Here is a 113,463-nt window from a genome sequence, read left to right on the forward strand (position 1 = left end):
GCCGTGGAGTGGGCCCTGGCCGGGCACGGCATCATCGTGCGCTCGGAATGGGATGTGGCCACGCATCTGCAGGCGCGCGCGCTGGTGCCGCTGCTGCCCGGCTGGACCTTGCCGTCGGCCGACGTGGTGGCCCTGGTGAAATCGCGCCAGGAACTGCCCGCGCGCACGGCCGGCTTTCTGGCGCATCTGCGCGCCGCCTTTGCAACGGCGCCCTGGCGCGCCTAGTCGAGCATGGCCTCGGCCTCGATCTCGATCAGCCATTCCGGCAGCGACAGGCCGCTGACGATGATCCACGATGAGGGCGGAGGATCTTTCTTGAAGCGGTCGCGCAGCGCCTGCGCAATGACTTCCTGATCCTCCCTGGCCGTTTCGCAGATGTAGATGCGCAGCATGATCACCTGCGCCAAAGTGCCGCCGGCCGCAGCCAGCACGCGCTCGACATTGTCCAGCGCGGCTTCGGTCTGCTCCTGCAGGCCCGGCCCCGCCGTACGCTCGTTGATGTCGACGCCAACCTGGCCGGACAGCAGCATGCGGCGCTGCCCCGTGACGATGACGGCCTGGCTGAATCCATACTGGACGGTGTTGAACACGGTGTCGGGATTGACGACTGTTCTGGACATGCGGTTCTCCTTGCGGCGCGCCTGGTGAGGGCGCCGGACTCCCCATTCTATCGGCCGGCCTGGTCAGGCGCCGGCGCGACCGGCCACGGGACTGCGTCCCACCGGCATGGCGGCCAGCAGCACGATGGCGCCCGCCCCTACCGCCGTCCAGAATCCCGCGCCCACGCCGTAGTGGTCGACCACCCAGCCCGCCAGCGCCGCGCCCGCCGCGACGCCCGCACCCAGGCCAGTCACCAGCCACGTCAGGCCTTCCGTCAGGCGATGGCCAGGCACGCTGCTTTCCACCAGCGCCATCGCGATGATCATGGTCGGCGCGAACGACAGGCCGGCCAGCAGCACGCCCAGCACCAGGGTCAGCAGATCGTTCACCAGCAGCAGCGGAACCGTGGTGAACGCCGTGACCGCCGCCGCGACCACAAGCAGGCGGGCCAGCGGCATCTGGAACTTCAGTACGCCGAACACCAGGCCGGCCACGCAGGAACCCAGGGCATAGGCCGACAGCACCAGGCTGGCGCCGGCCGGCATGCCCTGCTGCCGGGCAAAGGCGACGCTCAGGACGTCGATGGTGCCGACGATGACGCCCATGGCGGCCATCATCGCCAGCAGGGACCGCATCGGCGGCATGCGCAACACCGACGCCTGACGCCCTTCCTGCGTAAACCGCACGGCAGGCGCCGTGGCCCGCTGCAGCACGAAGGCCGTGACGCCCACCGCGAGCAGTAGCGCCGCGAACAAGGGGCCAGCCTGCGGAAAGAACAGCGCGCTCAGCCCGACGGCCAGCGGCGGGCCGACGATGAAGCTCAGCTCGTCGGCCACGGACTCCAGCGCGTAGGCAGTGCGCAACTGCGGCTGGTCCCTGAATATCTCGGTCCAGCGCGCGCGTATCATCGCCGGCATGCTGGGCAAGGCGCCAGCCAGCGCGGCGAAGACAAACAGGGTCCACTCGGGCGCATTCCATTGCACGCAGGCCGCCAGGCCAACCAGCCCCGCGACGCACAGGCCCGCGGCTACCGGCAGCACCCTGCCCTGGCCATGGCGGTCCACCAGGCGGGAAATCCGCGGCGCCAGCAAGGCCGTGGCCAGCGCAAACGTGGCGGCGACGGCGCCCGCCAACGCGTAGGACCCGCGCACCTCGGACAGCATGGTGATGATGCCGATGCCGATCATGGGCAAAGGCAGGCGGGCGATGGCGCCGGCCAGGACAAAACCCAGTGCGCCGGGCGCCTGGAACAACTCGCGATACGGATTCGACACCGGAAACCTTTGATTGCCATGGACAGCGGCATCGTATTCACATACGATGCGTATGTCAATTTACATACGTATCGTATGTGCATGGAGAGAGCATGACGCGTTCCCGCGCCGAGATGATCGAAGCCACCCGCGCGAAACTGTTGGCCACGGCCCGGCAAGCCTTCCGCGATGTCGGCTATGCGGCCACGTCCATGGACGACTTCACGGCGGCGGCGGGGTTGACCCGGGGCGCCCTGTACCACCACTTCGGCGACAAGAAAGGCCTGCTCGCCGCCGTGGTCGAACAGATCGACGGCGAAATGGACCAGCGCCTGGCGGCCATCGCAGCGCAGGCGCCCGATGCCTGGTCCGCCTTGCAGGGACGCTGCCGCGCGTATCTGCAGATGGCGGCCGAAACCGAGATCCGGCGCATCGTGCTGCAAGATGCACGGGCGGTGCTGGGCGGGGCGGCGGACGGCTCGCAGCAACACTGCATTGCTTCCCTCGCCGCGCTGTTGCAGACGATGATGGATCAGGACCTGATCGAAGCCGCCGCGCCGCAGGCGCTGGCGCGGCTGATCAACGGCAGCCTGGTCGAAAGTGCCTTCTGGATCGCGCAGGACGCCGAGGACGGCCCGCGTCTGGCGCAGGCCTTGCAGGCGCTGGACCTGCTGTTGCGCGGCTTGCTCAAGCGCTGACCGCCGCCGCGGCGAGGACTGCGGCGCTCGTACACAGCGTTTGCTGTTGCACGCCGGCATGCGTATTATCCAATAAATATCTTGTTTAAATAATTTTTCTCGAAGGCGGAAGACCGCGTGAGCACCGGCACAACCCATGTTTCAAGCGCGTCCTGGGCAGATCTGCTGCACGGGACCAATGCCCTGCGCTCGATCGCGCTGGCGGGCGGGGTGGCGCTGCACGCCATCAACGTCTACATCGTCACCACCATCCTGCCCAGCGTCATCAAGGACATCGGCGGCTTGGAGTATTACGCCTGGAACACCACACTGTTCGTCGTGACCTCCATCGTCGGGTCGGCGCTGTCGGCCAGACTGATCGAAACGCTGGGGCCGCGCGCGGCCTACCTGCTCGCCGTCGCGGTGTTCACCGCAGGTTCCGTGGTGTGCGCGCTGGCGCCGAGCATGCCGGCGCTGCTGGCCGGACGCAGCATCCAGGGCTTGGGTGGCGGCATCCTGTTTGCGCTCAGCTATGCCCTGATCCGCCTGGTCTTCGAGGCGCCGCTCTGGTCGCGCGCAATGGCCCTGGTGTCCGGCATGTGGGGCGTCGCCACCCTGTGCGGCCCCGCCATCGGCGGCGTCTTCGCCCAGACCGGGCACTGGCGGCTGGCGTTCTGGGCCTTGTTGCCCGTGGCCGCCGCCCTGGCGGCGATCGTGGCCCTCAAGGTAGGCGGCAAGGAATCGGTTCCGGCCTCGCGGCCAAGCCCGCTGCCCGTGACCACGCTGGGCCTGCTGGTGGCCAGTGTGCTGGCGATCACGCTGGCCAGCCTGTCGACGGACCTGCGCTGGAATCTGGCGGGCATCGCCGCCGGACTGGCCATCGCCGCGCTGATCGCGGCGGTGGACCAGCGCGCCGCAAAGCGGCTGCTGCCGACCGGCGCCTACTCGATAGCCACGCCGCTGGGCGCGCTGTACGCGGTGATGTGCCTGGTGGTAGCGGCTATCACCACCGAAATCTTCGTGCCGTATTTCCTGCAGGTCATACATGGCATGACACCGCTGGCGGCCGGCTACATGACGGCGGCCATGGCGGCGGGCTGGACCTTGGCCGCCATGCCCAGCGCCACCCGCAGCGGCCCGGCGGCGAATTTCCTGGTGCGCCTGAGTCCCATGGTGATCCTGGCCGCGCTGGCCGCCCTGGCCTATATGACGCCGCGCACGGCGCAACTGCAGTCCTACCCGGGGCTGGCGCTCTATGTGCTGGCGCTGGCCGGCGTGGGCTTCGGCATCGGCCTGAGCTGGCCGCACCTGCTGACGCGCATATTCACCGCGGCGCCTGCCGGCGAAGAAACCTTGACATCTTCGTCCATCACGACGGTGCAGCTTTACGCGACGGCATTGACGGCGGCGCTGGCCGGCGTCATCACCAATAGCGCAGGCCTGGCGGATCCCGGGGGCGTCGCGGGCGCACGGCATGCGGCGCAATGGCTGTTTGCTGCATTCGCGCTGGCGCCGGCCGGCGCCCTGCTGCTGCTCGGGCGCATCACGCGCAGCCATGCGCAGGACGCCATCCAGCAATAGCAGCCAGCCGGGCCCGCCAATTTCCGCCAAAGGCGGTATGGATGGCCCGGGCCGCTTTTGCTACGCTGGACGCTATCTGCAAGGGGTCCTGGCCATGACCAACAGAATCCGCGTGCTGACCGTCCAGCCGTCGTCGTTCTCGGCGCGTTTCGCGTTCCTGGGTATCGCCCTGCGCTGGACTCTGGGCGCAACGCCCCGCCCCAGCCGGCTGCTGATCGGGCCGCACGACCTCGAACCGGTAGGCTCCGAGGCAGCCTTCTGGCAATTCGCCTTGCGGCATGCCGCGACCGGCCGGTCCTTCCTGGTGACGCGCGGCGACCGCTGGGACCTGGCGGCGTCCGTGGACGGCGACGAAGTGCGGGCTTTCGGCCGCAAGTTCGCTTTGCGACAATGCCTGTTCTGATTCGGCCGGCGCGGACGCCTCGCGCGCCCGCCTGCACTGAAAGGAACAGCCATCTCAACGCCCGACACCACCGTCATCCATCTCAATGGCCCGATCAACAGCGGTAAATCCACGGTCGGCGCAGCGCTGGCCGGCCTGCTGCCCGCTGCACGCTTCATCGACGGCGACGATCACGACGCCCCCAGCCATCTGCCATACACCGAGCAATGGGCGCTGGCGCTGGCCCGCCTCACCAGGCTGATCGCCGAGGCGCAGGAGCGTTATCTGGTCATCGCCTACCCCTTGGAGCAGGATAGCTACGAGCAAATCCTGGCTGCGTGCCGGCAACGCGGCGCGTGCTTGCGCGTAGTGACCCTGGCCCCCTCGCTTGCGGCCGCGCAATCGGACAGAGGCGGACGGGTATTGACCGATTGGGAGCGGGAGCGCGTCGCGCAGATGTACCGCGAAGGCTATGCCACGCGTCCGTTCAGCGACCTGGTGCTGGACACTTCAGGCACGGATGCGCAAACCAGCGCCCGCCAGATCGCGCAGTGGCTCGCGGCCTAGCCTAGCGCGCCGGCTGGCGCTGATACTGGGCATCGGGAGCGCGGCCGCGCAGCAACGACTCCGGATGCGCTTGCAGATAGTCCGACAGTTCCCGCAGCGACCGGGCCGCCCGCGACAGTTCCTGCAAGACTGCATTGGCATTGACCGGCAGGCCGGCGTCCGGATTCAACACCCCGCCCACGGCAGCCAAGGACTTGCTGGCCTGGCGCAGCATGGCTTGCGCCTCGGGCGCCAGGCGGGTATCGAGCCGCTTCATCAGGCTGGAAGTGGCGCGCAGCAATTGGCCCAGATCGGCGCCCAGGCCTTCGAACGGCACCCTGTCCAGCTTGGTGAGGATACTGTTGATCTGCTGCTGCAACTGATCCAGGTTGTTCGGCACGGTAGGAATGAAGGGATCCTCTTCCATCTTGAACGTCACCGGCTTGGCGTCGGGGAACACCGCCAAGGCGACATATAGCTGCCCGGTCAGCAGATTGCCGATACGCAGTTGCGCGCGCAGGCCCTGCTGGATCAAAGCGGCCAGCAGCTTGCCGCTGGGATGCTGCAGCGTCGAACCCGAGTATTCCCTGATTTCCTCGACCGTCTGCGCGCCCAGGCGTTCGGGGTAGACGGTGGCTCCGACCAGCGCATAGAACTGCTTGATCGCCGGATCGAACTCCAGGCGGATCGAGTCCACCTGGCCGATGGACGCGCCATACGCGTCGATGGGCGCGCCGACCACCAGCCCCCGGACCGACTGGTCAAAGCGCATGCGGATGTGCAGCGGCGTGCCATCGGGTTGCGCGCGGGCCGCGCCTTCAGACGAGAAGATGGTGAACTCGGCATCGGCCTTGGCCGCCACATGCGCATGCTGCTCGACGGTGTCGAACGCAACGCCCCCCACGATCACGGACAGCAGCGACTGCGAGCGCACCTGCAGGCCGCGCGCATCAACGCTGAAATCCACGCCGCTGGCATTCCAGAAGCGCGTGGCGCTGTTGACGAAGTCGTCATTGGGCGCGTCGATGAAAACCTGCACGTTGACGCCTTCCCCGCTGCTGTCCAGATGGTAGGCGACCACCTCGCCCACCGCGATGCGGCGGAAGTAGACGGGTGAACCTATGTCCAGCGAACCCAGGTCGTGGGCTTTGAGGGTGAAGCGCTTGCCGGCGCGGTCCTGCTGCACCTCGGGCGGCGTCTCCAGGCCGACGAAGCTGTACTTGGTGGCGCGGGTTTCGGTTTCCTGGCGGAACTGGTCGGACGGGTCCACGCCTATGTAGGCGCCGGAGAACAGGGTGCTCAGGCCCGATACGCCGCTCAGGGTCAGCCTGGGCCGGACCACCCAGAACATCGTCCCTTCCTGCAGCAGGCTGCCGGCGTCCTTGTTGATGCGCACGGTCGCGACGATACCGGAACGGTCCGAGTTCAAGGCCACGCGTTCGACCACGCCGACAACGACTTCCTTGTAGCGGACCTGGGTCTTGCCGGCCTCCAGCCCTTCGGCGGTCTGGAAGCTGATGGTGGCGGTGGGGCCGGCTTCCATCCAGACGCGTACGACCAGCGCCAGTCCGCCCACGGCTGCGATGAGAGGCACCAGCCAGATCCAGGACAGGCGACGCCTTTTACGGCTTGCGGCAGGCGTGCTGGCAACGGCGGACCCAGATTCAGGCATGGGAGATGTCCCCTGTTGTACGCATTGGACTCGAGGGCAGAACGCTTTCAAGAATCGCGCCCGCAGGGTCAGCGCGCAAGTAAGGGTATTCCCGGAATGGACGCGCTGGCCAAAAATGCGCGCCGCCCGATTCACGGGTAGGATAAGGCCCCCAAAAGCAGCAGCAGGAAGTACCCGTGACTATCGAAATTCGCCCCGCCGTCGCCTCGGACGCGGCGCAGATCCATGCCTTCATCACCGAGCTGGCCGTGTACGAACGCGCCGCCCATGAAGTGATCGCCAGCCCCGCGGACGTCGAGCGCACCCTGTTCGCCGAGAACGCGCCGGCCAAGGCCCTGATGTGCCTGCTGGACGGCAAACCCATCGGCTACGCCGTCTACTTCTACAGCTACTCGACCTGGCTGGGCAAGAACGGCATCTATCTGGAAGACCTGTACGTCACGCCGGAGCAGCGCGGCATCGGCGCGGGCCGCGATCTGTTGCGCCATCTGGCGCAGGAGGCGGTGGCCAATGGCTGCGGCCGCCTGGAATGGAGCGTGCTGGACTGGAACACGCCCGCCATCGATTTCTACAAGTCGATCGGCGCGCTGCCGCAGGATGAATGGGTGCGCTACCGGATGGCCGGAGACGCCCTGCTCAATTTCGCGCAGGGCCGGCGCTAGGCGCCTGCCGGGCTGCCCGCATCAGAATTCGGGCAGGTCGAAGAGCGTGTACAAGGTCGAGCTGGGAACCGGCGCGGACGCGAGGTGTTCGCGTCCGTCGTCATCCACCAGCACGCGCACCGGCCGCAACGCCACGCTCATACCGTCCTGGCTGATGGCGGTTTCGACTTCCACGCCGTCCTTGATGGCCTCGATGACCTCGGATGCCGCCGCCGTCACCGGCTCGGTGACCCAGCCGGGGACGCCGCGTTCTGCCTGGCCCCAGCGCACATAGGCCACGTGCCCGCTGACGGGCTCTTTTCGAACGGCGACGATCACATACAAAGACATCCAGGCCTCCCCAATGTTTGGCCCGGATCGTATAACAACTTTGCGCAGCCGTTATGACCGCGGGATTCAGGGTTCGATGTCGATAGGGGCAAAGGACTTCACCAGGTCGTCCAGCATCTTCAACTGGGTCAGGAAGGGCTCCAGCTTGTCCAGCGGCAAGGCGCTGGGACCGTCGCACTTCGCGTTCTTGGGATCGGGGTGAGCTTCCAGGAACAGGCCGGCCAACCCCACGGCCATGCCCGCGCGCGCCAGTTCGGCCACCTGCTCGCGGCGGCCGCCCGATGCCGCATCCAGCGCCGAGCGCTGCTGCAAGGCATGCGTGACGTCGAAAATGAGCGGCCGGTTGCCGGACACTTTCTTCATCACGCCAAACCCTAGCATGTCTACAACCAGATTGTCATAGCCGAAGCAGGTACCGCGGTCGCACAGGATGAGCTTGTCGTTGCCGGCCTCGGTGAACTTCTCGACGATGTTCAGCATCTGGGTCGGGCTGAGGAACTGCGGCTTCTTGATGTTGATGATGCGCTGCGTCTTGGCCAACGCCACCACCAGGTCCGTTTGCCGCGCCAGGAAGGCCGGCAGCTGCAGGATGTCGACGACCTCGGCCACGGTCGCGGCCTGCCAGGGTTCATGCACGTCGGTGATGACGGGCACGCCGAATTCCTTCTTGACCGCCTCGAAGATCTTCATGCCCTCTTCCAGGCCCGGGCCGCGATAGGAATGGATGGACGAGCGGTTGGCCTTGTCGAAGGAAGCCTTGAACACATACGGGATGCCCAGCTTGCGGGTGACGCGCTGGTATTCCTCGCAGGCGCGCAGCGCCAGTTCCTTGGATTCCAGCACGTTGATGCCGCCGAACAGCACGAAGGGGCGATCGTTCGCGCAGCTGATCGAGGAGGAGATAAACACTTCAGGGGCGGTCATGATGGGTACATCCTGTGGAAGTAAGGCAGTGATAGTGCGTAATGTACAACCTGCCCGGCCCGGCTTTCACGTCCCGCCCTTGCCGCGCGCTCCTCAGCGGCTGGAGAGCATGCGGCGCAGCACGCCGTCACGCAGGACATAGTGGTGGAACAAGCCGGCCAGGGCATGGAGCAGCGCCAGCACGATGATGCACCAGGCCACGGTGTTGTGCAGTCCGCCGATGAAGCGGCGCTGCTCGTGGTCGATGGCGATCAGCGTGGGCACGTCAAACAGGCCGAAGAAGGCGAACGGCTCACCCTGCGCCCAGCGGAACAGAAAGCCCAGCACGATCTGCGCCGCCATCAACAGGTACAGCAATCCGTGTACGCCCGTACTAGCCGTGCGCAGCCAGCCCGTGGCGGCCGGCGGCAGGCGCCTGCCCGCGCTCACGCGCCAGATGGCGCGCAACACGAACACGGCGGCAAACAGCAGGCCGAACGAAATATGCAGGTGCTGCAGCAGGCGCCGCGTGGGCGTGCCGCGCGGCAGGAATTCCCAGATTTCGGCCAGCGCGAACAGGCCCACCACCAGCGCCGCCGTCAGCCAGTGAAACGCGATGCTGACGCGGTCATAGTGCACCACGCCGGCGGGCCCGGCAGGGGGAATCGTTGTCGTCACGGAATACGCTCATCTTCTTGGAATCGGAGTGCAAGCGTATTGAGATCGGACTTACGGCGTCCTGATTCGGGCCGGCTTCAGGCGTTGCCGGTGTCGGAGGTCCACCTGGCCGAGTAGGTCTGCGGCAGCAGGCTGAGGCTGCCCACCAGTTGCTCCACCCGCTCGTCTTCCTGGCGCATGGAATAGACCACTGCGGTCACTTCGGAGCGGCCGCCGTCGCGCTGCTGGCTTTCCACGCCGCGCAGGCGCAGGCTGTGCTTGCCCAAGGCGTTCAGCAATTCCGCCCGCACCATGGCTTCGTCCGTGGAGGCGCAGGTCAAGGCGATGTTGTAGTAACGCTCTTCGGTTTCCGCATCGGGCACATAGCGGTCCATCAGCCTGGCGCCGCGCCGCAGCAGCACATTGGTGACCAGGATCAGCGCCGTGACCGCGCTGGCTTCGGCCAGGAAGCCATAGCCGGCAAGTACCCCTACGGCGCCGGTAGCCCAGATGGTGGCCGCGGCGCTCAGGCCGCGTATGGTCAGGCCGTCGCGCATGATCAGGCCCGCACCCAGAAAGCCTATGCCGGTCACGACCTGGCTGCCCAGGCGCATGTCGTTGCCGGCGTCCAGCAGCGCCGGCAAGGCGGTATAGGCGGCCGCGCCCAGCGAGACCAGCGCATGCGTGACCACGCCGGCATAGTTTTGCCGCCATTGGCGCTCGGCGCCGATGGCGGCGCCGAGCAGCATGGCCAGCACAAGATTGATGGCGATTGAAAATTCGTTCATGGGACCAGGATCAGAGACTTGGCCCCATTATCGCCCGGTGCAGCGCCTGGCTCAGCTACGCTCCTGCGCGGGATCGCTGACCAGCCGGTAGGCGATGGCGCCGACGATCGCCCCGACGATGGGCGCGACCCAGAACAGCCACAGCTGCTCCAACGCCCAACCGCCCACGAACAGCGCGGGGCCGGTGGAACGGGCCGGATTGACCGAGGTGTTCGTCACCGGAATGCTGATCAGGTGGATGAGCGTCAGCGCCAGTCCGATGGGAATCGCCGCGAAGCCGGCCGGCGCGCGCTTGCTGGTCGCCCCCAGGATCACGAAGATGAAGCCCGCGGTCAGCACGACTTCCGTCACCAGGGCGGAGACCATCGAGTACTTGCCCGGCGAATAGGCCCCGTAGCCGTTGGCCGCGAAATGGCTGCCCTTCAGATCGAAACCCAGCTTGCCGCTGGCAATGCAGGCCAGCACCGCAGCGGCCACGATCGCGCCCAGGACCTGGGCAATGACGTAAGGCAGGATTTCCTTGGCGGGAAAACGGCCGCCCGCCACCAGGCCCACCGTGACGGCCGGGTTGAAATGCCCGCCGGAAATATGGCCGACCGCGAACGCCATGGTCAGCACGGTCAGGCCGAAGGCCAGCGCCACGCCTGCGAAACCGATGCCCAGTTCCGGAAAACCGGCGGCCAGCACGGCGGCGCCGCAGCCCCCCAATACCAGCCAGAACGTGCCAAAGAACTCCGCGCCGCAACGCTTGGAAAGCGGATACATGTCGACTCCCGAAAAACGAAAATGCCACGGTATCGCGGGGCGGCGACGGCAACTTCAAAGCAATGTAAATTCTTGACAATTCTTGAGCGCAGCCGGACGCGGACACCCCTGCCGCAACCAAGGTAACGGCGTAGGGCGGACTCGGGGATCGTCCGGACCGGCTAGACGGAAAGGCGCACGCCGCACGGACACCGATGATGCGGGCCGCAGCGGCAGCGTCTCGGAGCGCTTGGCCCCGGCCGCGGCGACGAGCGGCGTGCCTAGCCCTGCATGGGAGTGCAAAGCTCCACCAGCGTGCCGTCCGGACAACGCACATAGGACACGACCTGCCCCCACGGCTTGGAGACAGGCGCGCTCATTTCCGTGGCGCCCGCCGCAAGCGCGCGGGCGTGCGCCGCGGCCAGGTCGTCCGTCACGAAAGCCACTTCCATGCCCAACGGCTCGGCCGACGCCGAAGCCGCAACATGGCCGCCGCCGAAATTGGCGTCGGCCAGTTCATGCGCCGCGAACGACAAGGTGGTTTCGCCGGTGTCCAGTTCGCCGTAAGTCTGGGACTCGTGCAGAAAACGCCTGGCGAAACCGAATGCCTGTTCAAAAAAGGACAGCGATGCGGCGACGTCCGGTACGTAGATGATGGTGTATCCGAATTTCATGGTTCGTCCTGATCGTGGGAAATGGCGCTTTTGCAGGTGCATGCGCCGGAGGCATGATGGGATTGAACCAAATTACTGTTTATTTATCCAGTAAATTATGAAGTACCAAACCTCTCCTACGCCGCCTCTTGGTGCAGCCCGCCGCTGGACCACCGGTCCACGTCGCGGATCAGATACAGCAGGAACTTGGTGTACGCCACGTCCAGCGCCTGCACCCAGGCGGAGTTGTCGTGGCGGGCGCAGGACGCGCGGATGGCGCAATCCAGCGTTTCCGCCAGATGGCTGACCGTGGTCCCGGACATCCGGAAGCAGATCGGCGCCTGGCAGGAATGCCGGTGGGCATGGCGCAGCGCGCTGTCGCGCGCCTGCGCCGTGGCGTGCGCATCGGCCACGTCCCGCAGCAAGCGGTTCAGGATTTCGCACCAGTCGGCCAACAGCTCATGCACGGCTCACCTCTCAGGGAACACGTCTGCGTCAGGAATCGGAGTACTAGGCCGGGGCGTGCAGCACCGTCACCAGCACGGTCGCGTCGCGCACGGCCTGCAGCGCGTGCGGTTCGTGCGCGGCCAACGCGACGAGCTGGTTTTCGCGCAACTGGCGCACGCCATCGCGCAATGCCAAGCTCACCTCTCCGGCGATGCAATGAATGGTGATTTCGCCCGCCACGGCATGTTGCGGCAGGCCCTTGCCGGCGGGCAGCGCCAATTGCAGCAGTTGCATGTGCGCCGTCTTCATCAGGCTGACGCTGACGGCCTCCCCGTGTTCGCGATGCGGGGTGCGTATATCGATGACATCCAGAAATGCAGCGTGCTTGAGCGCCATGGGAGGCTCTCCTTATCGTGCTGTGTACGGGGCTGTTTGAGAGGCTGTTGCGATGCCGGCCAGCGGCAAGCCTCCACCGAAGAGCGCGAAGATATATCAAAAATGCGCTTTCGGCACGGGAGGTTATCCCTAAGCGCAAGGGCGCGCCGGCAAAGGAAAAGCCCCAAGGCATTCAATGCCTTGGGGCTTGCGGGACACTGGTGGCATGAAGCCGGATCAGTGCCTGAATAAGGTTGGTGCGAAGGAGGGGACTCGAACCCCTACACCTGTTACGGCGTCAGGACCTAAACCTGGTGCGTCTACCAATTTCGCCACCTTCGCTATAGGCCAAGCCCGCTATTGTAGCTTGCTTGTTAAAATCTTGCGTCATGAATCCGCGCCTCGATGCCCTACACCCCTATCCGTTCGAAAAACTGCGCGCTTTGCTGGCTTCGGCCAGCCAGCAGCCGGACGGTCTGACGCCCATCAATCTGTCGATCGGCGAGCCCAAACACGCCGCACCCGCGTGCGTCGAACAGGCCATCCGCGACAGTCTCGCAGGCCTGTCCGTGTACCCGTCCACCAAGGGCGACCCGGCGCTGCGCCGGGCGATCTCGGAGTGGCTGGCGCGGCGCTACAGCATCCCTGCCCCGGATCCGGAAACGCAGGTGCTGCCGGCGCTGGGCTCGCGCGAGGCGCTGTTCGCGTTCACGCAGACCGTCATCGACCCGGCCGCCGGCTCGGTGGTGATCTGCCCCAATCCCTTCTACCAGATCTACGAAGGCGCGGCGCTTCTGGCCGGCGCCACGCCCTACTTCGTCAACGCCGATCCGGTGCGCAATTTCGCCAGCGACTGGAACCAGGTGCCGGACGAAATCTGGAAGAAGACGCGCATGGTGTTCGTCTGCTCGCCGGGCAACCCGGCCGGCAACGTCATGTCGCTGGACGAATGGAAAACGCTGTTCGAACTGTCCGACCGCCACGGCTTCGTGATCGTCTCGGACGAGTGCTATTCGGAAATCTACCTGGACGAAGGCAACCCGCCGCTGGGCGGATTGCAGGCCGCGCGCCGCCTGGGCCGCGACACCTACCGCAACCTGGTGGCGTTCTCCAGCCTGTCCAAGCGTTCCAACGTGCCCGGCCTGCGCTCGGGCTTCGTGGCGGGCGACGCCGCGCTGATCGGCCGCTTCCTGCTGTATCGCACGTATCATGGCAGCGCCATGAGCCCCATCGTGTCGGCGGCCAGCATCGCCGCCTGGACGGACGAGGCGCACGTGAAGGACAACCGGCGCCTGTACCGCGAAAAATTCGACGCCGTCGTGCCCATCCTCCAGAAGGTGCTGGACGTGTCCCGGCCGCAGGCTTCGTTCTACCTGTGGGCTGCCACGCCCGGTTCGGATACGGCGTTCGCGCGCGACCTTTTTGGCCGTACTGGTGTTACCGTGCTGCCGGGCAGTTTCCTGGCACGCGAGGCGCATGGCGTGAATCCCGGCCAGGGCCGCATCCGCATTGCTCTGGTGGCGCCCTTGGCTGACTGCGTACAGGCAGCCGAGCGCATCGCCCATTTTGTGCATACTTCCGTTTGATCAACCTTTAAAAGCTGAGCCGCTATGACTCTCGACCTGCAGACCACCATCGAAAAAGCCTGGGACGACCGGGCCAACCTGTCGCCCACCGACGCCAGCGCCGAAGTGCGCGAAGCGGTCGAGCGCACCATCGACGGCCTGGACCTGGGCCGCCTGCGCGTGGCCGAGAAAATCAACGACGACTGGGTCGTGCATCAGTGGATCAAGAAGGCCGTGCTGCTGTCGTTCCGCCTGAACGACAACGCCATCATGGGCCAGGCTCCGCTGCAGTTCTACGACAAGGTGCCGCTCAAGTTCTCGGAATACGGCGACAACGCCTTCAAGCAGGGCGGCTACCGCGTGGTGCCGCCGGCCGTTGCCCGCCGCGGCGCCTACCTGGCCCGCAACGTGGTGCTGATGCCCTCTTACGTGAACATCGGCGCCTACGTCGACGAAGGCACCATGGTCGACACCTGGGCCACCGTCGGCTCCTGCGCCCAGATCGGCAAGAACGTTCACCTGTCCGGCGGCGTGGGCATCGGCGGCGTGCTGGAACCGCTGCAAGCCAACCCGACCATCATCGAAGACAACTGCTTCATCGGCGCCCGCTCGGAAGTCGTGGAAGGCGTGATCGTCGAAGAGAACTCGGTGCTGGCCATGGGCGTGTTCCTGTCGCAAAGCACCAAGATCTATGACCGCGCCACCGGCAAGATCACGTACGGCCGCGTGCCCTCGGGTTCGGTCGTGGTCCCGGGTTCGCTGCCTTCGGCCGACGGTTCGCACAGCCTGGCCTGCGCGGTCATCGTCAAGCGCGTCGACGCGCAGACCCGCGCCAAGACCAGCATCAACGATCTGCTGAGGGCTTAAATGAGCAGCACGTCCGCACGGCCGCCCGAAGGGCGTGCACCCTCCCTTGGGGAGGCAGCCGCGCAGCGGCAGGTGGGTCCATCGTCGGCTGTACTGGATCTGGTCAAGGACCTGATCGCCCGCCCTTCGGTCACGCCGGCCGATGAAGACTGCCAGGCGACGCTGGCCGCGCGCCTGGAGCGCATCGGCTTCGCCTGCGAGACCATCGCACAGGGCGGTGTCACCAATCTGTGGGCGCGCCGCGGCAACGCGGCGCCGCTGACCGTGTTCGCCGGTCACACGGACGTGGTGCCTCCGGGTCCGCGCGAGAAGTGGGAAAGCGATCCCTTCGTTCCCACCGAGCGCGATGGCTACCTGTACGGCCGCGGGGCAGCCGACATGAAAAGCTCGATCGCCGCCTTCGTGGTGGCGGCCGAGGAATTCGTGGCGGCCCACCCGCAGCATGGCGGCTCGATCGCCCTGCTGATCACCTCTGACGAAGAAGGCCCGTCCATCGACGGCACCGCCATCGTCTGCGACGCGCTGAAGGCGCGCGGCGAACAGATGGACTACTGCATCGTCGGCGAGCCCACTTCGGGCGACGTGCTGGGCGACACCTGCAAGAACGGCCGCCGCGGCTCGCTGTCGGGCAAGCTCACGGTCAAGGGCATCCAGGGCCATGTGGCCTACCCGCACCTGGCGCGCAACCCCGTGCACCAGCTGGCGCCGGCCCTGGCCGACATCGTCAGCATCGAATGGGACCAGGGCAACGAGTACTTTCCGCCCACCACGTTCCAGGTGTCGAACCTGAACTCGGGCACCGGCGCCACCAACGTGGTGCCGGGCGAGGCGGTGGCGCTGTTCAACTTCCGTTTCTCCACCGCCAGCACGCCGGAAAGCCTGCAGGCGCGAGTACATGAAGTGCTGGACCGCCATGGCCTGGAGTACACGCTGGACTGGGAGCTGGGCGGCGAGCCCTTCCTGACGCCGCGCGGCTCGCTGACGGACGCGCTGGTCTCGGCCATCCGCGACGAAACCGGCGTGACGGCAGAACTCTCCACCACTGGCGGCACGTCCGATGGCCGTTTCATCGCCAAGATCTGCCCGCAAGTCATCGAATTTGGTCCCTGCAACGCCACGATCCACAAGGTCAACGAACGCATCGAATTGGCCTCGCTGGATCCGTTGAAGAACATTTATCGGCGCACGCTGGAAAACCTCCTGCTGCCGCCCAAGTAAAAGCCTCACATGTATCAATCCGCCCGCCAAGAACTGCTGACCCTGCGCGACCTGATCCGCTACGGCGTATCGCGCCTGAACGCCGCCCAGGTGGCGCTGGGACACGGCAGCGACAACGCCTGGGACGAGGCGGTCTACCTGACGCTGCACGCCTTGCATCTGCCGCTGGACACGCTGGAGCCCTTTCTGGACGCCCGCGTGCTCAGCGAAGAGCGCAACCGCGTGCTCGAATTGATCGACCGCCGCGTGACCGAGCGCCTGCCCGCCGCCTACCTCACCAACGAGGCCTGGCTGCGCGGCCACCGCTTCTACGTGGACCAGCGCGTCATCGTGCCGCGCTCGCCCATCGCTGAATTGCTGGACCAGGGCCTTGCGCCCTGGGTGCAGGATGCGCTGGCGGTTGAGAACGTGCTGGACATGTGCACGGGGTCCGGCTGCCTGGCTATCCTGTCGGCGCTGGCCTTCCCCTATGCCCATGTGGACGCGGTCGACGTGTCGCCGGACGCGCTGGAAGTGGCGCGCCGCAACGTCGACGACTACGGCCTGGCGGACCGGCTGGACCTGCACGAAAGCAATTTGTTCGACAGCCTGCCGCCGCGCCTGTACGACGTCATCATCTGCAATCCGCCCTACGTGAACAGCGGCTCCATGGACGTCCTGCCCCAGGAGTACCGCCATGAACCGCAGTTGGCCCTGGCTGGCGGCGACGACGGCATGGATCTGGTGCGCCGCATCCTGGAAGCCGCGCCGCGCTTTCTCACGCCGGAAGGCGTGCTGGTGCTGGAGATCGGCCACGAACGCGACTTCTTCGAGGCCGCCTTCCCGCAGCTCTCGCCCGTGTGGCTGGACACCGAAGAAGCCTCCGACCAGCTTCTGCTGCTTACCCGCGAGCAACTCAGCCTGTGATACGCGCTACTGGATTGACCCTGCGCCGCGGCACCAAGGTGCTGCTGGACGGCGCTGAATTCGTCGTGCATCCGGGCGAGCGCGTGGGCATCGTCGGCAAGAACGGCGCGGGCAAGTCCTCGCTGTTCGCGCTCTTGACCGGCACGCTGGACCTGGACGCGGGCAACCTCGCCATGCCCGCCGGCTGGCGCATCGCCAGCGTCAAGCAGGAAATCGAAGCTGACGAGCGTCCGGCGCGAGAGTTCGTCATCGACGGCGACACGCATCTGCGCGAACTGCAGGCGCGCCGCGCCGAACTGACGGACGAGCAAGGCACGCAGATCGCCGAAGTGGAAGCGGCGCTGGTGGAAGCCGGCGCCTGGAGCGCGGCCTCGCGCGCCGAGCAACTGCTGGCCGGCCTGGGCTTCAAGCCCGCCGAATGGATGCAGCCGGTGGCGAGCTTTTCCGGCGGCTGGCGCATGCGCCTGGCCCTGGCCCGCGCGCTGATGGCGCCGTCCGAATTGCTGCTGCTGGACGAGCCCACCAACCACCTGGATCTCGACGCCATGCTGTGGCTGGAGAAATGGCTGGCCGCCTACCCCGGCACCGTCATGCTGATTTCCCACGACACCGAGTTCCTGGATGCGGTCGCCAAATCCATCCTGCATTTCGACCACGCCAAGCTGGTGCGCTACCGCGGCGGCTATGGCGACTTCCTGACGCAGCGCGCCGAGCGCCTGCGCCAGACCAATATCGCCTACGAACGCCAGACCCGCGAAGCGGCCCGGCTGCAAGGCTTCATCGACCGCTTCAAGGCCAAGGCCTCCAAGGCCAAGCAGGCGCAGAGCCGCGTCAAGGCGCTGGCGCGCATGCAGGTGCTGGCGCCCTTGCACGCCGAGGCCGGCATCGACATCCGCATCCCCTCGCCCGACCAGGTGCCGGATCCCCTGCTGACCCTGGAGCACCTGTCGGCCGGCTACACGGACGCCGACGGCAACGCCGTGCCCATCCTGCGCGACGTGACGCTGATGGTGCGCGCGGGCAGCCGCGTCGGCGTGCTGGGCGCCAACGGCGCCGGCAAGAGCACGCTGATCAAGACCCTGGCCGAAGAACTGCCGGTGCAGGCGGGTACTCGCCGCGCCTCGCGCGGCTTGGCCATCGGCTATTTCCACCAGCACCAGCTGGACATGCTGGACGTGGACAGCACGCCCATCGCCCATCTGGCGCGCCTGGCCCCCGAGACCCGCGAACAGGAACTGCGCAACTATCTGGGCGGCTTCGGCTTTTCCGGCGACACGGTGACCAGCAAGGTCGGCCCCATGTCCGGCGGCGAAAAGGCGCGCCTGGCGCTTTCCCTGATCGTCTGGCAAAAGCCCAACCTGCTGCTGCTGGACGAACCCAGCAACCACCTGGACGTGGAAACGCGCGAGGCCCTGGCCGCCGCGCTGGCCGACTTCGGCGGCAGCATGCTGCTGGTATCCCACGACCGCCACCTGCTGCGCACCACGGTGGACAGCTTCTGGATCGTGGCCGACGGCGCGGTACGCGAGTTCGACGGCGACCTGGAGGACTACCGCGACTGGCTCGCCGCCCGCAACGCCGGCGAACGCGCGGAAGCCGCGCGCGAGAACGCCGAAGGCAACGAACCGGTGGTGGACCGCAAGGCCCAGCGCCGCGCCGAAGCCGAACAGCGCCAGCGCCTGTCCGCGCTGCGCAAGCCGCTCGAATCCAGGCTCGCCAAGGTCGAGGCCGAGATGGAGAAGCTGCGCGCCAAGCTGCATGCGCTGGACGCCGTCATCGCCGATCCGGACCTGTACTCGGATGCGCGCCGCGCCGAACGCCAAAAGGTCATGGCCGAGCATGGCGAACACGGCAAGCGCATGGACGAGCTGGAAGAACAGTGGCTCGAAATCCAGGGCTCTCTGGAAGAGATCGAACAGTCCGAGGCCTGACGGCCTGCGGCGGGCGCCCTGCCCGCCGCCGCTTCCTGCGCTCTCGCCTTATCTAGAAATAGAAATCGTTATCATTTATACTCTGGCGCGAATTTGACTCTATCTGGCGCCCGGCGCCGGCGACATGTCTACGCTCACGGATGTATTTCTCCGCCATTACCGAGAGGTGCTGGGTTTTCTCTCTTTGCGCACCGGCTCGCGCGACGTCGCGCAAGACTGCGCCCAGGACACCTGGATCAAGCTGGCGGAATTCAAGGACAGGACGCGTCCCGACAACGACCGTGCCTACGTCTTCCGCGTGGCCGCCAACATCGCTACCGACTGGCACCGGCGCCGCAGCCGCGAACAGGCCGCCACCGCCGACTACGCCGCTTCGCGCCCTACCCTGCATGAACCCGACACCCTGGACGTGGCTGCCGCGCGGCAAATGCTGCGCAGGCTGGAAACCGCGCTGCTGGCCCAGCCGCGCCGCAGCCTGGACGTGTTCGTGCTGCACCGGCACGAGGGCCTGAGCTACCGCGCCATCGCCGAGCGTTTCGCGATTTCGGTCAGCGCGGTGGAGAAACACATGATGCGCATCCTGCTGGCCTGCGACCAGGCGCTGGCATCCTGAGCATGGCCGCCCCCAAGACCGGCAGCGCCCAGGAAGAAGCGTCGCGCTGGGTCGTGCGCCACAGCGGTCAGGGCATGGATGCGCAAGCCCAGGCGGAGTTCGAAGCCTGGTACCGCGCTGACGCCAGCCACGCCGCCGCCTATGAACGGCTGGCGCGCCTGTGGCGGCGAATGGGCGAGATCGAACGCGGCAAGCTGCTGGCGCCACGGCGCGCGCATAAGCGCGGCGCGGCGGCCGCGCTTGTATTGCTGGCCGCCTGGCCAGCCTGGCAATTGCTGCGTACGGTCCATCCTGACGCCGACTACACGACCGGCGCCGAAGTGCGCCGCGTGGCCCTGCCCGACGGCTCCAGCGCCACCCTGGATGCGGACTCCGCCATCGCCATCGATTTCGCGCCGGGCAAGCGCGAAGTACGGCTCCTGGCCGGGCGAGCGTTGTTCACGGCCGCACCACGCGCGCCTGGTGGTCCGGATTTCACGGTGGTGACGCCGGACGCGTCCGCAGCCGCACTAGGCACCCGCTATGTCGTGGCGCGCGAGGCCGGCGGCACGCGCGTGGCGGTGTACGAACATCGCGTGGCAGTCCATTGCCTGGTCTGCCAGGATGACGCCGCCTTGGCGCTGGACGCGGGCCAGGAGGCTGCCGTGTCGGCGACGGGCATCACGCGCTTCGCCGCGCCGCAGGAACCGGCGCCGGACTGGAGCCAGGGCCTGCTGGCCTTCAACGATGTCGCATTGCCCGAGGCCGCTGCGCGGCTATCCCGCTATGGCGGCAAGCACATCCTGGTGCTGGGTGATACCGCGAGGCGTTTGCGCATCTCGGGCACCGCCAGCATCGGCGATCCCAAGCGAGCGCTGGAATTGCTGCTGGCGCAGGCCAAGGTCGGCATTACCGAGCTGCCAGGCCTGCTGATCTTGCGTTGAAGCCGATTGCCAATCAGTAAATGAGAATCGATATAAATTATTCATCGGCAATCCGCTGAGGTAATCCGTGCCTGCACACGTCCTACGGCTGACATCAACACCCGCTTGGACGCATTCATGCTGTTTCCCCACTTCAACCGGCGCGCCCGCCGGTCTGGCGCTTCGGCGGCGCTGCTCATCGCCGCGTTGATAACGGCTTCGCCGGCCCCCGCTCAGTCGACCGCGCCCGTCGCCTATGACCTGCCGGCCCAACCCCTGGGCGACGCACTGCTCGCGCTGGGCCGACAGGCGGGCCTGGAGATCTCGTTTCCGCCGGCGGCGGTGGCGGGCAAGACTTCGCCCCCGCTGCAAGGAGAGTATTCGCCGCTGCTCGCGCTGAACCACCTGCTGGCGGGGTCCGGACTGGCGCTGCGCGCGGACGGACCTGGCCGCTACATCGTCTACGTGGACAAGACCAACCAGTTTTCCGCCCTGCGCCTGGATGCCGTGCGGGTCTACGGCGAGCAGGTGGGCGAGCGCATCTATACCCGCGAGGACATCGCCGAAACGCCCAGCTCCAACCGCGACCTCAGCACGCTGGTGGCGACGCATCCGGCGGTGCGCACCAATCCGGGCGCCGCCGGCTCGCAGAACCGCGGCTCGCTCAATGTGGAGGACATTTCCTTCCACGGCTCCAGCCCCTACCAGAACTTGTTCCAGCTCGACGGCATGGACGCGACCAACCGCGTGGACCCGGCCAGCAAGAACCTGAACCTGCAGGTCGGCAACGTGCCCAGCAACCCGCAGTCGTACTTCGTGGACACGAGCCTGCTGGAGGAAGTGCGCGTGCACGACAGCTTCGTGCCGGTGGAGTACGGCCGCTTCACGGGCGGCGTCGTCGACGCCAGGCTGCGCCGCTTTTCCGGCGAAAACCGCTTGAATCTGGACTACCGCTGGAACACTTCCAAAATGACGCGGCAGGAGGTCGCCGAGGGCGAACAAAACAGTTGGGCGCAGGGCAAGCCGGGCTATTCGCCGGAATGGAAAAAGCGCTTCTACTCCGCCGTGGGCGACCTCGCCTTCAATGAAAAATCAGGCGCCGTGCTGGCCATGTCGCGCCGCGAATCGGACATCACGCGCTGGAACATGGGCGTGGACGACAAGGGACAGCCGGCGCCGGGCCAGGCCGCCTATAGCGACCGGATCGACAACTTCCTGGGCAAGTTCAGCGTGCGCGCCAGCGCCGATACCACGGCCGACCTGACGCTGAAATACAGCGACCGCAGCGAAACCCTGGCCAGCGACCTGTTCCGGCACACGCGCTGGGACAACAACCATGAGGCGCGCGGCATAGGCGTCAACGTAGACCACTACTTCCAGGGCGGCCGGCTTGCGCTGCAGGCGGGCTGGGACCGGTCGCTCAGCAACCGCGAATCCGTCGGCGACGAGCTGGTGACATTCAGCCCCTACCTGCTGCCGCGGTACACGGCGGGCGGCTTCGGCAAGGAGCAGACGCGGCAGGACACCTGGACGCTGAAGGGCCGGGTCGACCTGGATCCGGTGCGCACGGGCGTGTTCACGCACATCCCCTATGCAGGCGCGGAACTGAACCAGGTGCAGGCGAACTTCGAGCGTTTCCAGGAAAGCCACTCCTACCAGCGCGCTTACAACCGCGACGGCAGCTATCGGGATTTCAGCAAGGTCCGCTACCTGCCCGGCACCGTGGACGTGAACTACAACATGGCCAGCCTTTATCTGTCGGACCGCATCGAATGGCAACGGCTGGCGCTGGACGCCGGCCTGCGCTACGACCGCGAGACGTTCCTCGGCAACAACAACCTGTCGCCGCGTACGCGGTTGGATTGGGACATGTTCGGTTCGGGCGATACCCTGCTCAGCGCCGGCTGGTCGCGGTACTACGGGGCCGGCGTGCTGGAGACGGCGCTCAAGGAAGAACGCAGCCGCCTGCGGCGCCAGGTGCTGGACAAGAACGGCAAGCCCGTGACGGACGGCAGCAAGGAGTACTACGTGGAGTACAAGGGCCTGCGCATGCCCTATGACGATGAATGGGCGGTCTCGCTGCGCCAGCGCATGGCGGGCATGGAAGGCGTGCTGAGCTACGTGCGCCGCAACGGCCGCGACCAGTGGGCCACGACCGGCAACGACAAGGACGGCTACCGCTACACCAACGACGGCCTGTCCACCACCGACGGGGTCAGCCTTTCGCTGCGCACGCTGGAGCCCTGGCGCCTGGGCGAGACGCGCTGGAACATGCAGGCAAGCTGGAGCTGGCAGAAGCGCAAGACCAACGCGGACCTGGTCGAAGGCTACAACGGCGACGCGCGCGACCCCGGCGAATACGTGATCTACAACGGCTCGCGCCTGCGCGCCATCGACCTGCCTCCAAGCTCCTTCTACCAGCCACAGATCGCCACCCTCAGCCTGACCGGCGCGTGGCCGCGCGCCGGCCTGACCTGGAGCAACATGGTGAACTGGCGCAGCAAGCGCGACGCCACCGTCTACGTCGGGCGCGGTCCGCGGCCCGACTACCTGGATCGATTCGAATCCGGCGAGATCCCGTCCTACTGGACCTGGGACACCAAGCTTTCCTGGAATCCCACGTTTGCGCGCAGTCTGGAATTCACGGTCGAAGTCCTGAACGTGCTGGACCGCAGGCCCGCCGTGACGGCCAGCAATCCCAACGTCAAGACCAACCGCAGTACCTATCAGACGGGACGGGAGCTATGGCTGCAAGTCGGTTACCGCTTCTGATCCTGGGCGCGGCGCTGACGCTGGCGGCGTCCCAATCCCACGCCGACGCAGACGCCCAGGACGATCAGGCCGCCTGCCGCACGCCCACGGGCTGGGATGCCGCTTGCCTGCGGCCGCTGTACGCCGGGCCGCCCTGGACCTGGCCAGCGCCCACGATCGATCCCGGCGTGGCCTGGCGCGAATGGGGCCCGGTGCCGCCCGCTTCCAGTCCGCCCCTCGCCTGGACCGCCGCCAATGCCGGCCAAAAGGAACTGGCTGCGGACGTCGCGCGCCCGGCGGTGGTGACGCTGGGGCAGATGCTGTTCTTCGATACCCGGCTGTCGCGCAAGGGGCAGGTGTCCTGCGCCTCCTGTCATCTGCCGCAGCGCGCCTTCACCGACGGCCTCGCGCTGGCCGTGGGCGAAGACAAGCTGATGGGCAGGCGGCGCTCCACGCCGCTGTATGCGGCGCCGTTCGCGCCCCGGTTGTTCTGGGACGGACGCGCCGCCAGCCTGAAGGACCAGGTGCTGGGCCCCATCCACGATCCCCGCGAAATGAACCATGACGCCGACGGCGCCGTGGCGCGCCTGTTGGCGGCCGATCCCTACCCTGCGCAGTTCCTGCAAGCATTCGGCGTCGCCCCGGCAGCGCAGCCGCCTGTGGACGCCGACCGCCTGGCGCGCGCGCTGGCCGCCTATGTCGCTACGCTTCGGCCCGAAACCACGCGCTTCGACAAGTTCCTGGATGGACAATCGAATGCGCTGGACGACAGCGAGTTAATCGGCATGCACCTGTTCCGCACCCAGGCGCGCTGCATGAACTGCCACAGCGGCGCGATGCTGACGGATCACCAGTTCCACAACATCGGCCTGTCCTTCTATGGCCGCCGCAACCAGGATCTGGGGCGCTACGAAGCGACGCGCAATCCCGCCGATCTTGGCAAGTTCCGCACGCCCAGCCTGCGCAATGTGTCGCGCGCCGGACCGTGGATGCACAACGGACTGTTTCCCGACCTGAAGGGCCTGCTGCGGATGTACAACGCCGGCATGGGCCGCGATCCTGTGCCCAGCGATCCGCCCGACCCGTATGCGCCGCGCAAGTCCGAACACATCCGGCCGCTCGCGTTGAGCGCGGACGAGATCGACGCCTTGCTGGCGTTCATGCAGGTCTTGTAGGAAGGGAGAGGCGGCGCCCGGCAGCTTGCAGATGCAGGCTCCCATGCGCCGCCGGCCTGGCATTACGAGTACGGGCGCTCGCGCAGGCGGGTGTGGTGGTCGACCACGGTGTCGATCACTTCGCGCAGGATGGTTTCGGCAAGCGCGGGCGGCACGCCCGCCTCTTGCGCCAGGCGGCGGATGCGCGCGACCTGCTGCTCCTCGCGCTTGGGATCCACCAGGTCCATGCCCAGATCGCGCTTGAGCTCGCCGATCATGTCCGTGCAGCGGAACCGCACGCCCAGCAGCAGCATGATCTGCTGGTCGATTTCATCGACCTCGGCGCGCAGCGACGCCAGCTCGGCTTTGGAAGTATCGTTATCGGCCATGAGTATCAACCCTGAACAATGTCAAGTTTGGCGATGCCCAGCGCCAAGGTCTTGGCGCCCACGTCGCGGAACTGGATTTCAGCCTGGGCGTCCTGCCCTGCTCCGCTCAAGCCGATGATCGTGCCTTCGCCGAACCGCGCGTGGTGCACGCCCTGACCTACACGATACTGCTTGTCGCCCACCGTGACGCCGGTGGTAACGCTGCGTGCTTGACGCGGCGCAATGGTATTGGTGGGCTTGCGGCCAAAAGCGTCGCCGCGGTTGCCGCCGCCCCAGCCGGCGCCCGTGCCGCCAACCTGGGCCAGGCCGGCCTTGGGCGACAGCCACTTCAGGTGCTGTTCGGGAATTTCTTCCAGGAAGCGCGACCGCATCGCGTAGCGCGTCTGGCCGTGCAGCATCCGGCTTTGCGCCAGGCTGATGTACAGACGCTGGCGCGCACGCGTGATGGCCACGTACATGAGGCGGCGTTCTTCTTCCAGTCCGGAAGCTTCCAGGACGCTGTTCTCGTGCGGGAACAGCCCCTCTTCCAGGCCGGTGATGAACACCGCGTCGAACTCCAGGCCCTTGGCGGCGTGCACGGTCATGAGCTGGACGGCGTCCTGGCCCTGCTGGGCCTGGTTGTCGCCCGCTTCCAGCGCCGCATGCGACAGGAACGCCGCCAGCGGAGTCAAACCGTCGGATGCCACGACCGGCGCGTCGACCACGCCCGCGTTCAGCGTGGAGGCCGTGTCCTGTTCGGGCACCACGCCGGCAGGCATGCCGTCGTAGTTTTCCTCGGACGCGAACACCGCCGCGGCGGTGACCAGTTCGCTCAGGTTTTCCAGGCGCTCCGCGCCTTCGCGTTCCGCCTTGTAGTGCGCGTTCAGGCCGCTGGCCTCGAGCATGTGCTCGACCATTTCCGGCAGCGGCAGGTCGCGGGTCTCTTCGATCAGGCGATGGATCAGCTGCGCGAATTGCGCCAGGTTGGAGCCGCCCTTGCCGGGCACCAGGGCCACGGCCGCGTACAGGCTGGTGTCGTGCGCGCGCGCGGCGTCGCCCAATTGCTCCAGCGTGCGCGCGCCGATGCCGCGCGTGGGGAAATTGACGACCCGCATCCACGAGGTGTCGTCGTGCGGATTGGCCATCAGGCGCAGGTAGGCCAGCGCGTGCTTGATTTCCTGGCGCTCGAAAAAACGCAGGCCGCCGTACACCTTGTAGGGAATGCCGGCGGAAAAGATGGCGTGTTCCAGCACGCGCGACTGCGCGTTGCTGCGGTAGAGCACGGCGATCTCGCGGCGCAGGCTGCCTTCGCGGATCAGGGAGCGGATCTCGTCCACGATCCACTGCGCTTCCATGCCGTCGGACGGCTGCTCGATGACGCGCACCGGCTCGCCGTCGCCCTGCTCGGTCCAGAGGTTCTTGCCCAGGCGGCCGGTGTTATGGCCGATCAGCGCGTTGGCGGAATCCAGGATGTGGCCAAAGGAGCGGTAGTTCTGCTCCAGCCGGATCACGGTGCCGCGCGCGTAGTCGCGTTCAAAGTCAGCCATGTTGCCGACGTTGGCGCCGCGGAAGGCATAGATCGACTGGTCGTCGTCGCCCACCGCGAAGATTGCGGCGCCGCCGCCGGCCAACAGGCGCAGCCACTTGTACTGCAGCGTGTTGGTATCCTGGAACTCGTCGACCAGGATGTGGCGGAAACGGCGCTGGTAGTGCTCGCGCACCGGCGCATTGCGCGACAGCAGTTCGTAGGCGCGCAGCAGCAGTTCGGCAAAGTCCACCACGCCTTCGCGCAGGCACTGGGCCTCGTAGAGCTGGTAGATCTCGATCAGGCGACGGCGATGGGCGTCGTAGGCTTCCACGTCGGCGGGACGCAGGCCTTCTTCCTTGGCGCCGTTGATGAAGCGCTGCACATCGCGCGGAGGATACTTTTCGTCGTCGACGCCATTGGCCTTCATCAGGCGCTTGATCGCCGCGAGCTGGTCGGTGACGTCCAGGATCTGGAAGCTTTGCGGCAGGCCGGCATCGCGGTGATGCGCGCGCAGCATGCGGTTGCACAGGCCATGGAAGGTGCCGATCCACAGGCCGCGCGTATCGATCGGCAGGATGGCCGACATGCGCGCGAGCATTTCGCGCGCCGCCTTGTTGGTGAACGTGACCGCCAGCAGCCCAAAAGGCGAGGCCTGGCCGGTTTGAATCAGCCAGGCCATGCGGGTGGTGAGCACCCGGGTCTTGCCGCTGCCCGCCCCGGCCAGGACCAGGGCGTGCTGCGGTTCTAACGTTACTGCGGCGCGTTGTTCAGGATTGAGCTTCTCTAGCATCATGCCGCGTAGCGGCGCAGACGTTGAGCGAATTGCTCGAGCCCGGCGATGCCGCTTTGCTGGGCGCGCTGGCACCAGGCCTGCAGGTCATGAAGAAGCTGTTCGCTGCTGGCGCTGGAGCTTTCCCAGATGCGGCCGAGTTCACGGCGCATCTGTACCAGCGTGGCGAGCGACTTGTTGCGGGCGATGGCTTGATCCACGGCGGCAACCTGTTCGGGCTGGAGGATGTCCTCGTTGCGGTGGATGGCGCGGCGCACGCTGTGCAGCTTGGTCCAGTCGCACTCGGCGCTGTCCTTGTTGCGCGAATCCTTCAGCTTGGCCAGCTCTTCACGGGCGGCGCTCTTGATCACGTCCGCATAGCGGGCCATGACTTCGTAGCGGTGCGTGATCACGCCCTGCAGGGTGCGCAGGTCGATGCCGGTCTTGCTGTCGTCCAGCTTGAGCTTGGGCGCAACCTTCTTGATCTTGGCCAGGCCGAAGAACTTCAGGATGTTGATGTAGCACCAGCCGATGTCGAATTCGTACCACTTGGCCGAGAACTTGGCCGACGTGCCATGGGCGTGGTGGTTGTTGTGCAGCTCTTCGCCGCCGATCACGATGCCCCAGGGGAACACGTTGGTGCTGGTGTCCGGGCTGTTGTAGTTGCGGTAGCCCCAGTAGTGGCCGATGCCGTTGACGACGCCGGCGGCCCAGAAGGGGATCCAGGCCATCTGCACGGCCCATACCGTGACGCCGATGGCGCCGAACAGGGCGATGTCGATGGCGAGCATGGTCAGCACGCCCCACAGGCTGTGCTTGCTGTAGACGTTGCGCTCGAGCCAGTCGTCAGGCGTGCCGTGGCCGAACTTGGCCATGGTTTCCTTGTTGTTCGATTCTTCGCGGTACAGTTCCGCGCCGCGGAACAGCACCTTCCAGATGCCGAACAGGATGGGCGAATGGGGATCGCCTTCCTTTTCGCACTTGGCGTGGTGCTTGCGGTGAATGGCCACCCATTCCTTGGTGACCATGCCGGTCGTCATCCAGAGCCAGAAACGGAAGAAGTGCATGACGGCCGGATGCAGATCCAGACCACGGTGCGCTTGGCTGCGATGGAGAAAGACCGTGACCGACACAATCGTGATGTGCGTCACAACCAGAGTGAACACGACAACCTGCCACCAAGTGGCTTGGGTCAGACCGCCGGCAATGAAGGAAAGGATGTAATCCATAAAGCTGTTAGGAGCCTCGCTAGAGAAGTGCCTGGAGTTTAGCTTACCTTGGCTGACTTATGACAAGGTAGTTTCAAAATAGTTTTTGAGCGAAATCAAGGACTAAGCCCCGGTTTTTCAGGGCAAAAACCCACTCTCGCCACCAAAAATGCGGGTTGCGAGGCCGAGCCTTGCGGCACGCGGCGCTAGGGCCGTCCTCCCCAGGGTAGGTGGGGGGCATACGCGAAGGCGCAAGGTTTGGGCTCGATTTCGCCGTTAAAGTTCCTGTCAGCTTGGCGTCCGGTCTTGAAGCGGACTTGCGGCTGGCGCACACTGCGGGTGCTTTACCGACCAAACTGTCTCTTTTGTCCCACTGATGTTGCTGAAAAAAATCCGTCCCCAATTTTTTTATGCCCTGGCCGCGCTGGGCACCGCCCTGCCCGCCACCGTTTCCGCGCAAACGCTGAAATCGGGCGACGTCGCCGTGCTGGCCTCGTACTACGAGATCCGCGGATCGGACTGCCTGGCGCTGCGCGCGCCGCGCGTATCGCTCACCATGACGCCGCGCCTGGGCAAGGCCAACATCATGCAGACGCGGGGCCAGTCCAGCGATTCCGGGCGTTGCGCCTACCAGACCGTGCCGGTGTCCCAGGTGGTCTACCAGGCGGACCAGCCAGGCAATGACAGCCTGGCCTGGGAAGTGAAGTACCAGAACAAGACCCTGGGCACGCGCCGCTACAGCGCCACGGTGGTGGTGACGCCGGGTCCCTGACCCGGCGCTCCCGATCAGGCCGGCTGGTCCTGCGGACCGGCCGCGTCCCCGTCGGACGTTTCTTCAGTCGAAGCCTCGTCCGCTTCCGAAGCTTCTTCGGCCACGGTCGCCGCGCCCTTCTTCTTGCGCTCGAATACCGCGGCGAAAAAGCCGTCGGTGCCGTGCACGTCGGGGCGCAGCTGCACGTAGGGGCCGTCCAGCTTCAGGTTTTCACAGCGCGCGGCCAGGATCTCGGCGGCGTCCAGGCGCTCGAAATCCGGATGGCTGGCGAGGAAACGCTCGGCCTGGACCTCGTTTTCCTCGGCCAGCAGGCTGCAGGTGGCGTACACCAGGCGGCCGCCCGGGGCGACGCAGCGCGCCGCGCTGTTGAGGATGCGTTCCTGCAGCTGGCCCAGTTCGGCCAGCGCCTCGGGGTGCTGGCGCCATTTCAGGTCCGGATTGCGGCGCAGGGTGCCAATGCCGCTGCACGGGGCATCGACCAGCACGCGCTGGGCCTTGCCGGCCAGGCGCTTGACGCGGGCGTCGTTTTCGCTGTCGATGACCACCGGCACCACGTTGGACAGGCCGCTGCGCGCAAAGCGCGGCTTGGCGCGCTGCAGGCGGGCCGCGGACACGTCGAACGCGTACAGGCGGCCGGTGGAGCGCATCAGCGCGCCCAGCAGCAGTGTCTTGCCGCCCGCGCCGGCGCAGAAATCGATGATCATTTCGCCGCGGCGCGGCGCCACCAGCAGCGCCAGCAACTGGCTGCCCTCGTCCTGGACTTCGATGCTGCCGTTCTCGAACTGCGGCCAGCGGTTGATGGCCGGACGGCCTTCCATGCGGATGCCCCAGGGCGAATAAGGCATGGCGACAGGTTCGTAGCGGCCGGCGCCCTGCTGCAATTCGGCCAGCATGGCGTCGCGCTCGACCTTCAGCGGGTTGACGCGCAGGTCCAGGCTGGCCTGGCGGTTCAGCGCCTCGATCAGCGTTTCCGGGCTGTCCATGGCGCCCAGGCGTTCGTCCAGCCAGTCCGGGATGCTGCCGCGCACGGCGCGCGGCAGGGTCGCCAGGTCGATCTGCGACACGCGCTGCAGCCATTCGGCTTCGCCGGCGTCCATGCCTTCGGCCAGCGCCTCGGCGCCCAGCGTCGCGGCCAGGCCCAGGATCGCCAGGCGGCGCGAAGCAGGACCGATGCCGCTTTCGCCGAACTGGCGGTAGCGGCGCAGATGGCGCAGCACGTCGTAGACGGCTTCAGCGACCTCGGAGCGATCGCGCGCGCCCAGATTCGGATGATTGCGCAGCCAGTGCGACAGGGCCGCGTCGGCCGGATAGGTCCATTGCAGGATTTCGCCCAGGACGCGCTGGACCTGGTCGATGCGGATCGCCGCGTGCGATTGGCGCGGGCGATTGAATTGGGGTTTGGGCGGGCGGTCCTGGCCGCCGTCGCCGCCGCGCGGGCCGCCATACTGGCCGCGCTCGCCGCCGCGATCATCGCCTCGCGGCGAGCCATAGGACGGACGCGAGTCCGCGCGGCCTTCGCGACGATCCGGGCCATAGGAGGCGCGCTCGCCGCCACGGCCTTCGCCACGCGGGGCGTCATAGGACGGACGCGAGTCCGGACGCCCTTCGCGGCGCTCCGAACCATAGGAAGCGCGCTCGCCGCCACGACCTTCGCCGCGCGGAGCGTCGTAGGACGGACGCTGGCCCGGACGGCCTTCGCGGCGTTCCGAACCATAGGAAGCGCGCTCGCCGCCACGACCTTCGCCGCGCGGGACGTCGTAGGACGGACGTTGGCCCGGGCGGCCTTCGCGGCGTTCCGAACCATAGGAAGCGCGTTCGCCGCCACGGCCTTCGCCGCGCGGGGCGTCGTAGGACGGACGTTGGCCCGGACGGCCGTCGCGGCGCTCCGAACCATAGGAAGCGCGCTCGCCGCCACGGCCTTCGCCGCGCGGGGCGTCGTAGGGCGGACGCTGGCCCGGGCGACCTTCACGGCGCTCGGAACCATAAGAACCGCGCTCGCCACGGGCCTCGCCGCGCGCCGGATCGAAGGACGGACGCGGGCTCGGTCGACCCTCGCGACGGTCCGAACCGTAGGAACCGCGTTCACCGCCGCGGCCTTCGCCGCGCGGCGCGTCGTAGGACGGGCGCGGCGTCGGGCGGCCGGCCGAGCGTTCGTCGCGGCTGCCACCGGAGCGCTCGTCGCGGGCGTTGTCGCGTGCGATCGGGGCGCGCGCCTCGCCCTTGGGGCGCGAGAAGAAGGACCGACCGTCGCGGCCTTCGGACGCGGCCCTGGCGGCGCCAGCCGGACGGGAACGCGGAGATTGGGGTTTGGTCATGGTGTATTCCAGTGGGGCGGAGGGCTTCCGCCCGAAAAATTCGATTCGGGGCCGCTCAGGCGGCCGGCGACCAGGCGAAAAGGCGATCGGGATCGCCTTGCACGTTGACGCGGTGGTCGCTGGTCAGGGTAACCCGGCCTTCGGCCAGCCAGCGCACCGCCGCCGGGAAAGCCCGGTGTTCGACCGCCAGCACGCGCTCGGCCAGGGATTCGGGCGTATCGCCCGCCAGGACCGGCACGCAGCCCTGGGCGATGATGGGACCGTGGTCCAGCACCGGCGTGACGAAGTGCACGGTGCAGCCGTGCACGCGCACCCCGGTGGCCAGGGCCTGGGCGTGCGTGTGCAGCCCGGGAAACGCCGGCAGCAGCGACGGGTGGATGTTCACCAGCCGGCCGGCATAGTGATTGACGAAGCCCGGCGTCAACACGCGCATGAAGCCCGCCAGAATGACGTAATCGGGTTCGTAGCGGTCGATCTCGGCGGCCAGCGCGGCGTCGAAGGCTTCACGGCTGGCGTAGTCCTTGTGATACAGCGCGCCGGTGGGGATGCCCTGCTGGGCCACCCATTCCAGGCCGGCGGCATCGGGCTTGCTGGCGATGACGGCGGCGACTTCGGCCGGCCAGCCTTCATTGCGGCAGGCCTCGGCCAAGGCCTGCATATTGCTGCCGCGTCCCGAAATCAGGATGACGATGCGGCGCTTGGTGGTAGATATTTCCGGCAAGATAAGGAATTCCAAGGGAAATCGGGCCCGTCCGCCCTACGCAATCCCGCGCGCGGCGACAGCCTGGACGCGCGGCAGGTAAGGACAGGAACAAACCCGGAATCCAAAATTGTAAACTCTCGCTCGTGAAACCATCGCTGCGCATCTACCGATCCCTGCCCCCGCCCGACCGGCGCGCCCCTTGCGCGCTGACGATCGGCAATTTCGACGGCGTCCATCGCGGACACCAGGCCATGCTGGCGCGCGTCTGCCAAGTCGCTCGCGACCGCAACCTGACGCCCGCCGTGATGACCTTCGAGCCGCATCCGCGGGAGTATTTCGCCACCCTGAATCAACGCCCGGAGCTGGCGCCCACCCGTATTTCGGGTTTGCGCGACAAGCTGGCGGCGCTGGCGCGTTACGGCATCAGCCAGGTCGTGGTGGAGCGCTTCAACGCCCGCCTGGCCGAAATGTCGGCCAACGCCTTCATCGAACAATTGCTGGTCCAGGGCCTGCATGCCAAATGGCTGCTGGTGGGCGAGGACTTCCGCTTCGGCCACAAGCGCAGCGGCGACATCGACCTGCTGCGCGAGGCCGGCCTGCGCCATGGCTTCGAGGTGCAGACCCTGGCGGACGTGACCGACCAGCAAGGGCACCGGATCTCCAGTTCCGAGGTGCGCACCGCGCTGGCGGTGGGCGACCTGGAGCGCGCCCGCCACCTGCTGGGCCACCCGTACCACATCAGCGGCCACGTGATCCACGGCCAGAAGCTGGGCCGCACGCTGGGCTTTCCCACCATGAATCTGCGGGTGGCCGAGCGCTGCGCCGCGCGCTCGGGCATTTATGTGGTGCAGGTCTACGGCCTGGCCGACCGCCCGCTGCCAGCGGTGGCCAGCCTGGGCGTGCGCCCCACGGTCGAAGACCGCGGCCGCGTGCTGCTGGAGTCGCACCTGCTCGACGAGACCGTCGACGCTTACGGTAAACTCGTACGCGTCGAATTCCTGCAAAAGCTGCGGGACGAAGAAAAATTTCCTGACCTCCCTTCCCTGACTGCCGCCATCGCCGAAGACGCGCGAAACGCGCGCGCCTATTTTGCCGTTCATGGACTATAAAAAGACCCTCAACCTGCCCGATACCCCCTTCCCCATGCGGGGCGACCTCGCCAAGCGCGAGCCCGCCTGGATTTCGCAGTGGGAAGAAAACCACGTCTACCAGGCGATCCGCGCCGCCAGCCGCGGCCGGCCGCGCTTCGTGCTGCACGACGGCCCGCCCTACGCCAACGGCGACATCCACATCGGCCACGCGGTCAACAAGATCCTGAAGGACATCATCGTCAAGAGCCGCAACATGGCCGGCTATGACGCGCATTACGTGCCGGGCTGGGACTGTCACGGCATGCCGATCGAAATCCAGATCGAAAAGAAATACGGCAAGCACCTGCCCGTGGCGGAAGTGCAGTCCAAGGCCCGCGCCTACGCCCTCGAACAGATCGACCGCCAGCGCAAGGACTTCAAGCGCCTGGGCGTGCTGGGCGAGTGGGATCGTCCCTACATGACGATGAACTTCAGCAATGAAGCCGACGAAATCCGCGCGCTGGGCCGCATCCTGGACAAGGGCTACGTGTTCCGCGGCCTGAAGCCCGTGAACTGGTGTTTCGACTGCGGCTCGGCCCTGGCCGAAGCCGAGGTCGAGTACGCCGACCGCGTCGATCCGGCGGTGGACGTGGCCTTCCCGTTCGCCGAGCACGCCAAGCTGGCCAGCGCCTTCGGCCTGGACTCGGTGGAAGACGGCGCCATCGTCATCTGGACCACCACGCCCTGGACCATCCCGTCCAACCAGGCGCTGAACCTGCATCCCGAAATCGAATACGCGCTGGTGCGCGTGACGCCGGTTCCCAAGTTCGGTCCGCTCCTGCTGATCGCCAAGGAACGCGTCGAAGCCTGCCTGAAAGCCTGGAACCTGGAAGGCGAAGTGATTGCCACGGCCCCGGGCGCGGCGCTGTCGGGCATCGAATTCCGCCACCCGCTGGCGCAGTTCAACGCCGCCTACGACCGCAAGTCGCCCGCCTACCTGGGCGACTACGTGACGGCCGACTCCGGCACCGGCGTGGTGCACTCGGCGCCGGCGTACGGCATCGAGGACTTCATCTCGTGCAAGGAGCACGGCATGAAGGACACCGACTTCATCAGCCCGGTCATGGGCGACGGCAAGTACGTGGACAGCCTGGCGCTGTTCGGCGGCCTGTCCATCTGGGACGCCAACCCCAAGATCGTCGAGGCGCTGACGGAAGCCGGCGCGCTGATGCACGTGGAAAAGCACAAGCACAGCTACATGCACTGCTGGCGCCACAAGACCCCCATCATCTACCGCGCCACCAGCCAGTGGTTCGCCGGCATGGACGTGGCCCCCAAGGGCGGCGGCCCGACCCTGCGCGAATCGGCGCTGGCCGGCATCGACGCCACCGCCTTCTATCCGGCCTGGGGCCGCGCCCGCCTGCACGCCATGATCGCCAACCGCCCCGACTGGACGCTGTCGCGCCAGCGGCAATGGGGCACGCCGATGGCCTTCTTCGTGCACAAGGAAACCGGCGAACTGCACCCGCGCACCTCTGAATTGCTGGAACAGGTGGCGCAGCGCGTCGAACAAGGCGGCATCGAAGCCTGGCAGACCCTGGATCCGCGCGAATTGCTGGGCGACGAAGCCGACCAGTACGAAAAGAACCGCGACACGCTGGACGTGTGGTTCGACTCGGGCAGCACGCACGCCACGGTGCTGGGCGGCAAGGACGGCGACTTCGCCGGCTCGCATGGCGCTGAACTCGCCTGGCCCGCCGACCTGTACCTGGAAGGCTCGGACCAGCACCGCGGCTGGTTCCATTCGTCGCTGCTGACTGGCTGCATGCTCTACGGCCAACCGCCCTACAAGGCCCTGCTCACGCACGGCTTCGTGGTGGACGGCCAGGGCCGCAAGATGAGCAAGTCGGTGGGCAACGTGATCGCCCCGCAAAAGGTGTCCGACTCGCTGGGCGCGGAAATCCTGCGCCTGTGGGTGGCGTCCACCGATTACTCGGGTGAACTGTCCATCTCGGACGAGATCCTGAAGCGCGTGGTCGAAGGCTACCGCCGCATCCGCAACACGCTGCGCTTCCTGCTGGCCAACCTGGCCGACTTCGACGCGGTGACGCAGTCCGTTCCTTATGGCGAACTGTTCGAGATCGACCGCTATGCGCTGGCCATGACGGCGCAGATGCAGGCCGAGGTCCAGGCCAACTACGAACGCTACGACTTCCACCCCGCCGTCTCGCGCCTGCAGACGTTCTGCTCGGAAGACCTGGGCGCGTTCTACCTGGACATCCTGAAGGACCGCCTGTACACCTCGGCCGAGGACAGCCGCGCGCGCCGCTCGGCCCAGACGGCCCTGCTGGACATCACGCAGACGCTGCTCAAGCTGATGGCGCCGATCCTGTCCTTCACCGCTGAAGAAGCCTGGAAGGAACTGGTCAACTCGGCCTTGAAGAACCAGGCCGACGCCGCCCGCACCACGATCTTCACCGAGGTCTACCACGCGCTGCCCCCGTTCGCCGATGCCGACGCCTTGTCGGCCAAGTGGGCGCGTCTGCGCGCCATCCGCGCCGAAGTCCAGCGCAAGCTGGAAGAAGTGCGCACGGCCGGCGACATCGGCTCCTCGCTGCAGGCCGAAGTGGACCTGTACGCCAACGGCGCCGACCAGGAACTGCTGGCCAGCCTGGGCGACGACCTGCGCTTCGTGCTGATCGTCTCGCGCGCCACGGTGCACGCGGGCGAAGGCGAGACCCGCATCGAGGTCACGCCGTCCACGCACAAGAAGTGCGAGCGCTGCTGGCACTGGCGCCTGGACGTGGGCCAGGACGCGGATCATCCCGAGATCTGCGGCCGCTGCGTGTCCAACCTGTTCGGCACGGGCGAAGCCCGCGACAAGGCTTGAGCATGGCCCGCCCCTCCGACCCCGGAGTGACGGGCGCCGCCCCCGTCCGCGCCGCGCCGGCGCGCGTGGGCGGCTGGCTGGCCCTGGCATTGCTCATCATCGTGCTGGACCAGTTGACCAAGGTCTACTTCAACACCTCGTTCCAGTACGGCGAACGCGTCAACGTGCTGCCGGTCTTCGACTTCACGCTGATGTACAACCGCGGCGCCGCCTTCAGTTTCCTGGCGTCCGAAGAAGGCTGGCAGCGCTGGCTGTTCACCGGCCTGGGCTGCGTGGCGGCGGTGGTCATCACCATCATCCTGCGCCGCACCCATGGCCAGCCGCGTTTCAGCCTGGCGCTGACCCTGATCCTGGGCGGCGCCATCGGCAACGTCATCGACCGCGTGGTCTATGGCCACGTGGTGGACTTCCTGCTGTTCTACTGGAACACCTCCTACTTCCCCGCCTTCAACCTGGCGGACGTGGGCATCACCTGCGGCGCCATATTGCTGGTGCTGGATGAACTCCTGCGCGGCCGCAAGGCCAAGACCCAGGCCTGAAGATGGCCCGGCCGGGGCCCGATGCCCCGGCTTTCCCCCGCATTTCCCACGGTTTTTGTCCTGCTTGATGCCCCCTGAACGCATCGCGAAAGGCGCAATGCCGCAATGCAGAATAAAATCACTGTCCGTTCCTCGATTACACGGCGCTGAACCGCCGCCTCCCTCATGCTCGACCTCGCCCGCAAACGCATCGTCCTCGGCCTGACCGGCGGCATCGCCTGCTACAAAATCGCCGAGCTGGTGCGGCGCATGACCGAACAAGGCGCCACCGTCGACGTGGTCATGACTGAGGCGGCCACGCACTTCATCACGCCGGTCACCATGCAGGCCCTGTCGGGCCGTCCGGTGTTCGTGGATGCCTGGGATGCCCGCGTGCCCAACAACATGGCGCACATCGACCTGACGCGCGGCGCGGACGCGGTGCTGATCGCTCCGGCCAGCGCCGACTTCATGGCCAAGCTGGCGCACGGCATGGCCGACGACCTGCTGTCCACGCTGTGCCTGGCGCGCGCCTGTCCGCTGCTGGTGGCGCCCGCCATGAACCGCGAGATGTGGGCCAACCCGGCCACGCAGCGCAACGTCGAACAACTGCGCGCCGACGGCATCAGCGTGCTGGGCCCCTCCGCCGGCGAACAGGCCTGCGGCGAAACGGGCGATGGCCGCATGCTGGAAGCGCATGAACTGCTGACCGACCTGATCGCCTTCTTCCAGCCCAAGCTGCTCGCCGGCCGCCACGTGCTGCTGACCGCCGGTCCCACGTCCGAACCCGTGGACCCGGTGCGCGTGCTGAGCAACCGTTCGTCGGGCAAGACCGGCTACGCGCTGGCTCGCGCCGCCCGCGAGGCCGGCGCCCGCGTCACGCTGATCACCGGCGCCACCTTCCTGCAGGTGCCGCGCGGCGTCACCGCGCTGTCGGTCACGACCGCGCGCCAGATGCACGACGCCGTGATGGCCAGCGCGGCCGACGCGGACATCTTCATCGCGGTGGCCGCGGTGGCCGACTGGCGCGTCAAGAACGTCAGCAACCAGAAGCTGAAGAAGACCAGCGAAGGCGGCGGCGCGCCCGTGATGGAATTCGAACCCAATCCGGACATCCTGGCCGAAGTGGCCAAGCTGCCCAACGGCCCCTGGTGCGTCGGCTTCGCCGCCGAAACCGAGAAGCTGGCCGAGCATGCCGAAGCCAAGCGCACGCGCAAGGGCATTCCGCTGCTCGTGGGCAACCTGGCGCACAAGGTCATGGATGCGGACACCACCGAACTGGTGCTGTTCGACGAGCAAGGCACCCATCCCCTGCCCGCCGCCGACAAGCTGGACGCCGCGCGGCGACTGATCGCCGAGATCGCGGCCAGAGTGCCAGGCAAATAAAAAGAGCAGGCCTCGCGGCCTGGCCTGGCTGCCGATGAACCCCTGTCTGCGGACAGGGGTTTTTATTTGCTTGCGGGCTTGCCGCTCATGCGGCCGTCGTCAGTGGATATGCTCCTGCGAGGAACGATCCTCGCGCTCCATCTGCAGCGTCGTATGGTGCAGGTCGAAATCCGCCTGCAGCCTGTCCTCGATGGCCCGGCGTACCTGTTCGCCGTCGGCCCCGGCCGCCAGCACCACGTGACCCGTGAGCATGGGATTGCTCTGCGTCACCGCCCACAGGTGTATGTCATGGATGGAAGCCACACCGGCCGTGCCGGCGATGGCGGCGCGCACGGCCTGCAGGTTCATGCCCGGCGGCACGCCTTCCAGCAGGATATTCACGCACTCGCGCAGCAGCACCCAGGTGCGCGGGAACACCATGAAGCCTATGCCCACCGCCAGCGCCGAATCCACCCAGCGCCAGCCCGTGAACCAGATGAGCACAGCGCCGACGATCACTCCGATCGAGCCCAGCATGTCGGCCCATACCTCCAGATAGGCGCCCTTCACGTTCAGGCTTTCGTCCTTGGCGCCTGCCAGCATGCGCATCGAGATCAGGTTGACGATGAGCCCCACCACGGCGACGGCCAGCATCCCCAGCGACTGGATCTCCTGCGGCGCCGACAGGCGCTGGTAGGCCTCGTACAGGATGTAGAACGCGACGCCCAACAACACCAGCGCATTGACCGCCGCCGCCAGTATCTCGAAGCGGGCGTAGCCATAGGTGCGCATCAGGTCCGCCGCCTTGCGACCGGCGCGTATCGCCACCAGCGCCAGCAGCAAGGCCATGGCGTCGGTCATCATGTGCATGGCATCGGAAATCAATGCCAGGCTGCCTGTGATCAGGCCGCCCGCGATCTCGACCAGCATGAAGCTGCCGGTCAGGCCCAAGGCGATCCAGAGGCGGGATTCGGGCAAGGCGCGCACGTCGCCGTGCTGATGGCTGTCGCTCATGGCTGTCCTGGTCGGGGAAAGGCACCATGACAAAGCCTGTAGCGGCTTCAGAGTCAAGCGCGGCGGCTTGCGCCATGAAAAAAACCCTCCGTGCCACCGGAGGGTTTTTGTTGGACAACCCGGCTTACTGTTCCAGGCTGATGTTGGCCGCCTTGACGATGTCGGCCCATTGCTGGCGGTCCTTCTCCAGGAACTGGCCGAACTGCTCGGGCGTCATGCCGGTGACCGGCTCGGAACCCAGGCCGGCCATCTTCTCGACCAGCGCGGGCTGCTTCAGCACGTCCTGCATGGCCGCGTAGTAGGCGGCCAGCACGTCGGCGGGCAGCCCGGCGGGCGCGAACACGCCTTGCCAGGTCGGCATGTCGAAGCCCTTCAGGCCCTGCTCGTCCAGCGTCGGCACGTTGGGCAGCTGCGGCGCGCGCTTGATCGAGGCCACGGCGATGGCCTTGACCTTGCCTTGCGAGGCCAGCGGCGCGGCGGTGGAGATGTTGTCCATCGTCATGGCGATGTGGCCGCCCAGCAGGTCGGTGATGACGGGCGCGGCGCCGCGGTAGGCGGCGTGCGGCACCTTCACGCCCAGCTTGTAGAGCATGGTCTCGGCGATCAGGTGGTTGGAAATGCCCACGCCGGCGGTGCCGTAGGTGGCGGTCGGCGTCTTCTGGAAGTATTCCTTCAGCTCGGCCAGATTGTTGGCCGGCACGTCCTTGTTGACGATGACCACGTTGGGCTGCACCGCGGCCAGCGTGACAGGCGTGAAGTCCGCCGGCTTGTAGTTGGTGCCCTTGGGGTTCAGGACATGGGTGATGGCCATGGACCCGGCGGCGGCGATGCCGATGGTATAGCCGTCGGCCGGCGACTGGGCCAGGCGGTACGCCATGATGTTGCCGCCTGCGCCGGCCAGGTTTTCGACCACGACGGGTTGGCCCAGGCGCTGCGACAGCGGCTCGGCCAGGAGGCGCGCCAGGGTATCGGCGGAACCGCCGGGCGCAAAGCCCACCAGGAGGCGCACCGGCTTGGCGGGCTTCCAGGCGTCGGCGGCGAAGGCCGGCGCGGCCGTCAGGGCTGTGACGGCGAACAGTGCGCCAGCGGCGCGATGCAGATTACGGCTGAACATGAAAAACACTCCCAACGATTGATTGACGAAGCCCGCTTCGTCTCCTCTCGCCGCTCGCCCGTCCGCGTCGCGCCGCGCATCCATGCGCGGCCGGGTCGCGGAGCGGTACCCGCGGCGTTATTCCAGTATTTGCGCCAGCGTCTGCGCCACCATGCGGTTGGACAGCAGCACCGGCCGGCCCGAGGCCTGTGCCACGGCCTGGCGCATGCGCTCGGCGTAGCCCATGCAATGCATGACGATCAGGTCGCAGGACGCGAGTTCGCGGCCGGCCCGCTCGAAGTTGAGTGCGGCCTGGGCCGCGTCGGCTTCGTAGGGGGAGGCATGCACGACCACGGTCTCGCAGGAAAGCGGCACGACCATGTGGAAGGCATCGACCTGCGCCTCCAGCGGCACCACCAGGCCCACCTTGCGGCAATGCTCGGCCAGGCCGGCGACCAGGTGGTCCACCACCTGCTGCGGCTCCACCACCAGCGTGCGCATCGGCGCGATCGCGGTGCCGGTGCACAGCGGCACCAGCACGTCGTAGCCCGCGGCATCGGCCTGGCGCATGACCTCGGCCAAGCGCGCCTCGGCGGCGGCCGCGTCCAGTTCGATCTGCGAGCCGTCGCGCATGCGGGTGGCGAAGCGGTATTCGCCCGGCTTGGGCGCCAGCGCGGCCAGGCCCGCGGCGTCCAGCCCGTCGAGCGCGCCGAATTCGTCGATGCGCACCTGCGCGCCCAAAAGCGGGGCCATCTCGGGCACCACGTCGCTGCGCGGCGACTGGCCGATGGTGAAGAACGCCACGCGGCGCGGCTGCGCGCTCATGCCTCGCCCGCGCTTTCGCGGCCCACGGTCTGCAGATGCGCCATCGAACCGTAGCGGCTCTGCAAGGCGGCCCATTCCGTTTCGTCGACGAAGCTCATCGCGCCTTGCCCGTAGAGCTTGGCGATCTCGATGCAGAAACGCATGGCGACGTCGGCGTCCACGGCGTTGGTCACGCCCGTGGCGCAGCCCGGCACAGTGGTCTGCGCGGTCAGCGCTACGCCCACCACCGGTGCGCCGGTGACGATCGTGGGCTGCATCAACGAGTTCACGTGCCACAGGCCGTTTTCGTAAGGCGTGATGTCCTGCGTGGTCAGCGGCAAGGTCACCGGCAGTTCGCCGCTGACCCAGCCCATGACGTCCAGCATGGTCTCGGGAATGCGCAGCAGATAGCCCTGGCGCGCGACCGGCGTCAGCGCCACGCCGCGCTTGTTGACCAGGCGGTTGCCGCGCGTGGTGTCGACGGACAGGATCGCGTCCATGCGCGGGTCGACTTCATGCGACATCATCTCGCGCATCGGGAATGGCGAACGCATCATCGGCACCGGATGGTGCGGCCGCGTGCCGGCGCGCGGGCAGATGTGGGTGCGGATGCGCACGGTGCCCGGCATGACGTCGCCTTGGCGCGCCATGGCCATCAGCTTGAACGCCGCGGCAATCGCGACCACCGCGCCGTCGCTGTCGGACACCAGGCCGGTGACCGCCGGACGCGCGCCGATGCCGCCAAGGCGGCCGACGATGCCGAGTTGCGGCGCGGTTTCGTCGAGGCCCGGAATGACGATGGACAGGAATTCGGTGGCCGCGCCGTCGCGCTCCAGCCGGGTCACTTCGACTTCACAGTTGCCCGCCGCGCGCAGCTGTTCGGCCACGGCCTCGCCCGTGATGTGCGCAGAGGACAGCAGTTCGATGGCGTCGATGACGTGCTTCATGCCGGGATCTCCACGGGACCCGGACGGAACACGCGCGGCTCTTCGTTGCCGAGGAACAGCGGCGCGTCGTGCGGGCCGACCAGGTCGATTCGATTGCCGCGCACGCGCAGCGCGGAGCCTTCCGGCAAGCCCAGCACGGGCATCTGCGGATTCAGCGTGCAGAACTCGGCCAGGCGCTGGGCGCGGGTTTCGCCGCGGTGTCCGGGCGGATGGGCATTGGTGTAGTGCGGATTGATCTGGAACGACAGCAAGCCCAGGGCGTCGAAGCCTTGCGGGTCCGTGATGGGCATGTCGTTGGTAGTGCAGATGCTGGGGCAGCTCAGGTTGGAGCCTGCGCTCCAGCCCAGATAGGCCGCGCCCTCGCGCACGCGGCGCGCCACGACGTCCAGCAGGCCCTGGCGGCGCAGCTGGCCCAGCAGGTTGAAGGTGTTGCCGCCGCCCACGATGATGATCGCGGCGCCTTCCAGCGCGGCCACGGGATCCTCGGCGCGATGCAGCCCCTGGATGTCCAGGCCGGTATCCGCCAGGGCCGACGCCACCAGCGCGGTGTAGTCGTCCCAGTCGCGCGTGACGCCAGCGTACGGCACGAAGACGGCCGGCGCGCCTTGCGGCAGCGACGCGATCAGTTCGCGGATGTCGGGCAGCGCGTGGACCAGATAGCCGGCGTCGCTGCTGGAATTGCTGAGGAGCAGTAGGTTCATGTGGAGGATTTCCGTAAGGGGATTTTCTGGGTGTCCGGCGGCGCGGACGCATCTGTGGGCCTGAAAGCGTTCAGGCCAGCCAATAGGGATCGTTCAGTTCGCGGCCCAGCGCCCCCACCTGCCGCAGCACCGACTCGCGCAAGCGCGCGACGCGGGCGGCATCGGCCTGAAAGGAAACGAAGGACAAGCACAGGCCGCGCAGTTCGCCGGTGGCGGGGTCGCGCACGGCGGCCGCCACCGCGCCTATGCCCGGCATGGCCTGGTCGATGGCCACGCCGCAATGGTCCGCGCGGGTCTGCGCGACCAGGCGGGCCAGATCGCCGACCGTGGCGGGACAGTCGCGGCCTTCGGTGGGCAGCGGCTGGTCGGCGTCGGCGCCGTAGAGCGCCTGGAACTCGGCTTCGCTCAGGCGCGACAGCAGCGCCCGGCCCATGGCGGTGCCCGAGGCGGCGCGGCGCGAACCGGGCGGCGACAGCACCTGCACCGGGTGCGAGCCGTTCAGGCGCTGCAGCACCACGGTCTCGCGCTGGTTCAGGGTGGAGAGATAGGCGGTCAGGCCGCTGTCGTCGGAGAGCCGGGCCAGCACCGCGCGGCAGGCGTCGTCCAGCGGCGTGGCCGCCATGCCGGCGCGCACCGCCTGCGCCAGCATCGCCCCCGCGCGGTAGCGGCGCGTGGCGGCGTCCTGGTCGAGCAAGCCGTAGTGCTGCATCTGGTTGAGCAGGCGCGACGCGCTGCTCTTGGGCATGGACAGGCGCGCCGCCACTTCCGTGAAGCTCAGCTCCGACGCGCCTTCCGCGTATAGCCCCAGCACACGCTGGACGCCATCGAGAATACTCATGTTTGTTCCAAAAAACGGAACTTATGTTCCTGTAAGTTGAACAAGAATAATGCGGGGCTCGACGGCGGTCAATATGGGAACAGCATGAAAAAGCTCCGGGGTCGCCCGGGGCCTGGTCGCGGGAGCCGCCAGCCCCCGATGTAGATCAACGGAATGCCTCAGCCAACCGGCGTCTCGCAGAACTGCAGGAATCGATGCAGCGGAGTCTGCCGTTCGGCGGCACGTTGCCATACGACGACCGTGGGCGGATTCTGTTCACGCAGCTCGACCGGCAGGATGACCGCCTCTGCCGCGACGGTCAGGCGCTCGGCCGCCGCCAGCGGCAGCATGACCAGGTAATCCGTGGTGCGCACGAATTCATCGGTCAGCAAAAGATCACTTACCTGAATGCCGCGCGGCGGCAGTCCCAGGTCGCATCCCAGGAACAGCGCGGTCAGCTTGTCGTGCATCATCGTGCCCGGACGCGGCTTGCACCAGGGTTCTGCGTGCAACTCCGGCAGCGTAAGGCGGCGGCGGGCGGCCAGCGGCGACAGCCGGGCATTGGCGACGACCACCAGCGGCTGCGGCGGCACCAGCCGCAAGCGCCCCAGGCCAGGCGCTGTCAGCTCGGGCGCGTCGTAGCACACCAGCGCGTCCAGCTTGTCGTCCAGCAACAGGTCCGCCATGGCGCGGTATCCGCCAGCCTGCACATCCAGCGCGACGGCGGGCTGGGCTTGGTTGAAGGCATGGATCAAGGGCGCAAGCGTCAGTTTGCCCATGTCGGTCGCCACGCCGATGCGCAGTTCGCCCAGGCGGCCGCTGCGTACGTCCGTTACGGCTTGGGCCAGCCCGCGCGATTGCGCCACCACGGCCTCCATCATGGGCAGGATCTGGCGGCCCATTTTCGTCGGGCGCTTGGCATTGCCGATGCGCTCGAACAGCTTGAAACCCAGCTGCGATTCCAGCTCGGCCAAGGTTTTGGAGACCGCGGACTCGCTCACGTTCGCGGCCGCGGCCACCTCCTTGGCCGACGGCGCATCGCGCAACGCCAGCGCGATCTGCAGATGCCGCAGCTTCAGGCGCGAAGCCAGCGACTCGATGGGCTTCGACTTGACCATTTTCTCAATCCATTAGTCGAATAATTCACTATACGGTAAACCCGGGCGGACCGATGATAACGGCATAGCGCATGGCCATGAGCCGATCCGCGGCCGGCCAGGCCGCAGGAGCAACAGAGCGCAAACAGGAGACCGCCTTGCTAGCCCGCCCCCGACTTCTCGCCTTCATCCTTGCCGCCGCGACGACGGCAGGCCTGCAACCCAGCGCGATGGCCCAAGAGCCAGCCGGCGGCGACAAGCTCGTGCGCCTGGTGGTCGGCTACGCCGCGGGCGGCGCCGCCGACGCGGTGGCCCGCGCCTACGCCGAACAGTTGCAGACGGCGGGCTACGCCAATGTCATCGTCGAGAACCGTCCCGGCGCATCGGGACGCCTGGGTTTCGACGTGGTGAAGCGCGCCAAGGCGGACGGGCTCACCCTGTACCTGGGCTCGTCGCCGATGTTCGTGATCTTTCCGCTGACCTACAAGAAGCTGGGATACGACCCGGACCATGACCTGCGCCCGGTGGCCCTGGTCGCCGACGTGCCCACCGGCGCCGTCACGGGCGCCGCCCAACCCTACGGCAACATGGCCGAATACGTGCAATGGGCCAAACAGGCGCGCGCCAAGGCGACCCTGGGCCTGGCGACGCAAGGCAGCCCCGGCCAGTTGGGCACGATAGAAATGGGCGGCCAGAACGGCCTGGAGGTCGTGCCCGTGCTCTACCGCGGCGCGGCGCCGATGCTGGTGGACGTGGCGGGCGGTGAAGTGTCGATGGGCTGGGACGCCGTCGCCAGCATGCTGCCGCTCTACAACGCCGGCAAGGTGAAATTCCTGGGCGTGGCTGGCAGCCGCCGCCTGCCCTCCCTGCCCGATGTGCCGACGCTGCTGGAACAGGGCTACCCGCAGTACCAGCATGCCGCCAGCTGGTATGGCGTGTACGCTCCCGCGGCCACGCCGGACGCCACGATCGCCCAACTGGAACAGGCTTTCGTCGCCGCCGGCAAACGGCCGGCGCTGGTGGAAAAACTGCAGACCGCGGGCTTCCTGGTCGACCCCCAGGACGCGCAGAGCGCCAAGCGCCGCATCGGCGTCGAGCGCGCGCACTGGGCCCCCATCGTCAAGGCCGCCGGCATTTCCTTCGACGAATAGGCGCAACGTGGCTTCGATGAGCGATTCCCTTTGCGACTTGAGCGCGGTAGAGGCCGCAAGCCTGATCCGGACCAAGGCAGTGTCCCCGGTCGAGCTGGTGCGCGCCTCGCTGGAACGGGCCGAAAGCCTGCAGCCCGTCCTGAACTGTTTCATCACGCTGTGCGCCGAAGAGGCCATGGCCGAGGCCCGGCTTGCCGAGGCCGCGCTGATGCGCGGCGATGCGCCGGGCCTTTTGCATGGCCTGCCCTACACGGTGAAGGATCTGGTCAATACCGCGGGCGTGCGGACCACCTTCGGCGCCGTGCCGTTCAGCGCCAACGTGCCGGCCGAGGACGCCGTGGCCGTGGCGCGGCTGCGTCAGCAAGGCGCCGTCCTGATCGGCAAGACCACGACGCCGGAATTCGGCTCCAAGTCCATGACGGATTCGCCGCTGTTCGGCCACACCCGCAACGCCTGGAACCTGGAACGCACCTGCGGCGGCTCCAGCGGCGGCGCCGCGGCGGCAACGGCCGCCGGCATCACGGCGCTTGCGGTGGCCAGCGATGGCGGCGGATCCACCCGCATCCCCGCGGCGTGCAACGGCGTGGTGGGATTCAAGCAAAGCCTGGGCGCGATACCGCACAGCCAGGCGCAGGACGCCATCGGCAACCAGACCTACGTGACGCCGACCACGCGCACCGTGGCCGATACCCGCCTGATGATGGCGGCCATGGCCGGCCCGCATGACTGCGATCCGTGGTCGCTGGGCGTACCCAGGACCGACTACGCCGGCGCGGCGGCCAATCCCGAGATGCTGCGCGGCAAGCGCGTCCGCTATTGCGCCGCCCCGCCCGGCCGCCCCGTGGCCGCCGACGTGCGCCGCGCATTCGAAGCGGCGCTAGCGCGCCTGGCCGACCTGGGCGCGGAAGTAGAACCGTTCGACGGCGAGGGCTTCGATGTCGAGCCCATCTGGCGCGTCATCAACCACACGGTCTGGCGCACCCGCTTCCTGCCACTGATAGAACGCGAACCCGACGCCTACAGCCCCACCTTCCGGCGGCAGATCGCCACCGCCGCGGCGTTCAGCGCCCAGCAATACCAGGAAGCCATGTTTGCCCGCACCGCGCTCTACCGCAAGGTGCAGGCGCTGTTCGGCCAGGCCGACCTGCTGGCCATGCCGACCATGTCACGCACCGCCTTGCCGCTGGGCACGGACATATTCGACACCATGGACATCGACGGCCGCTCGTACGGCGACATCCGCGCGCACTGGTATCCGTGGACCATGCTGTTCAACCTGACCGGGCACCCCGCCGTCAGCGTGCCTTGCGGTCTGGGCCAGGATGGCCTGCCGATAGGCTTGCAGCTGGTTGCCCCTTGCCACGCCGACCTGCAGCTGCTGCAGGCGGCCGAAGCCTATGAGCAAGCCGGCACTCCGCTGCCGCGGCCGCCGGCGGTAACCTGAATCACGTTCCTATCTGGTCGACAGTTCCGACCACTGCGCCAGCGGCAAGGGCGGCTGCGCATGCAGGATGCGCGCCAGCACCAGCTTCAGTTCGGCCCAACCGCCGCGCTCGGTGGGCCAGATGGACGGCGTCACCGCCTGCCAGCTGCCGTCCGCGGCGCGTTCGGCCATCTTGAAGCGGAAGGTGTAATGCCCGGCCATGCCCATGCGCAGGTCCGTCACCACCAAGGCATTGCCGATGACGTCGTAGCGCAGCCAGTCGTCCGTGAACCAGCGCAGGCGCTGGTGCAACGGCACGTCCGCCAGCGCCCGCGCCACATCCAGGTTCAGAGGCTGGCGCAGCCATTCCGGCGGATCGCTGTCGAACAGGCTGCTGACCGATTCGTAATAGTGGCCGTCGGGCGTCTTGGCGATGACGCGCCACACCAGCGTGTTGAAGGGCATGGGCACGGCGCGCAGTTCGCTCAGCGCAATGCCCTGCGCCTGCATCGCCTCGCGCACGCGGTCCTCGGCGGCGATGCGCGCGGCCAGCCCGAATCCCAGGTAGGCCGTGCTGAACACCAGCGCCGCGGCCAGCAGCCGGCGCGCCGTCAGCGTCATGCCGAAGCCGATGGCGAACAACACCGCCAGCAGCAACGGCACGGTATAGACCGGGTCGATGATGAACACGGCGGCCCAGCTTTCGGGGATGAGCGCCAGCGGCCAGAACAGCTGCGTCCCGTAGACCGTGAAGGAGTCCAGCACGGGATGGGTCACCAGCACCAGCCATAAGGTCAGGAACAGCCGGCGTCCGCTGTATGGCGCCTGCGGCCAGTACTTGCGGATCAGCCAGGTCAGGAAAACCGCAAGGCCGGTCAGCACGAAGACCGAGTGCGAGAAGCCGCGGTGGTAGGTCATGAGCGACACCGGGTCCGGATAGCGCATCAGGACATCCAGATCCGGCACCGTGGCCAGCCCCGCGCCGTAGATCAACGCCCGCCGCCCCTGCACCCGCCCCAGGAGGGCGCCCTGTATGCCCGCGCCCAGTACCGCCTGCGTAACCGAATCCATAACTCTCCAACAATTAGCTTCATCCAGACGGACTATACGGTGCACCGGCAGTTCCGCAGGCGTTAACATACCTGATTGCGTTCAGCTAATTTTCAACTTCGTAAATATGGACCAATACATCGACCAGATCGCGATGTTCATCGAGGCCAACCAGGCCTGGGCGGGACCGATCACCTTTCTGCTCACGCTGGGCGAATCCATGGTGCTGCTGGGCCTGTTCATCCCGGCCACGGCCCTGATGCTGCTGACCGGCGGCCTGATCGGCGCGGGCACCCTGAATCCCTGGGCCATCATCGCCTGGGGCATCGCCGGCGCCATCGTGGGCGACGCCCTGTCCTACTGGCTGGGCCGCTGGGCCGGCCCTGGCATTCTGCGCCGCTGGCCGCTGAAGCAGCAGCGCAGCGGCGTGGCGCGCGCACGCCTGTTCTTCTACCGCTACGGCTTTGCCTCCGTGCTGATCGGCCGCTTTCTCGGCCCCATCCGATCCACCATTCCCACCGTCGCCGGCGTGATGGGCATGGGGCACAGCCGCTTCCAGATGGCCAATGTCGCCTCGGCCATCCTCTGGATGCCGCTGATGCTGGCCCCGGGCTATATCACCGCGCGCAGCCTGGGTACGGCGGACAATGCGCAACAGATTGCCATGATGATCGGCGCGGGCCTCTCGGTACTGCTAGGATGCGGGCTGTTGATAGCCATGCTGCGCAAGCGCCGGGTCCCGGCACGCCAACGCCGCGGCAACTGAACCGGAGAGAGGGGCAATGGCCATAGATGGGGAACCCAGGAATGGCGATTTCGCGCGCTACGTCGAAAACCTGACGCGCGCCGGCGGCGCATCGCCGGGACAGGTTCCCGACAAGCGGGCGCAATCCCGCCCGGCAGCTCCGCCGCCCTCGCCCCCCGCTTCTCCGTCTGAAACGCTATCCGGCGCGCCCTGGGGCAAGGCGGCCCCGCCGCCCCTGCAATCGCGGCAAGCGCCGCCCGCGGCGCCGGGCCAGACCGATGCCGCCGAGGTATCGATGGCCCGCCAAGCCACCCAGCGCAAGATCGGCGTCATCCTGACGGTGGGCGGCATCCTGGCCGGCTGGGCCGGGGCGCGCATCATCTTCGAAGCCCTGCGCGGCCCCGGGTTCGACCTGGACGAGGCCATGCCCGCCGTCTTCCTGTTCTTCTTTGCCATGATGCTGTTCAAGGCGGCCCGCAACGCGCGCAATCCGCGCGGCAAGACGCCGCTGCCTCCGCTCAAGCGCTCTTCCTACCGCAAGGACGGCGACGCCTGATTCCGCCATCACGGCGGCGCGGCCCCCGCGGGTAATGGTGCTAACATTTCCGCCGCTGTCGAAAGACCCATGAACCACGGAGTAAAAGTGAATAACGTAGTCGGATTGAACCAGGCCCAGGCGGCCACGATGCTGAAGCTGCAGGGCCACTTGAACAGCATGATCAATCCGGACTGGGTTAACGGCGGAGCCCGCTTCCTGCGCGCCGCCTTCGTCGAATCCGCCGAAGCGCTGGAACACTACGGCTGGAAATGGTGGAAGAAGCAGACCATCGACCTGCCGCAAGTGCAGATGGAGCTGGTGGACATCCTGCACTTCTATCTGTCGCACACCATCGTCCAGTCCCGCGGCGACATCGGCGCCGCCGCCGACGCGCTGGTCGCGGACCTGTCCGGCCCGGCCTCGGTCGCGCTGGACGGCAAGACCCATGCGCTAGACCAGCTGAACGTGCCCGAACTGCTGGAGCTGATCGGCGGCCTGGCCGTGTGCGGACGCGCCAGCTTCAAGGTCCTGGAACAGACCATGACGTCCTGCGAGATGAGCTGGAACGACGCCTACACGCAATACGTGTCCAAGAACGTGCTGAACATCTTCCGCCAGCAGCATGGCTACAAGGAAGGCACCTACATCAAGATCTGGAACGGCGAGGAAGACAACGTCGTGCTGGCCCGCCTGCTGTCGCAGCTGGATCCCGCGCGCGAGGATTTCGCCGACCAGTTGCACCGCGAACTGGAGCAGGCTTATTCGCGCCTCTGAGCCGCGACGGTTCCTGCCCGCCTGAAGACGCCGCCATCCGCGGCGTTTTTTGTTTTGGAGGAAGCAAGCGCAACAAACGGAGTTTCAAAAAGGCGGTGGATTTCTACACTGGCCTCGCCTGTAATCACAGGGAGGACCGGGCATGCGCGCCGCGGCAAGCGGAGACAAGGACATGACAGCAGCAGCCGACTATGACTGGCAGAACGTGGAGCAAGCGCTCGATGCCCACGGCAACGCCGTGCTGCCCGGACTGCTGACGCCCGCGCAATGCCGCGCCCTCGCCGCCCTCTACCCGGATGAAGCGCGCTTTCGTTCGCGCATCGTCATGGCGCGGCATGGCTTCGGCCGCGGCGAATACAAGTACTTCGCCTACCCCTTGCCGCCGCTGCTCGATCAATTGCGCCACGCGCTCTATGCCCGGCTGGCGCCGATCGCCAACCGCTGGAACCAGCGGCTGCGCGCGGATACGCAGTACCCGCCCGAACTGGACGCCTACCTGCAACGCTGCCACCGGGCGGGCCAGACGCGTCCCACGCCATTGATGCTCCAGTACGGCGAGGGCGACTACAACTGCCTGCACCAGGATCTCTATGGCGAACATGTGTTTCCGCTGCAGGTCGCCATCCTGCTGGCCGTGCCGGGCAAGGATTTCACCGGCGGCGAATTCGTCATGACCGAGCTTGCGGCCAGAAGCCAGCGCGCCGACGTCGTGACGCTGGGCCAGGGCGACGCGGTGGTGTTCACCGTCAATCAACGGCCCGCGGCGGGCGCGCGCGGGCCGCGCAAGGTCGCCATGCGGCATGGCGTGAGCCGCGTGCGCAGCGGCCGGCGCCACACCTTGGGCATCATTTTTCATGACGCGGCATGATGCCGCGCACGCTTGCGACCATCGATGAGGACCCTATGCATCACAGCGGCATGACCGCCCTCGAAACCAGCCTGGACCACCTGGATTGGCCGGACATCGGATCGCAGCTCGACGCCGAAGGCTATGCCGTGCTGCCAGGACTGCTGGGCGCGGAACCGGCGCGCAGTCTGGCGCGGCAAGCCGACGCGCCAGACGCCCGGCGGGTGAGCCTGGCATCCGCCGGCCTGGGGCGCGGCGACCTGTATTACTTCGATGCCGGCATCCCGCCGCCGCTGGAGCAATGGCGCTCGGCGTTGTACCGTCGGCTCGTCGCACACGCCAATCGCTGGAACGAGCTTCTGGACGTGCGCGCGCGCTATCCCGATGAGCTGGAAGATTTTCTTCAGCGCAACCGCGACGCCGGCCAGACCCGGGCGCAATCGCACCTGAGCCGGCTCGGCGTCGAAGACTACATCGCGCTGCACCAGCGCAATACAGGCGGACAGGTCTTCCCCATGCAGGCGGTCGCGCTCCTGTCCGAGCCGGGAGACGACTTCCAGGGCGGCGAGTTCGTGATGACGGAGCAGCGTCCGCGCATGCAATCGCGTCCGCTGGTGGCGCCGCTCGGTTTCGGCGACGTCGCCATCATCGCCACGGGGGAACGCCCCTTTCACGGTTCCAAGGGCTATTACCGCGTCAACCTCAAGCATGCCGTCAGCCGCGTGCGCAAAGGCACGCGCATCGGCCTTGAACTGTTTTTCCACGATGCGCCCTGATGCCAGCCCCAGCCATGCCTACATCAACCATGCTGCACGGCCTGCCTGAAACCCGGATTGCGGATACGGACTGGCAGGACGTCGAAGACGATCTGGGCCGCGATGGCTACGCCGTGCTGCCGGGACTGCTGACGCAGGCCCAGTGCGAGGAACTTGCGGCCGGCTACGGCGACGAAACGCGCTTTCGCAGCCGCATCGTGATGGAACGCTATGCGTTCGGCCGCGGCGAGTACAAATACTTCAGCTATCCGCTGCCGGATATCGTCGCAAGCTTGCGGCAGTCGCTTTATCCACGCCTGGCGCCCATCGCCAACCGCTGGCATGCGGCCATGCGCCTCGAAGCACGCTTTCCCGCAACGCATGAAGAATTCCGGAGTATCTGCCACGCCGCCGGACAGCGCCGGCCCACGCCGCTGCTGCTGCGCTACCAGGCGGGCGACTACTGCTGCCTGCATCAGGACCTGTACGGCGACCATGTCTTTCCGTTCCAGGCCATCTTCCTGCTCAATGAGCCGGGACGCGATTTCGAAGGTGGAGAGCTGCTGCTGGCCGAAAGCAATCCCAAGCAACCCGGACGGGCCGACGTGGTGCCCTTGCGGCAAGGCGATGCCGTGGTGCTTGCCGTCAATCACAGGCCGGTGCGGTCGGCGCGCGGCTATTACCGCGCGAATCTGCGGCATGGGGTCGGCCGGCTGCGCAACGGAGAGCGGCACACGCTGGGCATCATCTTCCACGATGCCACGTAAGGCTGCGCGATCGTCAGGCCGCGCGCGCAGCCTCGATGGCCGCATCCCACACGGAAGGCGAGCCGATCTGCCGCCGCAATTGTTCGGTGAAGGCGCGGATGCGCGCATTGGCGCGCGGCATGGCGCGCAGCAGGTAAATGCCGCTTTCGGGCGGCGGGCTGGCGTCCTGCAAGGTCAGCTGCACCAGCCGGCCGGCGCCCAGGTCCGCGCCCGCGGACCAGTTGGGCATGAGCGCGATGCCCAGCCCTTCCAGCGCCGCGAACCGGCGCGCGTCGCAGTCGTCGCACTCCAGGACGAACCTGGCGTCCTGGGCCCATTGGCCGTCGCCCAGTTCGCGCCAGCCGCGCACGCTGGTGCTGTGGCGCCGGTCGATGAGGCGATGGCGCGACAGGTCCGCCAGCGTGCGCGGTACGCCATGGCGTTCCAGGTATGAGGGCGCGGCGCAGATCAGGTAGCGATGGCTGCCGATGCGTTGCCCGATCAGGCTGCTGTCTGGCTGTTGCCCCACCCGCACCACCACGTCCATGCGTTCGACCACCGGATCCACCACGCGCTCGGTCAGTTCCAGCTCCACCTGCAATTGCGGATGGCGTTCACCCAGTTGTTGCAGCATGGGCACCACGTAGCGCCGCGCGAACGCCGGCAGGCAGCTGACCCGCAGCAGGCCCTGCACGGTCTGCTCCAGCGAAATGACCTCGGAACGCGCCTCGGTCATGTCGTGCAGGATCTTCACGGCGCGCTCGTACAGCACCTCGCCGGCCTCGGTGGGCATCAATGCACGGGTCGAGCGCACGAACAGCGGCACCTTGAGCTCGGACTCCAGCGCGCCGATCTGCCGCGCCACGGACGAGGCCACCATGCCCCGGCGGCGCGCCACCTCGGAAAAGCTCTGGGCGCGGGCGACGTCGACGAAGATGGAGAGGCTTTCCGCGAATTTGACGGTTTTCATTTGTGCGTTTGGCGCAAAAGGCTTTGGCGTGGCACGCCAGCTTTCCTGGGAGATTTGGCAATTACGATACTGCGCATGGACGCACTTTGGCAATTTAGACAAAGATAGACGGCCGGACACAACGACGATAAGCCCAGGAGACCCGCATGCCCCCGATCAACGCCCCCCGCCGCTCGCCCCGCGCCCTGCTGGCCAGCGCCGCCCTCGCCGCAGGCGCCTGGGCTGCCGCCCTGCCCGCGCTGGCGGATTCCTATCCCAGCAAGCCGGTAACGGTGGTGGTGCCCTTTGCTGCGGGCGGCACCGTGGACCGGGTGGCGCGCCAGGTGCAGCAGGCGCTGCAGGACAAGCTGGGCCAGACGGTGGTCATCGACAACCGCGGCGGCGCCGGCGGCACCATAGGCACAGCGATGGTGGCCAAGTCCGCGCCCGACGGCTACACGGTGGAAATGGTGTTCGATTCCTACGCCACCGAGCAGCACATCTACCCCAAGCTGTCTTATGACACGGCGCGCGACCTGACGGGCGTGTCGTACATGGTGCGCTCGCCCATGGTGCTGGCCGTGACAGCCAGCGGTCCATACCAGACGCTGGCCGACTACGTCGCGGCCGGCAAGAAGGGCAGCGTGTCCTACGCCTCGGTCGGCGCGGGCAGTTCCAACCATCTGGCGGCTGAAATGTTCCACCAGGCTGCGGGCACCAGCGGCATCCACACGCCCTACCGCGGCGGCGGCCCGGCGGTATCGGACCTGATGGGCGGACACGTGGAGTCCATCATCGCCAGCCTGCCGCTGGTGCTGCCCCACATCCAGAGCGGCAAGCTGCGTGCGCTGGCGGTGACGGCGCCCAAGCGCGTCGCGGCCCTGCCGGACGTGCCCGCCATCGCCGAGAGCTATCCGGGCTTCGAGATCTATTCCTGGGTGGGCATGGTGGCGCCCGCAAGGACGCCGGCGGCGACGCTGGACAAGCTGGCCGACGCCACCATCGCCGCGCTGCGCGACCCGGCCGTGGCCGGACGCATCACCGAATCGGGATTCGAAGTGGTGGCCGGCGGCCGCGATGACATGAACCGGCTGGTGCAGGCCGAGTCCCAGCGCTGGGGCGAGCTCATCAAGAGCCGCGGAATCGTTGCACAATGACCGACATGCAGACGGGGAACGCCATGCAATCCTTCATCTACGCCAGCCGCGCCCAGCGCGTGGTCTTCGGGCCGGGCAGCCTGGGCGGCCTGGCGGCCGAACTCGATGCGCTGGGGCTGCAGCGCGCGCTGGTGCTCTGCACGCCGCCGCAGCGCGCGCAGGCCGAACGGGTCGCGGCGCTGCTGGGCGAAGCGCGGGTTGCCGGGATCTTCGACCAGGCCGTGATGCACGTGCCGATGGAAATCGCGCGCCAGGCGCGGGAAGCGGCGCGCGAGCTGGGCGCCGATTGCGCGGTGGCCGTGGGCGGCGGCTCCACCATCGGGCTGGGCAAGGCCATCGCGCTGGACTCGGGCCTGCCGGTCATTGCCGTTCCCACGACCTATGCGGGCTCGGAGATGACGCCGATCTACGGTCTCACCGAGAGCGGCCTGAAGAAGACCGGCAAGGATGACCGGGTGCTGCCGCGCAGCGTGGTGTACGACCCTGAGCTGAGCCTGTCGCTGCCGGTATCGATGAGCGTGACCAGCGGCATCAACGCCATTGCCCATGCGGCGGAAGGCCTGTACGCGCGCGACGGCAATCCGATCATGGACCTGATGGCGCAGGAAGGCATACGCGCGCTGGCGCAGGCGCTGCCCGCCATCCACGCAGGCTCCCAAGGCGCGGAACTGCTGCAGGCGCGCAGCGACGCGCTCTACGGCGCCTGGCTGTGCGGCACGGTGCTGGGCAGCGTGGGCATGGCGCTGCATCACAAGCTCTGCCACACGCTGGGCGGCAGCTTCAACCTGCCGCACGCGGAAGTCCACACCGTGGTGCTGCCGCATGCCCTGGCCTACAACGCCGCGGCCGCGCCGCGGGCCATGGAACGAATCGCCATGGCGCTGGGCGCACCGGCTGCCGCGGCAGGCGTATTCGATCTGGCCAGCACGCTGGGCGCGCCCACGGCTTTGCGCGACATCGGCATGCGCCAGGAAGACCTGGACCGCGCCTGCGACATCGCCATGCAGACGCCCTACCCCAATCCGCGGCCGCTGGAACGCGAGGCCTTGCGGGCGCTGCTGCAAAACGCCTACGAAGGCAGGCGGCCTCAATAGACAGGGTCCGGCAGGCTGCCAGCCTGCCGGTTGCGCCTAGCGTTGTCCGAAGCGCGTATCGCCAAACAGCGCCTTCTGGTCACGCGGCTGCGAACGCCAGTACTGGCGCGGCGCGCTGACCTGGCCGCCCAGTTGCGCCGCGGCGTGCCACGGCCAGCGCGGGTCGTACAACATGCCGCGCGCCAGCGCGACCATGTCGGCCTGGCCGTTCTGCAGGATGTCTTCGGCCTGCTGCGCCTCGGTGATCAGGCCCACCGTGATGGTCGGCATGCCCACCTTGCGCTTGATTTCGTCGGCGAACGGCACCTGGTAGTTCGGCCCCACGGGTATCTTCTGCTGGGACGAGACGCCGCCGCTGGACACGTCTATGAATTCACAGCCGCGTTCCTTCAAGGCTTGCGCCAGGACCAAGGTCTGTTCCAGGTCCCAGCCGCCTTCGACCCAGTCGGTGGCCGACACGCGCACACCCAGCGTCACCGACGGCGGAATGGCCTCGCGCAGCGCCTGGAAGACTTCCAGCGGAAAGCGCATGCGGTTCTCGAGCGAACCGCCGTAGGCGTCGTCGCGCCGGTTGGACAGCGGCGACAGGAACTGATGCAGCAGATAGCCGTGCGCGGCGTGCAGTTCGATCGCGTCGAAGCCCAGCCGCACGGCGCGCCTGGCGCTGGCCACGAAGGCGTCGCGCACGCGGGCCAGACCCGCCGTGTCCAGCGCGTGGGGCGGCGGTTCCGACGCATTGTGCGGCACGGCCGAAGGCGCCCAGCCCTGCCAGCCGCCGGCCTCGGGCGGCACCAGTTGGCCGCCGTTCCAGGGCGCTTCGCTGGACGCCTTGCGGCCCGCGTGGCCCAGCTGTATGCCCAGCTTGATGGGCGCATAGCGGCGGATGGCTGCAACGACGCGGCCGATGGCCGCCTCGGTTTCATCGGACCACAGGCCCAGGTCTCCCGGGGTGATGCGGCCGTCGGGCTCCACGGCGGTGGCTTCCACGAACAGCAGCGCCGCGCCGGACAAGGCCAGATGCCCCAGGTGGATCATGTGCCAGTCGGTCGCCAGGCCTTCCTCAGCCGAGTACTCGCACATGGGCGCGATGACGATGCGGTTGGCCAGCTCCAGCTGGCCGATGGACGTGGGACTGAAAAGCAGGGACATGCTGGAGCCTCCTGGGCGTGGGATGCGACAGCATAGCGCCCCGACCCGCCCGGGAACCTGAATACCGCAGCCCCGGGCGGGGTCAAGGCTGGCACGCAAGCGCCGCGCTACTGCCCTTCGATCACCGAATCCAGGAACTGGCGCGTGCGCGCTTCCTTGGGCTGGCTGAACAGCACCGCCGATTCGGCGTCCTCGACGATGTTGCCCTCGTCGAAGAACAGGGTCCGGTCCGAGCTGCGTTCTGCGAACTTCATCTGGTGGGTGACGATGATCATCGTCATGCTGCGCCGGGCCGACAGGTCGCGCAGGATCTGCAGGATGCCGCCCACCAGCTCCGGGTCCAGCGCGGAGGTCACCTCGTCGAACAGCATGATGTCGGGGCACATGGCCAGCGCGCGCGCTATGCCCACGCGCTGCTTCTGCCCGCCCGACAACTGCGCGGGATAGACATCGAGCTTGTCGCCCAGCCCGACCATCTCCAGGTATTCCACGGCGCGCTCGCGCGCCTGGTCGCGCGACATGCCCAGCACGTGCACCGGGGCCTCCATGGCATTGGCCAGCGCCGTCATGTGCGGGAACAGGTTGAAGTGCTGGAACACCATGCCGATCTTGCCGCGCACCTTGCGCAGATGCTCTGAATTGAGGCCGGCGGGGCGGCCCTGCGCGTCGGTCCACATGGGCACGCCGTCGATCTCGATGTCGCCGCTGGTGGGCTGGTCCAGCGTCATCAGCACGCGCAGCAAGGTCGATTTGCCCGAGCCGGAGGGGCCGATCACTGCCACGGTCTGGCCGGCCGGTATCTCCAGGTTGATGCCGCGCAGCACCTCCAGTTCTCCGTACTGCTTGCGCAGGTTCTTGATGCTTACGCTCGCGCTCATCGCTTTCCTCCATATCGTTGCAGGCGGGCCTCCAGGCCGCGCACGCCCCAGGCCGCCACCAGGCTCAACGCCAGGAACAGCAGGCCCACCAGGGTCAGGGGCTCGGTGTAGCGGAAGGTGGCAGAGCCGATCATCTTGCTCTGCTGCAGCAGTTCCACCACGGTGATCGCCGACAGCAGCGGCGTGTCCTTGAACATGGCCACCAGGTAATTGCCCAGCGCCGGCACCACAGGCGGAATCGCCTGCGGCAGCACCACGCCCACGGCCGTGCGCCAGCGCGACATGTTCAGCGCGGTGGCGGCCTCCCATTGGCCGCGCGGCACGGCTTCGATGCCGGCGCGGTAGACCTCGGCGCAATAGGTCGCGTAGTGCAGGCCCAGCGCGGCGATGCCGGTGGCCAGCGGCGACATCCGCACGCCGGTCAGCGGCAGCACGTAGAACAGGAAGTACATCTGCACCAGCAGAGGCGTGCTGCGCACGAACTCGATCACGAAGGCGGTGGGCAGGGACACGATGCGCAGCCGCGAACGCCGCAGCAAGGCCAACACCAGGCCCAGCGTCACAGCCACCAGCATGCCCAGCAGCGTGGCCTCGATCGTGATGACCAGCGCCGAGCCCAGCGTGGGCAGGATCTCCAGGGCGAAGGACCAATCGAATACCGGCTTCATCGCACGCGCACCTTGCGTTCCAGCAGACGCACGCCGGCCGTGATCAGCAGCGCCACGGCGAAGTACATCAGCAGCATCAGGGTGAAGATCTCGGTGGTGCGCAGGGTCTCGCTGCGCAGCAGCTGGCCGCGGAAGGTCAGGTCCGTGATGGTGATGAGGGACACCAGCGCGGTGTTCTTCAACAGCTCGATCAACAGGTTGCCCGCAGGCGGCAGCATGGCCGGCACGGCCTGCGGCACCACGATGCGGCGCATGATCTGGCCGCGCGTCAGGTTCAGCGCGATGCCGGCTTCGCGCTGGCCCGGCGGCACCGCGCGGATCGCGCCGCGCACCACTTCCGCGCCATAGGCGCCGGCGTTCAGCGCCAGCACCACGATGCCCACCAGCATGGCCGGCAGTTGCACGCCGAACAGCGGCAGCACGAAGTAGAACCAGAAGAGCTGCACCAGGGCCGAAGTGCCGCGAAACACCTCGACGTAGACCGCCGCGATCCAGCGCAGCGGGCGCACGGACGACAGGCGCCCGATGCCCGCGGCCAGTGCCAGCGGAACTGCCAGCACCACGGCGCCTGCCATGATCTCCAGGGTCACCGCCAGCCCCTGCAGGAGCGGTGGCGCCAGCTCGGCGAAATGCTCAGATATCAGCCGCATGCGCGCCCCCTTACTGGCCGGCGCACAGCTTGGCGGCCGTGACCCCCTTGGGCAGTTCCTCTGCTGTGAAGCCAAAAGGCGCCACGAGTTTCTGGTGTTCTTCGGTGCCGATGAACTTTGCCAGCTCAGCATTGAAGGCGTCGGCAAAGGCCTTGTCGTCGCTGCGGAAGGCATAGGCGCCGTAGCCGCGCACGTCCTTGCCGTCGATGACGGGATCCTTGAACGGGTCGGCCTTCTCCAGGCCGCTGGCCGCGCTGGTCTTGCCCATCAGGTCGTTGACCGTGAGCGCCGTGGCCGCATAGGCGTCGGCACGGCCCGCCTGCACGCCGGACAGCGCGCTGACCGCATCCGGGAACACCACCACCTGGGCAGGCGGCACCTTGATCTTGGAGGCGTACTCCGCTTCGATCGCGCCGACCACCACGCCGAGCTTGGCGTCGGGATTCTTCATCACGTCTTCATAGCTGTGCAGATTCTTGGGATTGCCTTGCTTGACCAGGAAGGACTGGCCCACCCCATAAGTGGGGTCCGAGAACGCCACCTGCTGGCAGCGTTCGGGCGTGACGTACATGCCCGCGGCGATGATGTCGAAGCGCTTGGCCTGCAGGCCCGGAATGAGCGAGCCGAACTCGGTCAGGACACCCTCCACTTCGTTGATGCCCATGCGTTTGAGCATCACCCGGGCGATCTCCACGGATTCGCCCGTGACCTTGGCTTCCTTGCTGTCCATGAAGGCGAACGGCGCTTCGTTGGCGTAGCCGATGCGTATCTTGCCGGCGGCCTTGGCGGCTTCCAGGGTGGACGCCGCGGCGGGCGCGTTAGCTGCCGGAGCAGCCTTGTCGGATCCCGAGTCGGAACATGCCGCCAGCACCCCCAGGCTCAAGGCGGCCAGCATACGTCTGGATCGGATCAGGCTCATGGCAGTTTCTCCTGTATTTATTTCGAGGTATATGGATTCACTAAAAATAATACGCTATTAAATGATTTCGACACGAATCATATGCCCGAAAAAAAGCAGGCCGCAGCCTGCTTTTTGCTTCGCCGCCCTATGGGCGTCAGGACAAGTTACGAATCGTAGACTTATATGTCCCCACTTATTCCGCGTAGGAAAAACGGCCGTTCCGGACGATGCCCATGACGCGGGCGCGCTCGTCGAAACCCTGGTGGTTGTCCTTGGTGATGTTAAGCACGCCATTGGGCACGACCAGGTCGCGCGTGTTTTCCAGGGCATCCCGCAGCGCCGCGCGGAATTCCGGCGTGCCGGGCTTGGCCCCGGTCTTGAGCGCCCGCGCCACCGCCGAGTCCAGCAGCATCCAGGCGCCATAGGCGTCGCCCGCGAACTGGGTCAGCGTGTTGGCGCCGTAGCGCGCTTCGTACTTGTCGGCAAAGGCCACCGCCACCTTCTTGACCGGGTTGTCGTCGGGCAGCTCGCGCGCCACCACGCCAGGGCCGGTGGGGAACAGGGTTCCCTCCACGTCCGCGCCGCCGACCTGCAGGAATTCCAGCGTGCCTATGCCGTGCGTCTGGTAGATGGCGCCGGTGTAGCCGCGTTCCAGCAGCGTCTTCTGCGGCAAGGCAGACGGGGTGCCGGCGCCGGCGATCAGCACGGCGTCCGGCTTGGCGGCGATGACCTTCAGCACCTGTCCGACCACCGACGCGTCGGTGCGCTGGAAGCGCTCCTGCGCCACGATCTTCAGGTCGGTCCCGGCAGCGGCGGTGAACTCCTTCCACCAGCTGTCGCCGTAGGAATCCGCGAAGCCGATGAAAGCCACGTTCTTCAGACCCTTCTTCTTCATGTCCGCGACCAGCGCGGTGGCCATCAACGAATCGTTCTGCGGCATCTTGAAGGCCCAGGCGCGCTTCGGATCGGACAGCGGCTCGACGATGACGCTGGAGGCGGCCAGCGCAATCATGGGCGTGCCGGTTTCGGCCAGCACGTCCAGGCCGGCCAGCGCGGCGGCCGTGGTGTTGGGGCCGACGATCGCGTCGACCTTGTCTTCCGAGGTCAGCTTGCGCATGTTCTTCACCGCGCGGCTGACGTCGGTACCGTCGTCCAGCACCACGTAGCGGGCCGGCTCGCCGCCCAGCGTGGCCGGCCACAAGCGGATCGCGTTATTGGTCTGGATGCCGATGGCCGCGGCCGGACCGGTGGTGGACACGTCCACGCCGATGACGATTTCAGCCTGGGCGGACAAGGCGGGGACGGCCAGCGCAATGGCGCAGGCGTAGCGGACGAGCTTGTAAGACATGACAGCAGTTCTCGGCGAGGTGTGAGCAGATGCCTGTATTTTGCCTGATGGCCGCGTGCCGCCTTGCGACGCGCATCAAGAAAGCTGGTCTGCGGTTACATAGGCTTGCCGTTGCGCGCAGACGCTTTCCGCGCCTGGCGCCCGCAGCCGCCTTATCATCGTTCATGCCATTCCAGGCAGCGCGCCCCGCCCCCAGCGGGCGGCCCGCGCCCTCCCACACCGGCCGCGCGCGCGACGGGCGCGGTCCTTCTACAGGAGTCACGCATGAAGAAAACCGCAACCGCCCACTGGTCGGGCGACCTGAAGACCGGCAAGGGCACGATCTCCACGCAGAGCGGCGCGCTCAAGGAACAGGCCTACGGCTTCAACACCCGCTTCGGCGACACCCCGGGCACCAATCCCGAGGAATTGCTGGGCGCGGCTCACGCCGGCTGCTTCACCATGGCCCTGTCCAACATCCTGTCCGAAGCAGGCATGGTCGCGCAAAGCCTGGACACCAAGGCCGAAGTCACGCTGGACAAGGTGGATGACGGCTTTGCCATCACCGCTGTCCATCTGACGGTGGAAGCCGTCATTCCCGGCGCCAGCGCCCAGGCCTTCGAGGACGCGGCCCGCAAGGCGGAAAAAGGATGCCCCGTGTCCAAGGTGCTGAACGCCAAGATCTCCATGGACGCCAAGCTCAAGTCCTGATCCCCGGTGCAGCCCATGGCCCGTCCGAGAAGGATGGCGCCATTGGGCCGCCCTATCCCCTGCTTGCCCAAAATCAATTTGACGATGCCGTCCCCCAAGAGGATGATGAGAATCATTCTCAGGAGCGAGCATGGGCCAATTCATCTACGCGATATCCGGCGGCAGGACCGCGCTGGCGCAGGACGTCCAAGTATCGGCGGGCCTGCGCCGCATCGCCGGCCCTGGCATCCTGGTGGCCGTGGGCTATATCGATCCGGGCAACTGGGCCACCGACATCGCGGGCGGCAGCGGCTTCGGCTACGGGTTGCTGCTGGTCGTCATCACCTCGGCGCTGCTGGCGCTGGGCTTCCAGATCCTGGTGTCGCGCCTGGCGCTGGCAACGGGGCAGGACCTGGCCACGCTGACGGCCCGCCACCTGTCGCCGCGCCTGGCCAAGGCCGCCTGGCTCGCGGGCGAGGCGGCGATCCTGGCGACTGCCCTGGCCGAACTCATCGGCGGCGCAATCGCCCTGCGCCTGCTCTTCGGGCTGCCGCTGATCGCGGGCGTTGCGGTGACCGGCGTCGGCACGTTTGCCGTGCTGGCGCTGACGCGCGGCAACGCCGACAAGCACGAGCGTTTCATTGCCCTGCTGCTGTCGGTGGTCGCCATGTCCTTCGTGTTCCTGCTGTTCAAGGCCAACCCGGCCTGGACGGAAGTGGCGCACGGCGTCACGCAGACCGGCCGCGCGCTGCGCGACCCGCAGGGCTTCCTGATCGCGCTGGGGATACTTGGCGCGACCCTGATGCCGCACAACCTGTACCTGCATTCCGGATCGCTCGCGCAGCGTGCGCAGCAATTGCCGCCCAGCGCCCGCGACCTGGCCATGCGCGTGGCGCGCAACGACACCGTCGTGTCGCTGGGCCTGGCCATGCTGATCAACGCCGCCATCATGATCGTCGCCGCCGCCTCGCTGTCGGGCTCGGGCATCATCGTGTCCAGCCTGGACGACGCGCATGCCGTGATCGGCCAGACCCTGGGCATCGGCGCGGCCATCGTGTTCGCCGTGGCGCTGTATGCCGCGGGCCAAAGCTCCACCATCACTGGCGTGCTGGCCGGACGCATCCTGTCCCAGGGCTTCCAGGTGGGCAGCGGCTGGTCGGACCGCCGCCGCGCGCTGGCGACGCGGCTGGTGGCGGGCGCCGCGGCGGTCGGCCTGCTGGCCTTCACCGGCGGCCAGGATCCGGACGGCCTGCTGGTGCTGAGCCAGGTCATCCTGAGCCTGGCCCTGCCCTTCGCGCTGGGGCCGCTGGTGCTGCTGGCTTGCCGCAAGAGCCTGATGGGCAAGTACGTGTTGCGCGGCGCCTGGGCCTGGGCCGCGGTTGCGGCCACGGTCGGCATCCTGCTGCTGGATGGCTATCTGGTGGCGGACATGCTGGTCTGAGCCCCAGGGATAGCCTGGAATAAAAAAACGCCAGCGATGCTGGCGTTTTTCTCGTACCCGCTATCGGGCTCAGTGGTAGGCGGAGACCACGGGGTGCTGGCGGCGGCCGGCGTCCATGTCGTGCAACACCTCGCCCACGGCGCCGCCGAAGGCGGCCAGGCGCACTTTCAGGCGCAGCCAGCGCGAGCCGGAAGCGTGGCCGGACAGGCTTTCCGCGATGATCGCGTCATGGATCAGGGTACGTTCCAGCTCATCCGACATGCGGGCATTCTTCAGCGCGGTATCGCTCATGGTTCTCTCCTTGAGAAAGCGATGTGGAACAACACGAGTCCATCTTAGACCTGTGCTTGCTGCGCCGCAATAAATTTCTTAACCATTTTTTTATGCGTTGCGCAATGGGTACAAACACCGAAAATGGTGCACATGTGCACTGCTGCCTGCACCTTTCTTGTGCTGCCCCTTCCGAAGACGCCCGTCAGGGCTGTGCGAGATGCGCCTGGATCAGCATGTCCGCCATCTGCGCGACCCGGCCGGCTGGCCCGCCTTCGCCAAATAGCTGGCTGGAGACGAAGGCCCCTTCGAACAACAGCAACAGGCCATCGCCCAGCGCGTCGGGGTCGGCCGCCCCCATTTCCGCCGCCATGGCAGCCAGGCGCCGCCGCAGCTCGGCCTTGTGTTCCACCGCCACGGCGCGGGCGGGATGACCGGCCTCGGGGTATTCCACCGCCGCATTCGTCAGTCCGCAGCCTCGGTAGCCGCTCTGCACCGCGCGCACGCCCAGGCCGGTCAGGTAGGCCAGGATCTGGGCCCGGGGATCGCCCGGATGCGCCGCGCAGGCCGCGTCGAAACGCGCCCAGAATTCAGCGTCATAGTCGCGCAGATAGGCCGCCGCCAGTTCGTCCTTGGACGAAAAGCTGCGGTACAGGCTGGGTTTGGTCACGCCCGCTTCGCTGACGATGGCGTCCACGCCCACCGCCCGGATGCCGTCCCGGTAGAACATTTCGCGCGCGGTCTTGCGGATGCGCTCGGCCGCCAGCGGCGGCTTGGATGCGGGCCGATCGGCGCTCGAGGTTTTACTGGCCATGGATGGGCTCCTTTCCGGATGACGGATCGACTAAAAATCGCTTGACGATGTTACTGACCGGTACGTACTATTCGCAAACCCCATTACGTACCGGTCAGTAACATGAGTATAGCCCACCCTCCCGTCCCTTTCCGGCGCGCCGGCCAGAAGTACGCTTTTGTCGTCGTCGCGGTGATTTTCCTGTCCCTGCTGGTATCCGCCGGCCTGCGTTCCTCGCCCAGCGTGTTGCTGGTGCCTCTGGAAGAAACCTTTGGCTGGAGCCGCAGCACCATCTCGCTGGCCGCCGCGGTCGGCATCTTCCTGTATGGCATGGTGGGACCGTTCGCGGCCGCCGCGATGGAGCGCTTTGGCTTGCGGCGCGTGCTGATCGGCGCGCTGATGCTGATGGCTGCGTCCAGCGCGGCCAGCGCCTTCATGACCCAGTCCTGGCATCTGCTGCTGACCTGGGGGGTGTTCTCGGGCCTGGGGTCCGGCGCGGTCGCCGTGGTGCTGGGCGCCACCGTCGTCAACCGCTGGTTCACCAAGCACCGCGGCGTGATGATGGGCCTGCTGACCGCCAGTTCCGCCACCGGCACGCTGGTGTTCCTGCCGGTGCTGGCCGCGCTGGCCTCGTCGGGCGACTGGACGCGCGTGGTGTGGACGGTCGCTGCTGCTGCTGCGGCGCTGGTACCGCTGGCCTGGTGGCTGGTGCCGGACCGGCCTGCCAGCGTCGGGCTGGTCCCCTTCGGCAGCGATCCGCATGCGCCGCCCGCGCCCGCCGCGCCGCGCACCGGCATGCTGGCGGCCACCTTCGGCGCGCTGGCCCGGGCCTCGCGCACCCGCACGTTCTGGTTCCTGTTCGCGACCTTCTTCGTGTGCGGATTCACCACCAACGGCCTGGTCGGCACGCACCTGATCGCGCTTTGCGGCGACCACGGCATGCCCGAGGTGCAGGCCGCGGGCCTCCTGGCGTTGATGGGCATCTTCGACCTGATCGGCACCACGGCGTCCGGCTGGCTCACCGACCGCTACGACCCACGCAAGCTGCTGTTCGTCTACTACGGCCTGCGCGGACTGTCGCTGATCTACCTGCCCTATTCCGACTTCTCGTTCTACAGCCTGTCGATCTTCGCCATCTTCTTCGGCCTGGACTGGATCGCCACGGTGCCGCCCACGCTGCGCCTGACGACCGAAGCCTTCGGCGAGCGCGACGCGTCCATCGTGTTCGGCTGGATCGTCGCCGGCCACCAACTGGGCGCCGCCAGCGCCGCCTGGATGGCGGGCGCCGTGCGCGAAGCCCAGGGCAGCTATCTGATGGCCTTCGTCATCTCCGGCATGACGGGCCTGATCGCCGCCGTCATTGCGCTGATGATAGGCAGGAAGCGCGTGGTGGCGCAGCCGGCCTGAGCGCGCCAGCGGGCGGGCGGCCGAGCCCTGGGCCCGCGCCGTCCGCGCCGATGACAGCTCACTTCAAGCCTTGGGCCCCGCGCCCGCGCAGGTTGTAGGTCTTCTTGCTGCCCACATGCCTGCGGATGAGCGACTCCGCAAGCTCGCCGTCGCGCTGCATCAGCGCCTGCACGAAGGCCTCGTGGTCGGCCACCGCCGCCGTCCATTCGTCGATATCGAAGTTCGACTTGTAGCGCAACGCCTGCACCTGCAGGTTCAAGCGGTCATACGAATGCGTCAGCGCCGGGTTGTGGGCCGCCCGGTTGATGGCGATATGCGTGCCCATGCTGGCCGCGAAATACGCGCGGATGTCGCGCTGTTCATACCCTTGCAGCATCTGCGCGTGCAATTGTGCGATATGCGCCAGTTCCGCGTCCGTGGCGCGTTCGGCGGCACTGCGCACCGCCAGCCCCTCCAGCACCGACAGCACGTCGAAGATGTTCTCGACATCGTCGGCCGACAACTCGATCACCATCGCGCCGCGCTTGGGCTGCAGAGTCACCAGGCCGTCGGAAGCCAGCATGCGATAGGCCTCGCGCAGCGGCGTGCGTGAAATCTTCAACTGGTCGCACAGGTCCCGCTCGTTCAGCCAGGTGCCCGGCTTGAAGGTGCCGTCGATGATGAGCTGCCGCAATTTTTCCGCCACCACGGCCGGCAGCGTGGGGTGATGAATGGCCAAATCGGGGACGGACTGGTCCATAACTTCAGGGTTAGCCATGAGTTGTTGCCACTCGCTATTTCGACTATTTTTGTATCTGGTATACCAAACACCAAAGGCATACCAACCTGACCCCATCATAGATCAAGCAACACGCGGGCAGGCTGACAACCACCAAAGGAGACCCACATGCACAAGCACGCTCGCGCCTGGGCCGGCGCCCTGGCGTTGACCGCCGGCCTGGCCGCCGCCAGTCCCGCCCTGGCGCAGGACGCATCCAAATGGCCGGAACGGCCGGTACGCCTGATCGTCGGTTTCGTGCCCGGCGGCGGCACCGACGTATCGGCGCGCATCCTGTCCGCGCGCCTGTCGGCGCTGCTGGGCCAGCAGGTCGTGGTCGAGAACAAGCCCGGCGCTTCCGGCCTGATCGCGGCCGACTTCGTGGCCAAGGCCGATCCGGACGGCTACACGCTGCTGCTGGCCAATATGCAGTCCACCGTCGCCGCGCCCTATGTGGTGCAGTCCAGCGTCGACCCGATCAAGGACTTCACGCCGGTGCGCTACATCGGGTCGGTGCCCAACGTGCTGGTGGTCAATCCGGCCAAGCACAGCTACGCCAGCGTGCAGAACCTGGTGGACGACGCCCGCGCCAAACCCAAGCAGCTGACCTACGCCTCCTCCGGCATGGGCAGCCCGCAACACCTGAGCGCCGCGCGCTTCTCTCAGATCGCGGGCGTCAGCATGGAGCACGTGCCGTACAAGGGCAGCGGCCAGGCCATGACCGACCTGCTGGGCGGCAGCGTGGACATGAACTTCGACACCCTGCCCGGCGCCATCAACCAGATCCAGGCCGGCAAGTTGCGGCCGCTGGCTGTGACCAGCACCGAACGCAGCAAGCGCCTGCCCGACGTGCCGACGCTGGCCGAGTCCGGCATCAAGGGTCTGGACATCGTGCAGTGGTATGCGGTGCTGGCCCCGGCCAAGCTGCCCAAGCCGGTGCTGGACAAGCTCGACCAAGCGCTCAGCCAGACGCTGGCCGATCCCGAGATCAAGGCCAAGCTGGCCGACCAGGGCATGGAACTGGGCGGCGGTCCGGCCACCCCCGCGGCCTTCGCCAGCTACGTCCAGGACGAATGGAGCAAGTACGGCAAGCTCACCGCCAGCCTGGGCCTGACCAAGCAGTAAGCCGGCAGCAACCCGGCGGGGGGTGCGCCCCCGCCCACGCAAAGGAACACCATGAGCGCTACCCCCACTTCCGACACCTCCCCCATCCTGTGCCAGCGCGACGGCGACATCGCGACCGTGGTGCTGAACCGCCCGGAAAAGCTCAACGCCTTCACCATAGACAGCTGGCGGCTGCTGGGCGACGCCTTCCTGGAGCTGGACGCCGACGACAGCGTGCGCTGCGTGCTGCTGCGCGGCGCGGGCGAAAAGGCCTTCTCCCCGGGCAATGACATCAGCGAATTCGAGACCGCGCGCAGCAACAAGCGCCAGGCCATCGAGTACGGCGCCGTGATGCGCCGGACCATAGAAGCCATCGGCAACTGCCGCCATCCGGTGGTGGCGCAGATACACGGCATCTGCGTGGGCGGCGGGCTGGAGATCGCCAGCCTGGCCGACATCCGCATCTGCGGCCAGAGTTCGCGCTTCGGCGTGCCCATCAAGAACCTGGGGCTGGTGATGTCGTACTCGGAACTGGCGCCGCTGGTGCGCCTGGTGGGCCCGACCGCCGCGCTGCAGGTGCTGCTGGAAGGCACCATCTTCGACGCGCAGGAAGCGCTGCGCCTGGGCGTGGTCACGCGCGTGGCGCCCGACGATCAGGTCGCCTCCGAAGCCCAGGCCGCCGCCCGCCGCATCGCCGACGGCGCGCCGCTGGTCGCGCGCTGGCACAAGAAGTTCATCCGCAATCTGGTGCAGGGCAAAGCCCTGACCGACGCCGACCGCGACGAAGCCTTCGACTGCTTCGACACCGAGGATTTCCGCACGGGCTACCAGGCCTTCCTGGCCAAGGCCAAGCCGCAATTCAACGCCCGCTGAACCCCATGCAAGGAGGACTCATGCATAACGATACCCAGCGCCCCGCCGGCGCCCTTTCCGGCATGCGCGTGATCGAGCTGTCGCAGATCATGGCCGGCCCGACCTGCGGCATGATGCTGGCCGACATGGGCGCCGACGTCATCAAGGTCGAGAAGATCGACGGCGGCGACGATTCGCGCCAGTACCGGGACCCGCAGATCAACGGCATCTCGGCGCCTTATCTCATGCTCAACCGCAACAAGCGCGCCATCGCGCTGGACTTGAAGCATCCGGAGGGCAAGAAGGTCCTGCTGCGCATGATCCGCGACGCCGACGTGGTGACCGAGAACTTCCGCAAGGGCACGATGGAAAAGCTGGGCCTGGGCTACGACCGGCTGCGCCAGGAAAACCCGGGCCTGATCTATTGCGCGGTGTCGGGCTATGGCACCACCGGCCCCTATGCCGACAAGGGCGGCTTCGACCTGGTGGCGCAGGGCTTCTCCGGCCTGATGGCGATCACCGGGGAACCTGGCGGGCCGCCGCTGCGCACCGGCAATTCCGTCGCGGACATCAACGCCGGCTTGCTGGCGGCTTTCGGCGTGCTGGCGGCCTACCAGCACAAGCAGCGCACGGGCGAAGGCCAGATCGTGGAAACGTCATTGCTGGAAGCCAGCCTGCAGCAGCTGTACTGGCACGCCGCCATCTACTTCGGCAGCGGCGTGTCCCCCGGCCCCACGGGTTCGGCGCACGTGCTGAGCGCGCCCTACCAGGCCTTCCCCACCGCGACCGACTGGATCATCATCGGCGGCGCCAACGAGAAGAACTGGCAGCGCATCACCCAGGCGCTGGGCAAGCCGGAATGGGCCGAGGATGCCCGCTACGCCCGCAATCGCGACCGCATGCAGAACCGCGATCAACTGGTAGAGGATATGTCCGCCATCCTCAAGACGCGCAGCGCGGAGGAGTGGCTGGACGTATTCGACACGGCCGGCGTGCCTGCGGGCCCTGTGCACTCCATCGCCCAGGCGCTATCGCATCCGCAGACGCTGGCGCGCGGCATGGTGGTGGAACAGGAGCACCCGGTCGCGGGCACGGTGCGCACGGTAGGCATGCCGGTGAAGCTGTCGGCCACGCCCGCGCAATACCACCGCGCGGCGCCGCGGCTGGGCGAGGACAGCATCGCGATTCTGGGAGAGTTCGGCTACGGCGCCAAGGAAATCGAAGCGCTGATCGATGCGGGCGTGGTCGCGGCCGTGGACCGTGAACGCGCGCCGGCTTAGGACGTTTTTGGCTGAATTGCTGACGTTCGGTTTTGTACGGCTGGGGTTCTTGAGTCGCCGGCGTCCGGACTGCGGGATTCCGATGCTCGCCCCGGTGGGGCTGCGCTTCGGATCCCTCCGTCCGGTCACCGGCTCACGGCATCTGCCCATGAACGGGTCCGAAACCAACGCATTAGGCGACTGCCAGCCGAGGGGGCCCGGAGCCATGCGAAGCGCAGCCCCATTGGGGCGAGCATCGGAATGGCGCAGGGCAGGCTCGGCGGCTAAAGAACCCTGACATCCGCAAGCTCGAAGCCCTGCCATTTCGGTTTTATGAGGCTGAGTTCTTGAGCCGCCGGCGTCCGGACTGCGGGATTCCGATGCTCGCCCCGGTGGGGCTGCGCTTCGGATCCCTCCGTCCGGTCACCGGCTCACGGCATCTGCTTACGAACGGGTCCGAAACCAACGCATTAGGCGACTGCCAGCCGAGGCGGCCCGGAGCCATCCGAAGCGCAGCCCCATTGGGGCGAGCATCGGAATGGCGCAGGGCAGCCTCGGCGGCTAAAGAACCCTGACATCCGCAAGCTCGAAGCCCTGCCATTTCGGTTTTATGAGGCTGAGTTCTTGAGTCGCCGGCGTCCGGACTGCGGGATTCCGATGCTCGCCCCGGTGGGGCTGCGCTTCGGATCCCTCCGTCCGGCCACCGGCTCACGATGTCTGCCCATGAACGGGGTCCAAAGCCAGCGCATTAAGCGACTGCCAGCCGAGGACCCCGGAGTCATCCGAAGCGCAGCCCCGCCGGGGCGAGCATCGGAATGACGCAGGGCAGCCTCGGCGGCTAAAGAACCCTGGCGTCGGCAAGCTCGAAGCCCTGCCGCGCCCGCCCCCAAGATCCCGGCCGCGCCCTACTCGGACTCGCCCAGATAGGCCGCCCGCACCTTGGGATCGTGCAGCATGTCGCCGGCCGGACCAGACAGGATGATCTCGCCCGATTCCATCACGTAGCCGCGATGGCTGTTTTCCAGCGCCAGGCGCGCATTCTGCTCGATCAGCAGGATGGTGACGCCTTCGCTGGCGATGGTACGCACCACCTCGAAGACCTTCTCCACCATCAACGGCGCCAAGCCCATCGAAGGCTCGTCCAGCAACAGCAGCTTGGGGCGCGCGATCATCGCGCGGCCCATCGCCACCATCTGCTGCTCGCCTCCGGACAGCGTGCCGGCCGCCTGCTTGCGGCGCTCCGCCAAGCGCGGGAACAGCGTGAAGACGCGGTCGGTGTCCTGGCGGATCTGGGCCGCATCGCGACGGATATAGGCCCCCATCGCCAGGTTTTCCTCGATCGTGAGCTGGCCGAAGATGCCGCGCCCTTCCGGCACCATCACCAGACCGCGGCGCACCAGCTCATGCGACTTCTGGCCGCCGACGGACTGGCCGCCGTAGACCACTTCACCGCCCGCCAGCGGCACCAGTCCGCAGATGGCGCGCAGCGTCGTGCTCTTGCCGGCGCCATTGGCGCCGATCAGGCAAACCAGTTCGCCCTGGTCCACGCGCAGGTCGATGCCGCGCACCGCGCGGATGCCGCCATAAGAGACCTGCAGGCCCCGCAATTCCAGTAGGGGTTGGGATGCTGCCGTCATGCCGGGCGCTCCTGATGAATCTGCGGATCCTGCGCGGCGCCTGCGCCCAGATACGCTTCAATGACCTTGGGATCGCGCTGCACCTGGGCGGGTTTGCCCATGGCCAGCACCTTGCCGTATTCGAGCACCAGCACGCGGTCGCACAAGCCCATGACGAGCTTCATGTCGTGCTCGATCAGCAGCACGGTGATGCCGTCGGCGCGGATCTTCTCGACCAATTTGCGCAGCACCACGGTTTCCGATGCGTTCATGCCGGCCGCCGGTTCGTCCAGCGCCAGCAGCTTGGGATCGGTGGCCAGCGCCCGCGCGATCTCCAGGCGCCGCTGGTCGCCGTAGGGCAAGGAACGCGCCACGTCGTTGGCGCGATGGCCGATGCCTACGTAGTCCAGCAGTTCCTGCGCCCGCGCTTCGGTGGCGGCCTCTTCGGCCCGCGTGCCGCGCGTGCGCAACACGGCGCCCAATACGCCCGACTTGGTGCGCATGTGGCGGCCGATCATCACGTTCTCGATCGCGCTCAGGTTGGCGAACAGGCGGATGTTCTGGAAGGTGCGCGCCAGGCCCGCATAGGCGACTTCATGCGGCTTCTTGCCGGACATGGACTCGCCGTTGAACGTGCAGCTGCCCTCTTCCGGGATGTACAGGCCGGTGAGCACATTGAACAGCGTGGTCTTGCCCGCGCCGTTCGGGCCGATCAGGCCGTAGATCTCGCCTTGCTCGATGTCGAAGCTGACGTCCGACAGCGCCTGCAGGCCGCCGAAGCGCTTGCCCAGTCCCTGGGCTTGCAGCAGTTTGCTCATGCTCCGCCTCCCTGGGTCTTGGTTGCAAGTTCACGCTTGCGCACCGCCGACGGCCACAGGCCGGCCGGACGGAACAGCATCACGCAGACCATGGCCAGGCCGAACAGCAGCATGCGTATGCCCTCAGGATCCAGCACCACGGCGCCGAACAGCATGTGCTGCACCGGTTCGACCACCGCGCGCAAGAACTCGGGCAGCGCGGCCAGGATCAACGCACCCAGGATCACGCCCGGGATGTGGCCCATGCCGCCCAGCACCACCATGCACAGGATCGAAATGGATTCCATCAGCGAGAAGCTCTCGGGACTGACGAAGCCCTGCATCGAGGCGAACAAGGCGCCCGCCACGCCGCCGAACGACGCGCCCATCGCGAACGCCAGCAGCTTGATGTTGCGGGTATTGATGCCCATGGCCTTGGCCGCGATCTCGTCTTCGCGGATCGCTTCCCAGGCGCGGCCGATGCGCGAATTCTGCAGGCGCACGCAGACCACGATGATGATCAGCGTCACCGCGAGCAGCAGGTAGTAATACTTCTCGGGTCCCGTCACGCGCAGGCCCAGCAGGCTTTCCGTGCGGCCGAAGGCGAACTCGCCGACCTTGAAGGTGTCGATGCGGTTGATGCCCTGCGGTCCGTTGGTGATGTTGACCGGCGCGTTCAGGTTGTTCAGGAAGATGCGGATGATCTCGCCGAAGCCCAGCGTCACGATGGCCAGATAGTCCCCTCGAAGCTTGAGCGTGGGCGCGCCCAGCAGCACGCCGAACAGGCAGGCCACCGCCAGCGCGATCGGCAGGATCGCCCAGAACGGCAGGTGCAGGCCGAAATGCGGCGATGCCAGCAACGCCCAGGTGTAGGCGCCCACCGCGTAGAACGCGATGTAGCCCAGGTCCAGCAGGCCCGCAAAGCCCACCACGATGTTCAGGCCCAGCGACAGCATCACGTACAACAGCGCGAAGTTCAGGATGCGGACCCAGCTCTGCCCGGCCATGCCGATCACGAACGGCAGCACCGCCAGCACCACGCCGATCAGCGCGATGCCGATCAGGTTGCGGGTGGAGAACCCGCTGCTTTTCAGGGTTGCGTTCATGCCCGGTCTCCCACACGCTCGCCCAGCAGGCCGGACGGACGGAAGATCAGCACCAGCACCAGCACGAAGAACGCGAACACGTCCTGATAGTGGCTGCCGAGGAAGCCCCCGGTCAGGTCGCCGATGTACCCGGCGCCCAGCGATTCGATGATGCCCAGCAACAGGCCGCCCGCCATGGCGCCGACCAGGTTGCCGATGCCGCCCAGCACCGCGGCCGTGAAGGCCTTCAGGCCCAGCATGAAGCCCATGGTGTATTGCGACACGCCGTAGTAGGTGGCGACCATCATGCCGGCCACCGCGGCCAGCGCCGAGCCGATCAGGAACGCCGCCGAAATGACCGTGTTGATGTTCACGCCCATCAGCCCCGCGACTTCGCGGTTCTGCGCGGTGGCGCGCATCGCCGTGCCCAGGCGGGTCTTGTGCACCACGGCCAGCAGTCCGCCCATGATCAGCGCCGCGATCACCACGATGGCAATCTGCAGCGAGCTCATGCGCGCGCCAGCAATCTCGAATACCTGCGGCGACAGCACCTGCGGGAAGTTCAGGTAGTTGCGGCCCCAGCCCATCATCGCCACGTTCTGCAGGATGATGGACACGCCGATGGCTGTGATCAGGGCAGCCAGGCGCGGCGCGCGCCGCAACGGCCGGTAGGCCACGCGCTCGGCGGTCCAGCCCACGGCCATGCACAGCGGCACGGACACCAGCAGGCCGACGCCCAGCACCACGAAGGCGGACGTGGAAGGATCGCCGCCCACCAGCGAGATGGCGATGGTGGTCGCCGCCATCGCGCCGATCATGACGACGTCGCCATGGGCGAAGTTGATCAGCCCGATGATGCCGTACACCATGGTGTAGCCCAGGGCGACCAGGGCGTACACGCTGCCTAGCGTGACGCCGTTAATCAGTTGTTGAATGAAGATATCCATAGGGGCCGCTGAATAAGCCTGGAAAAATCGCGCGGACCTTGCGGTGACGGCCCTCGGGCCTGCCACGGCGCCGCGCGTGGCGCGCGCCTGACGGCGCGCACGCTGCAATACGGGCGGGACGCGGCGCTCAGCCGCCTCCCCGCCCCGGTCCAGCCGCCTTAGTTGGCTTGGCTGACCATCGTCTCAACCATCTCCCACTTGCCGTTCTTGACTTCGTAGATGGTGACCGAGATTTCCTTCAGGTCGCCTTTGGCGTCGTAGGAAATGTGCTCGCTGGTGGCGCCCTTGCGGTTCAGCTTGGCCAGGGCCGGCAGGTACTTCTCGGGCTTGGCCGAGCCGGCCTGCTCGATGGCGGCGATCATGTTCCAGGCGCCGTCATAGGCGTAGGGAGCATAGACGCCGGGGGCCTTCTTGAAGCGGGCCTGGTAGCGCTGCTCGAAGTCCTTGCCCGCGGCCATCTTGTCCAGCGGCACGCCGGCCAGCGAGGCGTAGGTGCCGTCGGCGGCGTCGCCGGCCAGCTTGATGAAGGTGTCGCTGCGCGTCATTTCGCCCGAAACCAGCGGCGCCTTCAGGCCCAGGGTAGCCAGTTGGCGCTTCATCGGACCGGATTGCGCGTCCAGGCCGCCGTAGAAGATGGCGTCGGGCGCCGAACCCTTGATGTTGGTCAGGATGGCGGTGAAGTCGTTGGCCTTGTCGGTGGTGTACTCGCGGCGCACGACCTGGCCGCCAGCGGCCTTGACCGCCTTCTCGACCTCGTCGGCCAGGCCCTGGCCGTAGGCGGTGCGGTCGTCGATGATGGCGACCTTCTTGGCCTTCAGGCTTTCCACCATGAACTTGCCGACCGCGGCGCCCTGCTGGGTGTCGCTGGTCATCATGCGGAAGGTGGTTTCGTAGCCTTGCTTGGTGTACTCCGGCGAGGTCGCCATGGCGATCTGGGGCAGACCGGCTTCATGGTAGACGCGCGAAGCAGGGATGGTCGTACCCGAGTTGAAGTGGCCCAGGATGCCGACCACGTCCTGGTCGACCAGCTGCTGGGCAACCTGCACGCCGACGCGCGGATCGGCCTGGTCATCGCGCGACACCAGCACGAACTTGGCGGTTTCGCCGTCGACCTTGATGCCCTTCTTGTTGGCTTCTTCCAGGGCCAGGTTCAGGCCGTTCTGCATGTCCTCGCCATAGTGCGATTGCGGACCGGTGAGCGGCGCGGCAAAACCGAACTTGACGTCGGCAGCCTGCGCGGAGGCGGCCATGCCGGCGGCGGCGATGCTGGCGGCGAGAAGCTTCAAAGTGGTGCGGAACTTCATGGGTATCCTCCGAGTGTCGGACTTAAGACCTTGTTATACCTGAGCTTTTAACCAGGCTTTTGGTTTTTCACTACTAGCAAGTCCGATATGGCGGAAGCTTGCGTGTGCATGTTCTGCAAAATCCGGAAGCCGGGTTGCGACTTCCGGATTTGAGGTGCGACCGAATTTTCGTGCCAGTGCAACCTCTGCCGATATTGGAGATAACCCTTGGATACCCAAGGGTTGTCCTATACCAGGCTCAACCTATGGTCATGAGGCTGGCGTTGCCGCCCGCCGCCGCCGTATTGACGCTGACGGAGCGCTCCGCCAACAGGCGCTCCGGCACGTAGCCGGCGCCCGCCGCGATCGCGTCGGGGGTCAGTCCATGGACCGACAGGATGGCGCCCGGACGCTGCGCGATGCGCTGGTTCAGCGCCTGCAGCGCGTCGCCATCACCCTCGAACAGCACGGCCTGGTAGTCCGCCTGGTCGACCTCGCCGTCGGCCAGGATGCCCGCCTGTTCCTGCTGGCCGGCGTCCAGCGAGGCCAGCAGCGCCTGCGCCGCGGGCGTGTCCGCGAACCAGGCGTGGTTGCCGGTCAGCTTGGCGACGGACCACTGCGCCCGCGCCCCGGCCTCGGTGGCGGCCACGCAATACACGGCGCCGCGCGGCTCGACCACATAGGTATTGGTCTCGCCGGTCGGCCCCGGCAGCGCAATGCGCTGCGGCAGCGCCGCCGCCGCGTCCAGCGCCGGCGGCAGGCCCGCCGGACGCGTGCCCAGCAGGCGATACATGTAGAGCGGACCGCCGGCCTTGGGGCCGGTACCGGACAAGCCTTCGCCGCCGAAGGGCTGCACGCCCACCACCGCGCCCACGATATTGCGGTTGACGTAGACGTTGCCCGCATGGACCTGGCCGGTCACGTGCGCGATGGTCTCGTCGATGCGGGTATGCACGCCGAAAGTCAGGCCGTAGCCGGTGCCGTTGATGGCATCCAGCAAGGCGTCCAGTTCGTCGCGCTGGTAGCGCACCACGTGCAGCACGGGCCCGAACACTTCGCGCGTCAGCTCGCTGACGTTGTCGATTTCGATGATGGTCGGCGGCACGAAGGTGCCGTGGCGGCATTCGCCGTTGAGTTCCACCTGGTCCACGCGATGGCCCGCCGTGCGCATCGTTTCGATGTGCCGCTGGATGCCGTTGCGCGCTTCCGTATCGATCACCGGGCCCACATCCACCGACAGGCGGTCGGGGTTGCCCACGCTCAGTTCGCGCATCGCGCCGCGCAGCATGGTCAGCACGTGGTCGGCATTGTCTTCCTGCACGCACAGCACGCGCAGCGCCGAACAGCGCTGGCCCGCCGAGTCGAAGGCGGAGGTCAGCACGTCGAACACGACCTGTTCCGACAGGGCCGAGGAATCCACCACCATGGCGTTCTGGCCGCCCGTCTCGGCGATCAGCGGAATGGTATGGCCGGCGTCATCCAGGCGATCCGCCAGCGTGCGCGCGATGATGCGCGCCACGTCGGTGGAGCCGGTGAACATCACGCCGCGCACGCCGGGGCTTGCGACCAGTTGCGCGCCCACGGTTTCGCCGCGGCCCGGCAGCAGCTGTACGGCGCCGGCAGGCACGCCGGCCGCGCGCAGGATGGCCACGGCTTGCGCGGCGATCAGCGGCGTCTGTTCGGCGGGCTTGGCCACCACCGTGTTGCCGGCGGCCAGCGCGGCCGCGACCTGGCCGGTGAAGATGGCCAGCGGGAAGTTCCAGGGGCTGATGCACAGCACCGTGCCCAACGGACGATGCGTGTCGTTGCTGAATTCCGTTTCGGCCTGGTCCGCGTAATAGCGCAGGAAGTCCACGGCCTCGCGCACCTCGGCGATGGCGTTGGGCAGAGACTTGCCGGCTTCGCGCACGATCAGGCCCAGCAGGGTCTGCATCTGCTCTTCCAGCAGTTGCGCGGCGCGGCGCAGGCACTGCGCGCGTTCGGCGACCGGCGTGGATTGCCAGATGGGAGCGGCATTGGCGGCGGCGCGCAGCGCGGCCTCGGCCTCGTCTGCCTGCGCTTCGACCACGTGGCCCACCACGTCGCGCAGATTGGCGGGGTTGCGGACTTCCATGGCGCGCGAGGCGTCCCAGGCGCCGTCGCCCTCGCCCAGCATGGGGCCGGCGCGCCACGGCATGGCGGCGCTGGCCAGCAGGGCCGCGGACAGCGAACCCAGCCGATGTTCGTTGCTCAGGTCCAGGCCCGCCGAGTTGGCGCGGGCGCCCTCCTGCGGGTCGCCATAAAGTTCACGCGGCAGCGGAATCTTCTCGTGCGGCGCGCCCAGCGGCGTGATGCGCGCAGCGGCTTCCACCGGGTCGGCCACCAGTTGCTCGACCGGAATGCTGTCGTCGCCGATCAGGTTCACGAACGAGGTGTTGGCGCCGTTTTCCAGCAGGCGGCGCACCAGGTAGGCCAGCAGCGTCTCATGCGTGCCGACCGGCGCGTAGATGCGGCACGGACGGTTGAGCTTGCCCTGCGACAGCGCGCCCACGACTTCGTCGTACAGCGGCTCGCCCATGCCGTGCAGGCATTGGAATTCGTACTGGCCCGGGTAGTAGTTCTGGCCCGCCAGCTGGTAGATCGCGGACAGGGTGTAGGCATTGTGCGTGGCAAACTGCGGGAACACCGCTTCCGGCGCGCCCAGCAGCTTGCGGGCGCAGGCCAGGTAGGCCACGTCCGTGTAGACCTTGCGGGTATAGACCGGATAGCCTTCCAGGCCGTCGACCTGGGCGCGCTTGATCTCGCTGTCCCAGTACGCGCCCTTGACCAGGCGCACCATCACGCGATGGCGGCTGCGGCGGGCCAGGTCGATCACGTAGTCGATCACGAAGGGAGCCCGCTTCTGGTACGCCTGGATGACGAAGCCTATGCCGTTCCAGCCGTCCAGCTCGGGCTCGAAACAGAGCGCTTCCAGCAAATCCAGCGAAATTTCCAGCCGGTCGGCTTCCTCGGCGTCGATGTTCAGGCCGATGTCGTAGCTGCGCGCCAGCACGGTCAGCGCCTTCACGCGCGGCAGCAGCTCGGCCATGACGCGTTCGCGCTGGGCGCGCGAATAACGCGGATGCAGCGCCGACAGCTTGATCGAGATGCCCGGGCCCTCATAGATGCCGCGGCCGGCCGCGGCCTTGCCGATGGCGTGGATGGCCTGCTCGTACGAGGCGTAATAGCGGTCGGCGTCCTCGGCCGTGGTCGCGGCCTCGCCCAGCATGTCGTAGGAATAGCGGAAGCCCCGTGCTTCCATCTTGCGGTTGTTGGCCAGGGCTTCGGAAATGGTCTGGCCCGACACGAACTGTTCGCCCATCATGCGCATGGCCATGTTCACGCCCTTGCGCACCAAAGGTTCGCCGCCCTTGCCGATCAGGCGGGTCAGCGCCTTGGACAGCGACTGCTCGCTGCTCACGGCCACCAGCTTGCCGGTGATCATCAGCCCCCAGGTGGCGGCGTTGACGAACAGGGATTGCGAGCCGCCCATGTGCGACTTCCAGTCGCCGCGGGCCACCTTGTCGCGGATCAGCGCGTCGCGCGTGGCGCGGTCGGGAATGCGCAGCAGCGCTTCGGCCAGGCACATCAGCGCCACGCCTTCCTGGCTGGACAGCGAGAACTCCTGGATCAGCCCTTCCACCCCGCCGCCGCTGCGCTTGCCGCGCAGCTTCCGGACCAGGTCGGCGGCCATGGCGTGGATCTTTTCCAGATTGGGCATGCGGGCCTGGCCCAACAGCAGCGGCACGCACTCGGGCTCGGGGCGGCGGTAGGCGGCGGTAATGGCCGCGCGCAGCACCGACTGCGGCTGCACGTCCTGACCGAATTCGTAGAACGGCGGCGTCGGCGCGGAATGGCCTTCGCCCGCCTCGTCCTCGCCGCCCGCGTCCATGCCCAGGTGCGACATCTCGGCGGGCAGGTGGCCGCGCTCGATCTTGTCCAGGTAGGAAAGGATCGCTTGCTTGTGCAGCCAGTGCGGCGTGCAGTTGAGCTTTTGCGCGGCGGCCTTCAGCCGGTCGCGGAGCGCGTCGTCGACTTTAACGCCTAGGGTCGTGCTGGCCATAAGAGATTGCTTCCTGTCGCATGGCAAAGGTAGTACCGGGCCCCGACGGGACCCGGCATGGGTAGGACCGTATGCTAGACAGGTTGCAACTTGGTTTGCACTATGGTTAACCCTAGGTTAACCATTTGAGATCAGGCGGAATTTTGGCCCAGGGCTATCAATCCTTGAGCGCCGCGCAGCCCAGCATCTGCACCGAGGCCGATCCCGCCGGGGTCTGCCCCCGTATGGCCGAGGCCATGGCGCCGGCCAGACTGACCACTGCGCGCTGCTGGGCAGCGATCATGGCGGGCACGCCCTCTTCCGCCACCGGTTCCGTCACCACGCTGCGGCACAGCAGGCCGGAACCCTTCATGTTGACCGGCCGCACGCGCCAGGTCGCATCCAGCTGGGCCATGCGACCCGGCTCCAGCTCGAAACGCTGTACGTCGGTCTGCACCCGCCAGACCGCAGCGCCGGGGCCTGGCTTGACCAGTTGCACATCCAGCGCGCCCAGTTCCCGCTTCAGCGCGTCCGACAGCGCGCCCCGCAACTCGTCGCCCAGCGGTGAGCTCCAACGCTCGGAATACAACGCGGACAGACTGCCTTCGCCGGTGCGCACCATCAGCTGGGGCTGATCCGCCTGCGTCGAGATATTGACCGGTTGCACCTCGATCAGGAAGCTGGCCGGCGCCACCGCACCGCCCGGAGCCTGGGCCGCCGGCGACTGCAAGGTGTGATAGTGCACGGGCGAGGACGCCCCGCAGCCGGCCAGCGCCGCCGACAAGGCCAGCAAGGACAGGACCGGGCGCAGACGGGGCGTCAGCCTGCCCGCGCATCGGGGCTGCTCGGAACTCGGGGCCGCCTGGCGGGCGTGGGGGGACGGGCGTCTATTCATCATGGGATTCAGTTCCTGACAGGACCGGCGCCGGGGATCGGGTCTGGGCCGCGGCCGCGCAACAAGGCCTCGGGATTGGCTTGCAGGAAATCGGCCAGGGCGCGCAGCGAACGGGCCGCGCGGCCCAGCTCCTGCATCGCCTTTTCCGTATTGACCGGCAAGGAAGCATCGGATGCCAGCAGCGCGTTGACCTGCGCCATGGACTCCTTGGCCTGCTTGAGCATGTTCTGCGCTTCAGGCGCGACCTGCTTGTCCAGGCGGTTCATCAGCTTGGAGGTGCTGGCCAAGGTGGTGCGCAGGTCCTCGCCGATCTTGTCGAACGGAATCTTCTCGATCTTGGCGACGATGTTGCTGATCTGCTGCTGCAACTGATCCAGGTTGCCTGGCACCGTCGGGATCAGCGCCGGATCCGAGGGTTTGAATTCAACCGGCTTGGCGTTCGGGAAGTCGTCCAGCGCCACGTACAGCTGGCCGGTCAGCAGGTTGGCGGTGCGCAGCTGCGCGCGCAGGCCGTGCTTGATCATGCCGCCCAACAAGCGGTTGCCGGCAACGTCGCCGTCCTTGGTGGCGCGATCGCGCACTTCGTCGAACACGCGGCCCAGGCGTTCCGGATACAGGGTTGCATCCACCATCGAGTAGAAACGCTTGGCGACCGGATCGAAGTCCATGTTGATCTGCGTGACGTTGCCCAGCGTGATGCCGCTGAAGTCGATCGGCGCGCCCACCGTCAGGCCGCGGATCGACTGGTCAAAGCGCATGCGGATCGGGAAGGCCTCGCCGTCCGGATTGGCCTTGGCTGCGGCCTCGGTCGCGTACAGGTCAAATTGCGCGTCGGCCTGCGCCTGCTTGCCGGCATCGCGCGCGCTGATGACCGGCTCGAAGGCCACGCCGCCCACCGCCATCGACACCAGCGATTGCGTGCGCACCTTGAGGCCGTCCGCATTGACGCTGAAGTCGACGCCGCTGGCATTCCAGAAGCGCGTGCCCTGGGTCACGAACTTGTCGTTGGGCGCGTCCACGAACACCTCGACGTTCACGGCCTTGCCGGTTTCATCCAGCGCGTAGCCGATCACGCGGCCCACGTTGATGCGGCGGAAGTACACGGGAGAACCGATATCCAGGGAGCCCAGGTCGGACGCCTTGAGCTTGAAGCGCTTGCCGGCGCGGTCATGCGTGACCGCGGGCGGCACTTCCAGCCCTTCGAAATGCAGTTTGGTGGCCTTCTTGGAACTGTCCTTGCCTTCGGCCGCGTCCACGCCGATATAGGCGCCCGACAACAGCGTGCCCAGGCCGGACACGCCGCTCACGTCCAGACGCGGGCGCACCACCCAGAAGTTGGTGCCTTCGCGCGCCAGATCGGAAACATCCTTGGACAGTTCGGCCTGCACCACCACCTTGGTGCGGTCTTCGTTGAAGCCGATCGACTTCACGGTGCCGATGTTGACGTCCTTGTAGCGCAGCTGGGTCTTGCCGACTTCCAGCCCTTCTGCGGTATTGAACGAAATGGAGATGTCGGGCCCCGCCTGCATCCAGGTTCGCACGACCAGCGACAAGCCCATCAGGGCCGCCACGATGGGCACCAGCCAGATCCATGAAATCCGGCTCTTCTTCTTGCGCGAGATCGCGGGTGACGCAAACTTCTCTTCACCGGATCCGGGTGCTTGCTCGGACATCTACTCTTCCTTGTTCGTGGACGGAAGCCGCGGCGCTTCCTAGCCCATTTCCTTGCCGGCGAGAGACGCCGGCTGGCGCCCGCCTCCCACTGGCGGCGATTCTATTTCACTTTGTCCTTCCAGATCCCAACTGCGGCGCAGGTCGAAACTCATGGCCGACAACATGGTCAGGATCACTGTCAGCCCGAACGCCGCCGCACCCGCGCCGGCGCTGATTTCCATCAAGCCCTGGAAATCCGCCAACGCCGCCAGCAATATAACGACAAAAACATCCAGCATCGACCATTGGCCGATGAACTCGACCATTTGATACAGGCGCGTGCGCGGACGCAGGTTGGTGGTGCTGCGCCATTGTTCCGTCAACAGCAACAGCATGAGCGCCAGCAGCTTGGTCAACGGCACCGCCACGCTGGCAATGAAGACGATCAGCGCGATATCCCAGGAACCCATTTCCCAGAGTTCGACCACGCCGCCCAGAATGGTGTGGGCGCTGTCCCCCAGCACCGACCTGACCTGCATCACTGGTAGCACGTTGGCGGGGATGTAGAACACCACGGCCGCCAGCAACAGCGCCCAGGTGCGCGCCAGATGATCGGGCTTGCGGAAATGCACCAGGGCGTCGCAACGCACACAGTGGTGGTGCTCTTCCGGATCGGCCGCGCGGGGCAACGCCTGCACCTGGCCACAGACATGGCATCCGGTCAGAACCGTGTCCGGCGCAGCCTGGGGGATATGCACCGGCACCACACCCACGCTCTCGGCGTAGCGCCACAGCACATGCGGCGACAGCCGCCCCAGCATCGTCAACAGGATGGTCAGGATGCCGAACGCCGCCAACCCGATACCCGGAGTCACGGCGGCCATGCCCGCCAGCTTCACCACCGCCACCAGCACGCCCAGGAGGAACACCGGAACCATGCACCAGGGCCGCAGAATGCCCAACAAACGCATCGCAGTACGAAAGCCCAGGGGTTCCCGGCCGCGCGACAGCGGCCCCAACACCCACAGCAACACCGACAGCTGCAGCATCGGCAGCGCAAAGCCGGCCATGCCGGTCATGATGGCGACGACCCAATGGTCCTGGCGCCAGGTGATGGCAATAGCGTCCAGCAAGGATGCCTGCTGCACCATGCCCTGCACGGACATGGAAGCGACGGGATAGGCATTGGCCACCCCGAACACGATCAGGGCGGAAATGGCGAGCGCCAGCCAATTGGACAAAGTAAGCCCGCTGTAACGCCACAGAGTGGCGCCGCAGCGGGCGCAATTGGCGGTCTCTCCAGGTTCAAGCTGATGCCGGCGATAGATGCTCGCGCAGTGTTCGCACTCGATCAGCGGCTGGCGGTCCGCGGTCATTGAGAGCCTTAATCGACCAGTTCGACTTCCTGCTTGTCAGGCGCATCCGACGAGGGCGGCTTGCCGTTCTCGTCGAAGTCCAGCTTGACCTTGCCCTCCTCGTCCAGGTCGACCGTAACCGTGCCGCCATCGACCAGCTTGCCGAACAGCAGCTCGTCGGCCAGCGCGCGGCGGATGGTGTCCTGGATGAGACGCTGCATGGGGCGTGCGCCCATGAGCGGATCGAACCCTTCCTTGGCGAGATGCTCGCGCAGCCCCGTGGTGAAGATGGCTTCCACGCGACGCTCGTGCAGTTGGTCTTCCAGCTGCATGAGGAACTTGTCCACCACGCGCAGGATGATTTCGCGGTCCAGCGGCGCGAACGGGATGATCGCGTCCAGGCGGTTGCGGAACTCGGGCGTGAACATGCGGCGGATTTCCGCCATTTCGTCGCCCACCACGCGCGAATTCGCGAAGCCGATCGACGGACGGTTCAAGGTTTCAGCGCCCGCGTTGGTCGTCATGATGAGGATGACGTTGCGGAAGTCCGCCTTGCGGCCGTTGTTGTCGGTCAGCGTGCCGTGGTCCATGACCTGCAGCAGGATGTTGAACACATCCGGGTGCGCCTTTTCGATTTCATCGAGCAGCAGCACGCAGTGCGGCTGCTTGGTGATGGCCTCGGTCAACAGGCCGCCCTGGTCGAAACCGACGTAGCCCGGAGGCGCGCCGATCAGGCGCGACACCGCATGCCGCTCCATGTATTCGGACATGTCGAAACGCAGCAGCTCCACGCCCAGCGTGAACGCCAACTGGCGCGCGACCTCGGTCTTGCCCACGCCGGTGGGGCCGGAGAACAGGAAGGCGCCGATCGGCTTTTCCGGCTTGCCCAGGCCCGAGCGCGCCATCTTGATGGCGGCGGACAGGGCTTCGATGGCGTTGTCCTGGCCGAAGACCACGGTCTTCAGGTCGCGGTCCAGCGTCGCGAGCTTGCTGCGGTCGTCGTTGGAGACGGACTGCGGCGGGATGCGCGCGATCTTGGACACGATGTTCTCGATGTCCACCTTGCCGATCACCTTCTTTTGGCGCGAACGCGGCAACAGGCGCTGCGCGGCGCCGGCCTCGTCGATCACGTCGATGGCCTTGTCCGGCAGATGGCGGTCATTGATGAAACGCGCCGACAGTTCGGCCGCGGCCGACAGGGCGGCGGACGAGTAGCGCACGCTGTGATGCTCTTCGAAGCGGCTCTTCAGGCCGCGCAGGATCTGCACGGTCTGTTCGACGCTGGGCTCGGCCACGTCGATCTTCTGGAAGCGGCGCGACAGCGCGTGGTCTTTTTCAAAGACGCCGCGGTATTCGGTGTAGGTGGTCGCGCCGATGCACTTGAGCTGCCCGGAAGACAAGGCGGGCTTCAAGAGGTTGGACGCGTCCAGCGTGCCGCCCGAAGCCGAACCGGCGCCGATCAGCGTATGGATTTCGTCGATGAACAGGATGGCGTCGGGGTTGCCGCGGATCTGCTTGAGCACGCCCTTCAGGCGCTGCTCGAAATCGCCCCGGTACTTGGTGCCCGCCAGCAAGGCGCCCATGTCCAGCGAAAAGACCTGGGCGGCCTGCAGGATTTCGGGCACTTCGCCGCGCGTGATGCGCCAGGCCAGGCCTTCGGCGATCGCGGTCTTGCCCACGCCGGCCTCGCCGACCAGCAGCGGGTTGTTCTTGCGGCGGCGGCACAGCACCTGGATCACGCGTTCGACTTCGTGCTCGCGCCCGATGAGGGGATCGATGCGGCCCGCCAGCGCGGCGGCGTTCAGGTCGGTGGCGTACTGGTCCAGCGGCGACTGGCGCGATTCGCCCTGCTCTTCACCATTGGTCTGCTGCTCTTTCTGCACGGCGGCGGACTCCACCTGGGGCTGTTTGGTAATGCCATGCGACAGAAAATTGACGACGTCCAGCCGCGTCACGCCCTGCTGTTGCAGGTAGTACACAGCGTGCGAATCCTTTTCGCCGAAAATGGCCACGAGCACATTGGCGCCGGTAACCGGCTTCTTGCCGGTGCCTCCCGCGGATACGTGCATGATGGCGCGCTGGATCACGCGCTGGAATCCCAGCGTGGGCTGCGTGTCGACCTCGGCGCCGCTCGGGATCACCGGGGTGTTCTCCGAGACGAACTGGCGCAGATTGCGGCGCAGGTCGTCCAGGTTCGCGGCGCAGGCGCGCAGCACTTCAACGGCCGAAGCGTTGTCGAGCAACGCGAGCAGCAGATGCTCGACGGTAATAAATTCATGCCGGGCCGAACGGGCCTCGACGAAAGCCATATGCAGGCTGACTTCAAGCTCTTGAGAAATCACGCTTCCTCCGTAACGCATCGAAGCGGGCAAATACACGATTCATATTCTATGCCGATCATGGCGTAACGCCAGAGATTTCAAAAACCACTCTGTCGTGGCGGCCTTGCGCATCCATGACGGTAAGCGTATACCGGCCGTCCATGGCCAACACTAATTTAAACGGATGACCCGACGCGCCATGGCCAACCACGCGCCCGTCCAGCATCCACCATACTTCGCCTTCAGTTCCCTGCACATCCACATCCAGCGCCACTTCGCGCCCGCCCGGCACGGGCCGCAGCACCGAGCCGCTGGCCACGCCGCCCAGACGCAATGGTCCGCGCGAGGCGTCGGCGTAGCCGGCAAAGGACGGCGGCGCCGTTTCATTCAGCACCCAGGCCGCGCGCTGCTCCGGACATTCGCCGGACGGCACGCTGCCGAGCTTGTAACCCAGGGGCCAGCATGTCACCGCGGCCTGCACCGTTTCGGGCCTGACGCGGACCTGCTGAGCGCCTTCGGGCAAGGCCGCCACGATATCCTGCAGTAGCGGCGCCGCCACGTTGGCCCCGAAAAATCCGGGGTTGGGCGTCCCGTCCGGACGGCCGACCCAAACGCCCATCGTCCACCTGTCGGTCACTCCAACGGCCCAGGCGTCCCGGAATCCGAAACTCGTCCCGGTTTTCCAGGCCAGCTGCCGCGCCGGACTGCCCGACTGGTAGAACGGCCGGTCGGGATGGCCGCCGCTCTCCAGAATGTCACGGACGATCCAGGCCGCCCCAGGGCTCATCATACGGGACTCGACCCGCGGCTGCTCCGGCCGCAGCCGGGGCCGCCCTGAGACGCCGCCGCGGGCCAGGGCCCGGTAAGCGCCCACCAGTTCTTCCAATGTGGTGCCGCCCCCGCCCAAAATCAAGCTCAAATTCGGTTCCGCGCCCGCGGGCAAACGTAACCGTACCCCACCGGCCAGCATGACCGAGGCGAAACTGCTGGGCCCGACGCGGTCCAGCAGATCCACCGCCGGCACGTTGAGCGAACGCTGCAGAGCCTGGGCGACGCTGATCGGGCCGGCGAACGCGGCCTGGAAGTTGCCCGGCGCGTAGCCGCCAAACGACATCGGCGCGTCGATCAGCAGGCTTTCGGAGTGGATCAGGCCTTCGTCGAGCGCCTGCGCGTAGAGAAACGGTTTGAGCGTGGAGCCCGGCGAACGCACGCCGCGCACCATGTCCACGTGGGCCGCCCGGCTTTCGTCGGAGAAATCGGCGGAGCCGGCATAGGCCTTGACCTCCAGCGTATCGTTGTCCATCACCAACACGGCCATCGACACTTTAGGCGGCAGGCTGTCCACCCGATCCTGCAGCATGCGCTCCACCGCCGCCTGCATGTCCGCGTCCAGGGTGGACGTGACCACCGCGGGCCGCTCGCCAGGACGCCGGCCCGCCTTGCGCTGGCTGCCCGCCTCCTGCAGCAACCGCTGCGCGGCCAGGGGCGCCAGCCAGCGCGCGCGCAGCGGCGGCGCAACCACGTTCTCGATCTTGGCGTCGGCCACCTCGGCCGGGGTCCAGCGGCCCAGTTCGACCATGCGGTCCAGCACCTTGTCGCGCGCGGCCTGCGCGGCCTCGGGGTGACGATCCGGCCGCAGCCGCGATGGCGCCTGCGGCAAGGCGGTCAGCATCGCCGCTTCGGCCGGGCTCAGATCGCGGGCGGGCTTGCCCAGCCACAGGCGCGAGCCCATCTCCACGCCCTCGACGATGCCGCCCATGGGTGCGTGGGTCAGATACAGCGACAGGATCTCGTCCTTGCTGTAGTGCATTTCCAGCTGGATGGCGCGCCAGGCCTGCCGCAGCTTCGCCGACATCGAGCGCGAGGGCTTGCCGGCCAGTTCCGGATCGATCAGCCGCGCGACCTGCATGGTCAGGGTGGACCCGCCCGACACGATGCGGCGGTTGGTGGCCCACTGCCAGCCGGCGCGCGCCATCGCCACCGGGTTGACGCCCGGGTGCCAGTAGAACCAGCGGTCCTCGTAGGTCAGCAACGTTTCCAGATAGCGCTCGGACACCTGGTCGGGCTTGACCGGATAGCGCCAGATGCCGTCGCGGCTGGGATAGTTGCGCAGCGGCGTACCATCGGCGGCCACGACGACGGCGGCGCCGCCCGAATCCACGGGCGGCAAGGGATAGAGGCGGTCGAGCGTGAATAACAACGCGGCCAGCGCAAACAACGCGCTGGCCGCGAAGATTCCTCGCCGCCGCCAGCGGCGGGCGCGCGAGGCGCCCGCCACCGGGGTGGCGGCGGGGTTCAAGGACGCTTGGCGCCGCGGTCGCGGATCTCTACCGTGCTCCATTGCTCGCCTACGCCCCGGATTTCAGGCCGGTACATGTCTTCGGCCACCGTCGACGGCACCGCATAGCGGCCCGGCGTCACCACGCGCACCAGATAGAACACGTCCACCTTGCCGCGACCCAGCGACACCGCGGCCACATAGCGGTCGTCGCGGAACTCGCGGTGCTTGATGTTGGGATCGGACATGGCTTCGGCCACGCGGCGTCCGCCGATCGTCCATTCCTGCATCTCGGGGCTTTGCGACAGGTTCAGGTTTTCGACTTCAAAACCCGCCGGCACGCGGTCCACCAGCAAGCCATCCGGAATGTTCTGGTTGGCGCTGGCCTGCACCCACACCACCAGCATGTCGCCGGTCTGCAGGCTGCCGCCATCCCACGGGCGTCCGTCCGGACGGTACCAGCCGCGCTTGAGCTGGATCACGTCATTGCGCGGCGCAGGCGTGGTGGTCGGACTGCCCTGGATGTCGTATTCGACGAACAGGGACTGGTTGCCGGTGTTCAGCAACTGCACGCCGGCCAGGTCGGCCGCCGACAGCGACACGGTCTGGTCGCTGGTGCCGCCAGCGAGCGCCTTGGTGGAACCGTTGACGGTCAACGTGGCGGACCAGGGCGTGGCCTTGTCGCCGCCCATAGCGCGGGCGGCCAGCAACAGCGACATCTGTTCCTGCGTCGACAGGTACGAACGGTTGCCCAGACGGCTGGCCAGCTGCGTCAGCAGGTTGTCCAGGCGCTCATGGCGCAGCTCGTACTTGTCCGCGATCGCAAAGGCCAGCGCATAGTCGCGCACGCCGCTGCCGTAGTCGCCCAGCCATTCGTCGTAATAGCCGGAGTTGCGACGATTGTTGAGACCGTACTCGCGCGCCACGGCCTGGTCGAGCGCGCTCTTCATGCGCCCTTCGTCGCCCATGAGCTTGAACGCGGCCGCCAGCTGGATCAGCGGCAACGGCGAGCGCGCGCGCTCCTGGTAGTTGTCGTACAGCTGACGCACCGTGGACAGCGGCGCCTTCTTGTCGCGCGCCAGCGCCAATGCGGCAGTGGCCAGGCCGGCGAAGCGACGATGGTCCTCACGCAGGATGTTGGCGTCGCTGGAGTCGTAGCGACCGGATTCGACGCCGCGCTTCAGGTTGGCCGACCAGGTGCCGAACGCGCCCGAACTCTGCTGCACCTGCTCCAGCAGCCACTGGCGCGAACGGTCCAGCGATGCCTCGGGCACTTCGAAACCGTTGTCGCGGGCGTCCTGCATGAAGCCGACGGCGTAGGCCGTCAGCCACACATCGCGCGAGGACGAGCTGCTCCACAGGTTGTACGAACCGACGGCGTTGCGCATGCCCGCCAGGCGGCCGATCGCGCCGGCCACCTTGGCGTCGCGCTCGGCCTTGGTGCGCGGCTTGAGGCCGAACTGCTTGGCCGCGGCCTCATCCAGCATGACCCACGGCAGGGTCGCGCTGATGGTCTGCTCGGTGCAGCCGTAGGGATAGTTGAGCAGCCCTTCGACCAGGCGATTGACGTTGATCGGCGGACGGTTCGATACCGTCATGCTGACCGTGGTCGAGTCCGGGTAGTAGGACGCCACCCACGACGCCTGCGGCGCGTTGGCTTCGCCCGGATTCAGGCGCAGGCGGCGCACCTGGCGCTCGGCCGCGTAGGCCGGTTGCACCTGCAGCACCGATTCGCGCACGATGCGCAAGGGCTTGCCGCCGCCCTGCCCGTCGACGGTCAGGCGCATCAGGCCCAGGCCGTACGAACCGGTGGTGGTGGCGGTGAAGCGCAGCGTGGTGCGCTGCTTGTCCTTCAGAGTCACGGTCTTGACGCCGTCGACGATGGCCAGCGGGTCCAGCGCTTCCAGCTTGACCGTCACCTTCTGCTCGGCGCCGCTCAGGTTGGTCACGTCCAGCGCAATCGCGGCCTGGTCGCCCGGGGTGATGAAGCGCGGCGTGTTCAGCTCGGCCACGATGGGCGCCGCCACCACCATTTCGGTGTCGGTGCTGCCGTAGTTGTCGGGCGTGAAGGCCACGGCCATCAGGCGCAGCGTGCCGTTGAAATCAGGCAGGTCCAGCGGGATGTCCGCCTCGCCCTGCTCGTTCAGCTTGACCGGACCGGAGAACAGGTCCACCAGCTTGACCTTCTTGGGCAGGCTCTTGCTGTCGCCGCGCATGGCGGCGTCGCCGCCCCACTTCAGCTTGCCCTTCGTGCCGTCCATTTTCTCGATCAGCTTGCCGTACATGTCCAGCAATTCGGGCGCGTAGCGGTGCTTGCCGAAGAAGTAGTCCAGCGGATCGGGGGTCTTGTACTGGTTGATGTTGAGGATGCCCACGTCCACCGCCGACAGGGTCACGGTGGCCTGCTTGCCCTGGGCGCCGTCCACCTTGACGCGCACGGTCGCCTTGGTCTCTGGCACCGCCTTGGGCGGCGCCGTCAGTTTCACGTCCAGCTTGCGGTCAGCGCTGGCGATGGGCAGGAAGGTCAGGCCCAGCGCGCGCGCCGGCGTCACGCGGTCGCCTTCGCTGCCGGGACGGAACACGGCGGCGGCGATGTACAGGTCGTGGCGCTTCCAGCTCTTGTCGACCGGGATCTCGACCTGCGTGCCCGTCGCTTTCACGGCCACCCAGGTGGACCACAGCATGCGGTCGCCTTCCACGGTGATGAGCGCCTGGCCGTCATGCGGCGGCGTCAGGGTCAGCTTGACCGTGTCGCCCGGCTTGGCCGGCACGCCTTCGAGCTTCATCTGCACGCGGTCGGGACGATTGCCCATGGCGTCGGAGTCCTGCGCGTTCCAGCCCGCGTAAAAGCGGTAGCGCAGGGTCTGGCCGGTTTCGGGATCGGCGATTTCCAGGCGGTAGCGGCCCCACTTCACGGGCACGGTCAGCTGGGAGCGGTCGTTCAGCGCGATCTCGCGCGAATCCAGCAATTCCTCGGTTTCGGTGTAGCCGCTGTTCCAGCCGCGCTGGTCGTCGAAACGCCAGTAGTACTGGCGATCTTCGCGGTACAGGCGCATCTGCGCCTGCGCCAGCGGCGCAATCTTGCCCTGCGCATCCACGCGCAGCACTTCAAACCCGGCGGGCGCGCCTTCGCGGGCCACGTCGCCGTCGAATTGCGGACGCACGGCGATCAGGCGGTCGGCGGGCCAGACGCTGCGCTCGATCGAGCGCACCACCGGACGGCCGCCGGATTCCAGCAGGCTGGCCGACACCCGCACCTTCATCGGCGAACGCGTGCCGCCGGTGCGCGGATCGACCTCGAGCTGGCCACGGCCCTTGTCGTCCAGGGCCGTTTCGGGCAGCTCTTCGAAATGGCGGCGGGCATCGTCGGCAACGTCGCCGAAGATGAAGCCAGGCCATTGCTGGGGCAGCGCAAAACGGTCGCGCTTGACCTGGAAGCTGGACAGCAGGCGGTTGCCAGCGGCGGGCGCGCCGTAGAGATAGTCGCCCTGCACGTCGACAGTCAGCGTTTCCTCCGGCGACAGCACCTCCTGGTCGGAGGTCAGCGCCATCTTCATGCGTTCAGGCAGGAATTCCTCGACCTGGAACTTCCAGGACGCGTCCGGCGCGCGCGACGCGGGGTCCACGCGCAGTTCCAGCAGCCACGTGCCGGTCTGCGCATCCAGCGGCAGGTCGATGCTGCGCTCGATATAGCCGGGCAGATCCTTCTGGGGCTGCCACAGGGTGCTCAGCACCGTGCGGCCGTCGGGGCGCTTGATGGTCGCGGTCAGGGGCGACGGCGCCAGCATGCGGCCGTCCAGATCGCGCGGCAGGACCGAGACGTTGAAGGTTTCGCCGGGGCGGTACAGATTGCGGCCAGCGTAGACGAACAGGTTGTTGGGGCGGGAAACATGGCCGCCCGTGTCGAATTCAGACAGGTCCAGGGCGGGTTCGCCCAGGGCCAGCACCGTCATTTCCTTGTCGCGCGAGGCGCGGATGACGCGCGCATTGGCGAAGCTGCCGTCAAAGCGGACATGGCCCTGGCCGTCGGCCGCGGCCTTGGCCAGCGACTTGCCGGCGCCGTCCACCAGTTCGAACACGGCGCCCGAGATGGCGGTGCCGCTCTTCAGGGATACCGAATAGGCTTCGATGCGGTCGCTGTAGCGGCGCGCGTGCAGGCCGATGTCGCTGACGTAGAAATACGTCACCTGGTATTCGTAGCGGAAACGGCCGGGCTGGCTCATCACCGCGATGTAGATGCCGGGTTCCTGCAATTCCTTGATGCCTTCGACCGGCAGGAACGTGACATGGCGGCGGTTGGGCTTGTCGTCGGTGACGAAGCGGCCTTGATAGACGCTGGTCGTCAGCGAGTTCAGGCGGTCCAGGTCCCAGTTGCTGACCGAGCCCTTCAGGCTGCGGTTGTCGGAATAGCGCCAGTTGTCATCTTCGTCGCTGCTGTCTTCTTCTTCGCCAGAGCCGGTGCTGCGGCCGATGCCCAGCACGGTGTCGAACAGTTCAGGCACGCGCTCAGGCGATACGCGCAGGAACTGCACGTCCACTTCGGACACGTTCACCGTGGCCACGGGCAGGCCGCCATTCTGGCCGGCCGGCAGCACCACGCCGCGGCTGGCGAAATAGAACGACGGCGGCATGGCCTGCGTGTTCACCTCGCAATTCGACGCTTCCGCCAGCTTGATGCCGCCCGCGCCGGGCAGCCCGGCACGCACGGAGATTGCGTAGGAACGCTGCGGTTGCACGTAGGGGAAATAAACCATGCGGGGGTTGTCGCCCACCACCCAGTTGCCCTTCAGGATCTTGCCCTTGGGCGCCGAGTCGCCCGGCCGGACCGAGGCGGGCTGGTCACCGTTGCTGGCGGCCGATTCGCTGTCCTTGTCGGAGGCCGAACCCGTGTCCGTCACCTGCAGAAAGCTGTCCAGGTCGGACTTGGCATCCACCGGCTGCGTGAAGGTCACGGCCAGCGCCAGCGTATCGTTGTACTGGCGCGGCTGGCAGGAAAGCGCGGCAAACGGGTCGGCCGCGCCGACCACCGCGCTGGCGGGCAATGCCGGCTTGGCATCTCCGCCGCCCGCCGGGGCAGCAGGCTGCGACACGACGGCTGGCGCCGGATTGGCGGGCTGACGTTCCTTGCCCATCCACCAGCCCACGCCGATGGCGCCGGCCAATACAACGACCCCGGCTGTCGCCAGCCAGGCCTTGCTTATCTTTCCACTCACGGTAAATCTCCCGCTTACTCAAATGCAGACGCACCGCTCCTAAGCGGCGGAGCTGCCGACCTGATCATTCCGCGCGCTTCTCGGGTACGCGGATACTGCTTGTCAAAACAAAATAACCGGACAACACAACGCCGCCATGACAGGCGGCGCATTGATTCTGGGGTTCAGACGGGTTCCATCACGCATTGCAGGGGGTGCTGGCGCGCCCGTGCGTATTGGGCCACTTGCGCGATGCGCGTGGCGGCGAGGTCCCGGGGATAAACCCCGCATACACCACGCCCTTCGTGATGCACCTGCAACATGATCCTCGTAGCCTCTTCGTGATTCTTATTGAAGAACTTTTGCAGTACTTTCACGACGAACTCCATCGGGGTGTAGTCGTCGTTCAGCAGCAGGACCTGGTACATCGGAGGCGGCGCGGCGCGCGCCGGAGCCTTCTCGACGGCCAAATCATGCTGGGTATCCAAGGTAGAACTCATAGGGCCGCTATTCTATTTAAACGGGGGACGGCTAGCGTGTAACTTACGGAAAATTACACGTAGAAATGCGTAGTTTCCATACTTGACGCCGCAAAGAAAAGCGGCGCATTATCCACGCATTCTGGGGTTTTCAAAGCACCGAAAATCTGCCAGGAAGCCGGAGGGGGGACAGGGGTCTAGGCCGCGATGCCCTTCGTCAACATACGATTCAATGAGGCAGTCCGCATGTCTGATACGACCGCAACCGCCGTCCAAGGGGACAATCCCAAATCGACGGGCACCGTCAAATGGTTCAACGATGCAAAGGGGTTCGGCTTCATTACGCCCGACGACGGCGGTGAAGATCTGTTCGCCCATTTTTCGTCCATCCAGATGAATGGTTTTAAAACCCTGAAGGAAGGCCAGAAAGTGGCCTTCGAGATTATCCAGGGGCCCAAAGGCAAACAGGCGCTTAATATCACAGCTGCCTGAGTTACCCTTAAAGCGCAACGGTAAGGTTGCGCCATTATTCAGGCGGGGCTTTCGAGCCCCGCCTTGTTATTTTTCATTCATTGCGCCAGGTCATGCCCAAGAACGCCGTTTTAAATCCTGTCAGCCTCACGTTGTTCAAGACAGCGTTCTTCAGAAACTTCCTGCCGAAAGCCCTGGCAGCCATCGCCATGGCCCTGCCTCTGGCGGCCAGCGCACAGCAAACCGGACCGCAAGCCCCGCTGCCCACCACCCAGCTTTCGGCTGGCATCCATATTATCCGCGCAGAAGTCGCGAACACGGAAGCGACCCGCCGCGACGGCCTGATGTTCCGCAAGGAGCTGCCCGGCAACGACGGCATGCTGTTCGTCTTCGAACAGCCCGACGTGCAGTGCTTCTGGATGCGCAACACCATCCTTCCGCTCTCGATTGCCTTTATCGCCGACGATGGCACGATCGTCAACATTGAAGACATGGCGCCGCAGACCGAAGACCCGCACTGCGCCAAGAAGCCGGTGCGCTACGCGCTGGAAATGGCCCAGGGCTGGTTCGAACAGCACGGCATCAAGGCCGGCAAGAAGCTGGACGGCCTGCCCTGAGGCGAACCGCCGGCGGATATGAAAAGGGAGCCTGCAGGCTCCCTTTTCGTTCCTGCGCGCAGCAAGCCGCTGCGCGCCAGCCCGATTACACGCGTTCGATGATCAGCGCGATGCCCTGGCCCACGCCGATGCACATGGTGCACAGCGCGTAACGGCCGCCGGTGCGGTGCAACTGATTGATCGCGGTGGTGGCCAGGCGTGCGCCGCTGGCGCCCAGCGGATGGCCCAGGGCGATCGCGCCGCCGTTGGGGTTCACGCGCGGGTCGTTGTCGGCGATGCCCAACTGGCGCAGCACGGCCAGGCCCTGGGCGGCAAACGCCTCGTTCAGTTCGATGACGTCCATCTGCGCAAGCGTAAGGCCGGTCTGGGCCAGCACCTTCAGCGTGGCGGGCGCCGGGCCGATGCCCATGATGCGCGGCGCGACGCCGGCCGTGGCCATGCCGACCACGCGGGCGCGCGGGGTCAGGCCATGGCGGGCGGCGCCCTTTTCGTCGGCCAGCAGCAGCGCAGCCGCGCCGTCGTTGACGCCCGAGGCGTTGCCGGCGGTGACGGTGCCGCCTTCGCGGACCACGCCCTTCAGCTTGGCCAGCGCTTCCAGCGTGGTTTCACGCGGGTGCTCGTCCTTGCTGACGATGATCGGGTCGCCCTTTTTCTGGGCGATCGACACCGGCACGATCTCGGTGTCGAAGAAACCTTCCTTCTGCGCGCGCGCGGTCTTCTGCTGGCTGGCCAGCGCGAACAGATCCTGGTCTTCGCGGTTGATCTTGAAATCGTCGGCGACGTTCTCGGCCGTTTCGGGCATCGAGTCCACGCCGTATTGCGCCTTCATCAGCTTGTTGATGAAGCGCCAGCCGATGGTGGTGTCGTAAATCGCGGCATTGCGCGAGAACGCGCTGTCGGCCTTGCCCATGACAAAGGGCGCGCGGCTCATGCTTTCCACGCCGCCGGCCAGCATCAGGCCGGCTTCGCCAGCGCGGATGGCGCGGGCAGCGCCGCCGATGGCGTCCAGGCCCGAACCGCACAGGCGGTTGACGGTGGCGCCGGGCACTTCGATCGGCAGGCCGGCCAGCAGCGTGGCCATGCGGGCCACGTTGCGATTGTCTTCGCCCGCCTGGTTGGCGCAGCCCATGATGGCGTCGTCCAGTTCTTCCCAGCGCACGCCAGGATTGCGCGCCACCAGCGCCTTGATGGCTACGGCAGCGAGATCGTCGGGGCGCACGGAAGCCAGCGCGCCGCCGTAGCGGCCGAAGGGAGTGCGGATCGCATCACAAATAAAAGCATGCACGGTCATGGGAGGCTCGAAGTCAGTGAGAAAAAATCCGGATCGGGCGATCTTAACGCAGCGCTTTCGCGCCAAGTTGGTGCGCCTGCGGGATGTCCGCTGCACGGACAGTGTCCAATGGCTGTTCACCCCGCCTGTGCGCGCCCCGTGCACCGCGCCGGGGCGCGGGCGCGGCTTATGGACTCACGCCGGCGGCTTGGCGGCGCGTCCGGCATCGACGATGGCTTGCCGGCGGAAACGCCCCGCAGCCAGGTGGTAGAAGGGTTGCGGGCAGAATTGGCGCGACACGCCGGAAGCCAGCAGAGAGCCGACCAGCAGCCAGAACAGCATGGGCTGGCTGCCCGTCATTTCCATCACCACCACGCTGGCGGTCAGCGGCGCCTGGGTCGCGGCGGCCAGGAACGCGGCCATCGAGATCAGCACTAGCACGCGATGGTCGACGCCCTCTCCCGCCAGTTGCCAGATGTGATGGCCGATGCCGGCACCGGTGGTCAGGGCCGGCGTGAAGATGCCGCCCGGTATGCCCGCCCAATAGGAGGCGACCGTCGCGGCCAGCTTGGCCAGCCCGAAGCTCGCGGGTGCAGTGTCCTTGCCCGACAGCAGGTCCGCGGCCACGCCATATCCCGTGCCGTAGACGCTGCCGGCGGTAGCCAGCCCGATCATGGCCAGGATCAGGCCCATGATGAAGGCGGTCCAGATCGGATGGGCGCGGATCCAGGCGCGCCAGGACTGTGGCGCGCTGCCAGCAGCCCCCTTGCCGAGCAGGCGGGCGAATATGCCGCCCAATGCGCCATTGAGCGCCGCGCAGATGGCCACCCACATCACCATGCCATGCGTCAGCGGCGCGCCGCCGAACACGCCGAAATAGGGATTGTTGCCGACCACGGCCACGACCAGGAAGCCCGAGGCCAGCACGCCGATCAACACCAGCCGCTGCCAGCGCAGCACCGTGCCGCGCCCAAGCTCCTCGATGGCGAAGATGACGCCGGCCAACGGCGCGTTGAAGGCGGCCGCCAGACCGCCCGCGGCGCCGGCGGCAATCAGTTCGTTGGCGTGAAAGCCGCGCAGCTGCACGCCGCGACGTTTCCAGAAGTCGCCCCAGGCCAGCATCAAGGCCGCGCCCACCTGCACGGACGGCCCTTCGCGGCCGATCGAGGCGCCGGCCAGCATGCCGCCGAACGCAAGAGGAATTTTCCAGAGAGTCTGCCCCAGCGCCACCAGGCTGTTCTGGCTGGCGCCCGGCGGCAGCGACAAGGCGCCGATGACCTGCGGAATGCCACTGCCGGACGCATTGGGCGCGAAGCGCAAAGTCAGCCAGCGCAAGGCCGCCAGGCTCAGCGGCAGGACCAGCAAGGCCAGCCAGCCGTTGTAGGCGACCCACTCGCGGTTCCATTCCAGCGCCTTGTCGGCCAGATAGGCAAAGCCCAGCGACATCAGCGCCACCAGGCCGGCGCCCCCCAGCAACAGCCCCATCTGCACGCTCTTGCGCGACAGGCGGTTGATCTGGCGCACCTTGCGATGCGCCCATCGGCGCGGGCCGGCCAGCAGCCGGCGTAGAGGGTCGGGCAGGTTCATGGGCAGAAGCCGGCGCGGTTGAAAGTGGCTAACCTTACCACTCCCACCTGACCGCCAGCCCACAGCGCAGGATCAGAACGTCGACCAGTCGTCGTCAGAGGCCTGCGCCAGCGCGGGACGCGCCACCGGCGCGGCCGGCTTGCGCGGCGCCGCAGGCACCGCCTGCACCAAACGGACCTGGGCTTCACGGGCCGATCCGCTGCCGGCTTCGACCTTGAAGCGGCGCACTTCCTGCGCCAGGCGCGTGGCCTGTTCCTGCATGCTGGCCGCCGCCGCTGCCGCCTCTTCCACCAGCGCGGCGTTCTGCTGCGTCACGGTGTCCATCTGCGCCACGGCCTGGTTGACCTGGCCGATGCCGGCGGACTGCTCTTCCGAAGCGCTGGCGATTTCGCGCACCAGCGTGGCGACCTGGCGCACGCTGTCCACCACTTCGCGCATGGTGCGGCCAGCTTCGTCGACCTGGCGCGTGCCGCCCTCGACGCGCGTGACCGACTCGTCGATCAAGGCCTTGATCTCCTTCGCGGCCACTGCGGAGCGCTGCGCCAGCGTGCGCACCTCGCCCGCCACCACGGCGAAGCCGCGGCCCTGCTCGCCGGCGCGCGCCGCTTCCACGGCTGCGTTGAGCGCCAGGATGTTGGTCTGGAAGGCGATGCCGTCGATCACGCCCGTGATGTCGGCAATGCGGCGCGAGCTGTCGGAGATCGCGCTCATGGTCTGGACCACGCCCTCCACCACTTCGCCGCCGCGCACGGCCACGCTGGAAGCCTGGTTGACCAGCCGGTCGGCTTCGCTGGCGTTGTTGGCGTTCTGCTGCACGGTGCTGGTCAGCTGCTCCATCGACGCCGCGGTTTCCTCGAGCGACGAGGCCTGCTCCTCGGTGCGCTGCGACAGGTCTGCGTTGCCCTGCGCGATCTGCGAGGACGCCGATGCGATGCTCTCACAGCCGTCGCGCACGTCCTTGACGATGCGCGCCAGGCTTTCGTTCATGGTCTTGAGCGCGCCCATCAGGTCGCCGGTTTCGTCGCGCGTGGCGACCTGGATGTCGGTCGTCAGGTCGCCGGCCGCAACCTGGCGCGCCGCCGTCACGGCCTGTTCCAGCGGACGCACGATGCCGCGTGTCACCAGCCAGCCCAGCAACATGCCGACCGCCACGCCGATCACGGCCAGGGCGACCATGACGGCGCGCAACGTTTCATACAGATCCGTGCCGCTCTGCACGGTCTGGGCGGCGGCGTTTTCCTTGGTCTTCGCCAAGGTCGTCATGAGGTCGTCCAGCTTCTGCGACGAAGCGATCACGCGCGCCTCGATCTCGGCAACCCGCGGATCGGCCTGGGTCAGCGGCCGCGCCTGGGCGGCGGCGAAGAAGGCCGCGGACTCGCGCTTCCAGACCTGCTCGGTCTCGGTGAACTGCGCCAGCGCGCGCTTGCCTTCTTCGGAATAGAAGTTGGCCGCAGCCTTTTCACGCAGCGCGTCCATGTTGGCGACGGCGTCGTCGAACTGCTTGCGCAGGGCCTGGCGTTCCTGGTCGGTGGACGCGGCCAGGTAGCCGTTGCGGGCGCGGCCCGCATAGATCAGATTGATGTTGGCTTCCTTGACGTCCGAGATGCCGCGCAGCTCGGTGTCGTAAAGCCGGTCGTTCATTTCATTGATGCGCGCCAGGCCCCAGACCCCGAAGCCGCCAATCGCACCGCCTATCACCGCCACCAGCAAAAACGCGCCCGACAGGCGCGCGCCGATGCGCAAACCCGAAAATAACCGCAACATGCTTCCCTTCCCTGTAAGTACCACGGTTTATGGCGGGCATGCCGCGGCCGTGGACCCCGTGGTTCAGTCGCCGACCGGGGCCAACGATAGTGGCTGGCAAACCTAGGGATTACCCGGAAGAAAAGCCGGTTTGTTCTTCATTTCCCCGCAATGAATTCGACAATCGACAGGGATTTCGCAGGCTGAATTTTTTCTGAACAAAAAAGAAAACCCCACGCTTGCGCGAGGGGTTGATCAGCAGGAGCCGCGACGCTGACGCCGCGGCGGGCCTGGCTTTGCCTATCAGGCGAAGTTCTTGGCCGCGAATTCCCAGTTCACCAGCGCCCAGAAGTTTTCCAGGTACTTGGGACGGGCGTTGCGGTAGTCGATGTAGTAGGCGTGTTCCCACACATCACAGGTGAGCAGCGGCTTGTCGGCCGTGGTCAGCGGGGTGGCGGCGTTGCTGGTGTTGACGATGTCGACCGAGCCGTCGGCCTTCTTGACCAGCCAGGTCCAGCCCGAACCGAAGTTGCCGGCGGCCGACTTGTTGAAGGCTTCCTTGAAAGCGTCGAAGCTGCCCCACTTGGCGTTGATGGCGTCAGCCAGCTTGCCGGTCGGCGCACCGCCGGCCTTGGGAGCCAGGCTGTTCCAGTAGAACGTGTGGTTCCAGATCTGGGCGGCGTTGTTGAAAATGCCACCCGAGGACTTCTTGACGATGTCTTCCAGCGACAGCGTTTCGAATTCCGTGCCCGGGATCAGGTTGTTCAGGTTCGTGACGTAGGTCTGGTGATGCTTGCCGTAGTGGAACTCCAGCGTTTCCTTGGAGATGTGCGGAGCCAGCGCGTCCAGTTCGTAAGGCAGGGGGGGAAGAGTATGTGCCATGTGAGGTTCCTTCTGTTGAGTGCACGATCAAGCCGTTCAATTGTATCGGCAACTACTGAGGATACCTCGTTAACCCCCCGCCCGCGCGGGGTTAAGGGACGCATCTGCTTATGACTGGAAGCATGTGTTCATGACAGCAGCCCCAAGCGCGCGCGACCGCCCTCTTTCAGGAAGCCTCGCGCGTCTCGCGGCTGCGCGTGACCGCGACTTCGGCTCCGCCCTGCGCGAAGCTCAGGTCCAGCGCCTGCCCCGCCGTCAGCGCGGTCCCGTCCCGCACGATGCGGCCCTGTTCGTCGCGCGCGATGGCGTAGCCGCGGGCCAGTGTGTTGCCCGGATCCAGCGCGCGCAATTGCGCCGTGGCGGCGGCCAGCCGGTTGCGCCGCTGCACCAGCAGCCGCGCATGCGCCTGGCCGAGCTGCCGCGCCGCGCCGGCCAGCCGGTCGGCCGCGCGGCCCGTGTCGGGTACGCGATGCGCCAGACGCTGCGTCAGCAGATTGACGCGCGCGGCGCGGCGCTCCTGGGGACCGGACCAGGCGGTGGCCAGGCGGAAACGCAGGCTGTTCAGGCGCTCCCGCTGATGTTCGAGCCGTTGGGCCGGAGACACCAGTTGCGCGGCGGCGCGGTCCAGCCGCTGGGCAGCGCGTTCCAGGCGGCGCTGCTGACCGCGCGTCATGGCCTCTGCCGCCTGCATGACCCGGCCCAGCAATTCCGAACGCGGCACGCAGGCCAGTTCGGCGGCTGCGGTCGGCGTCGGCGCGCGCACGTCGGCCACGAAATCGACGATGGTGAAATCCGTCTCGTGCCCCACCCCGCTGATGACGGGGATTGCGCTGGCCGCAACCTCGCGGGCCAAGGCTTCGTCGTTGAAGCTCCAAAGATCCTCGATGCTGCCCCCGCCGCGCACCAGCAGCAGCGTATCGACCTCGGCGCGCTGGTTGGCCATGCGCACCTGGGCGGCCAGCCGCCCGGCGGCGTCCGCCCCCTGGACCGGCGCGGGGTAGATGAACACGGGCACCTGGGGTGCGCGGCGCGCCAGCGCCGACAGCACGTCCCGCAACGCCGCGGCATGCAGGGACGTCACCACGCCGATCGCCCGCGGCAGGCGCACGGGTTCGCGCTTGGCGGCGGGATCGAACAGGCCTTCGGAAGCCAGTTGCTCCTTCAGGCGCAGAAACGCCTCGTACAGATTGCCTAGTCCGGCCCGCCTCATGGCGTCAGCCTGCAGCTGATAGTCGCCACGGGGCTCGTAGAGCGACACGCGGGCCCGGATTTCGACCTGATCACCGGCCCGCGGCGTGAAACCCACCGCACTGGCGCGGCTTCTGAACATGACTGCCCGCACGGAGGCCCGGCTGTCCTTGAGCGTGAAGTACCAATGCCCGGAAGCCGCCGCCGTGAAGTTGGAAATCTCTCCACGCACCCATAGCGCCGGGATGCTGCGCTCCAACAACTGCCCCACAGCTTGATTCAGCTGGGCAACCGTCAGGATATCCCGCGCAAATACGTTGTTTGTGACTGTAGATTCAATTGTCATGGGGCTTTCCGATGCGTACCTGTCCACAGGAGCCGCGTAGCGGGCCGCAATCATACCGCGTCCCAGCAGATTTTCCCCAACCGGCCCGAAAGCCAGCAAATTCGAACTAAATCATTGATTTTTATATAACTTTATTGAAAACAAAGCTGCTCGAAATTGAAGCAAACAAGTGCAAGCCCTGTGCCCACAAGCACTTCCGGGAAGTTTTGCACAGAATTATCCACAAGATCTGTGGATAGATTGGGGGTCGTACCGACTTGCCACACCCCCGCCGCACCGTTACAGTTTCGGCTTGATCAGATGCCGGTTCGCGCCGCTTTGCGCGCCGGTCCCCCGGGAGTTGAACGCTTTGCTTTCCATACTGCGCGAGGCCGGCTGGCCGATATGGCCCCTGCTGGCGACATCCGTCCTGGGCCTGGCGCTGATCTTCGAGCGCTTCCTCTCCCTGCGCCGCGGCCTGGTCATGCCGCGCGGCCTGAGCGACCAAGTGGCTGAAATGCTGCGCAACCGCCAGGACACTCCCGACGCGATCAACCGCCTGGAGCGCAACTCGCCGCTGGGCCGGATCCTGGCCGAGGTAATGCGTCACCGCCACCTGCCGCGCGAGGAACTGCGCAACGTGGTCGAGGATACCGGCCGCGCCGTCGCCCACGACCTCAGCCGCTACATCTCCGCCATCGGCACCATCGCCGTGGTCGCGCCCCTGATGGGCCTGTTCGGCACCGTGGTCGGCATGATCGAGATCTTCGGCTCCTACACCCCCGGCGGCGGCGATCCCGCGCAACTGGCGCGCGGCATCTCGATGGCGCTGTACAACACCGGCTTCGGCATCCTCATCGCCATTCCCGCCATGATCGCGCACCGCTATCTGCGCGGCCGTGTGGACGGCTACCTCAGCGCCATGGAACAGACCGCGTCGCGCTTGGTCCGCGCCGTCTCCCCCGGGTCCGCCATGCGCGAGGGCCGTTCATGAATTTCCGCGGCCCCCGCGGCGAGCGCGATGAGCTGGATATCAACCTGATTCCGCTCATCGACGTGCTGCTGGTCATCCTGATCTTCCTGGCGGCAACCACCTCCTTCGCGCGCTTCACCCAGCTGAAGGTGACGCTGCCCCAGGCCTCGATGGAACAGGACACGCCTCCGGCGCTGGAAGTCGCCGTCAGCCAGGACGGGCGCTACGCGCTCAACGGCACGCTCATCGACGTCTCCACGCCGCCCGAAATCGCCGAGGCCTTGCGCCAGGCCGCCGCCGGCAAGACCGAACCGCTGGTCGTCATCAACGCCGACGCCCAGGCCACCCACCAGTCCGTGATCAACATCATGGAAGCCGCCCGGCTGGCTGGCATCGGCCGCGTCAACTTCGCCGCGCAGACCACCCGGTGACCGCCAAGCGCGCCTCGACGCTGCTGGCGCGCCAATGGCAGCACGGCGGCTGGCTCTCCAATCTGCTGCTGCCGCTGTCCAGGCTGACCGCCTGGGAAGTGGCGCGCAAGCGCCAGCGCTACCTGGACGGCACCCGCCGCTCGTACCGCGCCCCCGTTCCCGTCGTGGTGATCGGCAATGTCTACGTCGGCGGCACGGGCAAGACCCCCATGGTCATCGCCACCGTCGAGGCGTTGCGGGCCCGCGGCTACACCCCCGGGGTCGTCAGCCGCGGCTACGGCGTCAAGGTCGGGCCGCACGCCCGCGTCGGGCTGGGCCAACTCGAAGCCGCCCGCTTTGGCGATGAGCCCGCGCTGATCGCCCGCGCCACCGGAGCGCCGGTTTCCGTGCACCCGAAGCGCGCCCTGGCCGCCCAGGCCCTGCTGCAGGCGCACCCCAAGGTGGACGTGATCGTGTCGGACGACGGCCTGCAGCATCTGGCGCTGGCGCGCGACATCGAAATCGTGGTGCAGGACGAGCGCGGCGTGGGCAATGGCCGCCTGCTGCCGGCGGGCCCCCTGCGCGAGCCCGCCGAACGGCTCCGGGAGGTCGACGTGGTCGTGACGAACATCGGCACCCCCGGCGGCCAGCCCCAAGCCGCGGGCAGCGTCCGGCCGCGGCAAGTCCGCATGTGGCTGGAACCGGGCGATACGCGCCAGGTCTCGGGCCGCGGCGCGCGCCCCCTGGCCGCCTTTGCCGGCCAGCCGCGCATCGCGGCGGCGGCCGGCATCGGCAATCCGGAACGCTTTTTCACCACCCTGCGCGGCGCCGGCATCCAGCTGGAAACCGCGCTCGCCCTGCCCGATCATCACGATTACGCCGAGTCGCCCTTCCAGGCGCTGACAGCCGAGGCCATCCTGATCACCTCCAAGGACGCGATCAAATGCGCCGCCCTGGACGATCCGCGGCTGTGGGAAGTGCCCGTGCGCGCCGGCTTCTCCGATCCGCAACTGTTCGACTGGCTGGCGCAGGCGCTGCGCCAGCCAGTCCGGGCCTAGCAAACCGTCCGCCTGGCAGCGCCGCGCGGCCCGGCCCTCGGCAAACTGCTTTAGAATTCCGGTCATGGAATCCCGCCTACTCGACATCCTCGTCTGCCCGCTGTGCAAGGGCCGCCTCGAACACGACCGGCAGCAAGCCGAACTGGTTTGCCGCGCCGACCGCCTGGCCTTCCCTGTGCGCGACGGCATCCCCGTCATGCTGGAATCGGAAGCCCGCGCGCTGGACGACGCCCCCGCTTCCCACTGAACCGCCGAGCATGAGCTTCATCGCCCTGATCCCGGCGCGCACCGCCTCGACCCGGTTGCCCGACAAGCCGCTGGCCGACATCGCCGGCAAGCCCATGGTCGTGCGCACCGCCGAACGCGCGGCGCTGTCCGGCGCTTCCCGCGTCTATGTGGCCACGGACGACGTCCGCGTGCAACAGGCGGCGCAGGCGCACGGGCTGCAGGCGCTGATGACCCGCGCCGACCACCCGACCGGCACCGACCGCTTGGCCGAAGCCGTGGAGCAACTGGGCCTGCCTGACGACGCCATCGTGGTCAATGTGCAGGGCGACGAGCCCCTGATCGAACCCGAACTCATCGACGCGGTCGCGGCCAAGCTGCAAGCCAGCCCCGAGGCCGACATCGCGACCTGCGCCTGTCCCCTGGCCAACGCCGAGGCCCTGTTCAACCCCAACGTGGTGAAGCTGGTCTGCGCCGCGAACGACCGCGCGCTGTATTTTTCACGCGCCCCGATCCCCTGGGCCCGCGATGCGCTGGCCTCGGGCGAACGCGTGCTGGCCGACGGCCTGCCGGCCTGGCACCACATCGGCCTGTACGCGTACCGGGTGTCGTTCCTGCGCCGCTATCCGTCCCTGCCGCAGGGCGCGCTGGAACGTTTCGAATCTCTGGAGCAGCTGCGCGCCATGGAACACGGCCACGTCATCGTCGTCCATCGGGCGTCCAATCCTCCTGCCGCAGGCGTAGATACCCCGGCAGATCTGGAACGCGTCCGACTGGTCTACAGCAAGCAGATATAAGGGTTATTTCCTATGGCGCGGCTCCGCATCGGCTGCTGCATTGCGGCATAATTCCCCGGATCACAAAAAATACACCCCTTCAGGAGCACTCATGCGTCTCATCTTGCTCGGACCTCCCGGCGCCGGCAAAGGCACCCAGGCCGCGTTTCTCACCCAACACTTCGGCATTCCCCAGATTTCCACCGGCGACATGCTGCGCGCCGCGGTCAAAGCGGGCACGCCGTTGGGCATTGAAGCCAAAAAGGTCATGGATGCCGGCGGTCTGGTTTCCGACGAGATCATCATCGGCCTGGTACAGGACCGTCTGAAGCAGCCCGACTGCGCCAACGGCTACCTGTTCGACGGTTTCCCCCGCACCATCCCGCAGGCGGACGCGCTCAAGAGCGCCGGCGTCAAGCTGGACTACGTGGTGGAAATCGAAGTCCCCGAAGAAGACATCATCGAGCGCATGAGCGGCCGCCGCGTGCACCAGCCCAGCGGCCGCAGCTACCACGTGCGCTTCAACCCGCCCAAGGTCGAAGGCCGTGACGACGTCACCGGCGAAGAGCTGATCCAGCGCGACGACGACCGCGAGGAAACCGTGCGCAACCGCCTGGCCGTGTACCGCGACCAGACCCGCCCCCTGGTCGACTACTACTCGTCCTGGGCGCAGCAGAATCCCGCCGACGCGCCGAAGTACCGCAAGATCTCCGGCGTCGGCGCGGTCGAAGAAATCAAGGCCCGCCTGTTCGAAGCCGTCCAAGGCTGATCGGCGCCTCGATGGCTCACAGGCCTTCGGCGCTGGCACCGGAACGCAACGCGTCCGGCCGGCCCCGAAGGCCTAGTCATATCCGGCGCCTGCCGCGCCGCTTTCATCCCTAGAACTACTGGTGGTAGACACATGGAAATCGCGAACAAGGTATTCATCGTCACGGGCGGCGCGTCCGGACTGGGCGCCGGCACGGTGCGCATGCTGGTCGAAAACGGCGCCAAGGTCGTCATCGCCGACGTGCAGGACGAGCCGGGCTCGGCCCTGGCCAAGGAACTGGGCCAGCGCTACGTCCACTGCGACGTGACCCAGGAAGCCGACGGCAAGAACGCCGTAGCCGCCGCGCTCGAGCTGGGCTCGCTCTTTGGCCTGGTGAACTGCGCCGGCGTCGCGCCCGCCGCCAAGATCGTGGGCAAGAACGGCGCGCATCCGCTGGAACTGTTCCAGAAGGTCGTGTCGATCAACCTGATCGGCAGCTTCAACATGATGCGCCTGGCCGCCGAGGCCATGAGCGCCAACGCGCCCGAACCCACCGGCGAACGCGGCGTGATGATCAACACCGCCTCCGTCGCGGCCTTCGACGGCCAGATCGGCCAGGCCGCCTACGCCGCCTCCAAGGCCGGCGTGGCCGGCATGACCCTGCCCATTGCGCGCGACCTGTCCAAGACCGGCATCCGCTGCATGACCATCGCCCCGGGCATCTTCGGCACGCCCATGATCTTCGGCATGCCGCAGGAAGTGCAGGACTCGCTGGCCGCCAGCATTCCCTTCCCCGCCCGCCTGGGCCGCCCGGAAGACTACGCCAAGCTGGTCCACAGCATCATCACCAACGACATGCTCAATGGCGAAACCATCCGCCTCGACGGCGCCATCCGCATGCCGCCGAAATAATGCCCCCACGCTTCGCCCGCTGCGCGGGCTCTCTGCCCCCCGAGGGGACTCTTTTTCCCTTGGGGCGGTCCAAGGGAAAAAGGCGCTCCGGCGTAGAGAAAAAACGTAGGGCGAAGTGTTGCCCCATTCAAGGGGCAATGTTGGTTATGGGGCCTGCCGGCCCCCTTTTTACGTAGTCTTCCATGAGCCTGTTTCGTTCGGCGGCCACGGTCAGCAGCTTCACCCTGCTGTCCCGCATTTCCGGCCTGATCCGCGACATCCTGGTGGCCCGCGCTTTCGGCGCCGGCCCCATCACCGACGCCTTCTGGGTCGCTTTCCGCATTCCCAACCTGCTGCGCCGCCTGTTCGCCGAAGGAGCCTTCGCCCAGGCCTTCGTGCCCATCCTGGGCGCCGCGCGCAACAACCGTTCCGAAGCCGAAGTCCGCACCCTGCTGGACCGCGTGGCGCTGCTGCTGACCGCGGCGCTGATGCTCATCACCCTCATCGGCATCGTCGCCGCGCCCTGGGTGGTATCGGCCATGGCCAGCGGCCTGCGCGGAGCCGCCCGCGACACCGAATTCGGCGCCGCGGTCTGGATGACGCGGGTGATGTTCCCCTATATCTTCTGCATGTCGCTGATCGCCTTCGCCTCGGGCGTGCTCAATACCTGGCGGCGCTTTGCCGTGCCGGCTTTCACGCCGGTGCTGCTCAACCTGGCGATGATCGCGGCCTGCATCTGGCTCGCGCCGCGCATGGACGTGCCGGTCTACGCGCTGGCCATCGGCGTCATGATCGGCGGCGTTGCGCAACTGGCTGTGCAATGGATCGCCCTGGCCCGGCTCGGCCTGACGCCACGCTTCACCCTGCGGTTCCGCGAGGCCTGGGGCGACCCCACGGTGCAGCGCATCCTCAAGCAGATGGCACCCGCCACCCTGGGCGTCTCGGTCGCGCAGATCTCGCTCTTGATCAACACCAACATCGCCACCTGGCTCACGCCGGGCAGCGTTACCTGGCTGTCATTCGCCGATCGCCTGATGGAATTCCCCACGGCGCTGCTGGGCGTGGCGCTGGGCACGGTGCTGCTGCCCAGCCTGTCCGCCGCCCATGCCCGCGATGACCACGGCGGTTACAGCGGACTGCTGGACTGGGGCCTGCGCCTGGTGCTGCTGCTGGGCCTGCCGGCGGCGGTGGGCATGGCGCTGCTGTCCGACGGCCTGGTCGCCACCCTGTTCCACTACGGCGCCTTCGCCGCCCAGGACGTAAGCCAGACCCGGCTGGCGGTCATTTCCTATTCTGCCGGACTGATCGGTCTGCTGGCAGTGAAGATCCTGGCGCCCGGCTTCTACGCCAAGCAGGACATCCGCACGCCGGTGAAGATCGCCATCGGGGTGCTGATCATGACGCAGTTGATGAACCTGGTGCTGGTGCCTCTGATGGCGCATGCCGGGCTGGCCCTGGCAATCGGCCTGGGCGCCTGCCTGAATGCGCTGGCGCTGCTGATCGGCCTGCGCCGCCGCGGCGTCTACCAGCCCGGCCCCGGCTGGGCGGCGTTCGCGCTGCGCCTTTTGCCCGCCTTGGCGGCGCTGGCGGCCTTGCTCTGGTATGCGGACGGACGCATCGACTGGATCGCCCTGCAGGCCCACTCCGGTCAGCGGGTGGCCTGGCTGGCTGGCGTGCTGGCGGCCAGCGGCGCGGTCTACTTCGGAATGTTGTTACTGTTTGGCTTCCGCCCTAGGGACTTCGGCCGACGTCCGGCGCGCTAAGTTCGGACAATCTGCCTATATACACGTCAAAAGCCGGTCTAGTACCGGCTTTTTTTGCATTAGATTCGTCAAGAATTGACAATCAGCCGGTAATCTTTGGTAAAAAACCTTTATTATTTACAAATTGCCATCGAAAGGATCCCCCTTGAAGCACTGCGGGGACATGAAGTGAAGTACGCCCAAGGACAACCCATGGCGGACCAGGTAATCAATTGGCTGCTGTTATTGCGCTCCGGCAAGGCGACCGCCCAGGACTATAACGACTTCCTGGCGTGGCGCGCTGCCGACCCAGCCCACGAGAACGCCTGGCAGCAGCTGACCGGCTCGCTGGAAGGATCGACGTTTGGCCGGCTTGGCGACGCCTATCCCGCCGGCTACGCGACCACCGGCCCGGCCATCCCGCATCTCGCGGCCCCTTCCGGCCCCGCCATTGCGCCCCCTCGCCGCCGTTTTCTGGCCGGCGCGCTGGCGCTCGCCGGTACCGGCGCCTGCGCCGCCTACGTGGGCAATGCCTTCTATCCCCTGGGCAATGTCGCGGCGGATGCCGCCACGGCCACGGGCGAGCGTCGCCGCTACGTGCTGTCCGACGGCAGCCAACTGCTGCTGGACGCGCGCAGCCGCGTCAACCTGGACTTCACTCCCGCTTATCGCCAGGTCCGTCTGCTGGACGGCGCCGTGACGGTGTCGGTGGCTCCTGACGCGCGCCGCCCTTTCCTGGTCCAGACGGCAGAAGGCACGGTCCGCGCGCTGGGCACCCGTTACATGGTGCGCCAGCAAGCCCAGCGCACCCTGGTGGTGGTGCATGAGCATGAGGTCGAGGTCGAAACCATGTCCGGGGCCCACGGCACCGTCCGCGCCGGCACCGGCGCCCGGTTCGACGCGGCCCGCATGGACACCCCGCGCGCCGAACTCATGGCCGAAGCCGCCTGGGAAGCCGGCTGGGTCGAAGCCCGCGGCCGCCCGCTGGCCGAAGTGATCGCCGCCCTGCGCCCCTACCGCAGCGGCACGCTGCGAGTATCCATGGCCGCTGGCGGCCTGCCGGTATCCGGCCACTTCCCGCTGGACGACACCGACGCCGCGCTCGATACGCTGCGCGACATCATGCCCATCCACGTCCGCCGTTTCACGCCCTGGTTCGTCTCCATCAGCGTCGCCACCTGACAACGCCGGCATTCGCCCCGTGCCGCCGGAGCGGCTTCGTTGTATACTAAGCACGGTGTTTTTATCCAGTAGGCGCCACGGGTTTTCCTCAAACGCATGAGGACCATCCGCAAGGGCTCTCCAGCCCAGGGAATTCCTCCCGCAGCGCCCCCCGCCCGGTTGACGGGCGCTCCATCGGCTGATCAAACATTAAAAGCTTGCATTCCCGTAGGGACTTGCTACAATGTTCGACTTTGCCGAATTCAACTTATATAGCAACATGGCCAATACCGCCCAAGCCCGCAAGCGCGCTCGCCAATCCGTTGAGCGCAACAAGCACAATTCCAGCCTGCGCTCGATGCTGCGCACCGCCATCAAGCGCGTTCGCCAATCCATCGCCGCTGGCGACAAGGCTGCGGCTGGCGAAGTGTTCCAGAAGGCCTCCAGCGTGATCGATCGCGTGGCCGACAAGAACATCATCCACAAGAACAAGGCCGCTCGCCACAAGAGCCGCCTGGCTGCCGCCATCAAGGCGCTGGCCTAAGCCATTCTGCCGCCCTGTTTTCAGGGCGTCACGAATACGGCAAATGAAAAAGGATGCCCATGGGCATCCTTTTTTGCGTTTCGGGCTGCCGCAAAGGCTCTATTTTGCGGCGTCCATATACTCCCCTTTGCCCCTTGCGCCCGCCGCGGCTATAAATGCGCCGCGATCCGCTCGGCGAAGAAATCGATGAACGCGCGCACCCGGGCAACCTCCGCCGATCGGGGCGGCCATAGCAGCGAAACGCTGCCCCGGTTTTCCGTGTAATCCTCGAGCACCGGCCGCAGCCGCCCCGCCGCCACGTCTTCCTTTACCAGGTAGCTGGGCGCCTGCACGATCCCCAAGCCGCCGATCGCCGCGGATGCCAGGGCCTCGCCATCATTCAATATGCTGGAGGGTTTGAATACCCTACCCGACGGCTCTCCCTTGAAAGCCCAGGTTTCCGTCCTGCCAGTGGTTGGGAACCGATAGTAGATACAGCAATGCTCACTGAGATCCGCAGGCGTACGCGGCGTGCCGCGCTGGGCCAGGTAGGCGGGCGAGGCGCAAGTCGTGAACGCGTGCGGGCCGATGTTGCGGGCCTGCAGCCCTGAATCCTCCAGTTCGCCCAGGCGCAATACGAGGTCGTATCCGTCCTCGATCACGTCGACGATCAGGTCGTCCAGGTTGATGTCGACCATCACCTCGGGAAAGCGCGCGTGGAAGTCGCTGAGCGCCGGCAACACGATCCTGCGGCCCATCACCGTGGGAACACTGATCTTGAGCCGGCCGCGGGGCGCGTTCTGCACCAGCTGCAACTCGCGCTCCGCCTCCTGGAGATCCTTCAGGATCTTGCTGACATAGCGGTACAGAACCTCGCCTTCACCGGTCGGCCCCAGAGAGCGCGTACTGCGATGCAGCAGCCGTACGCCCAGCTTGAGCTCCAGCCTTTCAACCGCCTTGCCCGCCGCGGACGCGGACAGGCCCAGCTTGCGCCCGGCCGCAGCGAAACTGCCGGACTCCACCGTGGCCGCGAAGGCCACCATTCCACTGAACGATTCGATCGAAAAGGTTCCGGACATATGTTCGCGACTCTAAAGACCGCCACCCGTCTTCTGTCGGAGGCGGTACCGATGAATGATGCATCCCAATGGGATGCCGGGCTGAACGCTGGCTACAGCTGATCCGATCAGCCGTCGATGCGCTTGAACCTCCGATCCTGACACAAGGCTGGATTTTTAGAGGAGACCACAATGAATACAGGACTACGCCACCCTTCGGCGTCAGAAAATTCAGACTTTCAGCACGCTGCCTTCGACATCATCGTGGTGGGAGGCGGTTCGGCGGGCGCCGTGCTGGCCAGCCGCCTGAGCGAGGATCCCGCCCGCCGGGTACTGCTGCTCGAGGCCGGCCAGGCCTATCCGCCCCACGCCTACCCGGACGCCGTCCGCGCCCAGAACATCATCGGCGGCGACGCCAAACACGACTGGGGATACGTGTCCCAGCCAGGCTGGGGCGGAAAGTCCTTCCCGGTTCCGCGGGGCAAGGTGCTGGGCGGCTCCTCGGCCGTGAATGCCGGCGTCTGGATGCGCGCGCCCGCAGCCGACTTCGAGCGCTGGACCCGAGCAGGACTGCCGCATTGGTCCATCGCCGACGCGCTGCCATTCTTCCGCGGCAGTGAATGGACCGCCTCGGGCGCGGACCAATGCCATGGCCGCACCGGCCCGGAGCCGGTGCACCAGTTGCAGGACGACGAAATCTCCGACATGCAGCGCGCGTTCCTGGTTTCGGCCCAGATGGCGGGCCATGCCCGCGTGCAGGACTTCAACAGCGACGCGCCTTTCGGCGTCGGTCCCTACCCGATGAACAACCGCATGGGCCAACGGCTGAACACGGGTATGACCTACCTGTCGGACGTCGTGCGCGCCCGCCCCAACCTGACGATCTACAGCGAGACGCTGGCGGACCGCGTCGAGATTGAAAATGGCCGGGCGCAGGCCGTGATCCTGGCCGATGGCGAGCGGATCGCAGCCGGCGAAGTCGTACTCGCGGCTGGGACGTATGGATCGGCGGCCATCCTGCTTCGCTCCGGCATCGGGCCGGCGGCGGACCTCAAGGCCCTGGACATCCCCGTGGTCGCCGATCTTCCGGTCGGCCTGCGACTGCAGGAGCATCCCTTCTACTTCACGGTCTGGGCCGCGCATCCCGACCGGCTGGGGCTGCCCATCCCGCCGGTTGGCGCCATCCTGTGGACCCGGTCATCCCGGGCCGGGCCCGGCGACGGCGACCTGCATGTCAGCGCAGTGCATTATGGCGACCCCGCCGACTCGCCCACCGGCGCAATCTTCATGCTGGCCCTGGCGCTGACTCGCCCCAGCTCCATCGGCAGCCTCAAGCTGCAAGACCGCGATCCCCGCACTGCGCCGCTCATCGACCTCAACATCCTGGGGACTGCGCGCGATCGGAAACTGATGGTCGAAGGCATTCAATTGATCCGCCGGATCGCGAGCCAGGGCCCGCTGTCCGAGATCATCGCTCAGGAGCTCGTGCCGGGCCCCACCGCAGCAGACGCTGCGGCGCTGGAAGCGGCCCTGCCGACAGCGTTGGACATCTATCACCACCCCACCTCGACCGCCCCCATGGGCGGCGACGGCGATCCTGGCGCGGTAACGGACTATCAGGGACGCGTGCGCGGCATCGCCAGACTGCGAGTCGCGGACGCATCCTGTTTCCCGGACGTCCCCTCCGTCGCCACCAATCCCACCGTAGTCATGCTGGCCGAACGCGTCAGCCACTGGATCAGGAACACGGAGGCCAGATCATGAAAGATGCCGCAAACACCGCCTGGACCCGCAAGGCCTACAACTGGATCGGCGGCGTCCAGCGCTCCGAAGGCGCCCTGAGGGAATCGATCGACCCTGCCACCTACAACATCATCGGCCACTACCCCGACAACGGCTTGGCGGCGGCAAAGTCGGCCGTCACGGCAGCCGTACGCGCCTTCCGCACGACGCCTTGGGCCCATGACCACGAACTGCGCGCCCGCGTGCTGGAGCAGTTGGCGCGGGCATTCGAGCGCAACCGCGACCGGCTGCTGGACATCCTCTCCCTCGAAAACGGCAAGATCAAGGGCGAAGCGGGCTTCGAGCTCGACATGATTCCAAGCAAGCTGCGCTACGCGGCCGCCGCCGCCCTGCTCGAAAGCGGCCGGGCGCTGACGCCCAGGCCCGGCAGCATTTCCATGGTCCTGCGCCAACCCATGGGCGTAGCGGCGGTGATCGCGCCCTGGAATTCACCGGCCGTGCTGACGATACGGTCGCTGGCGCCGGCGCTGGCGGCCGGCTGCACGGCGGTCGTCAAGCTGCCCGGCCAGGTGGCGCAAAC

General features: G+C 67.0%; 104 protein-coding genes and 1 tRNA gene (2 of these 105 running past the window's edge). 50 read left to right on the forward strand and 55 right to left on the reverse strand.

Features of this window, described 5'->3' with window-relative positions; genetic code table 11:
* Positions 1 to 225: the final stretch of a LysR family transcriptional regulator gene (locus HV766_RS14845; protein ID WP_054456075.1), read on the forward strand. Its footprint begins 681 nt before the window's first position; only the last 225 of its 906 coding nucleotides appear in the window; the start codon falls outside the window, past its left edge; it ends in the stop codon at positions 223 to 225.
* Here the strand turns inward: HV766_RS14845 and HV766_RS14850 are convergent.
* Both HV766_RS14850 and HV766_RS14855 read right to left on the reverse strand, forming a co-directional pair.
* Positions 222 to 620, reverse strand: coding sequence for a RidA family protein (locus tag HV766_RS14850; protein WP_054456073.1), 399 nt, complete (start codon positions 618 to 620; stop codon positions 222 to 224). The two genes, HV766_RS14845 and HV766_RS14850, sit on opposite strands and share 4 nt — an antisense overlap.
* 63 nt (positions 621 to 683) lie before the next feature.
* Positions 684 to 1,874 carry an MFS transporter gene (locus HV766_RS14855; protein WP_175181415.1) on the reverse strand — a complete coding sequence of 397 codons (1,191 nt, stop codon included), beginning with the start codon at positions 1,872 to 1,874 and terminating at the stop codon, positions 684 to 686.
* 92 nt (positions 1,875 to 1,966) lie between these two features.
* Here HV766_RS14855 and HV766_RS14860 point away from each other — a divergent pair, with 92 nt between their 5' ends.
* The 3 genes from HV766_RS14860 to HV766_RS14870 all read left to right on the forward strand — a co-directional run bounded on the left by HV766_RS14860 (position 1,967) and on the right by HV766_RS14870 (position 4,514).
* Complete coding sequence (locus HV766_RS14860; RefSeq protein ID WP_175181416.1) at positions 1,967 to 2,551, forward strand: TetR/AcrR family transcriptional regulator; 585 nt, start codon at positions 1,967 to 1,969, stop codon at positions 2,549 to 2,551.
* Positions 2,552 to 2,668: 117 nt separating this feature from the next.
* Positions 2,669 to 4,111 (forward strand): MFS transporter, encoded by a 1,443-nt coding sequence (locus tag HV766_RS14865; RefSeq protein ID WP_175181417.1) that lies wholly within the window; start codon positions 2,669 to 2,671, stop codon positions 4,109 to 4,111.
* A 94-nt stretch (positions 4,112 to 4,205) separates the two neighbouring features.
* Positions 4,206 to 4,514 carry a hypothetical protein gene (locus HV766_RS14870; RefSeq protein WP_054456476.1) on the forward strand — a complete coding sequence of 103 codons (309 nt, stop codon included), beginning with the start codon at positions 4,206 to 4,208 and terminating at the stop codon, positions 4,512 to 4,514.
* Positions 4,515 to 4,568: 54 nt separating this feature from the next.
* Here the strand turns inward: HV766_RS14870 and HV766_RS30220 are convergent, their stop codons facing one another.
* On the reverse strand, positions 4,569 to 4,820 hold the full coding sequence (locus tag HV766_RS30220) for a hypothetical protein (RefSeq protein ID WP_254593320.1): 252 nt from the start codon (positions 4,818 to 4,820) through the stop codon (positions 4,569 to 4,571).
* A 33-nt stretch (positions 4,821 to 4,853) separates the two neighbouring features.
* Here HV766_RS30220 and HV766_RS30225 point away from each other — a divergent pair, with 33 nt between their 5' ends.
* The gene (locus tag HV766_RS30225; RefSeq protein WP_225588756.1) at positions 4,854 to 5,060 is read left to right on the forward strand and encodes a hypothetical protein; all 207 of its coding nucleotides are present in this window, start codon (positions 4,854 to 4,856) and stop codon (positions 5,058 to 5,060) included.
* 1 nt (position 5,061) lies between these two features.
* Here the strand turns inward: HV766_RS30225 and HV766_RS14880 are convergent, their stop codons facing one another.
* Complete coding sequence (locus tag HV766_RS14880; RefSeq protein WP_175181418.1) at positions 5,062 to 6,711, reverse strand: PqiB family protein; 1,650 nt, start codon at positions 6,709 to 6,711, stop codon at positions 5,062 to 5,064.
* A 176-nt stretch (positions 6,712 to 6,887) separates the two neighbouring features.
* Between HV766_RS14880 and HV766_RS14885 the strand changes: the two genes are divergently transcribed.
* Positions 6,888 to 7,373 (forward strand): GNAT family N-acetyltransferase, encoded by a 486-nt coding sequence (locus HV766_RS14885; RefSeq protein WP_054456062.1) that lies wholly within the window; start codon positions 6,888 to 6,890, stop codon positions 7,371 to 7,373.
* 21 nt (positions 7,374 to 7,394) lie between these two features.
* Here HV766_RS14885 and HV766_RS14890 read toward each other — a convergent pair whose 3' ends face one another.
* From HV766_RS14890 to HV766_RS14930, 9 genes are all read right to left on the reverse strand, one after another.
* Positions 7,395 to 7,703 (reverse strand): hypothetical protein, encoded by a 309-nt coding sequence (locus HV766_RS14890; RefSeq protein ID WP_054456059.1) that lies wholly within the window; start codon positions 7,701 to 7,703, stop codon positions 7,395 to 7,397.
* A 66-nt stretch (positions 7,704 to 7,769) separates the two neighbouring features.
* Positions 7,770 to 8,627 (reverse strand): 3-deoxy-8-phosphooctulonate synthase, encoded by an 858-nt coding sequence (kdsA, locus tag HV766_RS14895; RefSeq protein WP_054456057.1) that lies wholly within the window; start codon positions 8,625 to 8,627, stop codon positions 7,770 to 7,772.
* Positions 8,628 to 8,720: 93 nt separating this feature from the next.
* Entirely contained in the window at positions 8,721 to 9,284 is a 564-nt protein-coding gene (locus HV766_RS14900) for a cytochrome b (RefSeq protein WP_175181419.1), read from the reverse strand.
* A 77-nt stretch (positions 9,285 to 9,361) separates the two neighbouring features.
* Positions 9,362 to 10,051, reverse strand: coding sequence for an MgtC/SapB family protein (locus tag HV766_RS14905; RefSeq protein WP_059373609.1), 690 nt, complete (start codon positions 10,049 to 10,051; stop codon positions 9,362 to 9,364).
* A 51-nt stretch (positions 10,052 to 10,102) separates the two neighbouring features.
* Complete coding sequence (gene aqpZ / locus HV766_RS14910; RefSeq protein ID WP_054456051.1) at positions 10,103 to 10,816, reverse strand: aquaporin Z; 714 nt, start codon at positions 10,814 to 10,816, stop codon at positions 10,103 to 10,105.
* 260 nt (positions 10,817 to 11,076) lie between these two features.
* Positions 11,077 to 11,469: a VOC family protein gene (locus tag HV766_RS14915; RefSeq protein WP_125470718.1), complete on the reverse strand. Its 393-nt coding sequence runs from the start codon at positions 11,467 to 11,469 to the stop codon at positions 11,077 to 11,079.
* 116 nt (positions 11,470 to 11,585) lie between these two features.
* Complete coding sequence (locus HV766_RS14920; RefSeq protein WP_054456047.1) at positions 11,586 to 11,915, reverse strand: hypothetical protein; 330 nt, start codon at positions 11,913 to 11,915, stop codon at positions 11,586 to 11,588.
* Positions 11,916 to 11,958: 43 nt separating this feature from the next.
* A complete protein-coding gene (locus HV766_RS14925) occupies positions 11,959 to 12,291 on the reverse strand; it encodes a cupin domain-containing protein (RefSeq protein ID WP_054456045.1) in 333 nt (110 codons plus the stop codon).
* Between the two features lie 234 nt (positions 12,292 to 12,525).
* Positions 12,526 to 12,612 (reverse strand) — tRNA-Leu (locus HV766_RS14930).
* Positions 12,613 to 12,659: 47 nt separating this feature from the next.
* On the opposite strand from HV766_RS14930, the gene dapC reads away from it, so the two are divergent.
* The 9 genes from dapC (at position 12,660) to HV766_RS14975 (ending at position 24,198) form a co-directional block, all read left to right on the forward strand.
* Positions 12,660 to 13,856 (forward strand): succinyldiaminopimelate transaminase, encoded by a 1,197-nt coding sequence (gene dapC / locus HV766_RS14935; protein WP_175181420.1) that lies wholly within the window; start codon positions 12,660 to 12,662, stop codon positions 13,854 to 13,856.
* 24 nt (positions 13,857 to 13,880) lie between these two features.
* Positions 13,881 to 14,702, forward strand: a complete 822-nt coding sequence (gene dapD, locus HV766_RS14940; protein ID WP_013394697.1) for a 2,3,4,5-tetrahydropyridine-2,6-dicarboxylate N-succinyltransferase — start codon at positions 13,881 to 13,883, stop codon at positions 14,700 to 14,702.
* Positions 14,703 to 15,920 carry a succinyl-diaminopimelate desuccinylase gene (gene dapE / locus HV766_RS14945; RefSeq protein ID WP_376784729.1) on the forward strand — a complete coding sequence of 406 codons (1,218 nt, stop codon included), beginning with the start codon at positions 14,703 to 14,705 and terminating at the stop codon, positions 15,918 to 15,920.
* 9 nt (positions 15,921 to 15,929) lie between these two features.
* Positions 15,930 to 16,826: a 50S ribosomal protein L3 N(5)-glutamine methyltransferase gene (gene prmB, locus HV766_RS14950; RefSeq protein ID WP_054456040.1), complete on the forward strand. Its 897-nt coding sequence runs from the start codon at positions 15,930 to 15,932 to the stop codon at positions 16,824 to 16,826.
* Entirely contained in the window at positions 16,823 to 18,757 is a 1,935-nt protein-coding gene (locus tag HV766_RS14955) for an ABC-F family ATP-binding cassette domain-containing protein (RefSeq protein WP_119449339.1), read from the forward strand. The genes prmB and HV766_RS14955 overlap by 4 nt, the downstream gene beginning before the upstream one ends.
* Before the next feature lie 124 nt (positions 18,758 to 18,881).
* Positions 18,882 to 19,370, forward strand: a complete 489-nt coding sequence (locus HV766_RS14960) for an RNA polymerase sigma factor (protein WP_054456036.1) — start codon at positions 18,882 to 18,884, stop codon at positions 19,368 to 19,370.
* Between the two features lie 2 nt (positions 19,371 to 19,372).
* A complete protein-coding gene (locus tag HV766_RS14965; protein WP_175181421.1) occupies positions 19,373 to 20,293 on the forward strand; it encodes a FecR family protein in 921 nt (306 codons plus the stop codon).
* Between the two features lie 117 nt (positions 20,294 to 20,410).
* Complete coding sequence (locus HV766_RS14970) at positions 20,411 to 23,044, forward strand: TonB-dependent receptor (RefSeq protein WP_175181422.1); 2,634 nt, start codon at positions 20,411 to 20,413, stop codon at positions 23,042 to 23,044.
* Positions 23,017 to 24,198, forward strand: coding sequence for a cytochrome-c peroxidase (locus HV766_RS14975; protein ID WP_175181423.1), 1,182 nt, complete (start codon positions 23,017 to 23,019; stop codon positions 24,196 to 24,198). The genes HV766_RS14970 and HV766_RS14975 overlap by 28 nt, the downstream gene beginning before the upstream one ends.
* 62 nt (positions 24,199 to 24,260) lie before the next feature.
* Here HV766_RS14975 and HV766_RS14980 read toward each other — a convergent pair whose 3' ends face one another.
* The 3 genes from HV766_RS14980 to HV766_RS14990 are packed head-to-tail and all read right to left on the reverse strand — an operon-like array spanning position 24,261 to position 28,071.
* Positions 24,261 to 24,566, reverse strand: coding sequence for a chorismate mutase (locus HV766_RS14980; protein WP_054456030.1), 306 nt, complete (start codon positions 24,564 to 24,566; stop codon positions 24,261 to 24,263).
* A gap of 5 nt (positions 24,567 to 24,571) precedes the next feature.
* A complete protein-coding gene (locus HV766_RS14985; RefSeq protein ID WP_059373632.1) occupies positions 24,572 to 26,866 on the reverse strand; it encodes a UvrD-helicase domain-containing protein in 2,295 nt (764 codons plus the stop codon).
* Positions 26,863 to 28,071: a DesA family fatty acid desaturase gene (locus HV766_RS14990; RefSeq protein WP_054456025.1), complete on the reverse strand. Its 1,209-nt coding sequence runs from the start codon at positions 28,069 to 28,071 to the stop codon at positions 26,863 to 26,865. Before HV766_RS14990 ends, HV766_RS14985 begins: the two co-directional genes overlap by 4 nt.
* A gap of 355 nt (positions 28,072 to 28,426) precedes the next feature.
* On the opposite strand from HV766_RS14990, the gene HV766_RS14995 reads away from it, so the two are divergent.
* Complete coding sequence (locus HV766_RS14995; RefSeq protein ID WP_175162139.1) at positions 28,427 to 28,822, forward strand: hypothetical protein; 396 nt, start codon at positions 28,427 to 28,429, stop codon at positions 28,820 to 28,822.
* Between the two features lie 14 nt (positions 28,823 to 28,836).
* Here HV766_RS14995 and HV766_RS30335 read toward each other — a convergent pair whose 3' ends face one another.
* Both HV766_RS30335 and purN read right to left on the reverse strand, forming a co-directional pair.
* A complete protein-coding gene (locus tag HV766_RS30335) occupies positions 28,837 to 30,177 on the reverse strand; it encodes an RsmB/NOP family class I SAM-dependent RNA methyltransferase (RefSeq protein WP_175181497.1) in 1,341 nt (446 codons plus the stop codon).
* Between the two features lie 1,015 nt (positions 30,178 to 31,192).
* Positions 31,193 to 31,849 carry a phosphoribosylglycinamide formyltransferase gene (gene purN, locus HV766_RS15005; protein WP_175181498.1) on the reverse strand — a complete coding sequence of 219 codons (657 nt, stop codon included), beginning with the start codon at positions 31,847 to 31,849 and terminating at the stop codon, positions 31,193 to 31,195.
* 134 nt (positions 31,850 to 31,983) lie between these two features.
* On the opposite strand from purN, the gene HV766_RS15010 reads away from it, so the two are divergent.
* The 4 genes from HV766_RS15010 to coaBC all read left to right on the forward strand — a co-directional run bounded on the left by HV766_RS15010 (position 31,984) and on the right by coaBC (position 37,704).
* Complete coding sequence (locus tag HV766_RS15010; RefSeq protein WP_054456020.1) at positions 31,984 to 32,949, forward strand: bifunctional riboflavin kinase/FAD synthetase; 966 nt, start codon at positions 31,984 to 31,986, stop codon at positions 32,947 to 32,949.
* A complete protein-coding gene (gene ileS, locus HV766_RS15015) occupies positions 32,939 to 35,800 on the forward strand; it encodes an isoleucine--tRNA ligase (protein WP_175181424.1) in 2,862 nt (953 codons plus the stop codon). The genes HV766_RS15010 and ileS overlap by 11 nt, the downstream gene beginning before the upstream one ends.
* A gap of 2 nt (positions 35,801 to 35,802) precedes the next feature.
* Entirely contained in the window at positions 35,803 to 36,339 is a 537-nt protein-coding gene (lspA, locus tag HV766_RS15020; RefSeq protein ID WP_054456015.1) for a signal peptidase II, read from the forward strand.
* 165 nt (positions 36,340 to 36,504) lie between these two features.
* Positions 36,505 to 37,704: a bifunctional phosphopantothenoylcysteine decarboxylase/phosphopantothenate--cysteine ligase CoaBC gene (gene coaBC, locus HV766_RS15025; protein ID WP_175181425.1), complete on the forward strand. Its 1,200-nt coding sequence runs from the start codon at positions 36,505 to 36,507 to the stop codon at positions 37,702 to 37,704.
* Between the two features lie 99 nt (positions 37,705 to 37,803).
* Here coaBC and HV766_RS15030 read toward each other — a convergent pair whose 3' ends face one another.
* The 7 genes from HV766_RS15030 to HV766_RS15060 all read right to left on the reverse strand — a co-directional run bounded on the left by HV766_RS15030 (position 37,804) and on the right by HV766_RS15060 (position 44,177).
* Complete coding sequence (locus tag HV766_RS15030; protein WP_054456011.1) at positions 37,804 to 38,697, reverse strand: cation diffusion facilitator family transporter; 894 nt, start codon at positions 38,695 to 38,697, stop codon at positions 37,804 to 37,806.
* A gap of 124 nt (positions 38,698 to 38,821) precedes the next feature.
* Positions 38,822 to 39,811: a Bug family tripartite tricarboxylate transporter substrate binding protein gene (locus tag HV766_RS15035; RefSeq protein WP_175163009.1), complete on the reverse strand. Its 990-nt coding sequence runs from the start codon at positions 39,809 to 39,811 to the stop codon at positions 38,822 to 38,824.
* A gap of 117 nt (positions 39,812 to 39,928) precedes the next feature.
* Positions 39,929 to 40,615 (reverse strand): AroM family protein, encoded by a 687-nt coding sequence (locus tag HV766_RS15040; RefSeq protein WP_054456010.1) that lies wholly within the window; start codon positions 40,613 to 40,615, stop codon positions 39,929 to 39,931.
* Positions 40,612 to 41,541 carry a DUF1177 domain-containing protein gene (locus tag HV766_RS15045; protein ID WP_175181426.1) on the reverse strand — a complete coding sequence of 310 codons (930 nt, stop codon included), beginning with the start codon at positions 41,539 to 41,541 and terminating at the stop codon, positions 40,612 to 40,614. Before HV766_RS15045 ends, HV766_RS15040 begins: the two co-directional genes overlap by 4 nt.
* Positions 41,538 to 42,242 (reverse strand): dipeptidase PepE, encoded by a 705-nt coding sequence (gene pepE, locus HV766_RS15050; protein WP_054456008.1) that lies wholly within the window; start codon positions 42,240 to 42,242, stop codon positions 41,538 to 41,540. The genes HV766_RS15045 and pepE overlap by 4 nt, the downstream gene beginning before the upstream one ends.
* Positions 42,243 to 42,312: 70 nt before the next feature.
* The gene (locus tag HV766_RS15055; RefSeq protein ID WP_175163001.1) at positions 42,313 to 43,080 is read right to left on the reverse strand and encodes an IclR family transcriptional regulator; all 768 of its coding nucleotides are present in this window, start codon (positions 43,078 to 43,080) and stop codon (positions 42,313 to 42,315) included.
* 158 nt (positions 43,081 to 43,238) lie between these two features.
* Positions 43,239 to 44,177, reverse strand: a complete 939-nt coding sequence (locus tag HV766_RS15060) for a LysR family transcriptional regulator (RefSeq protein ID WP_175181427.1) — start codon at positions 44,175 to 44,177, stop codon at positions 43,239 to 43,241.
* Positions 44,178 to 44,314: 137 nt separating this feature from the next.
* Between HV766_RS15060 and HV766_RS15065 the strand changes: the two genes are divergently transcribed.
* Together HV766_RS15065 and HV766_RS15070 are read left to right on the forward strand one after the other, a co-directional pair.
* Positions 44,315 to 45,307: a Bug family tripartite tricarboxylate transporter substrate binding protein gene (locus HV766_RS15065; RefSeq protein WP_054456004.1), complete on the forward strand. Its 993-nt coding sequence runs from the start codon at positions 44,315 to 44,317 to the stop codon at positions 45,305 to 45,307.
* Positions 45,308 to 45,323: 16 nt separating this feature from the next.
* On the forward strand, positions 45,324 to 46,751 hold the full coding sequence (locus HV766_RS15070; RefSeq protein WP_054456002.1) for an amidase: 1,428 nt from the start codon (positions 45,324 to 45,326) through the stop codon (positions 46,749 to 46,751).
* A gap of 9 nt (positions 46,752 to 46,760) precedes the next feature.
* On the opposite strand, the gene HV766_RS15075 is transcribed toward HV766_RS15070, so the two are convergent.
* Positions 46,761 to 47,801, reverse strand: coding sequence for a metal-dependent hydrolase (locus tag HV766_RS15075; RefSeq protein ID WP_175181428.1), 1,041 nt, complete (start codon positions 47,799 to 47,801; stop codon positions 46,761 to 46,763).
* 106 nt (positions 47,802 to 47,907) lie between these two features.
* Here HV766_RS15075 and HV766_RS15080 point away from each other — a divergent pair, with 106 nt between their 5' ends.
* The 6 genes from HV766_RS15080 (at position 47,908) to HV766_RS15105 (ending at position 52,206) form a co-directional block, all read left to right on the forward strand.
* The gene (locus tag HV766_RS15080; RefSeq protein WP_054455998.1) at positions 47,908 to 48,546 is read left to right on the forward strand and encodes a DedA family protein; all 639 of its coding nucleotides are present in this window, start codon (positions 47,908 to 47,910) and stop codon (positions 48,544 to 48,546) included.
* 16 nt (positions 48,547 to 48,562) lie between these two features.
* On the forward strand, positions 48,563 to 49,081 hold the full coding sequence (locus tag HV766_RS15085) for a hypothetical protein (RefSeq protein ID WP_054455996.1): 519 nt from the start codon (positions 48,563 to 48,565) through the stop codon (positions 49,079 to 49,081).
* 69 nt (positions 49,082 to 49,150) lie between these two features.
* Positions 49,151 to 49,837: a dUTPase gene (locus HV766_RS15090; protein ID WP_175162993.1), complete on the forward strand. Its 687-nt coding sequence runs from the start codon at positions 49,151 to 49,153 to the stop codon at positions 49,835 to 49,837.
* Between the two features lie 172 nt (positions 49,838 to 50,009).
* A complete protein-coding gene (locus tag HV766_RS15095; RefSeq protein ID WP_175181429.1) occupies positions 50,010 to 50,705 on the forward strand; it encodes a 2OG-Fe(II) oxygenase in 696 nt (231 codons plus the stop codon).
* Positions 50,706 to 50,755: 50 nt separating this feature from the next.
* Positions 50,756 to 51,460, forward strand: a complete 705-nt coding sequence (locus HV766_RS15100; protein ID WP_175181430.1) for a 2OG-Fe(II) oxygenase — start codon at positions 50,756 to 50,758, stop codon at positions 51,458 to 51,460.
* A gap of 14 nt (positions 51,461 to 51,474) precedes the next feature.
* Positions 51,475 to 52,206: a 2OG-Fe(II) oxygenase gene (locus HV766_RS15105; protein WP_370126305.1), complete on the forward strand. Its 732-nt coding sequence runs from the start codon at positions 51,475 to 51,477 to the stop codon at positions 52,204 to 52,206.
* A 13-nt stretch (positions 52,207 to 52,219) separates the two neighbouring features.
* On the opposite strand, the gene HV766_RS15110 is transcribed toward HV766_RS15105, so the two are convergent.
* Positions 52,220 to 53,155, reverse strand: coding sequence for a LysR family transcriptional regulator (locus HV766_RS15110; protein ID WP_054455989.1), 936 nt, complete (start codon positions 53,153 to 53,155; stop codon positions 52,220 to 52,222).
* Between the two features lie 146 nt (positions 53,156 to 53,301).
* On the opposite strand from HV766_RS15110, the gene HV766_RS15115 reads away from it, so the two are divergent.
* The gene (locus tag HV766_RS15115) at positions 53,302 to 54,291 is read left to right on the forward strand and encodes a tripartite tricarboxylate transporter substrate binding protein (RefSeq protein ID WP_175181431.1); all 990 of its coding nucleotides are present in this window, start codon (positions 53,302 to 53,304) and stop codon (positions 54,289 to 54,291) included.
* Positions 54,292 to 54,314: 23 nt separating this feature from the next.
* Positions 54,315 to 55,385, forward strand: coding sequence for a maleylacetate reductase (locus tag HV766_RS15120; protein WP_175181432.1), 1,071 nt, complete (start codon positions 54,315 to 54,317; stop codon positions 55,383 to 55,385).
* Between the two features lie 36 nt (positions 55,386 to 55,421).
* Here the strand turns inward: HV766_RS15120 and HV766_RS15125 are convergent, their stop codons facing one another.
* The 6 genes from HV766_RS15125 to HV766_RS15150 form a co-directional block, all read right to left on the reverse strand.
* Entirely contained in the window at positions 55,422 to 56,534 is a 1,113-nt protein-coding gene (locus tag HV766_RS15125) for an NADH:flavin oxidoreductase/NADH oxidase (RefSeq protein WP_175181433.1), read from the reverse strand.
* Between the two features lie 107 nt (positions 56,535 to 56,641).
* Positions 56,642 to 57,412, reverse strand: a complete 771-nt coding sequence (gene ehuA, locus HV766_RS15130) for an ectoine/hydroxyectoine ABC transporter ATP-binding protein EhuA (protein ID WP_054455983.1) — start codon at positions 57,410 to 57,412, stop codon at positions 56,642 to 56,644.
* Positions 57,409 to 58,080 (reverse strand): ectoine/hydroxyectoine ABC transporter permease subunit EhuD, encoded by a 672-nt coding sequence (ehuD, locus tag HV766_RS15135; protein ID WP_175181434.1) that lies wholly within the window; start codon positions 58,078 to 58,080, stop codon positions 57,409 to 57,411. The genes ehuA and ehuD overlap by 4 nt, the downstream gene beginning before the upstream one ends.
* Positions 58,077 to 58,730, reverse strand: a complete 654-nt coding sequence (ehuC, locus tag HV766_RS15140; protein ID WP_054455979.1) for an ectoine/hydroxyectoine ABC transporter permease subunit EhuC — start codon at positions 58,728 to 58,730, stop codon at positions 58,077 to 58,079. Before ehuC ends, ehuD begins: the two co-directional genes overlap by 4 nt.
* Positions 58,731 to 58,740: 10 nt before the next feature.
* The gene (ehuB, locus tag HV766_RS15145) at positions 58,741 to 59,649 is read right to left on the reverse strand and encodes an ectoine/hydroxyectoine ABC transporter substrate-binding protein EhuB (RefSeq protein WP_175181435.1); all 909 of its coding nucleotides are present in this window, start codon (positions 59,647 to 59,649) and stop codon (positions 58,741 to 58,743) included.
* Positions 59,650 to 59,824: 175 nt separating this feature from the next.
* Complete coding sequence (locus HV766_RS15150) at positions 59,825 to 60,979, reverse strand: ABC transporter substrate-binding protein (RefSeq protein ID WP_119449321.1); 1,155 nt, start codon at positions 60,977 to 60,979, stop codon at positions 59,825 to 59,827.
* A gap of 264 nt (positions 60,980 to 61,243) precedes the next feature.
* Here HV766_RS15150 and HV766_RS15155 point away from each other — a divergent pair, with 264 nt between their 5' ends.
* On the forward strand, positions 61,244 to 61,669 hold the full coding sequence (locus tag HV766_RS15155) for an OsmC family protein (RefSeq protein ID WP_054455974.1): 426 nt from the start codon (positions 61,244 to 61,246) through the stop codon (positions 61,667 to 61,669).
* 130 nt (positions 61,670 to 61,799) lie between these two features.
* Positions 61,800 to 63,089, forward strand: coding sequence for an Nramp family divalent metal transporter (locus HV766_RS15160; RefSeq protein ID WP_175162986.1), 1,290 nt, complete (start codon positions 61,800 to 61,802; stop codon positions 63,087 to 63,089).
* Positions 63,090 to 63,158: 69 nt separating this feature from the next.
* On the opposite strand, the gene HV766_RS15165 is transcribed toward HV766_RS15160, so the two are convergent.
* Entirely contained in the window at positions 63,159 to 63,380 is a 222-nt protein-coding gene (locus tag HV766_RS15165; protein WP_054455972.1) for a hypothetical protein, read from the reverse strand.
* A gap of 184 nt (positions 63,381 to 63,564) precedes the next feature.
* Positions 63,565 to 64,173: a TetR/AcrR family transcriptional regulator gene (locus HV766_RS15170; RefSeq protein WP_054455971.1), complete on the reverse strand. Its 609-nt coding sequence runs from the start codon at positions 64,171 to 64,173 to the stop codon at positions 63,565 to 63,567.
* A 102-nt stretch (positions 64,174 to 64,275) separates the two neighbouring features.
* On the opposite strand from HV766_RS15170, the gene HV766_RS15175 reads away from it, so the two are divergent.
* On the forward strand, positions 64,276 to 65,559 hold the full coding sequence (locus HV766_RS15175) for an MFS transporter (protein ID WP_054455968.1): 1,284 nt from the start codon (positions 64,276 to 64,278) through the stop codon (positions 65,557 to 65,559).
* Positions 65,560 to 65,617: 58 nt separating this feature from the next.
* Here the strand turns inward: HV766_RS15175 and HV766_RS15180 are convergent, their stop codons facing one another.
* On the reverse strand, positions 65,618 to 66,316 hold the full coding sequence (locus HV766_RS15180) for a GntR family transcriptional regulator (protein WP_225588757.1): 699 nt from the start codon (positions 66,314 to 66,316) through the stop codon (positions 65,618 to 65,620).
* Between the two features lie 129 nt (positions 66,317 to 66,445).
* On the opposite strand from HV766_RS15180, the gene HV766_RS15185 reads away from it, so the two are divergent.
* The 3 genes from HV766_RS15185 to HV766_RS15195 are packed head-to-tail and all read left to right on the forward strand — an operon-like array spanning position 66,446 to position 69,552.
* Entirely contained in the window at positions 66,446 to 67,441 is a 996-nt protein-coding gene (locus tag HV766_RS15185) for a Bug family tripartite tricarboxylate transporter substrate binding protein (RefSeq protein WP_054455963.1), read from the forward strand.
* Between the two features lie 51 nt (positions 67,442 to 67,492).
* Positions 67,493 to 68,293 (forward strand): enoyl-CoA hydratase/isomerase family protein, encoded by an 801-nt coding sequence (locus HV766_RS15190; protein ID WP_125470024.1) that lies wholly within the window; start codon positions 67,493 to 67,495, stop codon positions 68,291 to 68,293.
* 20 nt (positions 68,294 to 68,313) lie between these two features.
* Positions 68,314 to 69,552, forward strand: coding sequence for a CaiB/BaiF CoA transferase family protein (locus HV766_RS15195; RefSeq protein ID WP_119449316.1), 1,239 nt, complete (start codon positions 68,314 to 68,316; stop codon positions 69,550 to 69,552).
* Positions 69,553 to 70,436: 884 nt separating this feature from the next.
* Here the strand turns inward: HV766_RS15195 and HV766_RS15200 are convergent.
* The 13 genes from HV766_RS15200 to clpS form a co-directional block, all read right to left on the reverse strand.
* Complete coding sequence (locus HV766_RS15200) at positions 70,437 to 71,168, reverse strand: ABC transporter ATP-binding protein (protein ID WP_054452351.1); 732 nt, start codon at positions 71,166 to 71,168, stop codon at positions 70,437 to 70,439.
* Entirely contained in the window at positions 71,165 to 71,965 is an 801-nt protein-coding gene (locus HV766_RS15205; RefSeq protein WP_054452353.1) for an ABC transporter ATP-binding protein, read from the reverse strand. Before HV766_RS15205 ends, HV766_RS15200 begins: the two co-directional genes overlap by 4 nt.
* Complete coding sequence (locus tag HV766_RS15210; RefSeq protein ID WP_054452355.1) at positions 71,962 to 73,050, reverse strand: ABC transporter permease subunit; 1,089 nt, start codon at positions 73,048 to 73,050, stop codon at positions 71,962 to 71,964. Before HV766_RS15210 ends, HV766_RS15205 begins: the two co-directional genes overlap by 4 nt.
* Complete coding sequence (locus HV766_RS15215) at positions 73,047 to 73,976, reverse strand: branched-chain amino acid ABC transporter permease (RefSeq protein ID WP_013394754.1); 930 nt, start codon at positions 73,974 to 73,976, stop codon at positions 73,047 to 73,049. Before HV766_RS15215 ends, HV766_RS15210 begins: the two co-directional genes overlap by 4 nt.
* 158 nt (positions 73,977 to 74,134) lie before the next feature.
* Positions 74,135 to 75,280 (reverse strand): branched-chain amino acid ABC transporter substrate-binding protein, encoded by a 1,146-nt coding sequence (locus HV766_RS15220; protein ID WP_013394755.1) that lies wholly within the window; start codon positions 75,278 to 75,280, stop codon positions 74,135 to 74,137.
* 238 nt (positions 75,281 to 75,518) lie between these two features.
* Positions 75,519 to 79,340: a trifunctional transcriptional regulator/proline dehydrogenase/L-glutamate gamma-semialdehyde dehydrogenase gene (gene putA / locus HV766_RS15225; RefSeq protein WP_175181436.1), complete on the reverse strand. Its 3,822-nt coding sequence runs from the start codon at positions 79,338 to 79,340 to the stop codon at positions 75,519 to 75,521.
* 157 nt (positions 79,341 to 79,497) lie between these two features.
* Complete coding sequence (locus tag HV766_RS15230; RefSeq protein ID WP_225591480.1) at positions 79,498 to 80,214, reverse strand: PqiC family protein; 717 nt, start codon at positions 80,212 to 80,214, stop codon at positions 79,498 to 79,500.
* Between the two features lie 8 nt (positions 80,215 to 80,222).
* On the reverse strand, positions 80,223 to 81,887 hold the full coding sequence (locus tag HV766_RS15235; protein ID WP_054452359.1) for a PqiB family protein: 1,665 nt from the start codon (positions 81,885 to 81,887) through the stop codon (positions 80,223 to 80,225).
* Positions 81,888 to 81,926: 39 nt separating this feature from the next.
* Positions 81,927 to 83,243: a paraquat-inducible protein A gene (locus tag HV766_RS15240; RefSeq protein WP_054452361.1), complete on the reverse strand. Its 1,317-nt coding sequence runs from the start codon at positions 83,241 to 83,243 to the stop codon at positions 81,927 to 81,929.
* A gap of 8 nt (positions 83,244 to 83,251) precedes the next feature.
* A complete protein-coding gene (gene clpA, locus HV766_RS15245; protein WP_175162976.1) occupies positions 83,252 to 85,564 on the reverse strand; it encodes an ATP-dependent Clp protease ATP-binding subunit ClpA in 2,313 nt (770 codons plus the stop codon).
* A gap of 55 nt (positions 85,565 to 85,619) precedes the next feature.
* Positions 85,620 to 87,842: a penicillin-binding protein 1C gene (gene pbpC, locus HV766_RS15250; protein ID WP_175162975.1), complete on the reverse strand. Its 2,223-nt coding sequence runs from the start codon at positions 87,840 to 87,842 to the stop codon at positions 85,620 to 85,622.
* The gene (locus tag HV766_RS15255) at positions 87,839 to 93,034 is read right to left on the reverse strand and encodes an alpha-2-macroglobulin family protein (RefSeq protein WP_370881512.1); all 5,196 of its coding nucleotides are present in this window, start codon (positions 93,032 to 93,034) and stop codon (positions 87,839 to 87,841) included. The genes pbpC and HV766_RS15255 overlap by 4 nt, the downstream gene beginning before the upstream one ends.
* A 164-nt stretch (positions 93,035 to 93,198) precedes the next feature.
* On the reverse strand, positions 93,199 to 93,513 hold the full coding sequence (clpS, locus tag HV766_RS15260) for an ATP-dependent Clp protease adapter ClpS (protein WP_006383989.1): 315 nt from the start codon (positions 93,511 to 93,513) through the stop codon (positions 93,199 to 93,201).
* Between the two features lie 225 nt (positions 93,514 to 93,738).
* On the opposite strand from clpS, the gene HV766_RS15265 reads away from it, so the two are divergent.
* Together HV766_RS15265 and HV766_RS15270 are read left to right on the forward strand one after the other, a co-directional pair.
* The gene (locus tag HV766_RS15265) at positions 93,739 to 93,984 is read left to right on the forward strand and encodes a cold-shock protein (RefSeq protein WP_006220277.1); all 246 of its coding nucleotides are present in this window, start codon (positions 93,739 to 93,741) and stop codon (positions 93,982 to 93,984) included.
* A 188-nt stretch (positions 93,985 to 94,172) separates the two neighbouring features.
* Complete coding sequence (locus HV766_RS15270; protein ID WP_119449368.1) at positions 94,173 to 94,580, forward strand: DUF192 domain-containing protein; 408 nt, start codon at positions 94,173 to 94,175, stop codon at positions 94,578 to 94,580.
* 85 nt (positions 94,581 to 94,665) lie between these two features.
* On the opposite strand, the gene pcaF is transcribed toward HV766_RS15270, so the two are convergent.
* From pcaF to xseA, 5 genes are all read right to left on the reverse strand, one after another.
* Entirely contained in the window at positions 94,666 to 95,871 is a 1,206-nt protein-coding gene (gene pcaF, locus HV766_RS15275) for a 3-oxoadipyl-CoA thiolase (RefSeq protein ID WP_054452365.1), read from the reverse strand.
* Between the two features lie 174 nt (positions 95,872 to 96,045).
* Complete coding sequence (locus tag HV766_RS15280; protein WP_054452367.1) at positions 96,046 to 97,437, reverse strand: chloride channel protein; 1,392 nt, start codon at positions 97,435 to 97,437, stop codon at positions 96,046 to 96,048.
* A gap of 72 nt (positions 97,438 to 97,509) precedes the next feature.
* Positions 97,510 to 99,201, reverse strand: coding sequence for a methyl-accepting chemotaxis protein (locus HV766_RS15285; protein ID WP_175162969.1), 1,692 nt, complete (start codon positions 99,199 to 99,201; stop codon positions 97,510 to 97,512).
* A 282-nt stretch (positions 99,202 to 99,483) separates the two neighbouring features.
* A complete protein-coding gene (gene sodB, locus HV766_RS15290) occupies positions 99,484 to 100,062 on the reverse strand; it encodes a superoxide dismutase [Fe] (RefSeq protein ID WP_013394768.1) in 579 nt (192 codons plus the stop codon).
* Between the two features lie 166 nt (positions 100,063 to 100,228).
* Entirely contained in the window at positions 100,229 to 101,596 is a 1,368-nt protein-coding gene (gene xseA / locus HV766_RS15295; RefSeq protein WP_054452371.1) for an exodeoxyribonuclease VII large subunit, read from the reverse strand.
* 349 nt (positions 101,597 to 101,945) lie between these two features.
* Between xseA and HV766_RS15300 the strand changes: the two genes are divergently transcribed.
* The 10 genes from HV766_RS15300 to rpsT all read left to right on the forward strand — a co-directional run bounded on the left by HV766_RS15300 (position 101,946) and on the right by rpsT (position 110,103).
* On the forward strand, positions 101,946 to 102,569 hold the full coding sequence (locus HV766_RS15300; protein WP_054452372.1) for a MotA/TolQ/ExbB proton channel family protein: 624 nt from the start codon (positions 101,946 to 101,948) through the stop codon (positions 102,567 to 102,569).
* Positions 102,566 to 102,979 (forward strand): ExbD/TolR family protein, encoded by a 414-nt coding sequence (locus HV766_RS15305; protein WP_054452373.1) that lies wholly within the window; start codon positions 102,566 to 102,568, stop codon positions 102,977 to 102,979. The genes HV766_RS15300 and HV766_RS15305 overlap by 4 nt, the downstream gene beginning before the upstream one ends.
* Positions 102,976 to 104,016 (forward strand): tetraacyldisaccharide 4'-kinase, encoded by a 1,041-nt coding sequence (gene lpxK, locus HV766_RS15310; protein ID WP_175181437.1) that lies wholly within the window; start codon positions 102,976 to 102,978, stop codon positions 104,014 to 104,016. Before HV766_RS15305 ends, lpxK begins: the two co-directional genes overlap by 4 nt.
* Before the next feature lie 64 nt (positions 104,017 to 104,080).
* On the forward strand, positions 104,081 to 104,263 hold the full coding sequence (locus HV766_RS15315) for a Trm112 family protein (RefSeq protein ID WP_054452377.1): 183 nt from the start codon (positions 104,081 to 104,083) through the stop codon (positions 104,261 to 104,263).
* Between the two features lie 10 nt (positions 104,264 to 104,273).
* Positions 104,274 to 105,038 carry a 3-deoxy-manno-octulosonate cytidylyltransferase gene (gene kdsB / locus HV766_RS15320; RefSeq protein ID WP_054452378.1) on the forward strand — a complete coding sequence of 255 codons (765 nt, stop codon included), beginning with the start codon at positions 104,274 to 104,276 and terminating at the stop codon, positions 105,036 to 105,038.
* A 91-nt stretch (positions 105,039 to 105,129) separates the two neighbouring features.
* Positions 105,130 to 105,786 carry an adenylate kinase gene (gene adk, locus HV766_RS15325; RefSeq protein ID WP_054452380.1) on the forward strand — a complete coding sequence of 219 codons (657 nt, stop codon included), beginning with the start codon at positions 105,130 to 105,132 and terminating at the stop codon, positions 105,784 to 105,786.
* 132 nt (positions 105,787 to 105,918) lie between these two features.
* Positions 105,919 to 106,677: a 3-hydroxyacyl-CoA dehydrogenase gene (locus HV766_RS15330; RefSeq protein WP_054452382.1), complete on the forward strand. Its 759-nt coding sequence runs from the start codon at positions 105,919 to 105,921 to the stop codon at positions 106,675 to 106,677.
* Between the two features lie 182 nt (positions 106,678 to 106,859).
* On the forward strand, positions 106,860 to 108,419 hold the full coding sequence (murJ, locus tag HV766_RS15335) for a murein biosynthesis integral membrane protein MurJ (protein ID WP_054452384.1): 1,560 nt from the start codon (positions 106,860 to 106,862) through the stop codon (positions 108,417 to 108,419).
* Positions 108,420 to 108,611: 192 nt separating this feature from the next.
* Positions 108,612 to 109,580 (forward strand): FecR domain-containing protein, encoded by a 969-nt coding sequence (locus tag HV766_RS15340; RefSeq protein WP_119449305.1) that lies wholly within the window; start codon positions 108,612 to 108,614, stop codon positions 109,578 to 109,580.
* 259 nt (positions 109,581 to 109,839) lie between these two features.
* Positions 109,840 to 110,103, forward strand: coding sequence for a 30S ribosomal protein S20 (gene rpsT / locus HV766_RS15345; RefSeq protein ID WP_006396042.1), 264 nt, complete (start codon positions 109,840 to 109,842; stop codon positions 110,101 to 110,103).
* Positions 110,104 to 110,252: 149 nt separating this feature from the next.
* Here the strand turns inward: rpsT and HV766_RS15350 are convergent, their stop codons facing one another.
* Positions 110,253 to 111,161, reverse strand: coding sequence for a LysR family transcriptional regulator (locus tag HV766_RS15350; RefSeq protein ID WP_054452388.1), 909 nt, complete (start codon positions 111,159 to 111,161; stop codon positions 110,253 to 110,255).
* 171 nt (positions 111,162 to 111,332) lie between these two features.
* Between HV766_RS15350 and HV766_RS15355 the strand changes: the two genes are divergently transcribed.
* Both HV766_RS15355 and HV766_RS15360 read left to right on the forward strand, forming a co-directional pair.
* Entirely contained in the window at positions 111,333 to 112,904 is a 1,572-nt protein-coding gene (locus HV766_RS15355) for a GMC family oxidoreductase (RefSeq protein ID WP_175181438.1), read from the forward strand.
* Positions 112,901 to 113,463: the start of an aldehyde dehydrogenase family protein gene (locus HV766_RS15360; RefSeq protein WP_225590302.1), read on the forward strand. Its footprint extends 910 nt past the window's final position; 563 of the gene's 1,473 nt are visible here — the first part of the coding sequence; it begins with the start codon at positions 112,901 to 112,903; its stop codon lies beyond the right edge, outside the window. The genes HV766_RS15355 and HV766_RS15360 overlap by 4 nt, the downstream gene beginning before the upstream one ends.

The sequence above is a fragment of the Achromobacter aegrifaciens genome (assembly GCF_902859735.1).
GTDB classification, from domain to species: Bacteria; Pseudomonadota; Gammaproteobacteria; order Burkholderiales; family Burkholderiaceae_B; genus Achromobacter; species Achromobacter aegrifaciens.

What these genes read in the sequence shown, in the direction of transcription:
- HV766_RS14980 (WP_054456030.1), bottom strand. Translation starts at nt 24,566, where the DNA reads ATGGCCGATAACGATACTTCCAAAGCCGAGCTGGCGTCGCTGCGCGCC.
- kdsB (WP_054452378.1), top strand. Translation starts at nt 104,274, where the DNA reads ATGAGCTTCATCGCCCTGATCCCGGCGCGCACCGCCTCGACCCGGTTG.
- HV766_RS15305 (WP_054452373.1), top strand. Translation starts at nt 102,566, where the DNA reads ATGAATTTCCGCGGCCCCCGCGGCGAGCGCGATGAGCTGGATATCAAC.
- adk (WP_054452380.1), top strand. Translation starts at nt 105,130, where the DNA reads ATGCGTCTCATCTTGCTCGGACCTCCCGGCGCCGGCAAAGGCACCCAG.
- HV766_RS15270 (WP_119449368.1), top strand. Translation starts at nt 94,173, where the DNA reads ATGGCCCTGCCTCTGGCGGCCAGCGCACAGCAAACCGGACCGCAAGCC.
- HV766_RS15115 (WP_175181431.1), top strand. Translation starts at nt 53,302, where the DNA reads ATGCCCCCGATCAACGCCCCCCGCCGCTCGCCCCGCGCCCTGCTGGCC.
- HV766_RS14975 (WP_175181423.1), top strand. Translation starts at nt 23,017, where the DNA reads ATGGCTGCAAGTCGGTTACCGCTTCTGATCCTGGGCGCGGCGCTGACG.
- HV766_RS15215 (WP_013394754.1), bottom strand. Translation starts at nt 73,976, where the DNA reads ATGGATATCTTCATTCAACAACTGATTAACGGCGTCACGCTAGGCAGC.
- HV766_RS15085 (WP_054455996.1), top strand. Translation starts at nt 48,563, where the DNA reads ATGGCCATAGATGGGGAACCCAGGAATGGCGATTTCGCGCGCTACGTC.
- HV766_RS15120 (WP_175181432.1), top strand. Translation starts at nt 54,315, where the DNA reads ATGCAATCCTTCATCTACGCCAGCCGCGCCCAGCGCGTGGTCTTCGGG.
- HV766_RS15090 (WP_175162993.1), top strand. Translation starts at nt 49,151, where the DNA reads ATGAACCACGGAGTAAAAGTGAATAACGTAGTCGGATTGAACCAGGCC.
- HV766_RS15155 (WP_054455974.1), top strand. Translation starts at nt 61,244, where the DNA reads ATGAAGAAAACCGCAACCGCCCACTGGTCGGGCGACCTGAAGACCGGC.
- aqpZ (WP_054456051.1), bottom strand. Translation starts at nt 10,816, where the DNA reads ATGTATCCGCTTTCCAAGCGTTGCGGCGCGGAGTTCTTTGGCACGTTC.
- dapD (WP_013394697.1), top strand. Translation starts at nt 13,881, where the DNA reads ATGACTCTCGACCTGCAGACCACCATCGAAAAAGCCTGGGACGACCGG.
- sodB (WP_013394768.1), bottom strand. Translation starts at nt 100,062, where the DNA reads ATGGCACATACTCTTCCCCCCCTGCCTTACGAACTGGACGCGCTGGCT.
- HV766_RS15100 (WP_175181430.1), top strand. Translation starts at nt 50,756, where the DNA reads ATGACCGCCCTCGAAACCAGCCTGGACCACCTGGATTGGCCGGACATC.
- HV766_RS15195 (WP_119449316.1), top strand. Translation starts at nt 68,314, where the DNA reads ATGCATAACGATACCCAGCGCCCCGCCGGCGCCCTTTCCGGCATGCGC.
- HV766_RS15075 (WP_175181428.1), bottom strand. Translation starts at nt 47,801, where the DNA reads ATGGATTCGGTTACGCAGGCGGTACTGGGCGCGGGCATACAGGGCGCC.
- HV766_RS14880 (WP_175181418.1), bottom strand. Translation starts at nt 6,711, where the DNA reads ATGCCTGAATCTGGGTCCGCCGTTGCCAGCACGCCTGCCGCAAGCCGT.
- HV766_RS15235 (WP_054452359.1), bottom strand. Translation starts at nt 81,887, where the DNA reads ATGTCCGAGCAAGCACCCGGATCCGGTGAAGAGAAGTTTGCGTCACCC.
- HV766_RS15190 (WP_125470024.1), top strand. Translation starts at nt 67,493, where the DNA reads ATGAGCGCTACCCCCACTTCCGACACCTCCCCCATCCTGTGCCAGCGC.
- HV766_RS15355 (WP_175181438.1), top strand. Translation starts at nt 111,333, where the DNA reads ATGAATACAGGACTACGCCACCCTTCGGCGTCAGAAAATTCAGACTTT.
- HV766_RS15330 (WP_054452382.1), top strand. Translation starts at nt 105,919, where the DNA reads ATGGAAATCGCGAACAAGGTATTCATCGTCACGGGCGGCGCGTCCGGA.
- pcaF (WP_054452365.1), bottom strand. Translation starts at nt 95,871, where the DNA reads ATGACCGTGCATGCTTTTATTTGTGATGCGATCCGCACTCCCTTCGGC.
- lspA (WP_054456015.1), top strand. Translation starts at nt 35,803, where the DNA reads ATGGCCCGCCCCTCCGACCCCGGAGTGACGGGCGCCGCCCCCGTCCGC.
- HV766_RS14970 (WP_175181422.1), top strand. Translation starts at nt 20,411, where the DNA reads ATGCTGTTTCCCCACTTCAACCGGCGCGCCCGCCGGTCTGGCGCTTCG.
- HV766_RS15080 (WP_054455998.1), top strand. Translation starts at nt 47,908, where the DNA reads ATGGACCAATACATCGACCAGATCGCGATGTTCATCGAGGCCAACCAG.
- kdsA (WP_054456057.1), bottom strand. Translation starts at nt 8,627, where the DNA reads ATGACCGCCCCTGAAGTGTTTATCTCCTCCTCGATCAGCTGCGCGAAC.
- xseA (WP_054452371.1), bottom strand. Translation starts at nt 101,596, where the DNA reads ATGACAATTGAATCTACAGTCACAAACAACGTATTTGCGCGGGATATC.
- clpS (WP_006383989.1), bottom strand. Translation starts at nt 93,513, where the DNA reads ATGAGTTCTACCTTGGATACCCAGCATGATTTGGCCGTCGAGAAGGCT.
- HV766_RS15060 (WP_175181427.1), bottom strand. Translation starts at nt 44,177, where the DNA reads ATGGTCAAGTCGAAGCCCATCGAGTCGCTGGCTTCGCGCCTGAAGCTG.
- HV766_RS15160 (WP_175162986.1), top strand. Translation starts at nt 61,800, where the DNA reads ATGGGCCAATTCATCTACGCGATATCCGGCGGCAGGACCGCGCTGGCG.
- HV766_RS14890 (WP_054456059.1), bottom strand. Translation starts at nt 7,703, where the DNA reads ATGTCTTTGTATGTGATCGTCGCCGTTCGAAAAGAGCCCGTCAGCGGG.
- murJ (WP_054452384.1), top strand. Translation starts at nt 106,860, where the DNA reads ATGAGCCTGTTTCGTTCGGCGGCCACGGTCAGCAGCTTCACCCTGCTG.
- HV766_RS14860 (WP_175181416.1), top strand. Translation starts at nt 1,967, where the DNA reads ATGACGCGTTCCCGCGCCGAGATGATCGAAGCCACCCGCGCGAAACTG.
- HV766_RS14985 (WP_059373632.1), bottom strand. Translation starts at nt 26,866, where the DNA reads ATGATGCTAGAGAAGCTCAATCCTGAACAACGCGCCGCAGTAACGTTA.
- HV766_RS15350 (WP_054452388.1), bottom strand. Translation starts at nt 111,161, where the DNA reads ATGTCCGGAACCTTTTCGATCGAATCGTTCAGTGGAATGGTGGCCTTC.
- HV766_RS14990 (WP_054456025.1), bottom strand. Translation starts at nt 28,071, where the DNA reads ATGGATTACATCCTTTCCTTCATTGCCGGCGGTCTGACCCAAGCCACT.
- HV766_RS14870 (WP_054456476.1), top strand. Translation starts at nt 4,206, where the DNA reads ATGACCAACAGAATCCGCGTGCTGACCGTCCAGCCGTCGTCGTTCTCG.
- HV766_RS14905 (WP_059373609.1), bottom strand. Translation starts at nt 10,051, where the DNA reads ATGAACGAATTTTCAATCGCCATCAATCTTGTGCTGGCCATGCTGCTC.
- HV766_RS15030 (WP_054456011.1), bottom strand. Translation starts at nt 38,697, where the DNA reads ATGAGCGACAGCCATCAGCACGGCGACGTGCGCGCCTTGCCCGAATCC.
- HV766_RS14925 (WP_054456045.1), bottom strand. Translation starts at nt 12,291, where the DNA reads ATGGCGCTCAAGCACGCTGCATTTCTGGATGTCATCGATATACGCACC.
- HV766_RS15220 (WP_013394755.1), bottom strand. Translation starts at nt 75,280, where the DNA reads ATGAAGTTCCGCACCACTTTGAAGCTTCTCGCCGCCAGCATCGCCGCC.
- HV766_RS15240 (WP_054452361.1), bottom strand. Translation starts at nt 83,243, where the DNA reads ATGACCGCGGACCGCCAGCCGCTGATCGAGTGCGAACACTGCGCGAGC.
- ehuC (WP_054455979.1), bottom strand. Translation starts at nt 58,730, where the DNA reads ATGCGGCTGATATCTGAGCATTTCGCCGAGCTGGCGCCACCGCTCCTG.
- ehuA (WP_054455983.1), bottom strand. Translation starts at nt 57,412, where the DNA reads ATGAGCGCGAGCGTAAGCATCAAGAACCTGCGCAAGCAGTACGGAGAA.
- prmB (WP_054456040.1), top strand. Translation starts at nt 15,930, where the DNA reads ATGTATCAATCCGCCCGCCAAGAACTGCTGACCCTGCGCGACCTGATC.
- HV766_RS15095 (WP_175181429.1), top strand. Translation starts at nt 50,010, where the DNA reads ATGACAGCAGCAGCCGACTATGACTGGCAGAACGTGGAGCAAGCGCTC.
- HV766_RS15175 (WP_054455968.1), top strand. Translation starts at nt 64,276, where the DNA reads ATGAGTATAGCCCACCCTCCCGTCCCTTTCCGGCGCGCCGGCCAGAAG.
- HV766_RS15040 (WP_054456010.1), bottom strand. Translation starts at nt 40,615, where the DNA reads ATGAGCGCGCAGCCGCGCCGCGTGGCGTTCTTCACCATCGGCCAGTCG.
- putA (WP_175181436.1), bottom strand. Translation starts at nt 79,340, where the DNA reads ATGGCCAGCACGACCCTAGGCGTTAAAGTCGACGACGCGCTCCGCGAC.
- dapC (WP_175181420.1), top strand. Translation starts at nt 12,660, where the DNA reads ATGAATCCGCGCCTCGATGCCCTACACCCCTATCCGTTCGAAAAACTG.
- HV766_RS15045 (WP_175181426.1), bottom strand. Translation starts at nt 41,541, where the DNA reads ATGAAGCACGTCATCGACGCCATCGAACTGCTGTCCTCTGCGCACATC.
- HV766_RS15180 (WP_225588757.1), bottom strand. Translation starts at nt 66,316, where the DNA reads ATGGCTAACCCTGAAGTTATGGACCAGTCCGTCCCCGATTTGGCCATT.
- ehuB (WP_175181435.1), bottom strand. Translation starts at nt 59,649, where the DNA reads ATGAGCCTGATCCGATCCAGACGTATGCTGGCCGCCTTGAGCCTGGGG.
- HV766_RS15165 (WP_054455972.1), bottom strand. Translation starts at nt 63,380, where the DNA reads ATGAGCGATACCGCGCTGAAGAATGCCCGCATGTCGGATGAGCTGGAA.
- ileS (WP_175181424.1), top strand. Translation starts at nt 32,939, where the DNA reads ATGGACTATAAAAAGACCCTCAACCTGCCCGATACCCCCTTCCCCATG.
- HV766_RS15150 (WP_119449321.1), bottom strand. Translation starts at nt 60,979, where the DNA reads ATGTCTTACAAGCTCGTCCGCTACGCCTGCGCCATTGCGCTGGCCGTC.
- HV766_RS15210 (WP_054452355.1), bottom strand. Translation starts at nt 73,050, where the DNA reads ATGAACGCAACCCTGAAAAGCAGCGGGTTCTCCACCCGCAACCTGATC.
- HV766_RS15230 (WP_225591480.1), bottom strand. Translation starts at nt 80,214, where the DNA reads ATGAATAGACGCCCGTCCCCCCACGCCCGCCAGGCGGCCCCGAGTTCC.
- HV766_RS15070 (WP_054456002.1), top strand. Translation starts at nt 45,324, where the DNA reads ATGAGCGATTCCCTTTGCGACTTGAGCGCGGTAGAGGCCGCAAGCCTG.
- HV766_RS14960 (WP_054456036.1), top strand. Translation starts at nt 18,882, where the DNA reads ATGTCTACGCTCACGGATGTATTTCTCCGCCATTACCGAGAGGTGCTG.
- HV766_RS15280 (WP_054452367.1), bottom strand. Translation starts at nt 97,437, where the DNA reads ATGAACCTGCCCGACCCTCTACGCCGGCTGCTGGCCGGCCCGCGCCGA.
- HV766_RS14995 (WP_175162139.1), top strand. Translation starts at nt 28,427, where the DNA reads ATGTTGCTGAAAAAAATCCGTCCCCAATTTTTTTATGCCCTGGCCGCG.
- HV766_RS15055 (WP_175163001.1), bottom strand. Translation starts at nt 43,080, where the DNA reads ATGAGTATTCTCGATGGCGTCCAGCGTGTGCTGGGGCTATACGCGGAA.
- HV766_RS15200 (WP_054452351.1), bottom strand. Translation starts at nt 71,168, where the DNA reads ATGACGGCAGCATCCCAACCCCTACTGGAATTGCGGGGCCTGCAGGTC.
- ehuD (WP_175181434.1), bottom strand. Translation starts at nt 58,080, where the DNA reads ATGAAGCCGGTATTCGATTGGTCCTTCGCCCTGGAGATCCTGCCCACG.
- HV766_RS15105 (WP_370126305.1), top strand. Translation starts at nt 51,475, where the DNA reads ATGCCTACATCAACCATGCTGCACGGCCTGCCTGAAACCCGGATTGCG.
- HV766_RS14915 (WP_125470718.1), bottom strand. Translation starts at nt 11,469, where the DNA reads ATGAAATTCGGATACACCATCATCTACGTACCGGACGTCGCCGCATCG.
- HV766_RS15125 (WP_175181433.1), bottom strand. Translation starts at nt 56,534, where the DNA reads ATGTCCCTGCTTTTCAGTCCCACGTCCATCGGCCAGCTGGAGCTGGCC.
- pepE (WP_054456008.1), bottom strand. Translation starts at nt 42,242, where the DNA reads ATGAACCTACTGCTCCTCAGCAATTCCAGCAGCGACGCCGGCTATCTG.
- dapE (WP_376784729.1), top strand. Translation starts at nt 14,703, where the DNA reads ATGAGCAGCACGTCCGCACGGCCGCCCGAAGGGCGTGCACCCTCCCTT.
- HV766_RS15170 (WP_054455971.1), bottom strand. Translation starts at nt 64,173, where the DNA reads ATGGCCAGTAAAACCTCGAGCGCCGATCGGCCCGCATCCAAGCCGCCG.
- HV766_RS14965 (WP_175181421.1), top strand. Translation starts at nt 19,373, where the DNA reads ATGGCCGCCCCCAAGACCGGCAGCGCCCAGGAAGAAGCGTCGCGCTGG.
- HV766_RS15035 (WP_175163009.1), bottom strand. Translation starts at nt 39,811, where the DNA reads ATGTTCAGCCGTAATCTGCATCGCGCCGCTGGCGCACTGTTCGCCGTC.
- HV766_RS14850 (WP_054456073.1), bottom strand. Translation starts at nt 620, where the DNA reads ATGTCCAGAACAGTCGTCAATCCCGACACCGTGTTCAACACCGTCCAG.
- rpsT (WP_006396042.1), top strand. Translation starts at nt 109,840, where the DNA reads ATGGCCAATACCGCCCAAGCCCGCAAGCGCGCTCGCCAATCCGTTGAG.
- HV766_RS15110 (WP_054455989.1), bottom strand. Translation starts at nt 53,155, where the DNA reads ATGAAAACCGTCAAATTCGCGGAAAGCCTCTCCATCTTCGTCGACGTC.
- HV766_RS15185 (WP_054455963.1), top strand. Translation starts at nt 66,446, where the DNA reads ATGCACAAGCACGCTCGCGCCTGGGCCGGCGCCCTGGCGTTGACCGCC.
- HV766_RS15285 (WP_175162969.1), bottom strand. Translation starts at nt 99,201, where the DNA reads ATGTTGCGGTTATTTTCGGGTTTGCGCATCGGCGCGCGCCTGTCGGGC.
- coaBC (WP_175181425.1), top strand. Translation starts at nt 36,505, where the DNA reads ATGCTCGACCTCGCCCGCAAACGCATCGTCCTCGGCCTGACCGGCGGC.
- HV766_RS15205 (WP_054452353.1), bottom strand. Translation starts at nt 71,965, where the DNA reads ATGAGCAAACTGCTGCAAGCCCAGGGACTGGGCAAGCGCTTCGGCGGC.
- HV766_RS15315 (WP_054452377.1), top strand. Translation starts at nt 104,081, where the DNA reads ATGGAATCCCGCCTACTCGACATCCTCGTCTGCCCGCTGTGCAAGGGC.
- HV766_RS15265 (WP_006220277.1), top strand. Translation starts at nt 93,739, where the DNA reads ATGTCTGATACGACCGCAACCGCCGTCCAAGGGGACAATCCCAAATCG.
- HV766_RS15340 (WP_119449305.1), top strand. Translation starts at nt 108,612, where the DNA reads ATGGCGGACCAGGTAATCAATTGGCTGCTGTTATTGCGCTCCGGCAAG.